Here is a 115,343-nt window from a genome sequence, read left to right on the forward strand (position 1 = left end):
AACTGCCAGTCTCCTGTGCAGCTTGGGTAGTTGCTGCGACACTGTTGCTTGCTGCCGAGATATTTCCCGCAGCATCCTTGGCTTTGACAGTATAGGTATAGGACGTATTTGCTGTTAGTCCGCTATCTGTATAGGTTGCCGTCGTACTCGTACCTACCTGTACTCCATTCCGGTAAACCATATAGCCAGTTACTCCCACATTATCTGTAGAAGCCGTCCAATTAAGGGATACAGAATACGACGTTGTCCCGGTCGCTGCCAGATTCTTCGGAGCTGTCGGAGCTTCTATATCACCAGCTCCGCCTTGGACTGGGACGATAAAATCATCAACATTGATATGGCCCCAATCATCCGTTCGCTCATCGACAATTTTGATATACATGGATGTGCCTATATATTGGGTAGCATCCCAGGATCTCTTCGTATACCCTTCCGTAACTCCTTTGGTACTCGGCCAATTCCAATAGCTTCCCGGTCCGCTTGACCGATAGAGCTCTTTGCCGTCTGAAGCACGAACAAAGGACACATACAATTTATCAATATCAGACCCCCCGCCGATCAGGAAACTAACCTGGCCATTACCCCCGAGTGTAAAACTTTTAGATTTTAATACTCCTGTTGCCGAATTCCCGCCACTCAAGTTCCCCCAAAAATGGTAATCACCAGCTTGATTAAACGGTTGGTTATTCCCGAATGTCGCTGTATTTGTAACCCCCGATTTGGAAAAAGCCGTTCCGCTCTCTATGATCCAACCGTTTAAGTTACCGCTTTCAAATCCATAATTCGTAATAGTTACAGATGCCGGAGGAGCAATTACAGTAACTGTGCTTGAAGAAATTTTAGCGCCGTCTCTTGTTTTGGCTGTAATCGTTGCGGTTCCTTCGGACTTCCCAGTAACTGCTCCATTAACCACCGACGCAACTGTCGTGTTGCTGGAACTCCATATCACATTTTTGTTCGTTGCGTTTGCTGGTGCAACTGTAGCATTCAGCGTTTTTTTGCCGCCTACCGTTACCTCCAGACTTGCAGCATTCAGGCTGACACTGCTGACTGGCACATCGGTATTTGCGGAATTCATTGCCCAGACTTTCAGTGACTTCACAACGATTGAACTGGTATTTGCATCTCCCCACAGTTGAAGGCCTTTTGCATCTGTTCTGGTAGAATAAGTACGTGTGGTAATGGATTTAAGTCCATTCAAGTAAGATTCCACCATTGATTTATCCAGGTATACGTGTAGTTTGACATTTTCACTGCCGATATCTACAGCACCCTTTTGGATGCCTTTATTTTGGCCTGCAATGGTTTTCGTCCGGTCAACACCATATTCTTTATTACTGTTTTTGTAGTAGATTAATGTCTCTTCTTCACTGTTAGGCGATTTTCGGACTTTGATCCCCACACTGTCAGCAGAGCCACGGCTCAATTCCATTTCGATCTCAACCGTATCGCTTTGAATGGAAGAAAGCGCAGCATTAGCAGCCGCAAAACTCGTATCTGTTGTAATATTTACAAGTTGCTGTCCTCTTAAGGACTGCAGCTCGGAAATTGGGTTGATCCCCAGCTTACCGTCCGGGCGCAGCGAAAGTTCTACAGGAAGCCCTGCATTATGCGCCCATCCTGCGTCGGACTCTTCCTGGGAGTTTCTTTCCCCTTGAGCAATGGTGAACATAATATTACGCCCTGTCTGCGGATCTTGAAACCCGCTTGGACCTGTAAAATGAAAGTCACCAAAATCCATTAATTGAGGTTCGGGGTCATCAGGTGTGAACTTCGCAGTAGAAGCATTCCAAGTACCAATCCAATAGTACACCTCCACATTCGCTCCGCTTCCGACCGGACTGATGGTCAACAAATGCTTGCCGCTTCCCAGCGGCATCAAAATCGGCATTTCCCATACGCCGCCTAATTCCGGATAAGTTGACGGATTTGTTTGATAGATTGGGCCGCGATAGGTCCAATTCATCAGATTAGGATCCGTTGTGGAATAGACAGCAGCCGATCCACCCTGGCCCTCGTACCCCGTCCCTACCAGCATATACCAGGTCGAACCCTCTTTGAACACGTACGGGTCTCTGAATTCACCGAATTTCCCGTATTGCTGGGCAACTGCCAGTTTGGGCTCTTTTACCCATTTCTTCAAATCGTTATCCCCATCCGTCTGAACTGTACTGCGGGCAACTCCTACGTTTTGATTGCTATTAAGGTACGCTCTTGAATCGTTGCCGGCAGTGAAGAAAAGGGTAGGATTCCCTGTATCGTCAATGACTGCGCTTCCAGTCCAATCACCATCGGGATCTACCTGGAACAATTCCGGCGACAAGGCCGGCTGCAAGTCTCTCCAATGCACCATGTCATCGCTGACCCAGTGGCCCCACTGCATATTGTGCCAATAAGGTCCGTGCTGGTTATTCTGATAGAACAAATGGTATTGCCCATTATAATACAACGGTGCATGGGGTTCATTCATCCAGTGCCCCGGAGCAATAGCATGATAAGTGGGACGATAGCGGTCACCGTCATAGATGCTCCGGTCAAAACTGAGGTTGGGTGTCGGCAGGTTTCCATCAAGCTTTGACATGTAGCTCTGATAGGAGTTATCTGCTTCAGCATTGGTATAGGCTCCGTTGTATATTTTCACATCATCGATAAGTCCATTAAACATGTTCAAAGGAAATACTCCAAGCTGGGTGCTCTGATTGTTTTTTCCGATCAAAAGCTGATTTCCTGAAGGTGTGATTGTGGAGTTTGAAGGGATACTGCTCTTAGCCACTTGACGTCCGTTAAGGAACAGCTTCATTGTGCCAGCCGCTCCGTCTACTGTAGCAATAATATGGGACCATTCATTTCTGGGAATAGGCTCATAGGACCAAACCTCATACCATTGCCCACCCGAGCCGATTTGAAATGACCAGGTTCCATGCCGGAACATTCCAAGGATAAAGCCTTGTTTACCCGGTTTATCCTGTTGGCTCACGATCGCTGAGAGCGTGCCGTTGTCGCCCCATTCATAGGCTCTGGGAGCAACCCAGGCTTCAATCGTCATACTCTTAGAGGGAGTTGTGATCAGAGGGTGTGTCACCCAATTCGAGTATCCGTCAAACAGCAGGGCCTTGTCAGAAATCCCGTCGGTACGCCATACCGGATCACTGGAAGGCTTGTAAACTGCATTATTGAAAACATAGTTGATAGCATCATTCGAATTGCTGATGTTTTCTTTTGTCGTTTTTCCGCTTCCCTCATCAAAGCTCCATTCCGCAATTTTAGCAGCCGCAGCTTCGGCTTTAGGTGCATAGATCCCATAAGGCATCATTAACAAAGCAGCAAGCAGACTAACCATTACCCTTATCCCTTTAATGTTTTTTACCACAAAACACCCTCCCGCTTTTCACAAAATGTTTTCCTTCATACCTGGCAGTGAACTAACTTTGAATCGTCTCCCTTCAAGCACTGAAAATTGAATTCACCGTAATAAATGTACTATGCGGCATGCATCACCCCTCTCAAATTGAATTACAGCAAAGAAAATAACACATTGGTAGCGCTTACATTACCTTCATAAACAAACTCTTTACACTAAGGAGGAAGCAAGTGTTAAAAAATCTCCTGATAGCGAAAGAGTTAATCGTTTGCGTAATCGATTACTTAACTTATAAAAAAAAGAGTCAGAGCGATTGTCTGACTATTAAATTGGCTTTTAAGCGATGTTCCTCTTTTCCAGAAGTGCCATCCTCAATTCTCTGCAACATCACTTCAGCTGTTTTTACACCAAGCTGGAATGACGGCTGTTGAATAACGGTTAACGGCGGATGAGTGACCCTTGTCCACTGAACATCATCGAATCCAACAACGGCCAACTGGTCCGGTATACGAATCGAATGGTCTTGCAAATACGTCATTGCCCCCATTGCCATCACATTATCCGTCACAAAAATAGCTGTCGGATTCTTCTCCAGCAAATCCCCCATCTTTCTGTATCCGTTCTCAAAGCTCACCTCTTCAAAACAAGTCAACGAATCATCCAATTCAAGGCCTGCGTTCATCAATGTTTCAGAATAACCCTCATACCGTTCAATCGTTGTTGTTACGGAAAGGGGACCGGATAAAAAAGCAATTTTATGGTGGCCTTTGTCTAGAATCCTTTGTGTTGCTTCCTTAGTCACAGTTTTGTTGTCAATGAGAACGGAATCTCGCTCACAATGATTAGGGACCCTATCAATATAAACCACAGGATAGTCTCCAAATAACTGTTCGTAATCACAATCCCTGCTGGCCGGAGCCACAATCAGTCCGTCAATCATTTGTGAATCAAACATACTGATTTCTTTGTTTTCCGCTTCAACATTATCACTGGAATCACTTAAGATAAGATGATAGCCCCTTTGTTTCAATACGCTTTGAACTCCGGCTGCTACCGACATAAAATAAAAGTTGGAAGTTTCAGAAGCAAGGATCGGTGCAAGAAACGCAATAATATACGACTTGCGGCTGCGTAGTGAGCGGGCTACCGAATTGATTCGGAAGTTTAACTCATTCATTGCAAAATGCACCTTCTGTTTCGTCTCATTTGACACAAACCGTGTCCCGTTAATGACATGCGAAACAGTAGCTGTAGATACATTAGCCCTTAACGCCACATCTTTAATACTGATATTCTTTTTTTCAGTCATCTAAATTACACCTGTCTCGTTTCGCATTAAGCATCTCCGATACCTCAATTGAAATTCGCAACGTATTCATTGAAGTAAACGATTACTTACTATATAATATATTTTCACTAGAAGCTTTTGTCAAATATTTTCTCATTTTATAATGATCAACCATAGAGCTTGTATCGGCGCCGCCATTTCATGAAAGAGCTCCCTTACAGCAGCAAGTTTTATTATTTCACCTGTCTACCGTAAGGGAAGTATATCAAGTTTTATTTTTTCATCCATGGCTGTCTGTTTCTATTTTTAGAAGTGTCTAACTCTCAAACGCAGGTTTCATTTTCCAGACTTCCATCGATTTAACCGTTAGGGTGCCGTCACCCCAAATCTGCATACCAAGAGCATCCGTACGGCTCGGATAAACGCGGGTCGTCAAGCTCTTCAGTTCGTTGGCGTAAGCCTCTACCATAGAGCGGTCCAAATAAATCTGCAACTTCAAATTCTCGCCGACCAGCTCCAGCCTTCCGCCTTGGACACCTCTGTCCCAATTTGGCAATTCGTCCAGTGATGATTTGTTTCGGTCCACCCTCAAAGCCGATTCCTTCCTGTCATAATAGAGCAACGTTTCTTCTTCACCACCGGGGGAGCAGCGAAATTTTATTCCCAACTGAGTGCATGTTCCCGCCCCCAGCTCTACCCGGATTCCCAGCATATCGCCTTTAACTTCTTTCAACAGATCATTGGCTTCGTCTAACGATTTATCTTCGATGGATGTGAGTTCCTCGCCGCGAAGCAGTTCCATTTCTTCGATCGGCCTTATTCCAAGCCTCCCGTCCTCGCGAAGGAATATGCTAAGGGGAATTCCCGCGTTATGGGCATATCCGGAATAATAATTAATTTCTGACGTTCTGACTCCCTGGGAAATGGTGAAGATGAGCTTACGTCCCGTCTTCGGATCAACCATGCCGCTAGGACCTGTGAAATGGAAATCGCCCAGATCAATTAACTGCGGCTCCTCCTGATCTGGAGTAAATCGCATGGCGTCCTTGTCAAAGGTACCGATCCAATAAAAAACTTCAACGTCGGCTTCAGGGCCAAGAGGGCTAATGAGCAAAATATGTTTTTCAGTTCCGGTTTTGTCCTGACCGAGCGGGAGAAATACGGGCAATTCCCACATATTACCAAGATAAGGGTATTTCTTTATATCGCTAATATAAAAGGGGCCCTTATACTCCCATTCGATCATGTTTTTTGACGTATAAGCGAGTAGCGTTCCCCCCTGTCCGCCGGTGCCCGAACCGATCAGCAGATACCAGGTGTCCCCGTCTTTCCAGACAAAAGGATCGCGGAAATCGCCATAGAAGCCTTGTCCTTTCTCTTGAACGATGACAGGAACGGGGTGTTTCTCCCAACGGATCAGATCGTTCTCACCGTCTTTCAGAAAGGTGCTTCGCGCCAGCCCTACCCGTTGGTTCGGAGTGGCGCTGTCGTCGCCGGCGGTATAGAACAATGCCGGAATGCCATTCTCGTCGTAAGCGGAACTGCCGGACCACACGCCATCCGGGTCCAGGCCATTCTCCTCTGGAGTAAGCGCCGATGGCAGATCCCGCCAATGCGCCAAGTCATTGCTAACCCAATGGCCCCAATGGATCGTATGCAAATACGGCCCATGCGGATCATGCTGATAGAACAAATGATATTGCCCGTTAAAATAAATTGGCGCGTGCGGCTCATTCATCCAATGCTGCGGTGGACTGAGATGATATTGCGGACGGTGCCTGTCGTTTGCAAGCAAGCGGCGTTCCAGTTTGATATCATCGTAAGGAATCGCCGGAATTGAACCTCCATAAGGAGTCACATATTCCCAATAAGACTGTCTCACTTCCTCCGCCGAAAGAGCCCTATTGTACATTTTTAATTCATCGATCATGCCGCTGTACATATTAAGCACATACGGTGTATCGCCCAATATGAAGCCCTTGTTATTCTTGGCAATCATTAAATCCGTGTTGCATGGTGTAATTACCGTGTTAGCAACGATTGATTTGGCTGCTACCTCTTCACCATTCAGATAGAGCTTCATCACGGCATTCCTACTGTCAAATGTTGCAACAATATAGGACCATTGATTCAGGGGAAGAGCATGCCCATCCGCCCAAATCTCAACCCATTCGTTATTTAATCCTACTTGCAAGGACCATTGGCCGTGACGTAAGATACCAAAGACAAAGCCTTCCTTTCTCTCGCGGTCATGTTGATTTACGATGGGCGAGAGTCTTGGTTCTATGCCTTTTTCATAGGAACGGGGCGCCACCCATGCCTCAATTGTAAGAGCGTCCTGCGGTATAACAATTTTCTCTGCCGGACGAGCGATCCAATTGGAATATCCGTCAAACATCAGTGCATTTCCACTGATACCTTTTCTCCTTGTCGGGTCATGAGAATCGTTATACCGCGCTTCGTTTAACACATACTCAATCTTATCATTGATTCCGGTAACGTGATCTAGCGCTTCCTTTCCACTTGCTTCGTCAAAAGACCAATGGCTGATTAATCCTCGTTTATTTTCCATTCGAAAGAATCTTTCCCTTCTTTATATATTCGTAGAGGGCACCTTAGAGGGTGTTCATGCCTTTGGCCTGAACCAACGGTTCCTTTCGGAACAAAGGCGTAATAATCAGAAGTCCAACTCCAAAAAACACACCAGCTAACAGATACATCACCATGACAGACAACTGATCCTTCAGCCATCCCGACATACTCATCGTTATCAGCATCGAGCCCATAAAGAGAGGAGACAGGATGCCATTCACTCGGCCGACATAAGCTTGCTCTGTATTTTTCAAAATCAAAGTCTGAACCGCTACCTGAAAGCCGGGCGTAACCATGCCTATGAAAAATTGAGCCAAGAGTGTAAGCCACATAAACGTCGATAGACCTGAAATCACCATACACAGCGCATTGACCGCCAAACCGACAGCAAGCAGAGTACGGGCCTGCATCACTTTGCTCAGCATTACCGTAAGGACTCCGCCGAGAATCATTCCCATACCGTTCAAAGAGAGCATCCACTGCAAATATTCCTTCGGCAATCCCAGCCTATCCGTAATGAGAAAGATGCCCATAGGCTGGATAAATCCGATTCCAAGACCAGTACAACAAAAACACATTCCCAACAAAAGCAAAACTTGTCTTTCTCTGATAAAATTCAGGCCTTGAGCCATTTCAATCCTCATACTATTCGAATGCTCCATCTTGTCGAGCCCCGTGTCTGCGGGCAGCAAAGATAAGACCGCAGCTGATAGAAGGAAACAAACCGAAACCAGACCGATAGAGACCGAAATGCCGAATTGATAATAACACAGCGTTCCCAGTACCGGTCCGAGCAACGTGAAGACGGCCATCACAGATTGAAACATGGACATTCCAGCCTGAAGCTGATCCTCCGGCACATGCCTCTTAAACAATTTCATACTTGATGGCTGAGAGAATTGCGACAAAATTGAAGAGACCAGTGTTGCTAAAAAGACGGCCTTCCATGTACCAAGCAGCAATGCCAGCAGAACGAACGCAACCGAAACGGCACTGCCTATATCGCACAAGACCATCGTTTTTTTGGGCTTCCATCGGTCTGCCCATACGCCTCCTATAAAGGAAAAAATAAATATTGGCGCAAATTCAGCAACAGATATCAGGGATACGGCCAATGCGCTGCCATTCGTCTTCTCCATAACAAACATCAATACCGCAAAGTTTCTGACCCAAATTCCAAGCTGCAAAAAAGTTATTGAAAACAAAATCCCAATCATAAACCGATTTCGCAGTAGCTTGCCTATCCCTGCTGTATGCTTTTTCATAGGTTCTCCTTTCTGAGAATATGAGCGGCCACATACTCGGAAAACTGTTCTACCGTCGAGGATTTCAGTTTTTCCCATTCCGCGCTTTCTATTTCAAGGCCGAACTCGGTCTCGACTCTGACCAAAAGACGCATGAAATCAAGCGAATCGAGCCCAAGTTCGGTCAAAGCTCCTCTTATTATTGTCTGTTTGGTATATCCATCGCCTTGATCCTGTATTTCGTTAAGAATTCGAATGATTTGATTAGCGATCGGTTGACTATCTGCCTCAAGGCGCAATTTCTTGTCATCGGCTGCTGCCTGTAAAGGATTCGGGAGCGCAGCGAAGTCCGTTTTGCCGTTGAATGTCAGGGGAACCCGATCGATCCTTACCACAAATGCAGGAACCATATAATCGGGCAGCGTACTGGATAGATGCGAAAGGATCGACTCTTCGTCAGTCATCCCGTCAGAAACGTAGTATGCGCACAGCGAGGGTTTTTCCCGGATATGAACTAGAGTCGCCACTGCATCGTATACACCTCCTACTTGGGTCAGTTGGTACTCAATTTCACCCAATTCAACCCGGTGCCCTCTCAGCTTTACCTGCCTATCGATTCGGCCCAGATAAACAAGCTGTCCGTCTATATCAACATTTACAAGATCGCCCGTCCGATAAAGCCTTTTTCCGGGATACGCCGGATGCCGGAAAAATTTTTCTTCTGTCAATTCAGGCTGATGCAAATAGCCGCGGGCCAAGCCGGCACCGGACACCAAGAGTTCTCCTTCAGAGCCCGCGGGACAGGGTTCCATTGAAGCAGTGACGATATGCACCTCGACGTTAGGGATGGGAAGGCCTATTTTCACTTCATTATCCGGTCCGCTGAATTTGTATACCGACGTACACACACTATTTTCCGTAGGTCCGTATTCATTGAATAGATCAGCTTGGGGCACAACTTGATAATGCTTCTTCACAAGAGATCTGGAAAAACCTTCTCCTGCTACCGTTACCTTCTTCAAGCTTTGCACGGCATCCGGGCATTCATCCAACAGGACCCTGTACAAGCTGGGTACCACAAGCAAGTGAGAGATCCGGCGACTTATCAATATGCTCCGGATATAACGCAGATCGTTCCGCATCCTCTGCCGGAGAAGAACTAGGACGGCTCCAGATGCCAGCCCTGTAAATAAGTCCTCTACAGAGCTGTCGAAAGATAGAGAAGCAAACTGAAGGATGTAATCCGATTCGTTAAACTTGTAATACTCTTTTCTCCAGGCTATCGTATTGGAAATAGACCGATGCTCGATCATTACACCCTTAGGCTTACCTGTAGAGCCAGACGTATAAATAATGTAGGCTAAATTATCAGGCTTGCATAAGGGTCTCATTTGCACCTCATCTGCGGACCAATCGATCGAATCAGTCATGAGAATTTCAAGCCTTCCGTATAACTCGTTCAAAACTTTGCTGGAGGAAGAATCAGCCATGACAATATCCGATCCGCTATCCTGAATCATGAAGATAGCCCTGTCTTCTGGAATTTCTTTGTCAACAGGCAAATAAGCGCCTCCAGATTTTAAAATGCCGAGGATACAAACAATCGCCTCAATGGAGCGCTCCATATATACGGCAACGACCGCTTCTGGTCCGATGCCTTTGCTCTGAAGGAGAACGGCAACCTTATTGGCTCTATTGTTTAATTCCCCGTATGTAAGCTCTTGTTCCTCAACAATTAAAGCTACCGCTTCGGGAGTTCTGAGCGCCTGTTCTTCAAAAAACTCGTGCAAACATTTCTCCAAGGTTTCCTCTCCTAATATCCGTATAGTCCTACATGAACGAAAATTGCTCCAGTCTGTGCATTGTCCGCTCGACCGTTTCAAGGTCATTGCCGTATACCAAAAAGAAAATGCGGTAAACACTTTTGCCGGCATGAACAGCCTTGGCAAAATTGTAAATCAGAAAGGAACCGCCGCTTGCATTTCGGGTCATGGCTGCACATATCTCGTCGAATCCGTAAGATACCGCGCTTTCCCCACGGATGAAACGACTTAATACATAGCGATGCTGCTGACGAAGCCTCCAAACCAGAGGCAGCAAGTAGGTTACTTGGGTGAACCTTGCATTAATCTCGATTACAGGAATGAGTTCGTCTTTATCGTCAATTATGGAATCAACACCTGCAATACCCGAGTAGCCCATTTCCATGAGACGGTTTCCCAGCTTCATCATGCTGTCTGAATAGCTGTTCAGCACAGCCTTTTCGTAGCTTGGTGTAAAATCGCTCCCTAAATAAATACCGTATTCATCAATTTTCTGCTCAGTTATGCCAAGTATTGTGACACGTCCTGCTTCAATCAAAAGCTGGCAGTTCATTGATCTTTTTATCGGATGCCACCCTTCCAGCAAAAGCTCGAAATCTTTCCTGCGCCTTCCAATAAATTGGAGCATCTGGGTGAACGAAGTTTCATCTTTGATGATCCGCATCCCTTTGCCTGACGATCCGAACGGGACCTTCAATACCGTTTTCTCGAATCCCTGCTCACGCAGCATGCGGTATGTCTGAATTAGTTCCCTCTCATTCGTGCAGAAATCCCCTTTCGTCAAGTTAAAACCAATTTCTGCGGCTAAACGCCTTGTCTGGAATTTGTCGTTAAAACGCTTGACCAAGAATGGGTCAGAACCATATACGCTAACAGCATTATGGTAAGCCTCCGCGCAGATAGCCTCATTTACGATATAGGGTACAAGAAGCGTCTTCCTCCCATGTCGCATGTCGGACCAAGGCAGTGAATTGGTGTCGCTGATCCGGCGAATCACGGGAATCTCGATGCCGTGGCCTTGCAAATATGAGATGAAACACTCATCCGGATTATGGCGAAACATGAGGGTATCGTCCGGCCGCGACAAAAAAATCATCTGCTGTTCCTGTTGGATAATCATCTCCATCTGACTATGATCCTGAATAGACGGAAACACACGGCTGTCGTTCCAGTCCTGCTCCTGATTAATGTTATAAAGCCAGTGCACATCCTTCTGCTCTTCGTGAAAACGAAAAATGCTGACCGGGGGCTTCATCCGGCAAGCGCTCTCTTTTGCTCTACCTTGGCTGCAATTTTCCGGATCGTGTCAAAGTGCTTCAATAATAGCTCATCATCCTCGAACGCAATATCAAAGACCGCTTCTAATTCCACAACCAAGCCAACAGCGCTCATAGAGTCAAGACCCAGCAAGGCAAGGTCCGTATCCGGATCGACGGCCTCTGAAAGTCTCAAAAGCCTACCCACGATCGCTGTGATATTCTCCGCTAATTTCATGTCCACACTATACCGCTCCTTTGTATATCCTTAGGTACATATTGATGGTGAAGCAGATCCGTGACATCCCCACGCTCTCGGATGACTGAAGGTGTGCCATTCGTCACCAGTGCCTCAAGGGGTGAAGGATGGCCCAAAAATTGCATGGGACTATAAGACAATCCGTACGCACCCGACTTTAACAGCACAATATAATCCCCTGTGTTAGCTTCTGGCAATTCGATATCCTTCGCCAAGCAATCCTCCGGTGTACACAAAGGTCCGACAAGGTGTACTCTTTCCGGGTTTCCTTGCGCGGGGGTGCCGTCGCTTCGCACGAGCCGGACGGGGAAGTTGTTTCTCATGGTCCTTCCTCTGAAGGTTGAGCTGACATGATGGTGCATCCCGCCGTCAAGAATGAGGAACTTCTCTCCCTTCGATTCCTTAACATACAGTACGCGCGCTACATAAACTCCTGACTCGGCAAGCAGAAACCGTCCGGATTCAATCATAAAACGTGTTTCGGGAGAATCACGGAGGTATTCCTCTACCAATCTGTTCGTTTCTCTGCAGACATGCTCGATGTCCAATTCTTTCTCATGTGAGAAGTAAGGAACTCCGAATCCTCCCCCCAGATCGATGAACTCGCATTCCAAACCGTGCTTCATCTGTAATTCCTTGGCAAGTTTTATTGTATAAATAAATGCTTGGATGATCTGATTGCTGTCCAGAATTTGGGTTCCTGCGTATACATGGATACCCTTGAACCTAATGTTTGGCGTACGTTTAAGCTTCTCGGCCATAACAGCAAGCGAAGATTCGTCGATCCCGAACTGTCTTGGTAGGCCGCCCATTCGAATTGCCGTATTCACGATACTCATATCGGGATTGATCCGAATCCCGATGCCGGCGGTGATGTTCCTCTCTGCGGCCAGCGCTGCGATCAGATCAACCTCGGCAAATGATTCTGCATTGATGCAATAAATCTTGTATTCTAAGGCTTTTTCGAGTTCCTCTACCGTTTTTCCCGGACCGGAGAAAATGATCCGCTCCGGCGGAAATCCAGCCATATGTGCCAGATACAACTCTCCCATAGAGGCCACCTCGACACCGCTTCCCCAACCGCGAAACCGCGCAGCCAGGCTCATATTGTTGTTCGCTTTCAGCGAAAGCACAACATCAACAGATGGATGTAAGGACATCCGCAATTTATGGTAACGATCGTGTATGACATCCTCGTCGTATAAATAAAGAGGCGTACCAAGCTCCTGCGCCCATTTTGCGATGCTGCAATCCTCAATCCTCATGTAATGAACCTGCCGTTTCCTCATATTGTGAATCCAGTCCGGTACCCACTGCTTCAAGCGCTTCTTCCAGTACTGGGACATCTACAGCTTCTGCCTTTAGCAGCATCTCGGTCATACGGTCCAGATGATGATTCAAACCCGAGAAATAATATTTCGACATCCAGAAGTAGGAATCGTTAAGGCAATCGATTACCAAGGCCGCCTGATTGAGCAAACGATCGTTTGTCTTAATAAGAGCCAGGTTCTGCAAATAACGAAGCCGAGTCAAGAATCCGCTTTTGTTCTCAACAAATTTTTTCATGCCGAGAAGGATATGCTTTTCCATCAATAAGGATGGATGCTCGTAGAGAATCGTCCGGGCAAGTTCGGCAAACCCTTGGTAAATGGAAATTCCAGTCCATTCTAGACAATGGAGTTCTCCGCCTTCCGGTGTTCTTTCCTTGATCTTCCTCTCTGCGCCGGCCAGGCTGTTTTCAATTGATTCATAGATTTTGTATAAGCGCACAGGTTGTACCGGTGGTGATTTTAAGCGAATAAGAGTATAAGGCATTTCGAATCTTCCCAGCCATCTATACGCTTTGCGATCATCCCGCACCTGCTTAATGGCACAGTCAAAGGCGGTTTCCAGCTGTTCAAAAGGGATCTCCCGGACCGACCAATTATCGTTAAGTAAAATCAGGACGTACCATATGCAGCGTAAGCTGTCATAACCACATATTAAAAACTCATGGATCACATGATCTTTCTGATATTGCGGCGTTTGCTCCAGATAATAATGATCGCAGGCGATCAACACATAGTTGTTTCTGTCGATAGCCTCCTTTGTAAACGAACAAAACTCGCTTCTTCCGGGGATCACCGTATCCGTATCCAGCATGCGGCCGTAAAACCAATTCATATCGTAATATTCCAGCCGGTAATATTGGACCCAGAATTGATCAATAGGGGCGCCGAGACTGAATCCCATCTCAAGTTCAATAAACCTTTCCATGAACCATGGCTTGAGTCGCTCCTCCGTCATTAAAGGGGCAAGACGGTAGACATGCCAGCAATCATGAGTTATACCCGTAGATAAATGTAACGGCAGCATTTTTCTCATCGTCGAAAATTCCTTTGAGAGAGTTCATAGCCCGCCGATAGAGCGAATAGATGCAAGTTCGGACAATCAGGCAGTTCGATGCACTGGATTTTCTTCCGTTTGGTCAATTCGAAATGGTAGGCATAAATGAATACCTTATGATTAAGCGGCTGAATGACACCATTTTCATTTTTTGCGCAGCGGCCAGAGTAAGCAGCCGACTCACTGAACATCGGTTTCGTCGCTTCCCAGTCGGTAACTTTAACGGGAAGTTGCTCAGAATCCATATCTTCGTAATGGACAATTAAGCTTTCGAAAGGACAGCCCCACTCTCCGCATCCCAGAAACGACAGAAAACCCACGATCGGATTCTCAACATGAACTGGAATCTTTTGTCCACGGCAGGAAAGGTTGTCGGGTTTAAATCCGTCTACTTCCGGAAATAAAAATTCCACCATTCCTACTTGGATCCCTCTATCTTCCGGTATGTCCTCGCTCAAAAAAAACTCGCCGGTACCCGTAAAATCTGCCTGATGGCCGCCGTTTAATGAGCCGAATGCCGTGTTGTTGAACCACGGTGCCAGCTCGAACGTTTCACAACTTCTAAGAACAGGTCTCAGCACAGGCTTCTGCCGGGTAACGTGCGGAGCATACTGCAGCACTCCTGTAAGCAGCTTGTATAATTGCTCTTCCAAATCGGCAGTCTCTTGCACTTTCAGGCTGATGCGTTTCAACAGACCGGATTCTTCCGCACCGTTGCAAAAAGCTTTATAAAACATTCCAGTTATTATTTTCCATTTTTCAGCCAAAATCTTGAAGTCAATCGCTATTTCTTTAAGCGCGTTTTTACCATGCCAGTCTTGCTCGGACAAGTAGTCGAGATATACGCTGAATTTCTTCCGATTGTTACTTATGGTATAAAGATGATTAGAGATAGGCGGCCCATAGGGTGGCAGCAGCGGACGATAACCGTTAAATTCCGCTTTCAAATCCATGCTGCGAATATCTTCGGCTAATTTCCTCATGGCCGAGAAAGGATCGCTGGCTCCACTTCCCCTCTCAAAGTGGTTGAGCGATTTGCTGAGCAAGCCACGAACGTCGGGAACAAGTTCTTTCCCGATAACCGTAAAGGTTGTGACCGGAATACGCTCCCCGATCCATTCTTCAATCGATACCTTCTCCCCCTCACATCCATACCAGCTGTCTGTGCAGATGAAGCTTTGAGTCAATGAATCCCAGCCTGTCGCAATGATGGCATGCTCATAGGGAGTTTCATGGCGATTGTAGTTCGTATCCCAAGGTATGCAGCTTGATTTCAACTCGAAAACCGACGGTTTTGCAGCGCGAAGCTCCTCCTTCAGCAAAGTTGCGGCATCCTTTATTCGGCATGAATGAAAGTGAGCACGCACACCATGGTTCTGCTCCAGCATGGAAAAACTGAATTCGCTTTCCGTTTGAAGACAAGCCCCGATAGAATGGCCAGAATGACGCTCGTACCGGAAAGACCAAGAATTTGCCAATGCGCATTCATAGCCCCTTCCGTAGTATCTGCTGATAGATGAATAAGAGTTTTCCAGACAGTCCAGATTATCATTTCGCTGGGAGGATACGGAAAGAATCAATAGCATCTGTCCTTTCTACTAATCAGTTTAAGGAGAAAAACGATTACGTAAACGTTTATATGTCTCGACATTTTTTATTATAAATAGAACATTTAATAAAGTCTATTATAAATTTTCAAAAATTAGGAAATCGAATTCCGGCAAGCAGATTTGAACTTATGCGCCAAGAATCAAAAGTTGCCAATAATTTTTAGTTCGAGATTAGACTTGGCAGATGCAATAGCTTTGAATCAATAGTTCAGTACGAAAAAAGGGGCTATCCCATAAGCCATGAATTGGCTGCCTGGGATAGCCCTGTTGTTTTATAGCAAAACCGACTTTGGGAAACTCCTATTAGCTGTTGAAATCTGTGAACAACAAAAGTTTATTCTATCGGATTCTCCAGCAGATTCACGATTAAGGCCACCGCTTCTGCCCGCGTGGCAACCCGGTGAGGGGCAAACCGGTTCTGGCCGGTGCCATTTACCAGAGATCTGTCTACGGCGGCTGCTATATAAGGGGCTGCCCATTTAGGAACATCGCCGGCATCTGTAAAAGTTAGCTTGGCCTGCGTATCTACCTTTATTCCCAGAGCCCTTACAATCATCACAGTTAATTCTGAACGGGTCAGCTTTTGCTCCGGCCGGAAGGTTCCGTCAGCATATCCGCTGACAATTCCGGCTGAGATGGCTTGTGCCGCATAGGGTCTAGCCCACACCGGGATTTTATCCATATCTTTAAAAGCTCCGGTGCTGCTGTTATCCGGAAGCTTCAGCGCACGGGCAAGCATCGTGATGAATTCAGCCCGGTTCACCTCCCGGTTCGGACGGAAGGTATTGTCGGCATACCCGTTGACAAAGCCGGCCTCAAGCGCTTTTTGAATAGCCGAAGCCGCCCAGTGAGTGCCTATGTCCGTTAATACTGGATTCGTCGACGGACGGTCTACGTTGCCAGCTGGTGAAGATGATGGGACAGCGGCAGCTGTCGATGTTGGTGCTGGAGAAGCAGAATGTGTCGGCGCCGGTGTGGATGCCGGTGTCCATCCAGTTGAACCGCCAGGTACCGGTGTTGCCGTCGGCGTTGGTGTTGGCGTAGCAGGAGCAGGCGTCGGTGTAGCCGGTGCCGGAGTTGGTACCTCCGGTGTCGGTGTCCCTCCCCCGTCGCTCTTCTTCTTGATGATGCCAAACTGTTCAATAATGTAGGGCTTTGCATCGTTCTTGTTCTGGTCAATTTCATAGGACACTGCCGTCAGCTTGTCTCCATTGACTGTAATGCCCACGAAGTTCTGGATCTGTCCGCGCTTTGGACGCGAGCTGTCGCTAGGGTCCGGCCCGTACGGTGCAGCATGGTTTTCGTCAGCAGCTTCAAAGAGATCGTAATAGGCTTTTCCCAGCTCTGGTTTCTGGTTCTTGTAATACACCTTTGCCCCGGCTGTGGCTGGAATCAGATAGATGGAGCCATCCGGATTCACCGTATATTCCACGGTTGTCCCGTTCAAGGTCTCGGTGATTTTCTGCGTGGCTGCAGCGGTTCCATCTGCCTTGACTGGTTTGGTACGTGCATAGATATGATCATGTCCCTGCAATACAAAATCGATGCCAAGCTCCGCCATAAGCGGCGCAATTTTCGTTCTTACCCCGTTGGCGCCGATAATGTCTTTGTCGGTAGCGTGATTGGAAGTTGTATAAGGACCTTTATGAATGTTGACAATAATCCAGCGGGCACCGGCTTTTTGGGCCGACTGCACATCTGCTTTGAGCCATTCTACCTGGTCTGCGCTGAAATTGGCATACATGCCGGAATCTTCGTTGCTGTTCAGTACTACGAAATGGGCATTGCTGTAATCATAAGAATAATAGGCTCCGGTTTCTGTCGCCGATCCTGGCGCCTCCTGAATATTAAAATGCTCATAGAACGCATTGGCTTCATCCTCATGATTGCCCGCAGAAGGAGCTATTGTGGTATGGAGCAGACTGTTCTGAGAATGACCCAGCAGCCAGTCCCATTGCGTTTCTTTGGTTCCAGTGTCTACAATATCTCCGTTATGAACTACAAAATGTGCGTCGGGCACTGTTTCCAGAGCTTTGGCAAGGGTCTGTGACGACAAAATCGCTTCATCCTCAGACTTCGCCTGTGTATCCGCAAGGTCAACGAATGTGAATGCTCCCGATTCAGGCGCTGTACGGAAGGTTCCCGCTGCACTCCAGATTCCCAGCAGTTTGTCGCCCACGCGGAAATAATAGGAGGTGTCGGCTTTCAGCCCCGTAGCTTCCGCCTTGTGCACCATCTCTTCCTTGGCATTTGTAGAAACCGCGGAACGGCCGCTGAATGTTATAGCTTTGGTAAAGTCAGGTGTATCCTGGGTCAACTCTGTTACTTGCAAGTCACTATTCTTCGAGATCAGTGGTGTATACCAAGTGAAGCCCTTTGAACTGAGGGAATCACCATGAAAGGTAACGGTCACTTTACTCACGGCTGGCCGGCCGGCAATCACCGCTTCTGAATGATTTCGGCCGCTTACCGCCTTGATCACAAATTGGTAATTCTGTGCAGGATCTGAGTTGTCTACCGTATAGCTGTAGGCGGTTTTTCCGGATTCAGTAGAAACTAACGTATTCCAGTTGGCTCCAAGGAGATCATTCTGCTCATACACACGGTAACCCGATACCGGCAGCTCCGTATCAGGGGCCTCCCAGGTCAATGTGATCTTGCCGTCTGCGCCTGCAACCATCTGCGCATTTCGGACACCGGGAACGGCCGCATCCGATTTATGAATGCTGTATTCGTCGTAGAGGTCTGTAGTTCCTCCGGTTATTGTAGTATAAGCCTTGTAGCTTAATTCGTCCTCTGTAACGGTAAACCCAGTGAACATTTCCTTGCCGGGCTGTCCGTATTTAGCTGCAAAAGGGAAAGGCCCCGAAGCAACGTTGTATTTCTTGTTGCCTGCGGCATTGGTAATCAGATAGAGCGTCCCGTCAGGGTCTGTAACCGTACCTGCTGAATCCGGAACAACGTCCGTTAAAGGCACATTATTCAGCATCTGATAGCTTCTGGCGTATGTATGATCATGTCCGCCAATAACCATATCGATGCCAAGCTCATCGAAGACTTTCGTCAATTCAGAACGATAGAATAGAACATCCTTATCATTGGTGTGATTGGCTACTGAATATGGGGATTTGTGCAGCAGCACAATCTTCCATTTCTTGTCTGACTTTGCCACCTCACTGCGCAGCCACTCCACTTGCTTATAGTAGATTTCATTATTCAAGGCATTGGAGCTTGTTCCGTAATACTCTGTGTTAAGAACCATGAAGTGCGCCGGTCCATAATTGAATGAATATACCGAACCATCCGGTTTAGCACCGGTATTGGAAACATTGGGCAGATTGAAATGTCCGGTAAAATTGCTGTAGTTCTTGCTCTCATGATTGCCAACCAGAGGAACCAGCGGAATGTTCTCCAGAATATCCTTTGGCTTCCCGAAGAACCAGCCCCATTGCTCTTCCAAATCTCCGTTATCCACCAAATCTCCTGAATTCAGAATAAACTCCGCATCCGGGAATTTGCTGACTCCCTCTTGCAGGGTGTGGTTCCAGATCTCAAAATCCGGTTCGGTGGTACCCTGGGAATCTGTAGTGTAAATAAACTGATAGGAAGAGTTGTCCGCAGCTTCTGTCGTGAAGGTTCCAATCTCACTCCAGTTTCCGTCTTGTCCATCACCGGCCCGGTAAGCATATTTTGTGCCCGGACGAAGATTGTCCGCAATGACTTTATGGCTGGATATGGCTGAAGTGTTCCCGGCGGACTTGTCCGCTTTGGACGGATAGACGCTGGCAACCGACGAAGTTCCTTCAAAGGTCAGCAGTCCATCCGCAGGAAACCCGCCGTCCGTTACTTTGGAGGCTTCCACCACTTCCAGCTTCGTGCCTGTCACCGTCTCCGGGGCATACCAGGCAAACCCCATGCTGGTCTGCGGATTCCCGTTAAAGGTCAGTGCGATCGATTCCGGCTTGCCTTTGCCAGGTTGCACAGGTTCTGCCGCCGGATAAGCTATCAGGCTCATATCCCAATACAGATCTGAACTGGTTGCATTTGCTTGATGAACTTCAGCCGCAAGTTCGTTGTTGCCCTCCTTGAGATTCGCCTTCACAAGGTCTGTCAGATTGACCTTGGAGACATTGGGATCGCTATTGGAGTAAGTGCTCTGGGTTAAATAATTAATCGCTCCAGCAGGCATGCCTTCACGGTAGATTTCAGTACCGTTCAAATACAAGACGATACCGTCATCAAATGCAATGGTTCCTTCGAACTTCTCAAAACCTTTTATTTGCTCCAAGCTCACATTGACATTCGTACGAAAATACGTGGTCCGGTACTTATCCGATTTATTGCTGCCATAGCTTATATTTGTCTTCAGACCACCAAATACGGTGGTACTGACTCCAGTGCCATTATCCTTGTATCCCAAAGGTGCCTGTCCCGTATTCCAGTTGGAATCGTCATAGACAGCCTGCCACACCGTGCCTTGATCGGTTCCATCATCAGCATACTTCCACAATGAATTTCCTTCCAGCAATGTAAAAGGCTGATTTGCCTGACTCTGCAGCATTTCCTCGTTGGTATTCTCTGCCAAAGCCTGCAATCCATTGGTTGCAAAGCCCAATACCATGATCAAAACCAGCGCCACTGAAAGTGACTTGTTAATAAGATTCCTCAATTCATTGCCTCCTTATTCGTAAACATTATTATTTGCATACCGGTTTATTCTAACTGGAAAATGTTTTCATTATGTTCACACAAGAATAGCTTTACGTAAAAACCTCCCAAGGCAAATTGAGAAACTACCAATTAGGTTGTTGAAGGTTGTGGATTCATAAAAAAATCCCCTCCTGAGGTAAATGGCTGAAGCTTACCTTGGGAGAGGATTATTTCACAATATTCAGTTATCCGGGTTATCCGTCATTCTCATATCGTACCAAACATGTCTACTCCGAAAATCAGTCAATGCTACAGTGTACTGGAAGCCTGAACCAGCAGACTGGAAAGCAGATCGTAATCGGGTGTATCCTCTTTTCGGATTTTTAGCCATTTCCTTTCTTCTGGCCCTTCAAAGCCTTCCGGAACCGTTAGTCCGGATGCATTCATGATCATGAAGGTAATGGCATCTTTCGATGGTGAAATAACCGCCGCATAATGTCCATTTTTCAGAAAATGGGGCTTTTTGTATTGAATGCGCTCTTCGGCTTCCGGAATTGCTTGATGCACCATCTGCCGGAGCCGGTTGCTGACCTCAATTTGCCATGGTTGACTAAGATTAAGGATAAATGCAGAAACTTCTTCGTTCATCATTTCTTTTGCAGCTCCTTTTCACATTGTTCTTAAGGAATAGAAAGAGACTTGACGAAGATCTTCACGTTCTCTTGTATGAACTGATCAAGGCTGATGCCAGGATAGTTGTTCCCTGCTTCCAAATCATTAATGAACGCTCCATATTGCGCCATCATGAATGTGAATGCCTGCATGGCCGGGTTTGAACAAGCTGCCATCCCTTTTTCGTTCATCTTGTTGAAGTATTCGGTCAGAAACGTCAACAGCTGGCGGGGATGCTGCAAGCGGCGTTCTTTAAATCCCGGAATATGACCTTCATCCTGTATGGCTATCTGTATCAGCTTCCGGTCACGGTTCATGATCTCATGATATTTTTTGCTTATGGATAAGAGATCACTTTCTAACTCCCACACAAGCTTCCCGCTAAAAAATACCCGCATCTCCTCGGCGTATTGAAAACGTTCAAGCGCGGATTCAAGCAGATTCTGCTTGCTTCCAAAATGCCGGAACAGCGTTTTTTCGCTTAATCCGGCGGCTGCGGCGATTTCCTGCGTCGTGACACCGTTGTAGCCTTTTTCCGAGATCAGATCGATCGCAGCATGCAACAATTTCTCCGTACTCCCTTGCTTAGTTGGACGCATGGTCAGTTCCCTTTCGGTAGGATATGCTGCAATGTCTGTCAGTAATGACTGACATTATAATAGCCCAGAATTATCCTCCGGTCAAGTTTCTGCATCATCACGCCGTTCGGGAACGTCTGAAGGCAGAGGCAAGCAAGACCAGCAGGCCGCCAGTGCCGATCCAGATTAGGATAAATGTCGGATGGTTCATGCGCAGCCTTTGCCCAAAGAAAAGCAACTCGCGCAGCCCATCTACCATGAAGCGCATCGGCAGCCACGATAGTATCCAATTGCGGTAAAACGGAGATAAAAACTCCGGACCGAAACTAAGGAGCGGCGCACCGAAGAATAGGAGCAGTACAAAAATAATCATGCCTTTTAATCCAATCCAAGCGAAAACAGCAGCTATCATGAGGAAAAATGCTAAATAAGCAATTGCCAGGAATATAGCGGTATCCGTGAAATGAGAAATGTGTACCCCCAAGCTCCCGGCGAACCAAGTGAAGCTAAATCCAGCCGCCAAAGCGATGACCGTTCCCCAAATGACCTGGATTATATTCGCCCGGACCCGCTCTTTACGATTCATGTAATTTTGTTTATTTTTGACAAGCAAGAAAACCACGTTTCCAATTAGACTCGCCATCCACAAAGGTTGTAGCATCAAAACCGGTGAATTCCCGTTTCCATTATGCGTACCGGTTGCATTCACATTAATGATTTCGCTGACGATGGGTGAAGCTAATGCAGCGGCTTGTTTTGTCGAGAGCATAGCGCCCTGCTGACCGATAGCCGCTAATAGCTCAGCACGCAGCTTCTCATTCATGCTATTAACCGCTTGATTTAGCATTTGCCCAGCCATACTTGATGCTGATGCATTCATACCTTGGTTGATATAAATCTGCATCCGGGGTGAAGAAGGGTCCGGCGTCATAAGCGATGCCTGCTTCCCGCTGAAATCCTTGGAAATCACTAATGCAGCATAATATTCTTGGTTATCGAGTCCGGCCTTTACTTCTGCTTCACTGCCCGCTTCGATCCATTTTACCGCTGGCTCTCCATCCGGATTAGCCCAGGTTTCTGACTGAATATCAGACACTATCATCTTGCCCGTATTTACTCCTGGAGTCGCCAAGCCTTGATCCTCATTCACAATAGCAATGGGCAAGTTACGGGGAGCCGGATTGAGGCCAGGAATCATGGCCAGACTAAAAATGAAGATAACTGCAATAACGATAACGGGTAAAGTAACAATTAATTTGTTTTTGAATAAACGCATATGTTTAAAATCTACTGTTCTGATTTTTTCGTTTTTCTGCCGGCAGGATCGCCTCGATTACATCCCAATGCTCGGTGATCTTTTCATCCTCTACGCGGAACAAATCGTAAAAAGAGGTATGCTGACCATCAAAGAGGCCTTCACTCACTGTAAGCACAAAATCGCCTTGTCCGATAACCTGATGAAGATGAGTATATTGAAATTCAATATTTTTCTCCTTCAGTCCCTGCATTGCAGCAACGACACCGGAAAGGCCGTCTGCAATATGCGGACTATGCTGAATGTAGTGATCCCCGGCAAAATAAGAGGCAAGCAAGTCCGGGTTCTTCCCAAACAAGATATTCTCGACATAGCTTTTGACGTATGCTTTATTCGCATCAGTTTTGTCGATATCCTTAATCGTCGCAGGTCCGTCAATCATCGTATGATTACTTGGTGTCTTTTCCACCCTATCCTGTATATTATCCCAGTGTTCGACGATCAGACCATTCTCAAACCGGAAAATATCAAAGCCGATTTTGGGGCCAAAGAAATCATATTCAGAATGAAGGGCAACATAATCTCCGTCGGCTAAAATGCGCTTAATGCTTATCTTTGTACCGATTTCCTTTAAATGATCAAGCGCACCCAGCATAGCCGCACGGCCATCAGGTAAAGCCTGGTTGTGCTGAATATATTGATCCGGATGAATGTAATTCGTAATCGCCTCGGGATTGCCGCTCGCTAAGCTTTCCAGCACAGCGGTTGCCTTAAGTACAAGCTCATTTTGATTGTGTAATGTCATTAGAATATCCTCCTTATTTTCTCAAATGGTAGTCATTAGATAAATAATGAACGTCTTGTTGTTTATCTATCTTGCGCTCATTATAATAAAGAAGAATATGACGCTCAATATTCAATATTTTTGAAATTGAAAGATAACATACAATCCAGATCACTTTGTCGCTTAACGACTCAAATTTAAGCAAGGAGAGCGCAAACAATGAGCAAAAAAACCGATTTAAGAATACTCCGTACTAAACAATCGATTCGAACGGCGTTTATTGCGCTTATTCAGGAAAAAGGATATGAAGCGATAACGATCCAGGATATTGCCGATCGGGCTATGATCAATCGAAATACTTTTTATCTCCACTACGAAAACAAACCTGACTTATTAAATACATATATGGATGAGTTGTTGGGCGAATTAAAAAATGCAGTCGTTCTTTGTCCAATCAGCATGAATCCTTACAGTATTGCTATACTCGAAACAGTCATGCAAACTGTACTGGAACATATTTCGCGCAACACTTCTTTTTACTATGCCATGTTAATTGAAGAGAATAGAATCTATATGTTCCAGGTGAAAATGGAAAATATCATAAAAGATAAATTAAATGAGGGGTGGAATCCTGCTGAGGGAAATCCTCCTTTAGCGATATCTAAAGAATTGCTGTTCGAATACCTTGTATCGTCTTTCATGGGGATCATCATTTGGTGGGTTAAAAACGATCGGCCTCTTCCTGCGGGTGAAGTATCGTCTCAGTTCAGCAGACTCGTGGCCTACGGGCATTTGAAGGTTGCCGGTATCGCTTTTGAGGAATAAAAATTAGCGGTGGTGAAATTAAAAACGCAGATATATGGGTTGTTTAACCGCGAAAAAAGCCATCTTTGGGAGATGGCCTTTTTTAGGAACTAAGCATCAAAGCTTGGATCTGCTCCGGATGAGGTTATCGTCCAGATAGCGATACTCCACTGGAGGCATTCATCTGTAGTTTTCTTGTCAGCTCCGGGTAGATACGGCCATACAGCTTCCGCCGCAGCACCGAATGAAACACGGCCAGCACCAGGGTCACTACGATCAGCGCGGCGGGTACCAGATACAAGACGGGATGGTCCATGAAAAATCCGAAAACATCGTAGTCCCGGTCGATATAGCGTCCATAGATAAATGCAGCGGCCACAATCAGCAGCACTGGCAGGGCGAACAAACCGGACAGGATATTAACCCTGTTCATTTTCTTGTAAGTAGTTTGAAAAGTATTTTCGCCGAGATATTGTTCGAGCAGCATGCACTGCTTGTCGAAGGAATCGCTTTTTTGCACCGGCAGCTCGCTGTGCGTAATATGCTTGTGCAGCAAATCCAACTGCTGGCTGAACTCCATCGTCCGCAGGAGAGTTCTTCCCACATTCATTGTCGTCACCTCCCATCGTTTACAGATTCCGGCGGCATCATTCGGACATCAGATCCACGATTCTCCGGTCAACTATTGTATTATAACGCGCAGGAACAGGCCCGACAATGAAATTGGCTTGAACCGCGGGGCGTTTCTGGATTATCGTTTATACTATAAATGACGGGCGCTGCGGCCTAGTTCGTAAGCAAGCCGAAGCCGGGACGAATGAATCGCCATGTCATCCAATCCTGCCAGAATCGGAGAGATGTGAAATGGAACTTGATGCCCTGTACCACAATTACCTTAATCTCAAATTCGGCCGCGGGCTGCCGTTACTGAAAACAGACCGCTTCGAGTATGCGTTGTGCGAAGACGGAAGCACGGAGTTGTTCCTGAAAGGCCGCGAGAACGAGCCGTTTACCGACTGGACAAGCGATCTTCGTCCCGCCGACCCGCATTATACGGATACCACGGGCAAAGCGCCCGTCCTAGCGTCCCGTTTCGGGCAGCTGGACGTGTACGGCGAACAGGTGCTGGACTATCTGCTGCTGACGATTAACGCGACTACTTCCATCGCTCCAATTCATCCATACAACGTGATGAATGACCGGATGAAGCACTACTGCTTCTTCCAACTGGCTCAGTGGGAGTGTCTCTCTATGCTGTCTGATGAGCAGAAAGCCGGGCTGCGGGACTTTTTCTTCTGGTTCTATCTATACGCCCACCCGGTCAATGGAGAGACGCTGGATGCTTTTTCTTTTCGCGGCCCGGACTTAACCCATACGAAGACCGGCATCCGCGTTCAGGATTATTTCGAAGCGTACCACGATCACTACGCACACCATCATGCGGCATATAACGATTGCCTGACTCTCTCGCCGCAAGAGATTGAGGCCTGCTGCGGGCTTACCCTGCAATTACTGGAAGCAGTCGAAGGACGTTCCTCCAGGCTAAAGCTTCCACCCGAAGCCGGTCTGGAGCCAGCCCTACGTCTGATTAACCAAGCGGACGATTTTCTTGCCGCTTATGCGCGCAATAGGTCTGAAGTGTTCGGATATATGCGGGATGCGCTTACGGGTGTGCCCTCCACACCTTACCGCAAACACATTACCAGCATGCTGCTGCACAATTACGTGTGCTACATTTTATATTTCGACTTTGACCAGATTGTCGAACTGGTGGAGTTTTTCCGGGATGATCCGACCCTGTGCAGAGTAATTGTGAACCGGATGTTCACTGAGACAATCTTTATCCAGAAAATCCTGCGTCAGAACCGGATTGATCTCCGCAACTATGCGAATGTCACGGCTCTGTTCGATGAGAACGCCCGGCAAATGTATCGGTAAAACGCACAAGCCAGTGGCTTGTGCGTTTGCTTTCTTCAAATATATCTGATTTTATTACAAAGGCATATTCTTCCTGTTTATCGCCGGATGTAGTAATTAAGAGGAAGCCTCTTAATAGATTGCCGGGTTCGTAATTCTTGCTGTTCGAACTGAACTTGGAGCTAAGATTTTCATTCAATTTTAAAGTCCCTACGTTGTTGTTCTATATGATAAGGTTCACCTTGATGCATCTACCGGCAAGTTAGATTAGCCAAGCGCCGTATCTCATCGCTTAACCGTCTATTGACCGGGTACACCTCTTCTAAGAAATCTAAAATGCGGAGTGCCGATTCGGGAATATGATCATATCCCTGGATCATGCCTCCGATGATTTCCGCAAACCGGGGATATCTCTTCTCCAACCGTCTCTCATTCCCGAAGGGATCGGGAAAGTAATCCTCCTCATGTTCCAGTAGATGGAGTACGGATAGAATCCGGTCTATAGCGTAACCTTGAATAAATCTTGTAGCGGATAAGCGTTCTCCCCTGGCATAGCGGCAGAGCCCTACGTATAGATTAGTTAAGGCTTCGTTCAAGGGAAAGTTCAAGGAATCACTTTTTTGGCCTGGAACCGGACTTACAGGTTTGGCGATTGCCGTATTGCTATACGCCGGGTCCTTCCATATGACCCGGCCTTCCGTATAGGCGATGTCCGTCAGCTCCCATTCCTCAAATACAGCATATTCCCCGAAAATTCCGTCCTCGAATAATACCTTGTACCCGTCATCCGTATTCTTAAATGAATAGGCAAGAGGGTGTGCTCCTTCGAGCCAGTCCAACCGGTCGATAAATCTGTTTTTCTCCCCCGGTTTCACAATAACAAAGAAATCCAAATCCGAATATTCATCCAACCGTTCTGTCTCGACTCCAACGGAACCAACGCCTAGTAATAAAAGAGCTCCCCCCATACGTTCAAGCGACTGGCCGATCTCATCCAGCCGCTGTAACAGCAATTCTGTTCTCAGCATTCGAATCCTCCCCTGGCATTAAATGCAAAAAGGGCCCAACCCACTTCTCAGCGAGGTTGAACCCAAAGGTTGCATTGCCTTTATTTTCAATGGTAAAGTTACCACATCTTAATTATAGCTGTCAATCGTATTATTCTATTTTTATTGCCTCGATATAAAGCTCAATCCTCACCTCATTTCCAACGATCATCCCGCCAGTTTCCAGCGGCGAGTTAAAGGTCAAACCAAATTCATTGCGTTCAATACTAGCTGTTGAATGAAATCCTGCACGTTCCCGGCCACGAGGATCTTTGTTTAGTCCTTCAAAAACGGTATGAAAAGTGACCGGCTTCGTTACTCCATGCAGCGTCAGATTGCCCTCAAGTTTATATTCCCGTTCTCCAGTAAGGATGCATCCGGTGGTTTGAAAGGCAATGGTTGGATACTTGGCTGCATGCAGGAAGTCTCCGCCCCTCAGATGCTCATCCCGCTGCGGCTGTCGGGTTGTGATACTATTGGCATCTATGGAAGCCTGGACACCCAGCGTTGTTAGATCATTGGGGTCAAAGCTCAAGCATGCTTGAAAATGCTCGAATACGCCTTTGATTCTATTAATCATTAAATGCGTCACCGAAAACTCGACGGAGCTGTGGTCCTGATCCACTTCCCAATTGACATTGCTCACGATTAAATTCCACCTCTACGATAAGATTGTAAGAAAGGTTGCCCCGTCTTCTAAGCACTGCGATCTTCGCATACCCCTACTATACAAAAACGCTACTGACAACGTAATGTCAGCAGCGTTTCAACATTTTCCCGGCTTCCTCACGAATCCGATTTCGAAATGATTCAGGATCCACCACCCCCACATTCGCTCCCCTGAAGAATCCGTTCCTGCTACAAGCCAAAATACGGCCCTTTCGGGCCGTATCAGAGACTTCAAGATTTATTCAATTGCTTACGCAGAGATTTCAGCGACCAGGTTCTTCATCCATTTCCTGGAGTGAATTCGCGCCAATCCGATGCTGAGTCTAACCACTTCTTCCAATGACAAAATCATATATACCAGAAAAACAGGCTGCTTCCAGACAAACGACATTAACAATCCGGAAGGAACACCGATTAGCCATGTCGCAGCGGCTTCCATTGCAAATACAAACTTGCTGTCACCCCCGCTGTTGAGAATACCGCCCGCCAAGATCATGTTGGCAACCTTTACCCACAGAAACCCGGCGAATACCCATACCAGACTGGTTCCCATGTGACGCGCTTCATCTGACACCTGAAAGATGGATACATATAAAGGTGCCGTTACGGCAACCAATACACCTATTCCAAGGGATACAGAAATCCCCAGCTTAATGAACCGCTTCGAAAAGTCCAGTGCCCCATCCTGCTCGTCGGCCCCTAGCTTGTTTCCAATCATAATACCCGCCGCACTTGAGAGCCCGGATAATAATCCAATACTCAAGCTCTGAAGCGGATAGGTTATCGTCATTGCGGTTATTTCTGCAGTTCCCATCCGGCTGTAAATAATCGCATACACCGTTTCACCGAGCACCCAAATCAGCTCTGTCAATACGATCGGATAGGTGGTGCGAAGGAACTTTCCGATCAGTGGTCTGGAAGCCCCGAACCATTCACGAATATGGGTCGCTCCGGGAAGGCGAAGCTTATAGGCAGCCGCAATAATAAAGCAGCATTCAAACAAACGGGCGATAAGTGTCGAAGTTGCTGCTCCTTTTATCCCCAATTCCGGAAAGCCAAAGTTTCCGAAGATTAGCAGATAATTAAGTACAATGTTAATACATACAGCAACAATGCTGGTCATCATAGGTAGCTTCACATGTCCTGTAGCGCGCAATATAGCGGAAAATATCATCGTCAGCATGACAGGAATATAGCTTAGTGAAGTGATTTCCAGAAAAACAGATCCCTCTGTGATCAGCCGCTGGTCTTTCGTGAACAAACCGAGACTGAATTGCGGGAAGAAATGAACAGGCAGCGTAAAAATAACGGAGATTCCCAGACCAAAAAACAATCCCAATCCCAGCAGCTGTGCAGTGCTTTTCTCATCCTTCTTTCCCCAGAACTGCGCGGCATAAACGGATACTCCTGTAGCCAGCCCTGCCAATACTACAGTTATGATCCCGTATATTTTTATGGAAATCCCTACTGAAGCAACAGCCACATCGCCTAGCTGTCCGACCATCAGCTGGTCGGTTAAGGTTAGCAGGGCCATAATCAGGCTTTGCAGTGTTACAGGAATTGCAATTGTATAAATTTTGCTATAAAAATCCGCCTTTGAATCTTTTAACATTAGCAGGGCCTCCCATCGCTGTTAAACAGCCTTCTGATAACGAAGCAGTGTATAGTTTTTGTTCGGGAGAACTTCGACAACCTTGAATTTTTTCACGAAATCCAGGTCGGTATATCCCGTGCCGTCTACAAGCGTGATATTGGTCCCGCCCCCGATAATAATCGGCAGCTGCATGATGATGATCTCGTCAACTAAATCCTGGTCCAGTACATTCCAGTTAAGGAATCCGCCGCCTTCTATCATAATGCTGTGCACATTGTAGTGATCTTCCAACTCACGAAACAGCTTCACAAAATCCACTTTGTCCTTCCCGCAGATTAACACATCCTTATTCCTATCCTTCAAAATACTTATCATTTCAGGATTCTTGCCGTTTTCGGTGGTAACGATCAGCGTTCTGCCGTCGTCAGAAAGGACATGGCTGTCCAACGAAATATCCATATGTGTTGTCGGGATAATCCGCAGCGGGTTTTTATTCTCCTCATACCGGTTGGTCAGCATCGGATCATCATATTGAATTGTATTTTTACCTACCATGATCGCGTCAATTAAACCCCTGAATTGATGAATGTATTTAATATCGGGCTCCTCGAACATACTGAACAACTGTTTGCTGGATTTTCCGGCACCCAAAGTAAGTTTGCCGTCTATCGACACTTGGCTAAAAATAGTTGTTTTCATCGTTCTCCCTCTTCTCTATAAAGTTTGTTGAATGAGGCTGCTGTTCACATGCTCCTTCATTAACCTCATGATTCGCCCGGCATCTTTATCTGTTAAATGTTGCAGACCAACGGCCATAGCGTCCCAGATATTCCGCATAACCGGCTCAACCGGCATGTTACGGGCATTATCAAGGCAGGTAATTAGTTTAGCTCTAGCCGGCGAGGCGGCTGCCTTAACGTTATCCAATACACGGGAATGCACGGGGATCCGCTGCACCCGCTCCGCCCATTCCAGTTGGCTGCTTTCATTCAGCAGATACGCCGCGAAAGACAGAAGCTCATCCGCTTGCTCCGATTCCAGCGAATGCTGCGGAAAGACCAGACCGATGGATGAACACATGGAGGCCGCCGGATTGCCATTAATCGACGGCAGCGCACCTACAAGCAATCTGTCTCTCATTTGAAGATCTAAATAATTGTAAATCCATTCCCCGCAGATGATCGCTCCAATCTCGCCGGCGATAAAACGGTCCAGGAGTTCAGTTGGACCATGAAAACTGCCGAGCACCTTTTGGGCAAGCTGCCGCTGAACAAACCGCAGAGCCGCATCCATCTCAAAAGACGCCAGATCGGGATTCCCCTCCTTGAGCGGCCAGCCTCCAAATGCGGTCAGAAACGGAATAAAGCAATACGGGTCGGCCAGATCAGCAGCGGCCGGAACAATGCCTTTAGCCATTAACGCTTCGGCCTGTTGTTCAATTGCCTCCCAGGAAGCGGGAGCCTCCGGGTAGATTTCCGGATTGTAAAATAGAACCAAATGGTTGCCTTTTAGAATAGGAATGCCATACTGCTTGCCGTTGGACTGCATGGAGTAACGGATATCCACATCGGGGAGGCCGGACATTGACCAGAATTTCTCAGGAATCTCCGAATACATGGCGCCTTCCGCGTAACCAGCCATATCTGCCGGAACCAGAGCCATTTGCGGGCCAGCCCCGCCAGTTCTTATCTGCTGCAGGCGGGCGGTCAGTTCGGTGATATTCATGACCTCGGGAATAACGGACGCTCCGGATTCAGTGGTGTAAGCACGGCAGAGCTGTTCCAGCACCTCTATGGATGTATCTCCCTTCCCATCGAATTCATGCCAGATATTCAGCTGCTGTGCAACTTGTTTGTTCATAGCCGTCCTTCCTCCTTCGTCATTTGATTATTTCCGTAAAAAGTACCAAAGCTTGATATGGCCGCATTTCATAGGTTCCTTCGCTGCTGAGCCGGTTCCAGCCACCCTGTTCGCTTTCCAGCAGCAGGCTTGTCTTCTTTTGGCCCGGATAGATCAGCTCAGTCCGCAAGGTTTGCTCTTGATCCGGGTTCAAATTAAAACAAGCACTGAACAGTTCATCTTTCCAATAGTAAGAGTAGATCAAAATATCGCCTTGTGAGTCGGAAAGATAGAAGTTCGCAGGCTTCAGCAGATTAGCATGCTGTCGCTTCATCTGCTGCAATTGCTCCAGAAGCGGCAGTAAGGTTGATTCACTGGCCCAGTTGATGGCCATGGTATTGAAAAAAGCTTTTGGAATATCCGCACCGCCGGTATTATCCCCGAGACCGCAATTGAGGGGCTGCTCCTCATAAACTTCCATACCTGTAGTCAGATATGGGATCCCGTTCGGCAGGAAATAATTAAATACCGTCATAAGCCGGGCCAGTTCCGTTCCGCCCCGGCTTGTAATGCGCGGTGTATCCGCCGTCTCCGAGCAGGCAAACACATGAATCTGCAGTTCCGGAAGCTCCCGTAAATAATCCTGCAAACGTTCGACACGGATATCGGTCATGATATTCCAGCCGCTGCCTAACATCACATTGTATCCGGTTTTTGCCGCTTCCCGGTGATTGCGGTTGAATAAATCCTCGCTGATCAGAATCGCTGCCGGCTGTATATCTTTGATCACCTTAAACATAGATTGCAGCAAGGGAACAGGGAGCGTGTGTCCAATATCCACCCGGAAGCCGTCAATGTTATAAGTTTTCAATTGGAAGCAGGCGGCCTCTATCAGCGTGTCCCATAATTCCCGGTTCGGCTCTTCCCCGGGGTAAATATTGCACTTGATCGTATCGAAGAGCACATATGGGGGTTGACCTTCAGGCAAATAAGGCCGGACCAATGGCGAAGGGTCCTTGTACAGACGGAAAAAGGCTATATCCGTCCAGATCGGCTGAACATCATTAATCCAATCCGAATGGGCGGGAGCCGGCGTAATGCCCATCTCCTGTTCAATCAATGGCAATAGAGACTCGCCGGACTCAAGCGCGCGTTTTTTGAGATCGTTCCAAAGGTCCGGGTCCAGTTCATTCGGCGGCAGACGGAATTGATTCAGAAAAGGTAAGGTTTCCGTGCTGCGGTAAATGGTTTCCAGTCTGTCAGGTGTGCACTCTGAGAAGAATTCCAATCCGTCAATGTGCGGGGGCTGGAATCCGGGCAGCGCGTTCAGATCAATCCAGTAAAACCAGTCCGGGTGTTCGGCTAAAAAAACATTGTCCCGTGCACCCACCCGGGGGATTAAATCCAGCACAACTTTGATATCCAGCAAATGGCAGGCCTCAACCAAGGTCGCCAACTCATCGTGAATGGTCAGGTTCTCCATGCCGTCCAGCAACGGATCATGTAAATTCTCATCCAAATCAAACAGGCTGTACACTGCGTACGGCGAACCGATATCCCCTTTGAGATTCAAATTGCTGTACCGGGTGACAGGCAGCAGATAAAGGATATTGACATTCATTTTTTTCAGCATGGGCAGCAGAATCATAAATTTCAGGAATGTTCCGGATTGGATATTCCCGGTATGAGTATAGTCCCAGGCCGAGGTATAACGGAGTAAAGAGCAGTAGATGACACTATCATCTAAATCTGCCTGGTCGATATGAGCATAATCAGAAGACAACTCAAGCAAGTACTGCAGATGTTTAACCATAAATCTTGCCGGTTCAACAAGAATTTCGCCATCCTTGCTATCCAATGTCGATACATAGCCGCACTCGTTCCACAACGCAGGTATCCAAATGGGTTCTGTGTTGGGAACCCGGCAGTCTGCAAAATAGTCAAGCATCCGGTTTACTCTATGGTTATGTCTGATCATCAAGTAGATCTCCTCTATACAGGGATTTAATATTTTTTCAGAAAATAAATGCCGATTTCAAAACGGGGTGCTCCGAAGAAACCTCAGAATTCCCGCTGTTCCCCAGCAACTCCTGGATTGCTGTCTCGAATTGATCCAAACTGTACTTACGTGTGATCAGGGTAGATACCTCCGGTACGTCTTTTGCAAACTGCAAGGCATCCTCAAAGGTGTTCAGATATTCACCGGCCCCCAGCAGCCGTACTGCGTTCTGGGTATAATAAGTAGGTGAGATGGTGTACTTATATCGTCCGTTTATCCCGAAGGGAATGATCGTACCGCCGCGCTCCACCCACTGCTCCGCCATCTCCATCTGTGTGCCCACCGCATCAATGACGATGTCAAATTTCTTATCTCCCAGAATGCGGAACACTTGCTCTGCGGTCAGCTCCTCCGGCGGGCAGGCATAGTCAGAGATTTGCTGTGCCTTTGCCAGTCGTCCTTCATTGATTTCTATTGAAACAGTGGTGCACCCTATGCGTTTAGCAACAAATTGACACAGTAATCCCATCGGACCCGAACCAAGGATTAATACCGCGTCTCCTTTTTTAGCTCTGGCTTCCCGGAAGTTATGAAGAACACAGGCGAGGGGTTCAGTGGCCAATGCCGCTTCCCAGCTCATCTGCTCAGGTAATTTGTGTAAAAATTTTTCTTCTGAAACGAACCATGGAGCAAAAGTTCCATTTTTATTCAATCCGGCAATAGGCATACCTTGTCCATCCGTTCCTGTGCAGAGATGCAGCTTGCCTTGAAGGCAAAACCTGCATTTGCCGCAGCTGTGATTGGGATCGACAACTACTCTGTCGCCTGCTTTTAAGCTTGTTACATTGCTGCCGGTTTCAACGACAGTACCTACGGCTTCATGACCGCGTATCACTCCAGGAACTCCAGGTTCCTTACCTGTGATAACTGCCAGATCAGTTCCGCAGATGCCTGTCATCTGGATCTTCACTTTGACATCAGTAGCAAGCGTGATAACCGGGATGTCCTGTTCGGACAGATTCAGCTTCTGAGAGTTCCACACCAACGCCGGCATCTTACGCGATTCTGCACATTCAGCTTTTTCTGATTTCATTGCTCCATATCCTTTCTTTTTTCACATCCGCTTTTATCTTACATTTTTTTACTTTCTCTTTCTTTTCTTTTCATTTAACTGCAAAACATCTCCTTCAGTTCCGGATAACGAAAATTTTGATTTTTTGTGCAAACGTTTGTGCAATTACCTTTTCTATCCTAACACAGGTTTTTGAAAAAGTAAGGGAAATTTTGTCGAATTTTGACAATCCTCATATTTTTTTCAATCCGCTCATAATTTGTGCTCCCGCCCTCTTCCTACAGCTGAAGATTCCGGGCCAGCACCACGCAAAAAAACGGCCCTTTCGGACCGTATCGGATAAGTTCATTATTCATTTTCTATATAAACTGAACTTGAGATCTTTCGATTTTGGGATTGGCCGTGACTCCAGAGAATGTTTGGACTTCCGGCCGCTGTTGTATGCAGCCCCTTATCCTTAGTTTTCCAGGTTCAAGCTATATACAAATTTCAGTTGACCGATTTATCGTACTGCAAATACACCACATGGGTCTGCAGATATTCATTCAAGCCGTGTTTGCCGTCCGCGCCGCCGATGCCGGATTTTCTCCAGCCTGCATGGAAGCCTTGCATCGCTTCGAAGTTCTCGCGGTTAATATAGGTTTCCCCGTATTTGAGCCGCTTGATGACTTTCATGGCGACGTTCAGATTCCGGGTATACAGGGAAGAGGTCAAGCCGAACTCACTGTCATTGGCAAGCGCGATCGCTTCATCCAGGTTAGAGAATGAAATGATCGGGATGACCGGCCCGAAGATTTCCTCTTGGACGATTTCCATTTCATTGGTGGCACCGGTAATAACCGTCGGCTCAAAAAAGCTGCCTGCTCCCTCAACCTTTTTACCGCCAAGGGCGATTTTGGCTCCCTCTTGTACTGCACGGTCAACCTTTTGCTGCACGGATTCCTGCGCTGCCTTGTTAATCAATGGACCCATCTGAATATCCGTGTCTTTCAGCGGATCGCCATATTTCACCGCTTTCATAGCCTCAACCAGACGGCTGGTGAATTCGTCCTTGATGGTCTCATGCACATAGACCCGCTCCGCACAGTTGCAGACCTGCCCGGTATTAATCACCCGGGAATCAACAATCGCCTTGATGGCCAAGTCCAGATCGGCATCGTCCATCACAATAGCAGGTGCCTTGCCGCCAAGCTCCAGGCTGACCTTGATGATATTTTCGGCTGCGGCCTCCATCACCTTTTGTCCGGCCGGCACACTGCCGGTTAGACTGACCATTCCGACCTTAGGGTTGCTGGCCAGTTCATTGCCGACCTCTCCGCCTTTACCCGTAACCAGGTTGAACACGCCTCCGGGAAGACCGGATTTGTCAACAATTTTGGCAAAAGCCACTGCATTGTTCGGAGATTCGGCACTGGGCTTGACGACAATCGTATTTCCGGTGATCAGCGCCGGCGCCATTTTTCTGGCAATCAAAAAGAATGGGAAATTCCATGGGAGTATGCCGGTAGTGACCCCAATCGCCCGTTTGAACACAAATATATGCTCATTATCCCGGTCACTCTGAACGATCTCACCTTCATACCGGCGGGCCCATTCTGCCATATAGTCCATATAGTCTGCTGTAAAGTTAACCTCGACCGTGGACAGTTCCAAGGTCTTGCCTACCTCTTGGGAGATCAGTCTGGCCAGGCTGTCCGCCTCCGCCCGGATCCCTTCGGCAATGGCATGAAGATACTTTCCTCTCTCCACCGCAGGCGTTTCTTCCCAGGCAGTCTGGGCCTTATCCGCTGCATGGATGGCACGGATCACGTCATTCCTTGCAGCTTTGGGGACCTGTGAAATGACTTCATCTGTTGCCGGATTGGTTACATCCATCCACTCTTTGCCTTCAGACTCGGTAAACTGGCCGTCGATATACATCAAATGTTTTTCCACTGTTTCTCCCCCTTAAGGTAGATAGTTCCATTTGCTCCCCATCAGTGTAAACGTTATCAATATTTTTTGTCAACAACATTCACATTTATTATTTGTTTTTGTGTTGTTTTTTATTGACTTTTTGAGTTAAGCTAGTGTTGTGAAGGCTGCGATTGGAGGGATAGGAATGAAAGTCAGTATTTTTTCAACCTGCGTAGTGGACCTGATGACCCCGAATGTCGGGATCGCTATGGTCCAAGTTCTCGAAAGGCTGGGCTGTGAAATCGATTTCCCCGCTTCGCAGGTGTGCTGCGGCCAACCCGCGTATAACAGCGGCTATCTGGAAGATTCCAAGCTGGCAATGAAAAATATGATGCTTGCCTTTGAACATTCCGATTATGTTGTAGGCCCGTCCGGCTCCTGCATCGCTATGTTCCATGAATACCCGAAAATTTTCAAGGGAGATCCCCAATGGGAGTTGAAAGCGGTTGCGTTAAAGGAGAAATCATATGAGTTCACCCAGTTCATCGTACGGGTACTCGGCATTACCGATGTGGGTGCAAGTCTCGAAGGTACCGCCACCTACCACCGTTCCTGCCATATGACAAGACTGCTGGGCGAAAGGGAAACCCCGTTCCAATTGCTTGAGCAGGTACAGGGACTGCAAATGGAGCCGCTGAAAAACAGCGATAATTGCTGCGGCTTCGGGGGAACCTTTTCGGTAAAAATGCCGGAAATCTCTGAGCAGATGGTCGATGAAAAATGCGGTTGTGTAGCCGAAACCGGAGCGGACATCCTGATTAGTGCAGATATGGGCTGCCTGCTGAACATCGGGGGCCGCCTGTCCCGTAAGGGAGAACCCGTAAAAATCATGCACATTGCAGAAGTGCTGAATCATTACAATCCCGCCGCTACAAAGGAGGAAGCCGGACATGAGCCTGCAAACGGATAAACGGGAATTCAACGAACGGACTACTGACGGCATCGGTAATCCTTTTATGAGAAACGCTGTAAGCTCAGCCCAGGACAGCCTGAAAACCAGGCGCCTGTCAGCCGCAACCACTCTTGGGGACTGGGAGCAGTGGCGTACCCTAGGCCAGCAAATCCGTCAGCATACGCTGAAACATCTGGATTATTACCTGGGGCAGTTGGCGGATAACATTGAGAAAAAGGGCGGACACATCTATTTTGCCAAAACCAAAGAAGAAGCGAGCGGCTATATCCGGGACATCATCGTACAGAAGAATGCTAAAAAAATCGTCAAATCCAAATCGATGGTCACCGAGGAAATTGAAATGAACCATGTCCTGATGGAAGCTGGCTGTGAACTGACCGAGACGGATCTGGGTGAATACATCCTCCAGATGGATGATTGGGACCCGCCTTCACATATTGTGGCCCCTGCGCTGCATAAGGACCGGACGCAAATCCAAAGCGTGTTCACGGAGAAGCTTGGCTATACCGGCGACGAGAGTCCGGAGAACCTGGCCCGTTTTGCCCGGACGGTATTGCGGCAGAAGTTCCTGGAGGCAGATGTCGGGATCACCGGCTGCAACTTCGCTGTCGCCAACCTGGGCGCGATCAATCTGGTGACCAACGAAGGCAACGGTGACCTCACCGCCGCCATACCGAAAACGCATATCGCGGTGATGGGCATGGAGCGCATTGTGCCAACGCTTGAAGAGATGGAAGTGCTGGATAATCTGCTCTGCCGGAGCGCGGTCGGGCAAAAATTGACCAGCTATATTTCCGTCATCGGGCCCTCTGCAGCCGGGGAGACGGATGGCCCCGAGGACTTCCATCTGGTGGTCGTGGACAACGGCCGCTCCGAGATTCTCGGCAGCGAATTCAACGAAGCCCTGCAGTGCATCCGCTGCGGCGCCTGTCTTAATGTCTGCCCCGTCTACCGCCATATCGGAGGCCATGCCTACGGGTCGATTTATCCGGGACCGATTGGAGCGGTAATCACCCCGCTGCTGGGCGGCTACGATGACTATAAAGAGCTTCCTTTTGCCTCCAGCCTGTGTGCCGCTTGTACGGATGTCTGTCCGGTCAAAATCCCGCTGCATGAGCAGCTGATCCTGCACCGCCAGAATATTGTAAAAGAAAAACGCACCGGTGCTGCAGAAAGGCTCCAGATGAAGACAGCCGGAAGGCTGCTGGCCTCCCAGGCTTTGTTCGGCAAAGCCCTGCGGCTTGCGAACCCGGCCAGCCGGCTGATCAGCAGGCATGGACGAATTGTAAGAGGACCGCAACTGGTCCGCGGCTGGATCAACGCCCGTGATCTCAGCCAGCCGGTCAGGCAGCAGGACAGCTTCCGGGCCTGGCTTGATAAGCGCAAAGGAGGGAGTGGCCAATGACGGCATCCAATAAGGATTCATTCTTAAACTTAATCGCCTCCAAGCTGGGGCGGGAGCGTATCTATGATGTCCAGCGGCCCGGCTTGCAGGTCTTGGCTCCGGACAGCTATGGCAGTCTAACATCCGATGAACTGATAGACATCCTTAAGGAGCAGTGCTTTTTCATCCACACGCAGGTGATTGAATCGAATGCGGAAATCTTGCAGCAAACCTTAGATGATCTGGTCGCCGCGAATGGCGGAGGGGCTGTAATCACTTCCGGAGATGCCCGGTTTGCCGAATATGGGCTGAAATTCGCAAATGCTTCCGTCTGGGAGGAAGCGGCAGGAAGGGAGCAGAATATTCTGCGCTCCGAAGCAGCCAATACGGCGATTATTTTTGCCGACTATGCGCTGGCCGAGTCTGGTACGGTTGTTGTCGGGAGCCGCCCGGATCAAGGGCGCGCCTTGCATTTTCTGCCTGCCCATTATATTGCGGTGATTGAAAAAAAGCGGATCGTGCTCCGCTCGACCCAGGCTGCAGCAGATCTGAACCGGCGGATTCAAGCGGGGGAGCCGCTGGGTTCCTCGATCAATTTCATCTCCGGCCCTTCGAATTCAGCCGATATTGAAATGCAGCTCGTTGTCGGGGTGCATGGTCCGCTGCGGGCGGCCTATGTACTTATCTAACAATTAATTTAGCAGATCACTCCTTTTTGGCGATAATCATGAACCGGTTAACATTCTCATAACCATACTTCAAGTAATTAAGCGGCAGCTTGCGGGCAGGAATGAAATTCCGGCGGGTATCGAATATGCGGAATCCTGCGTGCAATAGAGCCTGTTCATCTGCTTCAGGCCGGAGCACGTTTACAAACGGCAGCTCACTGAGCAGGCTTTTATCCCCGCTGCTGCGCTGCCGGATTCTTTTTTCCGTAATCAGAATCAGAAGCCAGGATAAAGCGTACCAGAGCCTGCGGAATAAAGACCTGTTTTCCTTATACATATAGTTGCCGTCAAAAACAATCAGAGTACCGCCCGGCTTCAGAATGCGGTGCCACTCCGCATAAGCCTTCTGCGGCTCGGGCAGCGTCCACACCATATCGCGGCAGACGACTGCGTCGAAGCTGTTATCCGGCTCCGCACTTAAATCCGCCGCATCGCCCACATATGCCTGAACTTTGCATCCATAGCGGTCAAAGTTTTGCGAGGCCCGTTCAATCATTCCCGGTGAAGCATCCACTGCTGTTGCCTGATGCCCCATCTGTGATAAAAGGATTGAGAAAAAGCCCGGGCCTGTTCCCACATCAAGTACTTTTTGACGGGATTTGAGTCCTATTCCTTGAATAAGCAGCTGCTTCCACAGTCTGACGGTTTTCCTGCTGCGGAATTGAGTTTGGATTACCTTATCATAACCAGCCGAGCTGGAGGTCCAATATTTAGATATTTCTTTCAGCATCATTCTTCACCTATGTCCAGCTGATTCCAGAAGACCGGTGTGAAGGTGGTGTACCCGGGCTTGAAACCCTTCAGCCGCTTGTTCACCGCCATGACCTCGTCCGGAAAGTACAGGGCTCCAAACATGGCTTCCTCATACAGCCTGCCAAAGATCGAGTCATAAGCCTTTTGCCTCACCAGCAGATCTGTACTTCCTACCGCTGTATCAATGAATGATTCCAATACGGCGTCCGGCCATGCAACAGCTGGTGCCTCCGCAGTCTTATGGAACAGGGACAGGAGGAAGGCATGCGGATTATAAGCATCATCGTAGGTACGGTACATGATAAGGTCATATGCTTTAGTGGTCCATAATGCATCGTAATACGCGTTAGGCTCAAGAATCTGGAGATTCACGGTAATGCCTATCGCCTTCAGCTCGGACTGGATCAGCTCACTGACGGATTTCCATTCCGGAAACTCGGCTTGCTGCAGTACAAAACTAAGCTCCAGTGGCGTGCCGTCCTTTTCGACCGTTCCATCCCCATTAGAATCCCTATAACCGGCTGCGGCAAGAAGCTGTTTTGCTTCCTCCGGATCAAAGCCATACCAGGTATTATTCTGATCTGTTACATAGGGTACGGTTAAGGGGAATAGACCTTTGGCTTCGCTGCCGGTACCATCCAACAGATCATCGATAATGCTTTTTTTGTTAATGGCTAAATTAATGGCTTTGCGCACGTTCAGATCCTGCAGAGCAGGAGTGTTGTAATTAAAAATCATGAAATGCGAATTGGTTCCTGGTGCTTTTTGCAGACTCAAACTGGAGTCACCTTCAATAACCGGTACGCTTTCTACCGGAAGCTTGCCGGGCTGGCCTCCTGCAATATCTACATCCCCGCTTTGCAGCGCCAGCACTCTGGATTGCGGATCGGGAATAACCTTAAGAATAAGCTTGGACAGCTTGGGTGCTTCTCCCCAGTAATAAGGATTTCTGACGAGCACTGCCTCCTGATCCGTCTTGTAGCTCTCCGCCATCCATGCCCCCGTGCCGACGGCTTTGACAAATTTTCCGGTAACCTCTCCGGGGGGTTCAACGGCAGAAGGGCTAATGATTCGCACCGGTCTGGCAAAAGACAACTCGGTAAGGAACGGATAATAGGCTTTGTTGAAGGTCATGGTGAGGGTATGGTCATCTACAACGTCCATAGACTGCATCGCTGCAGCTACATTCAATGAATTGGCCGGGTCGTTGATCCAGCGTTCAAAAGAGAATTTAACCGCAGCGGCATTAAAATCAGTGCCATCCGAGAACTTCACTCCATGGCGAAGATGAAAAGTATACACTTTTCCATCTTCGGATATATCCCAGGACTCTGCCAATGCCGGCAGAATGCTGCCTTTTTCCCCATACTCCACTAATCCGTCATAGATCATCGCATGTACACTCATCGAACCTTTATAGGCGCCAGCATCAAGCTGATCTATACCAGGGTCTGCCGATATTGCTACAGTGACTACTTTATCCGGCCCTTCGGATGATTGACCTGTTGAACCGCTGTTATCTCTGTTATTGCTGTTATTGCTGCAACCGGCAATCATTAAGAATGCAGCCAGTATGATCATAGCCAAAGTTTTTGTTAAACCTCTGATTCGCTTTGAATTCCTTGTCATCCCTAATATAACTCCCCTTCTTCTATTTTCGGTCCTCTGACTTTCTTAACCGGGGGTCCTGCACAGGCACCGAAGCTATAAGTCTTTGGGTATACGGATGGACCGCCTGCTTCATCAGTTCGCCGCCCGGTTGCTCCTCCACAATCTGTCCCTGATACATTACAGCTACTCTGTCACAGAAACGGCTGACGACTGACAGATCATGTGTAATAAAAATATAAGCCAATCCCAGTTGAGCCTTCAGCTCCTGCAATAAATCCGTCATTTGCTTCCGCAGACCGGCATCGAGACTGGAGAACGGCTCATCACAAATAATCAGCTCCGGGCGAAGCGCAATCGCCCTGGCAATTCCGATTCTTTGCTGCTGGCCCCCGCTGAGTTCATGCGGATAACGGTACATGTATCGCCCCTCCAGACCCACTAGCTCCAGAGTTTCTGCAATCCGTTCCCTGCGTACTCCTGCATTTCCCATCCCGAAATTTCTTAACGGCTCCCCTATGATTTGCTCCACCGTAAACAGCGGGTTGAACGAAGCCAGGCTGTTCTGAAATACGGCCTGCAGCTTGCCCCGAATCCTCCGCATTTCACTTAAGCTCCAATCTGTGAAATCTGTACCTTGGTAGAGAACCCTTCCGGAGGATGGCCGTTCCAATCCAAGCAATAAACGGGCCAGCGTGCTTTTACCACTGCCGCTTTCCCCCACAAGTCCCAGATTTTCATGCGGCTTCAGCCGGAGTGACAGATGATTTACAGCCGCTGCCTTTTGGGCATCCGGTGTGAACCACCTCCCTTCCCGGCCATACACTTTACTCAGCCCTACAGCTTCAAGCAGATTCATGTCTCCCCTCCTCCATAGGTATATACTAATTCAGTTGTTATCTGCAGCTGAGAAGCTGTCTTGTATAGGGATGCACCGGATTGGCAAAGAGGGTGTACACATTGCCGGCTTCCACAATCTTTCCTGACTGCATTACATACACATAATCCGCAAGCTCTGCGACAACTCCAAAATCATGTGTGATTAACAGGATGCCCAGGCCCTCCGCATGTCTGATCCGATCCAGCTCCTTCAGAATCCGGGCTTGAACCGTAACATCAAGTGCTGTTGTCGGTTCATCGGCAATCAGAAGACGTGCCCCTGAGATTAGAGCGATGGCAATCATCACCCGCTGGCACATCCCGCCGCTGATCTGAAAAGGATATTTATTGTACAGCTGCTCAGGATCGCTTAGACCTGCCCGGTGCATCTGCTCCAAAGCCAGGGCTTTTGCCTCTTTCCTGGAAACCTTTCTGTGCAGCATCACCGTCTCTTTGATCTGCTTGCCAATAGGGAGCAGCGGATTAAGGGCGTTCATGGGATCCTGAAAGATAACGGCTATTTCTTTGCTCCGCAGCTTCTTAAGCTCACGTTTCGAGTATTCGCGAAGATTATTGTCACCCAGCCAAACTTCCCCCTTCTCTATCTTGCCCGGCGGGTCCAGCAGCCCCAGGATAGACAGGGCTGTTACACTTTTTCCACAGCCGCTTTCACCAACAAGTGCAACAATCTGCCGGGGCCTCACTTCCATACTCACATCATCTACAGCCGTGATTGCCTGATCCTTGGCATAGAAGCTGGTTCGCAGATGCTGGACTCTCAGCAGTGCTGTCTCTGTTAACATGTTCTACAATTCCTCCTTCTGTCCCGGTTTCCGCAGCCCCTCTCCCAGCAGGTTGAAGCCCAGAACTGAAAGCATAATCGCCAGTCCCGGATATAAAAGCAGCCGTGGTTCCGTTTGGATATACGGCCGGCTATCGTTCAGCATGACTCCCCACTCCGGTGTTGGAGGCTGGGCGCCCAGGCCCAGGAAAGACAGACCGGCAATTGAGAGCATAATTGTACCGATTTCGATGGAAGCCAGGACCAGGATAGGCCGGGCGGCATTTAAGAGAATATGCCGCAGAATAATCTGCAGATGCGTGGCGCCCCCAGCCTTGGCGGCCATAATGTAATCACTTTCCTTTATTTGCAGGACCATACTGCGGATAACTCTTGCATAGCCCGCCCACCACACCACTGCAAAAGAGATAAGCAGGTTTTTCATGCTAGGGCCAAGCACCGCTGTAACGGCCAGAGAGAGAATAAGGCTGGGGAAAGCCAGCAGGATGTCAATGACCCGCATGATCAAATGATCAACAATTCCCCCCACATAACCAGCGAGCAGGCCAACCGGAATACTAATAGAAAACACCGCCGCCAGTACCATCAGTGAATAATAAAGTGAAGTCCGCGTCCCATAGACCAGACGGGATAAGACGCAGCGCCCCAAATGGTCCGTACCCAGAGGGTACTCCCATGAAGGCATACTAAGCTTGTGTTCCATATGAATCTGAAGCGGATCGGATGGAGCAAGCCAAGGGGCAAATATTCCAATACATACGAACAGAAGCACAATTATCCCGCCAGCTTTGGCCCCGTTACTCTTGAACATATGAAGGCGGTTCAAGACAAGCGCCCCCTTTCTGCTGTTCACCGCAGCCTGATCCGCGGGTTCAGCAGTTGGTGGAGTAAGTCTACTGCGACGTTAATCAGAACAACGGCAACAGCCATTATTAATACATAGCCTTGAATAACCGTGTAGTCTTTGGCAAAGATAGCTTCCACTGCATATCTGCCGATACCAGGCCAGGAAAAGATGCTCTCCACAATTACCGAACCGCCCAGGAGCCCCCCTGTGTGAATCCCCAGCAAGGTGAGGCTGGGAAGAAGTGCATTGCGAAGCGCATGTCCGCTTATCACCTGCCATTCCCGCAGCCCCTTAGCCCTCGCCGCCTTAATATAGAGCTTGCCGAGAACTTCCAGCAGACTGGTACGGATCAGGCGGATATAGATTCCCGCCATGCCAAAGCCGAGAGTACATGCAGGCAAAATGACACTCGACCATCCCTCCATGCCCATCATAGGGAACCACTTCAGCTTCACCGCACCATAATAGATCAGCAGCAGGCCAAGCCAGTAGCCCGGCATGGAAACACTGAACAGCGCGCAGGCTCTTCCCAGACGATCCAGCAGACTTCCCGGATAGAGAGCAGAGCCGATGCCAAGCGGCAAGGCAATCAGAATTGCGGTCAACAAGGAGCTGCCGCTAAGGAGCACGGTAGCCGGGAAACGGCTCATAAGTTCTTCCCACACCGGCAAGCCGCTCCTGTAGGATTTCCCCAAATCCAGGTGAAACACGCGGTACAGCCAGTGCACAAATTGCATATGTATCGGCCCGTCCAGGCCAAGAGCATGTCTGGCGGCCCGGGTGGCCTCCAGAGTGGGCTTGATGCCGTCTGCACGCAGCATAATTTCCGCCGGATCTCCTGGTGTTAAGTGCATCAGTCCGAAGGTAATGCAGGAGATGCCAAGCAGCACGGGAATGATCTGCATCAGCCGCTGCAGCAGATAACGTAAAATGATATTCAACCCCAATACTTATTCGTAATAATTACGATTATAGCATAAAGTTTTAAAATTAATAGTCTAAATTTGACGTTCCAACAAAACATGGCCGCTCCAGGCGGAGCGGCCAACGATTAATATCAATATGCTTTTGTATTTCGATTTGGAAGCTTATTCGCCTTCCCGGATATTTTTTACCGTTTTGTGGACCAATGAAAAGTTCTGAAAAATCCGTTCTCCGCCTTGTCCAGTCGGTGCCTGGGCTACAAGCCCAACCTTAAGGGTCTGCCCCACCGGCAAGCTGAAAAACCGCATCATATAAAACTTGATCCCATCGGGCGAATGGTGGAAAGAGAACGCATTATTTACTCTGGCAACCTGCAGCCATACCGTATTTCCGTTAATATTACAGCCATTGGCGTCGTCTGAAGTATGATTGGTGACCACACTAACTACAGCGTGTGTGTCATAGTCTGTCTTTTCGAAGCAGGCTTTGGCCCATACCTGAAAGTCCTGCATCACCATAATTGTCGCCGAGTCATAAGTATCCTTGAAATCATGCGAAACCTGAACCCGCATCACAAAATCTCCGGTTACCTCTTTGTAATAAAAGGGGGCATTGCATAGGCTCTCCGGGGTAATTCCTGTTTCGGAAACGGCACCATTATTACAGAAGAAATCTGTTTCCGCCGGTGCTTCAATCACCAGTTTGTCCTCTACAAAGGTAGCCTTGCTTGGGTTAATCCACTTAAAATCATTAAAAATGGACTGCTGCATTGGAATTTCTCCTTTGATTGTTTTTTCAACCACGGTAAGGACCTGTCGCTCCGCATGGTTCTGTCTCTATTATACTTTAGTTCCGTATATTTCAAGCAATGTTTGTCATTGACTCCCAGCCAGCAGCTGCTAATCCTATTTCACTTTCATTTCATCTGCCTCCGGCAGTCTATAAAAATCCAATCCGAAATCGGCCAGAAAGGCAGATTAGTTTAGTCTCTATTTGCTTATACCATACCCGGCAATCTTCCGGTAGATGGTCGATTTTCCGATCCCCAGCATCTTGGCTGCGGCCACAGCATTGCCGCCGCATGTTTTAAGCGCACTGCAAATGCTCTCCATCTCAATCTGCTCCATTTTTTTGGCGGGCGACTCCGCTGAAGACCTCTGCGGAACCGCTGCATTACCGCTGTTCGTGTGCTGCAGAGGCGAGGTCCGTGCAGGAGGCAAATCCAGATGGGTAATGTCAGCAGAGCTGCATACATAATAAGCCCGCTGCACGGCATTCTGAAGCTCGCGCGCATTTCCCGGCCACTCATAGCTCTGCAAGGTCTTCAGAAAGGAGGGGCTGAAACGTTTGGCCGGACCGGGATGATCACGGTTGCACTTCAGCAGGAACAGTCTCGCCAGCGGGGCGATATCCTCCCTGCGTTCCCTTAGCGGCAACAGCTTGATATTGATCACATTCAAGCGGTAATACAAGTCGCTGCGGTATGATTTCCGGCTCACTTCCTCCGCCAGATCGCGGTTGGTGGCTGCAATGACTCTTACATCCAGCGTCCGCTCATGCTTGCCCCCGATTCTGCGGACCTTATGGTTATCCAGGACACGGAGCAGCTTTGCCTGAATTTCCAGCGGCAGTTCCCCGATTTCATCCAGAAAAATAGTCCCCCCGTGCGCCAGTTCAAACTTCCCCGGGTTGCCCTCCCGGAGCGCCCCTGTAAAGGAGCCTTTCTCGTATCCGAACAGCTCGCTCTCTACCAAATCTTTGGGGAGGGCAGCGCAGTTGATGGCAATAAACGGTCCACCGGCCCGCAGACTGGCATTATGAATCGATTGGGCAAACAGCTCCTTGCCCGTTCCGCTCTCCCCTTCGATCAGCACCGTACAGTTTGTCTTCGCTATTCTCTGCGCAAATGCGATTTGTCCCTGCATATAGGAATTGTCCGTGATGACTTCCGCGAACCGGTAATTCGCTTTGAAGCCGGCCAGTTGGTTGACCTCTTTACGCACCTGCCCGGCTTCCCGGATCGTGAGCGAAGCGCCCAGAATCTTGTCATCGAAGGTGAACGGATAGATGTTCACCATACAATCGATCTTGTTGCTGCCTACGGTGAGCGTACAATCGGCGTAGCTTAAATACCGCTCGCCGGCGAACACACTCTCCAAATCGACTTCTTTCAGCAGCTCCTTGATACTCAAGGCTTCCATTTGCTCCTGGCTAAGCATAAAGATGGAGGCCAGTCTTTCATTATAATGCCGCACGCGGTATCCGGTATCAATAACAAGCAGACCGTCCTGCATGGACTGGAAGACGGCATGCATCATTTGGCTCGCTTCCAGCATATGGAGCTGCTTCTCGATACTGCTGACCGCCGATACAACAACGCCGAACGTATGGGCATGAACATCCTCCGCCTTGCCAGACAGGTCCAGGCAGCCAATCACGTTGCCCCGGCTGTCATGAACCGGTGCAGCCGAACAGGTCCAGGCATGATGCGACGTGCAGTAATGCTCGCTGCCCAGCACCTGAACCGCATCATTGACAGCCAGCGCGGTACCCACCGCATTGGTGCCTACGCTGAGCTCATCCCATTTGGCCCCTTCCACGAAATTCACCTTGACACATTCCGGTTCGAGCTCCTTATTGAGCACCGTGTGCAGGAGAACACCGTCCTGATCGGTCAGGACAATTGCATATACCGTATCCTTGATGATCTGATAGATGCTGTCCATAACCGGCTTGGCAACGGAAAGAAGCTGCTTCTTCTCCTGCAGGCGGGAAGCCAGTTCCTCTTCCGATACCTGCAATCCCTTGCCGCTCATCGGATCGACTCCAGCCTCACGGCATCTTCTCCATGAAGCGGCTATGACCGGCTTTGTCCCGGCGGCACACTCGCCGCTGGATATGAAATGTTCCCAGTTCCCAAGCAATTGCGCATAGCTGGTTCGCATGTCTACAGCTCCTTTCTATCGCCTGCAGCGCCTATACTGGATATTCACGTCTGCCCGGAGCAGAGGCAATCCGCATGGATTCCCTGTACTTGGCAACCGTCCGGCGGGAGATGACCGCGCCTTGCTCAAGCAGAAGCTCAGCGATCCGGCGGTCGCTGTAGGCTGCCTGCTTATCTTCTCCCTCTATAAGTTCGCGGATGACCCGCTTCAAGGCATCCGGTGTCCAACCGCTGTCTTCCCCCGCAATACCGGAAGGAAAAAAATATTTCAGCTCAAAGGTTCCCCATACACATTGCATATACTTGCCCCGAACCGCCCGGCTTACCGTTGACTCATGAAGATCCAGCTCTTCGGCTATCCTGCCGAGCGTTAAGGGAACGAGATAATCCTGACCTCTTTCAAAAAAAGGCCGCTGCAGCCTAACAATGGCGCCGGCCACGCGGCACAAAGTCTTCCTGCGTTCTTCGAGGCATTTCATGATCCAGCTTGCCTGTTCGTTCTTCTCCCGCAGATAGCGGAGCGTTTCTTCGTCGCCGCTCAGGCTGAGCAGGCGTTGATAGCTCTCGGCAAAGGTAATCTGCGGGCAGGACAAGGGATGCGCGGCGGCTTCATGCGAGCCGTTCTTCTTCATAACATACACATCCGGTACAATGTATACCGCTGATTCCCCGTTATCCAAGGCATTCGCGGGACGGGGGTTCAAGGATTTAATCACACTGTATGCTTCCTGAATGCCCTTTAGGGAAGTTCTCAATTCCTTGGCAACACGGACCAGCTGATTGCCGCCCAGCTGCTCAAGATGGTGTTCGATCAGCAGCCGTAATAAAGGCGTCATTCTGCCGGAGTGCTCCAGCTGCAGCAGCAGACACTCCTGCAAATTCCTGGCGCCGACTCCGTACGGCTCCAGGGACTGTACGCGACTCAGTCCAGCTTCTATAACCTGACAGCCGACTCCCAGTTCAGCTGCAACCACCCCTACCTGTTCCGCAAAATATCCGTTATCATCCAAGCAGCCAATCAGATAGGCCGCAAGGAGCCGCTCACTCTTGGTCAGCGGCAGCAGTGCTAATTGCGACCGCAGATGATCCTGCAGATTGTGGCGTGGACCGGCCGCATACTGCAGCAAATGCTGCGTGCTTTTACAGCCCTTAACGCTGCTGCCGCCCCAAGAATACTGCACCTCAATCAACGGATTCTCCTCTGACAACCGGTGTACGTATTGGTCCAGCTCTTGCGAGTCCATTTGCAGCACCTCGACGGATTGCCGCAGCCCGGGAGACAAACCCATTCGTTGCTTGGTATCCAAAACCAGCCTCATTTGCTCACCCCTCAAACTGTATGCGCTTACATATTCTTTCTCTATTATAAAACGCCATAGAGTCCAATAAAGGCAAATACGATGAACTTAATATGACAATCCGCAGGCAAACCGGGATCAGCATACTCTGTTCATCGTATTTGAATTAGCACCGGAGGATTGAAGGCTATTCGTTAAACGTGAAGATGAATGGCCCGGCCATGAACAGCATGAGCGGCTTCATGCAGCGATTCCGCTACAGTCGGATGGGCGTGAATGGTGGTCACAATCTCCTCCAGTGTTGCTTCAAGGCGAATCGCCAGCGCTCCTTCCACAATGATGTCCGTTGCCCGTGGCCCGGCAATGTGCAGCCCCAGAATTTCATCATTGCCCGCGTCCACAACATACTTCACCAGCCCGCTGCTCTCACCCATAATCATGGATTTGGCATTGGCCTGAAGCGGGAATATGCCTGTCTTCACCCGGTATCCCTGCCGTTTGGCCTCTGCCTCCGTCATTCCTACGGATGCCAGCTCAGGCCGTGTGTAGACACAGGAAGGAACCGTTCTGAAATCAACCGGCGAGGGCTCACCCATAATCGCTTCCGCAGCTATAACCCCTTCAGCGGAGGCTACATGAGCCAGCATGATTCCTCCAATGCAATCTCCGATAGCGTAGATGCCCGGTATGCAGGTCTCCATACTCCGGTTAACCTGGATTGCACCGCGGGTAAGCTGTACCCCGATGTCCTCCAGTCCCAGGCCCGCAGTCACTGGTCTCCGGCCGATGGACAGCAGCACTTTATCCGCTTCTATAACATGGTTGCCGTTCCCGGAGGAAGTGACTACCCGCAGTCCCGCCGCCGACTGCTCGATTCTCTCCACCTTGGTCTCTGTGTGCACCTCAATGCCGGAGCTTGCGAATTCCTTCCGCAGGCACTGCACAATATCCCTGTCCATGGCCGCAATCAGTTCGGGCAGCATCTCAATAACCGTAACCTTGCAGCCCAGGCTGCTGTAGATACTGGCGAACTCGCAGCCGATCACCCCTCCGCCAATAATGCAAAGGCTCTCCGGTGCCGCAGGAAGCGAGAGTGCTTGATCGCTTGTAACAACCCCTTCCAGCTCTATGCCGGGAATAGGCACGACCGATGGCTCTGAACCGGTAGCAATAATCGCCCGGTCGAATCCAAGTATGCGGACACTGCCATCTGCTGCGGTTACTTCCAGCTCACGGCCACTGATAAATTTGCCGGAGCCGCCCAGCCTGGCAATCTTGTTTTTTTTGAGCAGCGTCTCGATGCCGCCCGTGTTCATTCTGATGATTTTATCTTTGCGTTTCTGCAGCTGGCCCCAGTTCACAGAGACCTCCGCCGTCTCAATGCCCAGCTCCTTGCCTTCCCGCTTCAGGTGTGTGTACAGCTCCGTGGAATGAAGCAGCACTTTGGTTGGTATGCAGCCGACATTAAGGCAGGTCCCGCCCAAAGCCTTTTTCTCCACAAGTGTAACTTCCGCTCCCAATTGGGCAGCCCGTATGGCTGCCACGTATCCGCCCGGTCCGCCTCCAAGCACAACGATCCTCATGGTTCTCTCTCCTTCTATGTTTTGTGAGCATCCGCTCCGGAAGCATAGCCACTCACAGGAGCAGCAGTGCCGGTTTTTCTGCATAGGCTTTGATTTTTTGCATAAATTGTGCCGCAACCGCTCCATCCACAGCTCTGTGGTCAGCAGTCAGGCTGAGGTTCATCAAGGGTCTGATGACGATCTCTCCATTGACGGCAACCGGGGTATCCACGATGGCATTAACGCCCAGAATGGCAACCTCAGGCTGATTGATAATCGGCGAAAAGGACTCCATGCCGTACATACCCAGATTGGTAATGGTAAAGGTGCCTCCCGTCAACTCCTCGGAGGTCAGGCTGTTATTTCTGGCTCCTGCCGCCAGCCGTTTCACTTCCTGCGATATTTCAGCCAGTCCTTTGTGGCTGGCGTTCTTAACCACAGGGACAATAAGTCCCTCCTCCAGTCCCACGGCTACTCCGATGTTGGCATAATTCCGCATAACAAACTCCGTGCCTTCAATAGAACAATTCAGGAGCGGAAACTCCAGCAGTGCCTTGGCTGCAATACTGACCAGCAGATCAGTATAAGTAACCTTGAGTGTATCCTTCAGCTGCTGTCTCAGGACACCCAGAGCGGTTGTATCCAGCCTCATATTGTAGGTTACAGCCGGAGAAACCGCCTGGCTCTCCAGCATCCGCTTGGCGATGATTCTGCGCATGCTGTTCATCGGCACCCGCGTGATTTCCTGTACAGCTGCCTGTACCGCCGGCTGCACAGCTGTCTTACTGGAGGCTGCCGCGAAGGAACGGATATCCTCCTTCATAATTCTTCCTTCCTTATGGAGCCCGGAAGGATCAATGCCTAAGGCTGCCGCTTCTATGGCTGCCGCCGGGGATATTTTCACTTTAGCCACGGCTCCGCTGCCGCCTTCTGCGTCACGCACATCTCCTGCGGTAATTCTGCCCTGCGGCCCGCTGCCCCTCACCTGACGCAGATCAACGGATAACAGCGCGGCTGTCTTCTTCGCATACGGCGAAGCTATGATTCGGCCACCGTCGGCAGGAACCGCCGCTTCACCCGCTGCGGCTGCGGCCGCCCCGGCTTCCGCCGGAGTTCCCGCCTGCTCAGGCGCGGGTACCACCGCCGGCACGCCGCCGCCAAGCAGAGCGGAAATGTCCTCATTGGCATCGCCGATGACGGCTACCGGCCGGAAGATGTCCACAGTGCCTTCCTCTACAATAATTTTCCGCAGCACTCCGCTAAGCTTCGCCTCAACTTCATTGGAGATTTTGTCTGTCTCCACATCAAACAGGATTTCCCCTTGGGCCACGGTGTCCCCCTCGGCTTTTCGCCAATTGGAGATTGTCCCTTCGGTCATAGTGAGCCCTAATTTGGGCATTACGATAAGTTCAGCCATTGTGCACCTCCGCAAGTTTGCTTATTGACGTTTCTTGGGACTGGTCAGAACATGCTCTTGATGCCCTGAATAATGTCTTCCGTATTTGGCAGCACATAGGCTTCCAGTGCGGGAGAATAAGGGACGGGGGTATTCAGTGCGCCAATTCGGACAACAGGAGCATCCAGCTCATCAAAACACAGCTCCGAGATCATGGCGGACAGCTCGCCCCCGAACCCGCCCCGCTTCACTTCTTCGGTGACAACAAGCGCCCGGTGCGTCTTGGCGACTGAAGTGAATATCGTTTCCTTGTCCAGCGGATAGAGCGAGCGCAGATCAATAACCTCCGCTTCAATTCCCTCTTCAGCCAGTACTTTCGCAGCAGTCAGCGCATCTTCCACTTGCTTGCCGTACGTAATAATGGATACGTCGCTTCCTTCTCTCTTGACACTGGCTACGCCAAAAGGAATCGCGGCAACCGTGTCGTCCACCTCGTATTTTTTCGAATACAGAATCTTGCTCTCGATATAGACCACCGGATTGTCATCTTCAATCGCAGTCAGCATCATTCCCCAGGCATCCTGGGCGTTGGAAGGATAGACCACCTTGAGTCCCGGAACATGTGTAACCCAGGCCTCCAGCGACCCGGAGTGCTGTGCCCCCGCACTGATTCCGCCCCCTGCCGGCAGCCGCAGCACAAGCGGTACGGAGATTTTGCCGCCGAACATGTATCTCATCTTCGCAGCCTGATTTACCAGTCCGTCCATGCCAAAGGTCAGAAAGTCAATGAACATCAGCTCAGCCACGGGTCTGAGCCCTGTTGCCGCAGCCCCCACGGAAGCTCCGACAATGATTCCTTCAGAAATCGGGGTATCCCGCACCCGCTCCTCGCCGAATTGCTCCCAGAGTCCCTTCGTTACCCCAAAGGTTCCTCCATACGGCCCGACATCCTCTCCAAGCAATACCACATTCGGGTCCTCCAGCATTTTGCTGCGCATTCCTTCACGGATCCCTTCACCATAGGTCATTTTTCTCATCTGCTGCGCGCCTCCTCAACGATATCGGAATAAATACCTTGAACCGAAGCTTCCAGGGCCGGATAACCGCTGGCAAAAGCGAAATCAAGCGCCTCCTGGATCTCCCCGTCAACCTCAGTCCCGATCTGTTTTAACTCGTCCGCCGTCATCAGCTTGTTCTCCATAAGGTACTTCTCAAATCTGGGGATCGGGTCCTTTTGCAGCCAGGCCTCCACTTCTTCCTTCGGTCTATAAGCTCCGGGATCACCTTCAAAGTGGCCATGCTGTCTGTACGTTTTGAATTCCAGCAGGGTAGGACCTTCGCCGTTTCTTGCCCGCTGTACGGCCTCTTGCACATGTTCATACACCGTAATCACGTCGTTACCGTCAGCCGTAAGGGAAGGCATACAATAGCCCTCGCCCCGTTTCGCAATGTCCTTGATTGTCTGGTGTCTGGCCTGACTGACCGATATCCCGTAGAGATTGTTCTCGCATACAAAAATAACCGGCAGCTTCCAGAGGCTCGCTAAATTCATCGCTTCATGAAAAGTGCTCTGATTGGTAGATGCATCTCCAAAAAAACACACGCTGACCTGATCGCTTCCTCTATAACTTGCGCTCCACGCGGCCCCGGTTGCAATCAGGTGGCCCGCACCGACAATTCCGTTGGCGCCGAGTATGCCCAGCTCCGCGTCCGCAATATGCATCGAACCGCCTTTGCCTTTACAATAGCCGGTTTCCTTGCCGAACAGCTCTGCCATCATATATTTCAGATTTCCGCCCTTGGCGACGATATGTCCATGCCCCCGGTGGGTGCTCGTAATATAATCGTCATCCCGCAGATTGGCGCAGGCCCCGACGGCGATTGCCTCTTCCCCGATATAAAGATGGACAAAGCCCGGTATTTTCCCTTCTGCAAAAAAGGTCGATGCCGTCTTTTCAAATTTCCGGATACTTAACATCTTCCGGTACATCCCGCTAAGCAATTCTTTTGTAATCCGCAAGTGAATCCCTCCTCTTGATTTGGCCCTCACCTCTATACCGAGCAAATTCCGTGCCAACTTTGCTGAATTTTCTATTTTTATTTTTTATGCGGATTCAGCCGATTGAACGGCAGATGCACAAAAACACCCTTTCCCAAAAAGGGAAAGGGTGGTGCGGGTTTTCCCATTCCGGGAAGTTTCCCGGAATGGGAATGCGAAAGCTTTTTTAGACCACATTCCATAATCTAAAGTCAGAGTCGTCTTCACTTTGTCTCCTAAATGCAGTCCACTGGCACGGTCCTGCTGTTATCAGACATGTTCAGGTTCTTCCGTTTGCAGCGTTACTTTGACTTTATCGAATGTACACTCACCGATAGGGTTTCCTTGCCGGTTAACACTTCCATTCGTTGGTTTTCCGTGATTATCAGTACACCAGGATTGGCTTTGGAAAGCCAGGAAATACGCGATCCACTTGTTTTCCAAGGTATAGTGCACCAGTACACATCCATCTTGGAATATTCCATTTTCATCAGCCTGATATTTGGTATTTCCTTGCATCATATGGACATCGTGAACTCCCAGATCGCCATCCTCATAATGCATTCCATATACATAAACGATTGCGCTGTCCTGCTCATCTTTGGCCTTGGACATGTATTTATCGATAAAATCATTCAAATCATAGGATTCCCCTGGTACAGTTACAGGGACTACCTGCATCTTGTTAGGGTTAAATAAACCACTGCGAATGTAATCCACAGCAATGTCCGAGTGGTTGGAATCTATATCGTGGAAACCAAAATTCATTGTCGGCAGAATAGTTATGGCACTGGCGTTATAATCCTCATCCGCGATATACAGGAGGTCAGGCATATGTCTGTCTTTTGAACGGACGTTAATTTTTACTTCGTAATTCTCACCTTCGTTCGTCTGGACAATTAACCCGTAATGTGGTGCGCGGCCTGATCTTTCCGGATTAGTCTCTACTACCCGTCCGATAAGCACTCCGTATCTTGGCATTAAATAACCTCCCGAGTCATTTTGTTATTACACAATATAGATTTTGTCCTGCGGCAACAGATGGTATGTAAAATTTCTAAAAAACTGTACTATATGAGTTGAACTGGAGAACTAGAAGGCTTGGGGATCTCCTAAGGAGCAAGGAGCTAAAGCTAAGTGGAAAAAGTAAAACTAATTCGCTGAAATCCTGGCTGCAGGAGGTTTTAGTGGGATTTTGTACACCTAATTCATGCCTATTCACCACATACGGCCGCTTTCAGCCGAATTAGTGATACTTTTTCCCACATAGGCTACTCCATTAGCCGAATGAGCCCGATTAGTGGTACTTTTCCCCGACTAAGGATGACTGGCTCTGAAAATTACAGAAGTTACATTACTCGGAAATTAATGCGCGGGGCCTTATGAGGACACGATAGGTGCCTTCACGATCGATCCGCGGCTGATGCGGAATGGAAATCCGTTATTGGGGAGAAAGATATCCACATTGTTGGACATGAACATCATTTCCTTAACGAAAAAAAAGCCCAATTCCCCGGAATTCAATTGAGAAATTGAGCTTTTTCAGTTATGTTGTCTTCGGACTCAGATGGTCTAATAATAAACACGCAATACAGCTTCCTCTTCCTGCAAGCCTTCAATCCGCTGAATCCTCTCTTGGCCGCCTGGCACAATTACTGAGGTGACGACGGGTAACCCTGCTTCTTGAATCCTGGCTATATCAAATTCCAGCAGCAGCTCCCCCTGCTCAACCGTTTGCCCTGTCACCACATGGGACACAAAGCCTTCACCTTTCAACGATACCGTATTTACCCCGACATGAATGAGAATCTGAATCCCATCCTCATTTTCCAGCAAAATTGCATGTTTGCTTTTATTCATAATGTGGGATATTTTCCCTGAAAAAGGCGCCCGCACCTCTCCTTTGGCGGGTTGAACAGCAAACCCTTCCCCCATAGCTTTCGTAGAGAACGCTTCATCGGGGACTTGCTCAAGACCCACTACTTGTCCGGGGACCGGGGAGATAATATCAAGGGTATTTTCTGCGATTTTGTTTTTTCTCCAGCCAAACATTTAATTCTTTCCTCTCTGAGTTAGGTCTCCGGCAAGTTTTTCAATTCATTAGTCGCCTTGCGGGTTCTCGTAATCTTATCGATAGAATCGTTAATATTAATTGAGGCGTAGGCATAATACAGCACATCCACGACAAAAAACTGGCTATGCTTGGAACTGGTTGCCGCACTTCTCACCTTTGCTTCAGGAGCTAGTGAGGTAAATAGATTGAAATCGCTTATATCGGATAACTCGCTGCGGCCAAACCCGGTAAAGCTAACGGTGGTCAATCCGCTTTTCCGGGCAAATTTCATCAGCTCCAGCACTTCCTTGGTTGCCGCGCTATACGAAATTCCAATAAATACGCTTCCCTTTGGTGCATTAGCCATACTCATTGTGAGCACATGGATATCATGAAACGCATATACATTTTTCCCCATCCGGAGCCATTTTTGGGCGATATCCTCTGCAACCAATGCCGATGCACCAATACCGTACGCAAATATGACGGGGGCCATGTACAGGCTGTGTGCCACTTTTTCAATCATGGCTACGTCAAGCTGGCCTACGGTATCCTTAAGAGACTGAATCACGTTAGACAAAATTTTATCGACGATCTCCGCCGTATTTTCATTTTTATTCAAATCAAAGTAACCTGTTTTTTGCCCCTGAGCCAGATCTGCCGACAAAGCTACCTTTAATTCGGGGAAGCCCTTCAGGCCTATGGATCGGCAAAAACGTACGACTGATGCACTGCTGGAAAGAGAACGTGAGGCCATTTCCTGTACGGACATAATCATCGCTTCTTCCGGGGACTCCAGTACAAAGCGGGCTACCTTTTGCTCGGATTGTGTTAATTTTGGCATCACATTTTCAATTCTGGATAAAATTTGACCCACTCCGACACCCATACCAACACCTCCGTAATGACGTGAACAATAAATTGTATACCTTAATATTATTCACAATAGGATGTTATGGCAAGAAACCGAAAGGGAAGCCGGTGCTTATGCAGCAACGGCAGCAGGGGAATATCCCTTTGGGCGACATACCCGATTACGTTAACCCGTTCATCGGCCGGCAAAGGCTGGAGGACAATTTGAAATTCCCCGCAGTACCGTAAATATTTATCATTATCGATTGTTAGGGCTCCGGCTGGACGTTCCACGGTATGCTCCGGAAGAATGCTTCCTCTAAAATGATGCCGCGCCTCCTCTGAACGAATGACGTCACGGGCTATATCAGGACGGTTATGGTGTTCAGTCTCCCATACATGTGATGGCCTCTGCTCCTCAACACCTAATAACACGGCTCCTTCATTCCAGGCAAGAAATTGCTGCATTGTCCAGGAGCTTACCGATAGATCGCCAATGAGAACATGATCTACAAAGCACTCCTGAACCAATTCCAAGTATCCGGCAAATGGAGACCTATGACGATGCTTCTCCAGGCTTGGCAGCCCCTCATGCAGCGGGCCCCTTAAATCTCCGTCTCCAGGAATAAAGGCAGCAACCGTTAACCCTTGAGATTGTAACCAGCGGTTCTGGTTCTGAAAAGTTGTCAGTTCAAGACCCGTCTCCGGTCTCGGATAATAATTGTGCCAAGCCTCTAAGGAGGCGAAATTCGCCTGCTGCTCATGCAAGCCGTCCAAAAATGCCTGATCGATTGTACTCGCATTCAAAGCAACACGCCATTCGCGGGTCAGCCCGGCAATTTCAGCAATATCCATCCCGTTATCAATTCTTAATCCTGTAACACCGCTAGCCTTCAATTGCTGTAACGAGAAATGGTTAAAGGTTCTTGGCGACACATCCACCATGAAGAGCATATCGTGTCTGAGGGCAAACTCCCCAATCCGCGTCAGCGGCTCCAGCAGCTCCCGCGGGTCCTCCTCCGGAATCTGCAGAGAAGTAAAAATGGAGTTGAATCCATTTCGCTGCATGTAGCGCAAATATTCCATTGTCTTATCAAGACTTTGTTCGGTTAGTGATACCAATACTCCACTCACTTGCGCACACTCCTTTGTGTCGGATCGTTATTGTTAAGTGATTAGGAAAAGCAATCTAGACTGCTTCGTCTGTGGTTCAGGCTTCCTTTGCTTGGCGTGCATCCTTTGGCGTACCGAACAAATAAGTGCAGATAAATCCAAAGAAGTATGCTGTAATCAAACCCAGCAGATACACCCACCATTTACCGTCAGCAATCAGCAGCAGCATTTCGATACCCGACGCCCCAATGGACATAGCGCCTACATTGCCAAAATATCCAATGACCGCACCACCAAATGCTCCACCCAGACACGCAGTTATGAATGGCTTACCTAGAGGAAGGGTTACGCCATAAATCAACGGTTCGCCAATGCCAAGCACACCTACAGGCAAAGCACCCTTAATAATGCCCGTAAGCTGCTTGTTCTTACGGCAGCGGATCCAAAGTGCCAGTCCCGCACCTACCTGACCTGCCCCGGCCATGGCCAGAATCGGAAGCAATATGGTCATCCCGGTCTGTGCAATCAATTCGATATGAATGGGTGTCATGATGTGGTGCAGACCCAGCATAACCATAACCAGCCAGATTCCGCCGAGGAAAAAGCCCGCAAACGCCCCGCCTACAGATAATATCCAGTTGACGGCAATAAGCAGATTGTCAGCAACAAACCCGGCAAATGGCATGATCAAAAAGATGGTCAGGAGTCCGGTTACCAGTACACTCAGAAATGAAGTTACAATCAGATCGATGGAGTTAGGCATCATTTTATGCAATCTTTTTTCAATCACGGATAAAATCCAAACCGCCAATACAACACCAATGATACCGCCTTGCCCGGCAATCAGAGGTTCTCCCGTAAATAAATTGCGGATAGGCAGTTCCGGCTTCATCCCGGTGAGCAGCGTCGCACCGCCAATAACACCGCCTAGTGACGGGCTTGCACCAAATACTCTGGCAGAGTTGATGCCCACAAAAATAGCCATATAGGAGAAGATGCCGTTTTTGATGACATTGAGAATCAGGTTAAATTGCGCCCAGCCTTCACCGGACAGATGTCCCGCTGTGATGAAATTGCCAATAACGGAGGTAATCCCCGCTAAGAGACCAGCCGCGACAAATGCAGGTGCCAGCGGAATAAAAATATTTGAAATCGATTTCAAGAAGTTTTTCACAGGCGTATTGTTTTTTTCCTTATATTTCTCTTTATTCTGAGCCGCAAGCTGCTCTGCCTTCTCTTTGTCGCTTAATCTGTTTGTCCGGCTATCCGGGTCCGGGAGTCCATGGGCAGCCTGTAAGGGAATGGCTTCTCCCAGCTCCACTCCGCTGATGTCTGCAATTACCCTGGATACCTTCTCGACCAGACCTGGGCCGACAATAATTTGCAGTGTTGATTCCTCGATTACGCCTATTACACCGGGAACACGCTTCAACTCCCCGATGCTCGCCAAGCTTTCGTCTCTTAAAGTGATTCGGACCCGCGTCATACAGTGGGTAATCATTTCCACATTTTGAATCCCTCCCACCGTACCCAAAATGCCATGTGCCAAATCCTTTTCCTTTGACATGGTTATTCCCCCTTGTGGTGTTGTACCGCCTGACGTATGAAACCTCCCGATTCCTGCAGTCTTTGCTGCGCTTCTTCAAGCCCAAGTCCCGCAAGCAGCATCACTACAGCTGCTTTCACCTGATGATGGCTTCTTTCATAATAAATGGAGGCTGTCTCCATATCGCAGCCTGTAATCTCGCTGATTATCGATTTGGCTCTGATCACAAGCTTCTCATTTGTCGGCTGCACATCCACCATTAAATTGCTGTATACCTTGCCTATACCGATCATGGCTGCGGTGGAAATCATGTTCAGCACCATCTTCTGGGCTGTTCCGGCCTTCAAGCGGGTAGAACCTGTTAGTATCTCCGCCCCTGTCAAAATTTCGATCGGATATTGGGCATATTTACTGATCTCTGCATTTGGATTGCAGGACAAGCTGGCTGTAGACGCCCCCATCCGGGCAGCATATTTCAGTGCGCCAATGACATACGGTGTCCTCCCGCTGGCGGCTATTCCCACTACAGTATCATTATGCGTCAGAGTTAGCTGTTTAAGATCAGCCTCACCTTGTTCCTCTGAATCCTCTGCACCTTCGACTGCCTGTCTGATTGCCGTTTCTCCACCCGCTATCAACCCCTGCACCATGTCCGGACCGGTTCCAAATGTAGGAACACACTCTACGGCGTCGAGAATCCCCAATCTTCCGCTAGTTCCTGCCCCGGTATAAATCAGACGGCCGCCCTGCTTGAAGCTTTGTACAACACATGTGACTACCTTTTCGATCTCCCCCAGCTTTTCTTTCACTGCCAGGGATACCTTCTCATCCTCCTCCTGCATGAGCTTGAGTACGGCTGCAGGGGATAACTGGTCCAGCTCCAAAGTCCGTTGATTGCGTGTCTCCGTGGTTAAATTCTCCAGCAATATATTCATCCTTTCCTCTAAACTAATCATTCTCTTGATATATTTTGTTGGCCCTATTATATCTCGTGTGTAATATTATTACAATATGTTTGTTAGTTTCATGTAATATTATTTCAATATTTTTACCCGGTTACAATACCGGATAAGGCCTCTATCATGCTTTTTGGGTCAAAAGCGAAAAGAAGCCATCGTAAAAATCGACGGCTTCTTTGTTGTTTTTCGCTATAAAATAGGGAAATCAAAATAGCTGTTGGGGTATGGCTCGCTTCTTAATACATAGTGCCACCATTCGAAGCTATATGGTTCAAACCCATTGTTTTCCATGATGGTACGCAAAAGTCTGCGATTTTGCGCTTCCATGCTTGTAATCTCTTTTGCCGCATGGTGTGAACGCTTATCCATAAAGTCGAAGCTGCTTCCCGTGGAAACAAGCTCACCCGTATCTAAGCGGTAAAGCGTAAGATCAATAGCACTTCCGCGACTATGACTTGATTGCGACGCTATATATCCCTTTGCAAACATCTCGGTTCGCTCGAGATTCGGATAGTATCTTTCTTTTGTGAGGTTGTCTTCCGGTTGTTCGGACCAACGCAGGAAGCACTCTACCGCACGTTTAGGCCGATACCCGTCCCATAACAGCAAACCGTACCCAAGTCCCGCCGCTTGCTCCTGCACCTCCAGCAACGCAAGAGCTAAGGCATGTGTTCCCACTATGCGATTGACCTCATATCCGTCTACTGGTTTCCCAGTGAAATTGTCCCACGTGGCATATTTGGCGTCCCAACGAACACCATGCAATACTTCATCTAAAAAAACAAATCCCTTTTCCATGCCTATCACCCCTTTAACGCTATTACGATCAGGCGGTCAATCAGTTCGGGAAGCGTTATACCTGCAGCGGCCATCATACGGGGATAACGGCTGTATGACGTAAAACCGGGCAGGGTATTGACTTCGTTAAGCACAATGCGGCCGTCATGTTGTAAAAACATATCAACACGGGAAAGGCCTCTACAGCCGAGCGCCTTGTATATTTTTTTTGCCGTTTCCCGTATCCGTCCTTGCTCCTCTGCCGACAGGTCTGCGGGAATGGTTATAACTGCGTTTTCAGAGCCTTTTTCCGGCTCGGCTTCCTGATGAATGCGAAAAATACCTTGCCGTAACCTGATTTGGTCCACCTCGCCAACAATCAGCTCGGAACCGTTTCCCAATACGGCACAACCGACCTCACTGCCCAAAACAGCCTGCTCAATTAAGATTTTGTTGTCATATTGTCTTGCGGATTCAATTGCGGCGTCCAATTCGCCTGTATTATCGACCTTTTTTACGCCAAAGGATGAGCCGGACCTCGCCGGCTTAACAAAAACAGGATATGTAAACCTATCTGCCGTTGGCGTGTCGTTTTCATTGACGACCCAAAATTCGGGAGTAGCTATACCGGCGTTTTTCGCAACGATGTATGCCAGCGATTTGTCCATACAAATTGCCGAGCTTTGAATATCGCAGCCTACAAAGGGAATGCCGGACAATTCAAACAGCCCTTGTATTGCTCCATCTTCACCCCACTTGCCGTGCAAAACCGGAAACGCTACATCAATACGGCGGATTTCATATTCATGGCTCTTTATCACAAGCAAACCGTGCATTTTTTTATCCGGCAAAAGTACAGCTGAACAGCAATCGCCGTTTTCCCATTCCGTGCAAGGCTTTTCGCACATTTTCCAAGCACCGGATTTCGTAATTCCAATGTATAACGGCTCGTATTTTTCGTTGTCAATGTTAGCGGCGATCTCTATTGCGGATTTTACCGACACGTCATGCTCCTCCGAGCAACCGCCAAACAGGATTGCAACCTTTAATCTATCCATGAGTCAGGCTCCTTTCAAAATCTAAACAGTTCTTGATTGTTTTTTCAACAGTATCCTGCAGCGCCCGTTCGGTATAGTAAGCCGTATGGGGCGTGATTATCACATTCGGCATCCTTTGAAGTTTCAGTAAAAATTGATTATCAATTGTTTTTTGTGTGCAATCAAAGTAGAAAAGTCCTTCCTCTCCCTCCAATACATCCAATGCGGCCCCGCCCAGTTTTCCGGTTTCCAATGCTTTAATAAGCGCAGCGGTATCTAAAAGCGCACCGCGCCCTGTATTGATAATAAACGCTCCTTGCTTCATTCCCTTTATTTGTTCGTGACCGATGATATGGTGCGTATCCGCACCCAGCGGTACATGAAGCGTAACAATATCGCTGTTTCGCAGCAGCTTGTCAAGCGGAACATAGTCTGCCGTTATTTTCTGGCAGCGATCATAAGCCAAGACATGACATCCAAACCCTTGCAGCCTCTCAATAACCGCTTTGCCTATGCGGCCAGTTCCCATCACACCGACGGTCATGTCCCGCAGTTCTTTTCCGCGGACGCTGTCCAGCTTGAAATCATATTTTTCCACAGAGCGTACAATGGACTTCGCGTTGCGTACCGCCATAAGCATCAGCATTACGGTATAATCAGCAACGCTATCCGGCGAATACGCCACATTGCCGATAGCGATGCCCATTTTCTTAGCGGCAGTTGTATCTATATGATTGCAACCGATGCTTCGGGTAGAGATATATTTCACTCCGGCTCCCTTAAGCGCAAGAAGAATAGAAGCGGAGACCTCGGATTTGTGGCTCACACTGATACATTGATTGCAGGGGGCTGATATGGCGCTGGTTTCTGATACGGCGTCGCTTATAATAGTAGGCATGACGCCAAAGCGGGGGGACAGCCTGCGGAACACATCCGCCTCATCATGCTCGCAATCATAAACAGTAATGCCAATGTTGTTCATAAATTTTTCGCCTCCTTGATTTCTACGTACATTCGGTTTTCTCCCCGTAAACAGGTACTTGTGTGTGCCACGATTGCTATTATGGCTGCCCAATCTGTATTTCCCCTGTAGCCAAACTGTAGTTCGTCTGTAGCGGCGGGAAATAAAAAAGACCGGCAGGGAATACCTGCCGATCAAACTTGTTTATTCAATAAGGATATTCAGAGGCGTAATTTCACCAAGAATAACAAATATAATAAATAAGGTAATCCTATTGCGGATAGTATTGTGATTACAGCACGTACTTTTTTCTCATTTCGTAATATTAGCAGTAAAAACTTATAACCTATAATACCAACTAATCCACCCATGCAATTTAGAATTATATCATCAACATCTGCTGCTCCGATGCCTAAAAGCCCCTGAGTCATTTCAACAAATAAACTTACTATAAATATAAATAGCAGATTGGTTATTGCTCTTTTATCTTTTTTGAATAATGTCAAATATGTGCCAAGAGGAATAAAGATCTCTATATTGCCAACCACATTAGCGAATGAGAATTTTTTAATAGCGGCAGAGCTGCTAAATAAATATTCCATTATACTATTAAAAGGAATGAGATTGATTGACCTAACTATAGTTCTTTGACTATTAAACAAATCCAAAAGCGAAACTCTTGATAATAACAATAATTTAATTAAAAAAAGCATGTAACAAATGAAAACTCCAGATAAAAAGACCGTTTCAATTCTCTCTCGTTTATTCATAATTCCTTCTTCCTTTCATCCTTCGCAACAAAAGATATGCCCGGAAGCATACCACGCCGGTCAAAGTAAGAATTTATGGATTCTTATATCTTCGGCAATTCCATCCAAAACAGGACGCCGTCCGACGTGTTTTCCAAAGCAAAACCAACATCCATCGCTTCCAGTGTTTTCTGAACTATGGTCAGTCCCAGGCCGCTCCGTCCGTTTTTTCGGCTCCGCGCCTGATCTATGCGGTAGAATGGGTCAAATAGCTTCGGCAGAACCTCATCGCCAATTCTCGCCCTTGTGTTCAGTACACAAAGGCGGTATCGGTCAGCAACAGGCTCGCTCCATATCCGAATCTTGCCGCCTTCAGGAGTATTCTGCACCGCATTCAATATGATGTTGGAAAGCACCTTCTTTAACATTTTAGGATCCGTAAAGCAGGTCTGACCGTCAAAAATATTCATAACAATACGCTGACCGTTTGCCTCAGACAATGTCCGGTAATTAGGCAGCATGTCAGCAACTATATGTCTTATGTCCAGTCTTTCAGGAACGGGTACGATTTTCCCATTGTTCAGATTAACAATTTCCAGTATTTCAGAAATAATTTTGCTCTGCGCGTCCATCATCTTCACGCATTCGCGCAGGTATTTGGGGTGGTTTTTATAATCGCCTACATTTTCAAGCATTCCCTCCAACAAGACGCTTGTAGCTGCGATAGGCGTTTTGAGTTCATGGGAAGCCGCCGAGAAGAAATACCGCTGTGTTTCCTCCAGCTCGCGTTCCCGTAAGATTTCGTCCTCTAATTTGGAGATAGTGTCTTTCAGCTTGTCGTACATGGAATGAATGTCCCGGGCTAATGTGCCAAGTTCATCTTTACGCTCCGGCAGGGGCGGGACTTCTTCGAGATTAGACATTTTGGTTGTATTATTCGCCAAAGTTTTGATTGGCTTCGTCATCTGCCGGGCAAAAACAAACGCTCCTATGACGCAGACGGCAAGCATGGCAGACAACATAACAAGCGCACGCGCAACCCACTTATCATAGTTCACCGCAAAAACGTCATCTCTCAGAGCGTGAAAATTATAGTCTTTGTTGAGATTCACAAGAATCGTGGAGTTCTTGCCGCCAGGGGGCAGCTGGCCAATAGCGATGCCGGATATATCGGCACCGGGCGTTTCGTAAATAATGTGTCCGGCTTTATCTCTGATATAAAATTGAAAAGATGGGTCTCTTTCATAGAAACGTCTTGCCAATTCAGTTATGTCGTCTTTCCCTTGCGACTGGTCGGCCATACGCTGAAAGGTGTCGCTGATTCCCTCCATTCGGAGACGTGAGAAGTAGAACATAAGCTGTTGCGAAAACAGGGCTGCCGTCGCGCCGACCAACAATGACGAGAAAATTATTGTGTATATGAATACCTTGATGAATATACCGCTTCTCTTCATGTCGCTTCTTCCTCCAACCGGTAACCTACGCCGCGAACCGTCTTGATGATATTATCAGGCAACTTCGCCCGCAGGTTTTTGATGTGGGTATGCACGGTGCTGCCGTCACCGTCAAAATCATAACCCCACACGCGGGATAAGATAGTTTCATGAGATAGCGTCCTCCCCGTGTTCTGAACCAATAACATAAGGATTTCAAATTCTTTTAATGTCAGGGGCACTTCCTTGCTGCCGTAGATTGCTTTAAAATCCTCCGGCAGAAGCGTCAGCTTGCCAAAGCGGATTTCCCGCGCTAATGCCCCGCTTCGCCGGAGCAGGGCTTCCACACGTTTCAGCAGAAGCTGGATTTTGAACGGCTTTGTCACATAATCGTCCGCTTCGCCGTCAAACGCCCGGATTTGATTATCGTCGTCTGAAAGGGCGGTCATCATCAAAACAGGCGTATTATTCAGCTTGCGAAACTCCCGTAAAAGCTCGTGACCACTTAGGCTAGGCAGCATGATGTCGAGAATGACAAGGTGGTAAACATTATCATAAAAGTTTTTAAGCGCTTCGCTGCCATCTAAGCAGGCGTCTACTTTATATCCGGCTTCGCTTAAAAAGGTTTTGACGGTATTACATATATGCTCGTCATCTTCGACAAGCAGAATTCGTATGCCCATAAATATCCCTCCTGAAAAAAGATAGCATAGTAATCTGTAGTTTGACTGTAGATTTAAGATTTTTTTTGCCCAAGAGCACTCAAAGCGTATATTTAATTGCCCATTGTGCAATTTTGCTCTTTGGGCAATAATATAATGTATCAAAAAGAGCCCAGGCGGTTGTCTGTACTCAAGAAAGGAGGACGCATGGAACTTGAACCCAAGCTGACGCTCCGCGACAAAAAAAAGGAAGCAACAGCCTTTGCTTTAGCCGAAGCTGCCTTTGAGCTTGCGCTTGAACATGGAATGGAGGGCTTCATTGTCGACGATGTTGTCCAGAAGGCCGGCTATTCCCGGCGGACCTTTGCCAATTACTTCTCTTGCAAAGAGGAAGCGGTAGCAGAGTATTTTATCGGCAATGTTTCAAAAGAGGATAAAAATATGCTGTTTAAGGATATGCCTTCGGATGCAACACCGCTGGATGCCTTGTACAACCTGCTCAGGCTGCAGTTCACCTCTGAGTTTCTGCACAAATTACGGCAGTTCGTATTGCTCGCGAATCAGTATCCATCGCTGGAGCCTTATATCCTCAGCGTATTCCGCCGCTTGCAGATCGCCGCGCAGGAAACGCTCGAACAGTTCTCCCATGGACGTTATGCCGACGGCTATACCCATCTGCTTGCCGGAGCTGTCTACGGAGCATTCGTGCCCATTCTGGACGGGCGGTTAAACGTACTGCTGCCGGGTGAATCACAGGAAGAGGACTCCGGCGCTATGTCATTTGATCAATATTTAAATTCTATGTTCGCTTATTTACACAACGGCTTCTAAATCAGAGATACAAAGGAGAACCCATTACATGTCAACTTTTCTGTACCGGTTAGGTAAATCGGCTTATTCCAAGCCATGGTATTTCCTCGCGGCCTGGATCGTCATTCTTGGTGTTGTAGGCGCCCTGCTTGGCGCCAATGGCATAAATTCCAGCTCCGAAATGAAAATTGAAGGCACCGAATCGCAAAAAGTGCTGGATAAGCTGGCTGCCGAGCTTCCCGCCGCTGCCGGCGGACAGGCGAGCGTCGCCTTCACCGCACCGGATGGCGAACGTCTGGACACACCCGAGCGGGTAGCACTAATCCAGAAGGCTATCAATGATGTCTACAGCATGGACTATATCATCAATCCCGCCGAACTGGCCGCCGAAGCGGCGGCAGCAGCAGCTGCTCAAGCTGGAGCTGCAGACCCTTCTGCCGCCGGGCAAGCTGCGACTGCGGACCCTGCTGCTGCCTCCGGGCAAGCTGCGGCTGCGGACCCCTCTGCTGCCGCCGGGCAAGCTGCGGCTGCGGACCCTGCTGCTGCCTCCGGGCAAGCAGCTCCTTATGGCCCGCTGATGGCGAACGGCGTTCCGGTTCCCGGCGTCATGCTGTCCGCTGACGGCAGCATCGCCCTGTTCCAGTTCCAGTTCACCGTTCAGCAGACGTCGCTGCCGTCCTCCGTACCGGATAACGTCATCAAAGCCGTGACCGAAGTCGAGCAGGCAGGCTCCGGCATCACCGCCATTCCGAGCGATTCACTGAAAAGCACGCCGTCCATCGGATCGACGGAAGTGGTCGGCGTTGTCGTCGCCGCCGTTGTGCTGTTTATTACGCTTGGCTCGGTCGTTGCCGCCGGATTGCCGCTGATCACTGCGCTCCTTGGTGTCGCGATCAGCGTTGGGGGTGCTTTTGCCCTCTCTAATCTCATCCAGATGAATGACATTACGCCGATTCTTGCTGTTATGATCGGTCTGGCTGTCGGCATCGACTATTCGCTGTTCATCGTGAACCGGCAGCGCCGGTTGATTCTCGATGAGAAATTAAGCGCACGCGAAGCCGCAAGCCGGGCGGTCGGCACCGCCGGCAGTGCTGTATTTTTTGCCGGACTGACCGTCATTATCGCCCTGTGCGGCATGCTGGTCATCGGCATTGGATTCTTGTCGACGATGGCTCTGGTTGCCGCTGTCAGCGTTCTGATCAACGTCCTGCTGGCGCTGACCCTGCTGCCTGCGCTGCTGGGCCTGGTCGGCGAACGGATCTGCACCGCCAAGGCGCGCACGAAAAAAGCAGCTTCAGGAAACCATGCTCACCACGGATTCTCACACCGCTGGGCGAACGCTACGGTGAAATACCGCTGGGTCATCATTGTTCTGGTGGTCCTGGTTCTTGGAACGGCAGCAATTCCGGTAACGAAGATGGAGCTGGGCATTCCGTCCGGCGCTTCGGCAAATCTGGACACCCCGGCACGCCAAAGCTATGACATCATCTCCAAGGGCTTCGGTGAGGGCTTCAACGGACCGCTGCTGCTTGTAGCCGAACCGAAAAACCCATCCGGTAAAATTTCCATGGAGACGCTGGGCAAGCTGGTTCAGGAGCTGCAAATGCATGATAACGTCACACTGGTGTCCCCAATGGGCGTCAACGCAACCGGGGATATCGCCATCATCAGCCTGATCCCCAAAACCGGCCCGACGGATACGGAGACAAGAAATTTGGTGCAGGATCTGCGCGATCCCGCCTCCAGCCTGGCATCCGGAAATGAAGTAACGCTTGGGGTGACCGGCTTCACCGCCATCAACATCGATATGTCCTCCAAGCTTTCCGACGCATTTCCAGTGTATATCGGCATCATCGTTATCCTGTCGCTGATCATTCTGCTGCTCGTTTTCCGGTCGGTCATCGTTCCGGTTAAGGCCACGGTCGGCTTTATTCTCAGCGTCCTCGCCACCTTCGGCCTGACCACGGCTGTCTATCAGTGGGGATGGCTGCACTCTCTGTTTGGTTTTGACACCGGAGGACCGCTGCTCAGCTTTATGCCGATTCTGGTCACTGGCATTCTGTACGGGTTGGCAATGGATTATCAGGTTTTCCTGGTCAGCTCCATGCGCGAGGCTTACGTCCACGGACGCCATGGCAGCGAAAGTGTCATCCACGGCTACGATCTTGCCAGCCGCGTTGTGCTTGCCGCAGGCATAATCATGGTTTCCGTCTTTGCCGGGTTTATTTTTGCCCCTGACGCAATGATCAAACAGATCGGCTTCGCGCTGGCCTTCGGCATCCTGATCGATGCCTTCATCATCCGTATGACCCTTGTTCCGGCTGTAATGGCAGTCTTCGGCGACAAAGCCTGGTGGCTGCCGAAATGGCTGGACCGTCTGCTGCCAAACCTTGATGTCGAGGGCGATAAGCTGATCGCCAAACTCCATGCGGAGAGCGGGGACAAGAAATAACAAAACGGCTGCGCCGTCCTTGACTGGATACGGTAGCCGTTTTGAATTTCAGTTTAGCGTTGCCTGGAGAACCCTGTATGAATCCTTCGGCAATTCCAAGTGGAAAAAGGGTAACTAATTCAGCTCATTTCTCTCCTGATGAAGGAATATGGCCCCATTAAGTTTCCTTTTTCCACTTAAACCTCACATTTGTTGATTTCAGGGAGGAATAAGTTCCTTTTTTCCAACTAGCATTGCTCACTTGCTTCTTCGCAGCGCTAGTTGGAAAAAGGCTATCGAATCCGGCTAATCTTACCCACAAGAAGGATAATATATAGCGCGAAGCATATAAATTCTGGCGTAATATTTTTAAATAACCCCACAAAGCGGGCCTTTACAAGGAAGCTGATTCAGTTATTTTGAAATTCATAAAGAGCAGAGCCTGCGGATGATGTCTGCCGGCTCTGCTCTTTTTACAAACTGAGGCAGAAAAGGACCCTATTCCATTGAATGCTGAAACGGCGGCTGATCGGTAACAGGCCGGTTTAAGTTAGCCGATAAAAACTTTTCTGTAATGTCAAGAACCTGAGGATTCCATATGCCTGTTCCATGGTCTGCGCCAACAACCTTATAAAATATAACCTTCTGTCCGTGTTCCTTGAGTGCCTTATACATCTCTATACTCTGGTTCACGTGGACAATGGTGTCACTGTCTCCATGGATGATGAGAAAGGGCGGAAGCCTTTTTCCCAGATTCTGATGAAGTGGGCTTGCCTGCTTTGCCAGATTTACATGCTCCTGTACTTTACCTCCAATCAATAAAGCTTCCGGTGAATCGGCGGCATCATGGTCCAGAATATCATTATATTTACCTAAGGTGAGCAGATCTGAGACTCCGTAATAATCAATTACTGCACTGACTTCGTCCGTCTGTTCACTATAAAGGCCGTTATCATATTCTCCTATGGTCAGGCCGGTCATCAATGAAAGGTGTCCGCCGGATGAATCCCCCCATACCGCAACCCGGTCCGGATCAATCCCGTATTCTCCAGCATGTTTGCGCATAAACCGGATCGCGCATTTGACGTCCTCTACAGCGGCCGGGAATCTTGAGATGTCAGTGTCCCTAATTTCAACGCTTGCTATCACATAACCCTTTGCTGCGATATGGCTTAGATTTGGAATGGCCGCATAAAGGTCTTGTTTTCTCCAAGCTGAACCTTGAACGAAAACGACTAAAGGAAATTTGTACCCGGCACGGTGCGGGACAATAATCTGGAGTCTTCTTTCCACGCCGTCATATTCCGCATAGACCACATCAGGCCGGTAAGAGCAGGAATAGTAGGTGCCCCCTTCGGAAAAACCGCCAAAGATAATCTGGGTTCCTTCCGGCAATTCATTGGCTGCTGCTGTTCGATCCACTTTAACACACTCCTTAAAAAAGCATGAAATTCACTGGGTTCAATCAAATTTCTTCACTATGTTATAATATAGGCATTCTTGCTAGGAGGGGGAAAGATGGCCCATATTCACTATGTTGAATCCAACACCACGCACGCCAGCAATTTTGTTATCGATGTTCCCGTGGGCTATCACTGGCTCCTTGTGATCACCAAGACCCCAGCACAATTCTGGGTAAACGGCGGGCTCAAGGAATACCCTGCTCACAGCGCAATCCTCTATCGCCCACTGCAGAAAGTCTATTACCGGGCCTGCACCGACCAATATATCAATGATTGGGTCCGCTTCGAGTCCGATGAACCTTATATTTCCGAATCTCCCCTTCCGCTCGGCGTTCCCTTTCCCCTGAGTGACCCGGACTACTGCCACAAACTGTTTGAACTGCTTGTCATCGAACATAATTTTAACCGGGATTGCAAAGAATCTTCCATCGATTATTTGCTCCGGACGCTGTTCAACAAGCTATGGGAATCCTACTTCCAAGCTGATATTACGCCTCAATATTACAAATTGCTGAAACTGCGCACTGCTATTCAAAACAAACCGGGCGATTACTGGACGGTCTCAAAAATGGCGGATTCTCTTGGAATCAGCCCGGGCTATCTTCAGAGCATCTACAAAAAAACGTTTGGGGTTTCCTGCATGGATGACGTCATCAACAGCCGGATTCGTATGGCCAAAGAATACTTGATTCACAACGCCCAAAGCATTGCGGAAGTCGCTTCCCGGTGCGGATATCAAAACGTTGAACACTTCTGCAGGCAATTCAAACAACTGACCGGGCATACACCGAGAAACTTTCAGAAGCATGTAAAAGGTTAATGTTCAATTTGGGCAGCACCGGTTACTTGAAAACCTGCTGCACAAGGAACTTCATGATTTCACCCGGTTGTTGTTTGGAAAACTCGGCGCGGTCTGCGAATAGCATCCCATACGGTGCTTCAGGGGTGTACGGCTCCCATCGCGGCAGTTCCTCTCCAGTCGAGTCCAGGCCGTTCGGGTCTCCTGAACGGATGAAGTTGGCCCAATAATTACACATCTGGCGGGCCAAATCATAATGCTTACCGACAAACGGTCTCCAGCATTTGGCAAGCGTCTCAAAGAAAAACCAGAGATCCACCGAGTGGAAGGTGCCGGGGTTGTCCCAGCCCGGTATTTCAGCATCGAAATTATAATAGTACAGCGGGGTTTCGCCGCCGGTGCCGGCATTGGCCTGCGCAGCAATGCGAATCGCGTATTCTATCCCGCTCACCGAAGCCTTCTTCCTGGCTTCCTCCATATTGCCCGATTGAACGCCACAAAGCTCCAGAAATGCAGCGGCATCGTCGCCGAACATGTCTGCGGCCATTTTTTTGAAATCGTCCAATGTTTCAGCATCCGGGACACTAAAAAACTCGGAGGAGGTATGACCGAGCATTACCGGCACCTTCCAGCGCTTGTTTTGCAGGAACAAATCAAAAGAATTGCCTACGCTGAACACCTGGTCTGTCACGGTGCCCCAGAATCCCCGGTACTCCACAGCCTTGTCTCGCAGGTAGACCGCATCCAGCTGCCGGGCTTCGGCAAGTGAGGATACACCCAGATAATTAAAAAATGCGATCCCATCCTGTTCAGCTTCAGCCAAATGATTCCGTAGCGCCGGCATGAGCGTTCCCGGATAAAGCTTCGTAAAGATTCCGCTTTCAACAATCGCCCTCTGAAAGAGGCCTTCATTCTGAGGCGAAGTGAGCTGGCTCATGACGCTTCCGCCGCCGGCGGACTGCCCGCCGATGGTGATGTTATCCGGGTCGCCGCCGAATGCCGCGATATTGCGTTTAACCCATCTTGTTGCCGCCTGTTGATCGAGGTTGCCAAAGTTAGCCGGTGCTTCCGGCGCTTCCGCCGTTATTTCAGGATGGCATAAAAATCCGAAAACATTCAGGCGATAGTTGATCGTGACCACCACGATGCCCCGGCGGGCAATACGTTCGCCGTCGAATTCCATTTCGGCTGGATGGCCCACCTGCAGACCTCCGCCAAAATACCACACATATACCGGAAGTTTCTCATCCATACGATTGGCCGGTGTCCATACATTCAGGTAAAGGCAATCCTCGTCCATGGCGATATCTGGTTCCACAGCCCATTCCCGGGTATAGATGTTGTTGTCGTGGAGCTCTTGTCTTACCTGCATTGCAATTGGCGCGAACTGGTATGCTTGCAGCACTCCTTCCCAGTCTCCTGCCGGCTGCGGGGCACGCCAACGGTTTTCGCCCGTAGGTGGAGCGGCGAAAGGTATCCCTTTGAAGCTGGTGATCCGGGGGTCGGCTGCGGGCAGCCCCTGAACCGTCCCATTTTCAACTTTTACAACTCTCAGCATGTTATCGTCTCCTTGGTATGTATTCATTGGAGTACATTTAATTGTATGGAGTACACTTCCCTTTCAGCGAGCGCTTTCAATAAAAATTGTAATTTACACCCCTGTCTAAAACAATGATCTAAGCAGAAATATAATTGATGTATTCTAATATTACGGTTTGTAGCATCGGAATCAGCCCTTTACCCCTCCGACAGTCATCCCCTGAACAAAATATCTCTGCAGGAACGGATAGACCATCAGAATCGGAACACTGGCAATAATCGTCATCGTCGCCCTGAGCGAAGTAGGAGTAACCCTAACAGCATTTTCCGCAGATTGGTAGGCCTCCACCGCCCCGGCAGTGGCAGAAGTGTTGGTGGTCTGCAAAATTTTCATCAGCTCGTACTGCAGCGTGCTTAAATTGATATTCGAGGAATTATACAAAAACACATCAAACCATGAATTCCATTGTCCCACAGCCACAAACAAGGATACGGTCGCCATGGCCGGAATGGTCAACGGCAATACAACGCGGATAAAGGTAGTGAATTCTCCGGCACCGTCAATCCGGGCCGATTCCAGGATCCCTTCGGGAAGGCCTTCAATAAAGGACCGGATGATGATCATGTTGAACACACCGATCACCCCCGGAACAATATAGACCCAGAAGGAGTCCGTCAAACCCAAATTACGGATAAGCAGATATCCGGGGATCAGCCCTCCGCTGAAATACATGGTAATGACGAAGAACAGTGTGACAAACTTGCGGAGCACAAACTCCTGGCGGCTGACGGTGAAGGCCAGCATTGCCGTACAGAAGACGGATACCGCGGTTCCGGTCACGGTGCGGAGAAGTGAAATTAAGGTTGCATGGTAAATATCCGATTCTCCGAAGATATATTTGTAATTGTTCAAGGTCCACATCCGCGGCCACAAATAAATCCCGCCTCTCACGGCGTCGTTGGCGTCATTGAAGGAAACGGCAATCATATTAACAAAGGGATACATCGTGACAATCATCAGACACACCATAAAGATAACATTGCATATATCAAACACCCGGTCCCCCGGACTGGAGTTGCGTAAGCGTGACGTTTTACTTGCCTGCATGACCTAAACCTCCTTTTAGAATAATCTGCTTTCTCCCATTCTCTTGGCAATATGATTGGCGGAGAAAAGGAAGATGAAGCTGACTACGGTTTTGAATATGCCTGCCGCTGTCCCTAAAGAAAAGCTGCCCATTCCCAAGCCATACTTCAGCACAAAAATATCCAGGTTCTCCGAGTATTCCAAATTCATCCCGTTCCCCAGCAAATATTGCGGCTCAAATCCGGATTCAAGAATATTACCCAAATTCATAATCAGCAGGATAATGATAACCGGCTTGAGTCCGGGAAGCGTAATATTGAGCATCCGCTGAAAGCGGCTCGCCCCGTCGATTTCAGCCGCCTCATATTGGGAAGGATCAATTGAAGTAATAGCCGCCAAGTAGATAATGGTGTTCCAGCCTACGTCTTTCCAAACCTGTGTTCCCGCGAGAATGCCCCAAAAATAATTCCCTTTACCCATCCACAGCTCCGGTTTATCCAGGAGATGCAGCTTCGTCAGCAGCAGATTAATGATGCCGTCAGGAGATAACACGGTCAGCACAATACTGGACGCTACAACCCAGGAGATAAAGTGCGGCAAATAGCTGACCGTCTGAACCACACGTTTAAAAATAATATTTTTCAGCTCATTCAGCAAAAGAGCCAGCGTAATCGCTGTAACGAATCCCAGTATCAGTTGAATGGTGCTCATCACCAGCGTGTTTCGCAGCACCCGGTAAAAGGTGCTGTCCTCAAACAGAATCCGAAAATGCTTCAGACCCGCCCATTCCTGCTCCGAGAAGCTTCTGGCCGGTTTATAATTCTGAAAGGCCATGGTCCAACCCCAAATGGGAAGGTATTTAAACACAAAAGCCCAGATTACGAAGGGAAGACACATAAAAGCCAGCGTCCTCTGCTGGATAAGGCGGCTAAAGAACAAATTGGTTTTATTCATTCCAGGACTCTTCACTTGCGGGTCCGAATTTACAGAATACACAGGTTTCTCCACTTCATCTTACTCCCTTCCGCTCCTTGGTTGTGAAAGCCGCAGGGCCGCATCGCCTTTCGGCTTACGACCCCGGATACTTAGCAAACGCTTACAGAACCGGCATTACCATTTCCCTGCAACACGGTCTTGCACAGCCTTGGTAATGAAATCCTCATACGTTTTTTTGTCCAGCTTGTTGAACTGATTCATGTAATCGTCCCAATTCTTGCTGAAATTGGCCGGTGTGTCCAGAATCATTGTAGGCAGATGCGTCCGCTGGAGATCATCCGCTTTGGTGATGAACATCTGCTCAGGCGATCCCTGTTCCAGGGCAATGGACCAGGCGGGAGACCATGGACGCTCATCCGGATTGCTGAAAAGCCCACTGAAGGTCTTCACACCATAAGCTGCAAGCAGCTGCTTGTCACCGTCCGTATATCCGTAGGATGCCACCTCCGGCTGGTTGCCGGGACCATAGGCATTTCCGTCCTGCAGAACGGAGTTGTTTCCGTAACGCGGCCAGCTGTAATTGAAATAGTCGAAGCCGAATTTCATGCTCTTTTCGGGATCTTCGTGGATTTGGCGTTGTTCATCGTTGGCATACGTGAAGCGGCCTTTTTCGTCAACAGTATAGCTTTGGTCCTTGATGCCCCACTGAACCAGAATCTGATTTTCTTCCTTCAGCAGGTTATCGAAGTACTTGATAATGCGGACCGGGTCTTTGGCCTTGACGGTAATGCCTACCCCGTAGTTGTTGACAAAGCCGGGAGGGTCAATATATTGATCCTTAATTCCCTTATCGAACACGATCGGCAGCGCTACATACCGTTTATCATCATTGCCGGCTTTCTTCAGATTGTTGGTTGCGTCCCCAACCTGCCAGGAGTAGCTGAAATAACCGAGTACACGTCCAGAGGTCAGCTTTGCCAAATACTGGTCTCTATTCATGGTAAAGGATTCAGGATCGACCAGCCCTTCAGCATTGGCCTCATTCAGCTTCCCGATCCACCGCTTCTGATATTCGGAGCCCGCCACCAGCTTGGCCTCATGGGTTTTCATGTCCACCATGGTGCTGCCGTCGTTGGGATAGCCGGCCAAGTGCATCGCCGGATTCTGGAGAGTAAAGAAGCTGCCCTGCTCACCGGCAAAGGTAGCGAAACCGATGGTGTCCTTGCCGTCCACCTGCGGGTGCTTTTCCTTATACTGCTTGATCAGATCGAAATATTCGTCCAATGTGGTGATTTTAGGATAATTGAACTCTTTCAATACGGAGCGCTGAATATAGAACCCCGTCTGGAAATTAGGTTCTGAAACGTAGCCGATATTGGCTCCATAAGGGAAGAAGTAGATTTTCCCGTCCTTCTGTCTGAATTTATCAAAATATGGGCCATATACACGCTTGATGTTGGGGCCATACTTTTCAATCAGATCATCGAGCGGAATGAATGCCCCTGCATCCATGAGCTTGGCCATTTGACCACTGGAATCGATAATGTCAGGGTAATCTCCGCTGGCAATCATTACTCCTGCCTTCGTGTCGCCATCGCCCACCAGATATTCAATGTTCCAGTCAACGCCGGTTTGTGTCTGCAATTCTTTTCCGATCGTTGTTTCACTGCCCAGAATCTGCTTCTTCGGTGCACCAAAGCTGAAATACTTGAACGTAACAGCTGAGGTATCCTCGCTTCCGGATGCGGAGTTCCCCTTAGCTGCTGGACTGTTCGACGCACTGTCAGACGAGTTGCTGCCATTACCGCAGCCTCCTAAAGCTGCAGCCAAGACAAGTGCCAATCCAGCGGTTAGAATTTTGCCTTTGTACATTTGGACTTCATCCCCCTTTAGATTCCTTAAATTACCTCCAGTCTTGTAAGCACTTTCAATATAACAAGAAACCGCTTTCTTGATTACCCAACAAACCATACCTTGTACTTTGAAAAACATATCCATCCCGCCGGCATTTAAGTCGCCGCTTCCATTAGCGGGAGGGAAATCTCAATCATCGTTCCTTTCCTTTCCCTGGCATCGATCGCAAACATAAAGCGGTCCTGGAAGCAAAGCTTCAAACGGTAATATGCATTTTTCATGCCGACCCGCTCGCCGATGTCGTCATTCTCTTCCAGATAGACCTTGAGCTCCTCCAGTTCCTCCGGGGACATGCCGATCCCGTTATCCTTGAGTCTGAAGATAAGCTTATCTGCTTGCACAGCGACTGAGATCGCGATAATTCCTTTATCCGGGCTCGATTCGATACCATGGATACTGGCATTCTCCACGAACGGCAGCAGCACCATCTTTGGAATCCGGTGGCCAAGCGCTGCCGGGTCAGCTACGATACTGTATTCCAGCTTGTCACCGAAACGGTATTGCTGAATCGTAAGAAAGCTTTCAATCAGCTCTAATTCCTCGCGGACAGTAACATAGTTATCGCTCCAGGAGATCGATTTGCGGAACATTTTCGCCATATGCTGAATGATCTTCGCAGTTTCTTTTTCCCCCTTGATGATGCTTCGCATGCGGACCGATTCCAGCGAATTGAACAGGAAATGGGGATTGATCTGGCTGTGCAGAGCATGAAGCTGCGCCTGCTGCTGCTTCAGCTCCAGATTTTTTTTCTGGATATCCGCCACATAGACCTCATTAATCAGACTGCTGATCGTCTCGGTCATCCGGTTGAATTCAACGGTCAGCTGGCCGATTTCGTCTCTGGCCTCTTCGTGGGGAATCGTCTGGAAATTTTGCGCCTTCACCTTTTTCATATGCTTGAGAATCCGCACCAGCCGCACATGGATTGACCTTGACATGGCCGCAATGATGATGGAGGGCAGCACAAAGTTAATGCAGGCCAGCCAAATGACGAAGGAACGCGACTTCCGCACTTCTTTCAGCACGTTTTCCTCATCCATTACGCCCTCCAGTGTCCATCCCTCCAGATAATTAATTCCGCTGTACACGTTCTTGAAGGTAAGAGAGTTCTTGGGAAAGCTAATCTCCTTAAAAGGGACACCCTCCGGCAGGTTCGTCATATCGTTCCCGTACTGTACTCTCCCCTGGGGGTCCACCAAATACACCATGCCATTAAATGCGCTCCCATAAAAAATCTGGTGAATCCGCTCCATGTTCAAGTCTATTTTGACAAGCTGCTCGATGCCGCTGGTGCCGTAATTGTTTAATTTTTGAATCAGACTGAACTTCTGCCCGGAAAAGATAAAGGTCGGATAACGGGAGAAAGAGGCTTTGGACTGTATATACCAGCCGGTTTGGCGGATCTTGTCGGTTAACTGGTCAATATAGCCGGAGGCCAGTACGGTGGGATTATCCGTATACACCTGATACCAGCGGACCCCCTGCACATTCTGATCGGCAAGAGCCCCCCTCAGGTAGGAATTGAAGGTTTCCACATAGTCCTTCTCGCTGGTAAATTTGCGGGTAATTGTTTTGTTGAAAATAGAGTCGGCATACAGGGAGTAAGATAGGCCTACCCCTTGATCGATAGTCACCCGCAGTTCGTTTTTCAGATTGTGCAGCGCCATGTCCGCATCGCGGATTTTTTGATTTCGCAGATTGGAGGTGGTCACGTTATAAAACACCACATTGGTCAGCACAATGGGAATAAATACCGACAGTACGTACATCAGCAGCAGCTTGTCGCGCAGCTTCAAATAATTCAGGAATTTCTTCATAGGCCCCCGCTATTCCTTTGCAATCAGCATGTTCCGGTATTCCGACGGCGAGATCTGTTCCAGCTTTTCGAACTGGGTCACGAAATAATCGGCATTCTGAAAACCGACTCTTCCTGCAATCTCATACATTCTTAGATCGCTTTGCCTAAGCAGCTTTTTGGCTTCCTGTATCCTAAGCTCCAGGAGATAATCGTTGAAATAGACGCCGTAAGTCTTGCGGAACAGCCGCCCCAGATATACTGCATTCATATAGAACTCGCCTGCTAGGCTCTTAAGGCTGATATTCTCGCGGTAGTGGGCATCGATGTAGCGTTTGATGGGCTTGATCCCGCCCAGGCAATGCTCCTTGCGGAGCCGCGTAATATATTCCGCCGCTTCTTGTATAGCTTGCATGAAATGCTCCTGCAGCATCTGCAGACTCCAATGCCCGTGTCCCCGTTCAGCCAGCTCCTTAAGCCGCAGGATTTCCTCATCATTGCCGTCCATCTCCTTAATTACGCCAAGGATTCCTGTCATGCACCGGGAGAGGGAACCCGTCACGGCTTGCGGGGTGAAACGCTGCTCATGGAACAACCGGAACATGCTGTTCACGGTTTGCCGGTAGTCATTCTTGTTTCCCTCTTCCAGCTGCATGATCAGCTTGCTTGCGAGAACCGGACTCATATCGAATACATACAGAGGTTTATCTTTGACACCCGAATACATAATGACTCCGGTGTTCTCGGCATATTTGTGCCTGGCTGCTTCATTAGCCTCCGAATAAGAGTGGTGAACCTGGTCCAGTGTGTCAACGGGATCACCCGCATAGAGGCTCAGCCCCGTATTCAGCCGCTCCGAAAGGGCAGCACGAAGCCGCTCCAAATGAAGCGAAAGACCACCGCGTCCGCCTGTGATCCGGTCCGTACAGAGCAGTATTCCGAAGGTCCCCGGCTGCTGCTCAAGCACAGGAATGCCGGCACCTCCCTCTTCATGGAAATGAAGCGCTTCCTGGAATTGCTTCATAGTGGTTGGCTTGTCCCGCTGGCCCGCATGAATCTCGGTCATGGCGTACAGGAAGCCGCGCTCTCCTTCCAGTCCCAGTGCTGCTGCATAAGGTTCAGCATCCTCCGCCTGAAGATTCTCCTGTACCAGCGCTTCCATGATGGCACTGGTTGTGAGATCCTCATTCGTCAGCGTGGCAATCCTCTTCCTGCCCATGGTATAGGACAGCTTCCGCAGCGTTGCGGTCATTTCCTCTTCATCTATGGGCTTCAGAATATAGTCGTGAACCCCATAGCGCAATGCCTGCTGAGCGTACTTGAAGTCGTTGAAGCCGCTGATAATGATGAATGTCAAATCCAATCCTGCATGTTCCTTCACGCTCCGGATCAGATCCAGACCGTCCAGAATAGGCATCCGGATATCTGTAATCACCAGGTCAGGCTCAAGCTGCGTAATCATGTCCAGCGCTTCCGCACCATTGTCCGCCTCTCCCGCAATGCTGAGTTTGAGCGATTCCCACGGAATTAATTCCAGCAGCCCTTTGCGGACAAATACCTCATCGTCTACCAGCAATACTTTGAACACGGCTTAAGTCCCCCTTATGACAAAAAAATATTCCGCCGGTACTTCTCCGCCGGCGGAACTTGAATATTCCTATTGCACACTACATAACCCTACTGGGCCGACACAGTGATACTGTCCATATTCGGTCCTTCCGTTCCGGTAGTCACCACTTTAACCGTATTGATTCCGGCATCCATGGGGACCTGAACCGTTGTCTCCCCCCAGGTGGACCAGCCGCCGGTGGCGGCAAAGGCCGTATTGCTGATGACCCTGGTTCCGTTCACATACACATCCAGGTTTCTTGTGCCTGTGTCCAGCGCATAGCGGAATTTCACATTTTTGCTCCCTGCAACCGCACAGTAGACGCTGTTCCACTGAATGGCGGCATCGGTTGAGCCGTTAAAGTTGACGTATCCGCTGCCGCTGTAGCCCGAATTGGCGGTTTCTGCTGCGGCATTGGTTAATGCTGTGCCTGTTTCGGCTTCATAAGTGGTGCCAGTGCCTGTACCACTGCCGCTTCCGAGTGAAGCTACAAAGGTTGTCACACTTTGGGCAGGAAGCTGGGCTGTAAAGGAACCGTTCGACACAGGAATGGACGCTCCGGAGGCAACTTTTCTGCTGGCGTCCGTGATCCATGTGGATACGCCCGATGCCGTACCATTCTGCAGGACAAACTTTTGGCTTACGGCTGAAGTGCCTTTGTTAATGGCAACAATGACAGCCTTGTTGTCGCCTTTGTAGGCCGAGGTGTAGACGTTGGTGTTGGGATTCTTAGTAGCGTCAACTCTTACATATCCAGGACGGATGAATTTGGAGAACTGCGCCATGCTGTCCCCGCGCTTGCTGATTGTACCATCCTCAATCATCGGACCGTATTGTCTGCGGATGTACCACCACACATAGGCCTGGAAATCCGCCTCTACCATCGCATTGTGCATATGATAAGCAACATCCAGAGCCTCAGGCCAGCGGTTTGCAGAGTTATTATCACTGTTGGGATAGTACACTTCTGTCATCCAGAGCTCTTTCCCTGCTCCTTTTTGCTTAAAAAGCGGATACGGAAAGTTGTTAAACGAAGTGCCATAAGTGTGCGCACCCAGAATATCCATATTGGCAAGCGCCTGTGAATCATTCAGGATCGGGTCCGACATATTCTTCAAGTAAGAGAACGACTCAGGTGCTATAACCCTGCAGTTGATAGATCCCGCATTATTTTTCATAAAATTAAGCATTTCTGCAGGAGTCCACCAGGTCCAGGTATGTGCATAATCCGGTTCATTTTGAACAGAAATCGCATAGAGATCCACACCATTATTCTTCATGTAGGTAACGAAATCGTTCAGATGCTGGGCATATGCAGCGTACTTATCGTATTTGAGGCGTTTGGCCGATGTATCGCCGTCGTGGTTAAAGGTCTCTGTCATATCGCTTGGGGGATTCCAGGGCGAAGCAAAGACAATTGCTCCGTGTGCGATTGCAGATTTGGCAGTTTCTACTTCCCTGTACCAGTTATTTTTATTCTCGTCCACGTAGATTCGCAGGACAGAAAACCCTAACTGATTCGGTCCATTGCCAAAAGCAGTTTCTCTTTGCGCTGCGGTCAAATCTCCAATCCAAGCCGGGAGGTTGATGCCCCCAAACCCGCGGATCACTTGTTTCTCTGCTGACAAATTAACGGTCACATCGCTTGCTGCTGAAGCTTTAGGAGGTGCGGGTACCAGCATTACCGACAGCACAGTTATACATGCCAATAATGTACACAGTGATTTTTTTACCCCTGAAATCATTCTTCTCATCTCCTCATAAAGTACTTTCCGCCAAAACCCTGCTCTTGTCACCTCCTGTCTGACCGAAGCGGCAGCTGTACCTCAAATAGGCTTGTCTATCCTTCTTGCAGCACTTGCAAGCGCTTCCTTTTCCTGTATTATATTAAGTATCTGCTGTATAATCCTTGCAAATAAACGACAATATATTGCGCGGATACTAATAATCCCAAATATACTATAAAAAGGATTTGATACTATGAATCAGGAGATAAACTATATTTTCACACCTATAAAAAAAGAATTGATTTGCTTTCATAAAACAACCGATACGGAGCTTATCAACCCGGCCTTGCCTTATCACCGCCACGATGCTTACGAAATTTATCTGTTCCTGAGAGGCAATGCTTACATGTATCTTGAGCAGTCCTGCTACAAATTGGCCCCTGGCGATTTAATCATCATCAGCCCCAGTGAAATGCACCGGTGTATCTGTATCGACAATGAAATGTATGAACGGATAGGGCTGAATATCAAGAAGTCAGCCTTGGAGAGGCTTTCAAGCCACCGCTCTAATCTATTATCCTGTTTCGAAGCCCATCCCTTCGGACAGAACAATCTAACCCGGCTCTCCCCGGACCAGATTGCGTTGTATTGCGGACTCGCAGAGAAATTGATCTCCTGCCTCAGCTCGGAGGAATACGGACAGGATCTGCTGGCGGAATCCTATGCAACCCAACTGCTTGTGTTCGTCAACACCCTGTATCAGTCTTCTACATACCAGTCGCACAATCTCATGCCGGAGCTGGTCAGCAATACCATGACCTATATCAAGGAGCACCTGGCCGAATCTATATCTTCTGAGCAGCTGGAGCAGGAGTTTCATTACAGCGGCAAATATATAAGCCAGCAATTCAGGGAGCATACCGGATTGACGATACGCTCCTATATTGTCGACAAGCGCATTTCACTGGCCATGAACCACCTGTCCGCCGGTAAGACCGTTGCCGAAGCCTGTGAGCTTTCCGGGTTCAGCGACTATGCCAATTTTATAAGGAGCTTCAAAAAAATAGCCGGCATGCCCCCGGGAAAATTCGCCAAAAAAAACGTAAGCCTCCCGGTGTAGAAGGCTTATGTTATATAGGCTTGGAACGGAAAGTGTGCCCGCATATCAATTGGCCCGGCTTAACCGGCTCCGTGAATCCGCGTTGTCTAGTTCTTTATAAGCTCTGTAGGGTTCATGCCGGTTATTTTTTTGAACAATGTGCTGAAGTAGGGAATGTTCTTATAACCGACCCGTTCGGCCACTTCATAGACCAGCATATTCCGCTCCATGAGCAGCTCGCGCGCTTTCTCGATCCGAACCCGGGTCAGGTAGTTATTGAAGGTTTCACCGGTAATATTCTTGAAAATAATGGACAAATGGTTCCGCGAAATGTACACCTTATCCGAAAGCTCGGCGAGTGTCAGCTCCTCCGCATAATGCTCATGAATGTAACTGGTCATGAAATCAACAACCTGTCTATGCTTGCTGCTGCCTTTCCATTGCCTGCTGCTGCAGATCCTGGTGATTTTGTCCATCAGCCATCCTGCCAGCTGGTCCGGTACGAGCAGGCTGCTGATCTCCTTGGCAATCTGGTCATTGGTGAACAGGTCATCCAGAACCAATCCGGATTCATACAACGAGTAGGTTATAATTCCCCACAGCTCGCTTCCAAGCATTTGTACGTATCCTTGTGACAGCCCCTCCTGCTTGTTCATTTCCGTTATATAGTCCAGTACAAGCTGATGGGCTTCGGCTTCCTGAGAGGCCTTCATCGCTGTCGCCAGCTTATACGAGAACTTGACCGGAAAAAGGGCGACATTTCCCGGTCCGCTGCTGCTGTTCTCCCGGTACATGTACACTTCATGCGCGGAAGCGACCCGCAATTCCCGTTGATCCATTGCGCGGAAAGCTTCCTCCGTCGAGTCGGAGAGCTTCGTCCATGTATCCTTCACTCCCCCGATCCCTATCCGTGTCACCAGCTTAAGATAACCGCCGATACTGTCATTCAGCCTGATCCCCAGCTCCTCCAGCTTACCCTCTAACGGTTCGGGCTGCCCTGGACCCGGATGAATAATCAATAACGCCCGGGTACTGTGCAGCTCTGTGTATTCCATATCCGAGAACAGCTTGCGCGCCACTTCACAAGCAATATTGCTGACCGCAAACCGGAACAGGTTCCAATCGGAGACGGATAGACATCTGGCCCGTTCATCACGGATCAGCTCGATGCCAACTGTGACATGCTTTCGTTCCTGCCAGTAATGGTACGGCGGCGGAAGATGTGTGCTGTCTTTGTATGCATGGTCCAGGGTACCGACAGCTGCGGAGCGAACCCATTCTTTTTCAACAAAAGGCTCATACAGCGTCATTTTAACTTCAAGCTCCCACTGCCTGATCCGCTTCTCCTCTTCTTCCTCAAGCTCCTGTATGACATTGCTCAGAATCGATTTTAGCGTCGGCAGACTGATTGGCTTGGAGACATAGTCAGTCACATGAAACCTTAGTGCCGCCCTCGCATGTTCAAAATCCGAATAACCGCTCAGAATAATGATTTTGCCCTGGAAGCCTTCCTTCCTAAGCTGCTCCATCATATCCAGGCCGCTCATCACGGGCATATACAGATCGGTGATGACAATATCCGGTTGTGTCCGGCGGATTACCTCCAGCCCGTCCTCTCCATTCATAGCTTCTCCAACCCATTCAGCTTCCAGCTCATCCCAGGGAATCGCCCGTTTCATCCCCTTCAGGACTTGGCGCTCATCATCAATGATGGCGATTTTCCACATTAGCCCTACCTCCTCAAACTCCGTAAGTACCGAAGCACGGCAATATCTGCTCTATCGTAAGAAAGCGCTTACCGCACACCGTTTCGTAACTTATCTGCAGCACTGCATCTGAATATATAAGGATCAGTCCTTCCCGGCAGGAGGTTCTGTCAGCAGCGGCAGCATAATTTCCACCCGTGTTCCACCCTCTTCACGTTCTCTAAGCGTAATCCTATAATTCTCCCCGAAATACCCGGCGACTCTCTCCCGCACATTGCGTATTCCATAGCCGCCTGTATGGCGTTTATGGGGGCTGTGACCGGACTGCTTCAATCCGGCTCCGTTATCCTCAATAACAATGTGCAGAGCATCGTCAAGTCTCTCCATAACGATAGACACATAGCCGCTGCGCTGCTTGTTGAACCCATGAACGATGGAATTCTCCACGAACGGCTGTAGTGTAAGCTTCGGAATGTATAACTCCTGTAGCCCTGACGCTGCTTCAATCCTGTATTCAAGCCCTTCTCCCCAGCGCAGCTGCTGGATTTCCAGATAACACTCTATGTGCAGCAGTTCATCTGCTATCGTGATAAAGCTGTTGCCGTTGGACAAGCCGATCCGGAACATACGTCCCATCAGCTCCAGAATACGGCTAAGCTCATCCTGTCCGGCCTCAATCGCCATCCAGTTGAGCTGATCCAGCATATTATATAGAAAATGCGGATTGATATTGGCCTGAAGCGCCTCAATTTCGGCTTTCCGCTGCTGTTCATAACGGCGTTCGAGCGAGAGATACAGCTCCTCAATCCGTTCGTTCTGCTTGCGGTAGCCGGAGAATAAATAACCGAATTCATTCTCATAATCCACCGGAAGCTCCACATTATCGCCTCCAACGGAGTACATGCGCATCGCAGTTACAAGATTTTTGATCGGCTTGGTAAACTGTTTGCTTAAAAAATGGGTCAGGAGCAATACCAGCAGCACTGCGGCGATACCGATCAGGCCGATCCACTCCGCCAGCTTCAGGCTGCTTGCCGTGATCTGCTTCCAGGAGGTGAATTCGATCAGGGTCCAGATGGAATTATCCATCCTTGAATAGACGAGCAGCGTATCGCGGGAGCCATCGGTTGCCGGGATATGGACGTAGCCCGATTTATTGCTTTTGAGATCAATCCACCGGGACCAGTCATTCTGGTCCATGGCATCGCCGATTTTCATAATCTGCTGTCCTTCGCTGTCCGCCATAATCCGGTTCGATCCGTCGGAATTGCCGGTTAGCAGCTTACGGATTTCGTTGGCCTTGATGTGGACGACAAGGACACCTAAATAGTCATTCTCACTTATTATCTTTCTGGAAAAGCTGAGCACCGGAACCTCACCTTGCGCGCTGGGGAAATTATACTCTCTGGACCAGCAAAAATCGCTCTTCTCCAGACATCCGGCCCCTACCTGCTTGTTCAGATCCGCAAGGTTCCGGAACTGGATATAGCTTTGCCGTTCGCTCGGGATAGGGTTATCCATATACAGATCAATTCCTTGAATCAGCGGAATCGCATAGGTCAAATTCGCGAGTGCGCTTTCTACACCTCCGCGGCTGCGGTACCGCTCAAATTCATCCTGCCTGTTCAGGAGAAAATTAGTCAGCTCGCTGTCGCGGGAGCTGGACAGTGAAATCTGCTCAATCATGACCAGCCGGGTCGTAATTTCATTATTCAGCTCATCCAGCAGCTGCTGCTGATAATGGGAGGTGGTCTGTACAAGCGCCTTGGATGAATTGCTGTAGCTTGTCCATGCTGTAACAACGATAAGGGCAATAAGGACGATGGCAAAGCTATGAAAAAACAGGCGGTCGATTCTATACTTTTTAAAAGGATTGATCAAACGCTCTACCTTCCTTCGTACTCCCGTTCAGACGCAATAAACGGTAAAGCTGCGAAGGGCATTCGACGCTTTACCGTTAACGGACCGATGTTTTTTTACATCTTATCCTTTAATTCCTGTTGTGGCAATCCCTTCAACGAAATACTTCTGAAGGAACATGAAGACGATGGTTGCCGGAAGAATAGATACCAGCGACATGGCAAGTAATTGGCCCCACTCCGCCGCAGATTGCGAGTCATTGATCATACGCAGCGCGAGTCCGACCGTATACTTGTCCACGCTGTTGATGTACAGGAGATGACCGAGGAAATCGTCCCAATTCCACAGGAAGCAGAAGATCGTCACGGTAACGATTGCCGGAAAAGCAAGCGGCATAACGACTCTCCAGAAGATACCAAACCAGGAGCAGCCGTCGATTTTGGCCGATTCGTCAAGCTCTCTTGGAACGCCGCGTATAAATTGAATCAGCAGGAAGACGAAGAAGCTGCCGCCTGCCCCGGTAGCAAGCAAATGCGGAACAATGAATGGCAGGTACGTATTCACCCAGCCCAGTTGATGGAACAGCGCGTATTGGGGGATGATCAGCACTTGTCCAGGCATCATTAAGGTCAGCATCAGAATGGAGAACCAGAAGTTCTTGAGCGGAAAATCCAATCTCGCAAAACCAAAGGCTACCAGAGTGCAGGATAGCAGCGTTGCGATGATTACCGCGAACTCCAGCCCGAAGGTATTGAGATAGAAATCGGTAAACGTGTGTCCGGGAACCGATGTCCAGCCTTTGGTGAAGTTGCTCCATTGCGGGGCAGTCGGGAAAATCGACGGCGAGCCCAGCTCCGTGCTGTGCTTCAGTGAAGCACCGACCCACCAGAGCACCGGATAAACCATAATGAGGCTGAAGAGAATCATGAACAGATGACGGAACGCCGGCTTCCATTTTAGAGTGGTCATTTACGTTTTTTCCCTCCAGTGTCTGTTTCATAGAATACCCAATACTTCGAGGTGTAAGAGATCAGAACCGTTGCAGCAATAATGGCGACCAGCATAATCCAGGCCAGTGCCGAAGCATAACCCAGCTCATAACGGCTGAATGCCCTTTCATACAAGTACATTGCGTACACATAAGTGGAGTTCATCGGCCCGCCGTTCGTGATCACAAAGGCTGAAGTGAACATCTGGAAGGCGCCGATAACGGCCATAATCAGGTTAAAGTAGAGAATGGGTGAAAGCATCGGCAGTGTGATTCGGAAGAATTGTGTGATTTTGTTGGCCCCATCTACCGATGATGCCTCGTACAGGTCGTTTGGAATCTGCTTCAGACCCGCCAGAAAAATAACCATGGTGGAACCGAATTGCCAGACTGTCAGCAGAATCAGCGTGCTGAGCGCCGTATCGGGACTTGTAATCCAGCCCTTCCCTTCAAAGCCAAAGACGCCGATCAGCTTGTTAAAAATCCCGTCTACCCCAAAAATGTTGCGCCAGAGCAGCGATACCCCGATACTCCCGCCGATTAGCGACGGAAAATAAATCGCCGTGCGGTAGAAGCTTATTCCTTTTACCGCCTTGCTGAGAATTATAGCGACGAAGAGAGCGGCTATAAGCTTCAAGGGTACGGAGGCGAGCACATACGTGAAGGTTACCTTAGCGGATTGGATGAATTTGGGGTCCGCTGTAAAGATACGCTCATAATTGCGGGTCCCGATCCACTTCATCGGCTGCAGCAAAGTGTAGTCGGTGAACGAATAGTACAAGGATAAGAATAACGGATACGCCGTAAGCGCCAGAAATCCGATCAGCCAAGGCGAAATAAACAAATAGCCAGCAAGCGGAGCGTTCCATCTGCTGCGGAAGTAGGAGCTTTTTTTCGTCTTGGCAGCAGATGGGGCTATAGCGGCTGTGGAACGGTTCATCTGTGGTCACCTCTTGTGGTCAATTTTTATACTTTAAGTATAGTATCCGCCCACCGCCCGCTAAAGGAGGGGAATGCTCGAATTCTTTCAAAATATAACGATAAAAAAACTCCAAGTGGAACCGGCTTCGCCGTCCATAAAAGGACGGTATCCGTTTCAGCGGGAAATAGAAGGATAATTTATAGCGTGAAGCATATAAATTCTTATATTTGAACAAAACGGCTGCGCCGTCCTTCACTGGACAACGCAGCCGTTTTGGATTTCAGCCTAGCGTTACATGGAGAACGACTCCCCCTGAACCCTACGGCAGCTCCAAGTGGAAAAAGGGACACTAATTCAGCTCATTTCGCCATTGGACGAGGAATATAGCCCTTTTAAGTATACTTTTTCCATTTAAATCTTATTATTTTTGAATTTCCGGAAAAATAATTTCCCTTTTTCCAACTGGCGCTTGCGAAGAAGCCCGGTAAGCAAGTGCTAGTTGAAATTAGGATATCTAGACCGGCTAATCCCTCCGACTGCGCTCCAACAACGGCATTTCTGCCGTTGTTTCGGTGCAACCCGGCCGACGACGCTTCAACAACGGCATTTCTGCCGTTGTTTCCGGGCAAACCGACCGTCGGCGCTTCAACAACGGCATTTCTGCCGTTGTCTCCGGGCAAACCGGCCGTCGGCGCTTCAACAACGGCATTTCTGCCGTTGTTCGTTACATATTCGTCTAAAGGTATTTATTTCATAACTTTATGCCTAATTTATCCACAAGCAGAAATCATAGTTTCCTTCCATATAAATCAAGTGGAAACGGCTACGCCGTCCTTATTAGGACGGTACCCGTTTCAGCGAGAAATAGAAGGATAATGTATGGCGCGAAGCATATAAATTCTATGTTAAAAAAGAAGCGGTATTCACCGCTTACCGCTTCTCGCTTCTGCATCACAGTGCATTAATAGATGGTTCTTCCCCATTGATCGGCAATGCCGCTCTTCCGGAAGAAGTACGTATTGATTCTGTCCCGCCACTCTTTGGAATGCTCGGCTTGTTCTGCGAGGCGGTCCGCTACCTGCCGGTACGCCTGTTCACCTACCTGGTCCTTCACCAGCTCCCAGGCGGCGGCCAGCTGGCTTGCCCGCTCCGCACCGGCAAAATGTGTATCATAAATGTGCTGAATCACGGTTTTGCCGGAATGGAGCACATGGGTATACGGGACATGGTGGAAAAAGAGCAGCAGCTCATCCGGACAGCTCTCAAGCGACTCGTACAGTTCCATGTTAACAGGGGCATATTGGGAGGTATACCCGGTTCCGGTTGCCGTGGTACGGTCCACACCAATCCCATCACAGTCTGCGAAGTGATAAGTCCCCCACATGGAATATTCATATCCATCCACATTAGGGCCGTAGTGATAGTCAGGATTGACCATAAACCCGACGCCCAGCGGGGCGGTATACGATTCATAAATCTCCCAGGAGTTCATCAGAATGTCCAGTATCGTCTGAACTAGGAGTTCATGGGTGCCAAAGGTGAGCATAATCCATTCCAGAGCAATTTTCTCGGCAGACATCTCCGGATTCCAGGCCAGACGGCCGTAGCCGAACAGATTCGCCTGGGCCAGCAGATGGCCCGTCCAATTGGTGTCATTCCCAATATTGGAGACGGCGGCAAAACCGCTGTAGGCATTGCCGTGAACACTTCCATCCACAATGCGTTTGACCGTAGTTCCTTCACCTTGGAGATGTGTATCAAAGTTTAGAATTTCCTTCCACTGGGGAACCAGATAACACACATGGCGTTGCTGTCCGGTATACTCCTGGGCAATCTGAAATTCAATGACTTGATTGGTCTGCGGCATGGCTCCAAGCAGCGGCGAGACGGGCTCCCTGACCTGAAAATCAATCGGCCCGTTCTTCACCTGCAGAATGACATTGTCCATGAAACGTCCATCCAGCGGCTGGAAATGATCATAGGCCGCCCGCGCCCGGTCTGTGGTGCGGTCGCGCCAGTCCTGCTTGCAGTTATACACGAAGCAGCGCCAGATGACGATGCCGCCATGCGGCTGCAGCGCTTCGGCCAGCATATTGGCGCCGTCGGCGTGATCTCTGCCGTAGGTGAACGGTCCCGGCCGGTTCTCCGAATCGGCCTTGACCAGAAATCCTCCGAAATCAGGAATTGCAGCATACACTTCCGACGCTGCGGCCCTCCACCATTCCCGGACGTCTGAATCCAGCGGATCTGCCGATGAGAGGCCGCCGATCTCCATCGTGCTGGCATAATTGATGCTCAGGAACAGCTTGATGGCATAGGCGCGGAAGATAGCTGCGAGCTTCGCCACATCCGGCAGGAATTCCGTCAACAGCCGGCTCTCCACCCGGTGGACATTCACGTTATTGATCGAGATGGCATTGATCCCGCTGGAGGCCAGCAGGCGGGCATAATCCTGGATACGCTGAAGATTGCCTGTTATCCGGTTATCTTCATAAAAAATAGATTTCCCGGCGTATCCCCGCTCCACACTCCCGTCCATATTGTCCCACTGGTTAATCATGCGCAGCTGATTGACGGGATTCTCTACAATACTTAATTGCCGTACAGAGCCGCCTGTTCCCATGATCCGCAGCAGGTGAAATACTCCATATAATATACCTGCGGATGTGACTGCTCCGATGGCAATATTGCCGGTAAGGCTGTCGGTTTGAATCGCATAGCCCTCCGCTTTGACAGCACTGCTTACACCGGCGCTGAACAGTTCATCTATCCCAGTGCCGGTTCCGAAGATTCCTATTATTATACCGGGAGCACTCTCGGTATCACCTGATATGGACACCTTGGTGCCCGTGATCCCCTCCATGCCTTGAGCCAACTCGTCCACAGCAGAACGAATAACAGCATCCTCCTGCGCATCAACTACAATATGTTTGTACACCGCATATTGATCAACATTCTCCCCCGCCGTATTCCGGCGGTACTGCTGCCAGGCCAGATATCCGTCTCCAGGGTGATACAACACAGAATTACTCATCAATAAGTCCTCCCTATGCCAAGTCAAATTCAAGGCCCGGAACAAGGCTTGTTCCGGGCTTCGTCCCTTGAATTATTTTTCGTAAGATTGTGCTGCTTCTTTCAACTGCTCGTAGGCTTTCTCCGGTGTGACTTTTCCAAAGCTAAGCTGATCCCGGACAAGCACCCAGTCCTTATCAATAAAGTTCGTCCAGCCTCCTGCTCCAGCGGACCAGGTCTGACCATCCTTTTCAGTGGCACGGAGGAGTTCTAATCCAACCTTGTCCAGATCGCTCATGCTTGCTTCCAGGGAAGTGGAAATTTCCTTATTAGCCGGCAGGCCGCGGAACGTCTGCAGAATTTTGCCCGCCTCCTGATCATTCACAAACCAGTTGATGAATTTTTTAGCTTCTTCGGCATGCTTGGAGTTTTTGGAGACAGACAGGTACATCGACGGTTTCAACCATCCGCCTGCTTCTTCTGCACGCGGCATGGTTACAAGTGCGTAAGCGCCTGGTTTAATACTGTCCCATGTCCCCAGGTTGTTAGAGAAGCTGTACCGGAACAGAACTTTGCCCGCTGCCAGCAAGTCCATTTGCGGATCATTTTCCTTGTCAGATGCGTTTACGTCCGCCGGAGGAACCAGCCCTTCCTTGCGCAGCTCTTCAAATTTCTTGGTCCATTCCAAGTAGGCAGCCTGATCGACGTTGAAGTGACCATCATCCGTGATAACCTGGCCTTTACCTTTGGCGTATTGGTAGGCCGAATACATGAAGTAGTTGCCTGCATAGTCCAAGGTGAAATATTGTCCGCTTGGCAGCTTGGCTTTGGATTCCTTCGCTAACGCGAAGAAGTCATCCCAAGTCCAGCCATTGGCCGGATTCGCAATCCCGAGCTTATCCATAGCGGCTTTGTCATACACCATACCGAACGCTACCGAACCCAGAGGAACAGCATATTGCTTGCCGTCAAGCTGGCCTCCGGCCAGTAATTTGGAGTCGAATTTGCTGACATCCACCTCAGGAGCCAGCTCAGTTAATTGCTTACGGGACATCCAGTCCGGCACCCAGCCCGGATCAAGCTGCACGATATCCGGTGCGTTATTAGCCGCAGCTTGAGTCGATAATTTGTCCAAATATCCATCCATACCGGAATACTCCGGCTCAAACGTAACATTCGGGTTGTTCTTAGTGTACAAGTCCAGCGCAGCCAGGGTTGCCTCATGGCGCGGCTGGGAACCCCACCACATAATGCGCAGCTTAACCGGTTCATTGCTTGGTGCAGCCGTTGCGGCAGTATTATTGCTGGCAGGTTCTGCAGCAGGTTCTGTATTGTTTTTTGCCCCGCCACCGCATGCCGCCATCGTTCCCAGCAAGGCTGTCATGGCCAGGACTGTAAGAGAACGCTTCCATTTCAACATCTTTAACCCTCCAATGTAATCTGTATTATCTTGCTACACCGTTATAGTAACAATTATATATAGAAGTTTATATGAGAGCGATGCACGATTTGTTTTAAAATCTCACGGAAATGCGCTGTTCGGAAAGTAACTGCAAAAAGCCGGGGCGGAATTTCTCCATCCCCGGCTATTGCTTTTTCTATAGTATTAGGTTTGAATGTTGTGTAAGAAGGAGCTTTAATAGGCGCCATATTCAAAACAATCAAAATCTGCCGCATTGTCAGAAGCCGTACCGTTACTCGTACAATACATTCCTATGCAGCAGCCCACAAACCCGCCTGCCGCCTCGGTACTCAAACTACTCGTATCCACATGTTCTGCAGCCAAATGATATTGATCTCCATCGGTGCTGTAATAGAAACTCAACTCCTGACCTCTCGCAGCCATCTTTAAATACAACCGCTGAGCATCAACATCTGCCTGCGCAACGTTCGCCTCCTGCCCGTTGATGCAGGTCACAACACGCAGGGCTTGCCTGTCGCCGTGCAATACGCGCTCGAACCGGATATGAAACTTATCATTTTGAATGACAGCAAGCCCTGCCGATTCATGGATGCTGCGCGCTTCAAACTCCATCACAGCGGCAGCCGTATAATCAAAATGCTGTTGCCGCAAACAGACAAAGCTGAGATTATCTTGATCCTTGAACGTTTGAGGTTTTAGCTTTAGCCGTAAATATCCTTTACGTTCTGTCAATGAATATAAATCCGCCTGCGGATTTCTTAAGAACATCCATTTCAGTGCTAGCTTGTCACTGTCAAAATGGTCGCAGCGCAATTGCGGCTCCACCGGAACCGGCGTCAATCCTATGACCCCCTGCTCCTCCAGAATTCCCCGGCCCTCATTGACTACAGGCCATCCATCCTCCCAGATCACTGAAGCAAGGAACGTCTCCCGCCCCAAATTACTATAGCCGCCTCCATAAGGACGTGAAGCAAGCATCACCATAAACCATTGACCGTCTTCAGCCTGAACCAGATCGGCATGCCCCACATTTATAATCGGGTAATGCTTGCCCAGATGACGATGTGTTAGGATCGGGTTGTTCGGATTCCCGGCATAGCCTTCTGTCAGCTTCCGGCTGCGTGCAACGGTCACCGCGTGATTCGGCCCTGTTCCTCCCTCGGCAATCATTAAATAATAGATGCCATCTTTCTTGTACAGATGCGGCCCTTCCGGCCAAATTACGTCTGTCATGGCGCCTCTCCAAAGGACATAGCTCTCACCTGCAAGCTCCATGGTCTCCATGTTCAGTTCCTGAATCCATACTTCCCAGTTACCGTCATAACGCACTCCAGTTGAATTAGGCCTTGTCCCCAAATAATAAGCTCTCCCGTTATCCTCAAAGAAAATCGTGGGGTCAATCCCTACCGCGCCTTGAATAAAATAGGGCTCCGACCATGGCCCGGCGGGATCGGTTGCTGTAACAACAAAATTCCCCCCATGGGTTACATTAGTCGTAATCATATAGAACTTGCCCTCATGATAACGTATCGTTGGGGCAAAAATCCCCTGGGAGTGCCCGGCTCCCTGTAAGTTCAATTGTGAAGAGCGGTCCAGCACATTGCCAATCTGTCTCCAATTCACAAGATCACGGCTATGGAAAATCGGCACACCCGGAAAATAGGCAAAGGTCGATGTCACCAAATAATAGTCTCCCCCGACCCGGCATACGGACGGGTCCGGATAAAAACCCGGCATAATCGGGTTATTATAGGTGACTGAATCGTGTTTCTTGGCAGTGATCATTCTTTAACTCCTCCAATCATATTTCCGATGTTGATTATTGCAGAATCGCAATTTGCAACAGCGGCTATTTAGCTTTATTTAATAGATGATAGTGTTATAATTGGGATGTTTGCGGCTAGAGAGCGGTTGGCGCAACTCTGCGTTAAAAATATGAACTTGATGCAAAGGATACAGGTACAGCCTATGAAGTCAATTTGTTATGGTTTCCGTGAGGGTTCAATTTGTAAAGGCAATGGCTATAAACCGCCAAATTTACATAAATGGGGCCCGGGTGTCCGCGATGTGTATGCCCTGCATTATATTGTAAGCGGAAAGGGCTATTTGAAGACATGCCATACAGCCTTTCCTGTGGAAACAGGCGAAAGTTTCATTATTTTTCCGCATAGGGAAGTGTATTATTATCCTGATCCACAAGACCCTTGGGAGTACTTTTGGATTGAATTTAATAACGGTGCTGAGACCTCACGCCTCTTGTCGATGATTGATTTTGCGCCCGGTTCTCCGGTTGTGAAGGCATGTCCGCAAGATCTCCGGCCATTGTTTCATATGGTCAAAACCGCCGGAATGGAGCCGTTCGAAAGAGAGCGTTCGGATGCAGGGCTGCATCTTTTATTGTCATACTACATGGAGCATTACCCGAGTGACAAAGCTTTTCTCAAAAAAGACTACGTATTATCCGCAAGGGAATTTATTGAAAGCAACTTTTGGAAGCCCTCATTATCCGTTCTGGACGTAGTGGAATTTGTGAAGATTGAGCGCAGCTACTTGTTCCGGCTGTTTAAAGAAGCAACCGGCACATCCATTTCCGGCTACCTGACCGCATTCAGGATACAGCGTGCCTGCGAATTATTGAAAACTTCCCAGTTGTCTGTGAAATCGTTAGCCTACTCGGTTGGCTACCAGGACCCGATGTATTTTTCAAAAGTATTCAAAAAAGTAACCTCGTCTACTCCGTCGGATTATAAAAAAGCATTCAACACCGGAAGTACTGAGTAAGAATCCCTGAGGCAGGCAATAAGCCAAGCTAATATCAGTAGTACGCCTTATCGAAACAGCACACAATTCCCGGATTTGCGGAAATATTGAATCAATTGCTCAATGGGCTCGCGTCCGCATTTCAGTTGTTCCCCAAGACAGTCTATACACAGGAAGTCTTGCGCATTGTGCGTAACAAGCTTCAGGTAAATCGCCACATCATCCGTCATCAGGGGAACTCCGCATGTTCTGCATGTTCTATTCATGTTCACGCTCTGCTTTAGACCAGTTTGGCCCGCACAATCAGACAATCGTGAGCCGGAACTACAGGAGCGTATCTTTCTCTGAACACGCCGATTTCTCTGTGCTCCCAGCAGTCATACAATGACAGCGCTTTGCCGGAAGCATAGGGAAGTCCGAAATCCCAGAATTGGAGCGACATTTCCCTCTGGCCGTCACTCAGATTGAAGAACCCTATCGCCAGATCTCCGTCCGTTAGCACTTTTACCAGCATAAACACATCATCCGCATGAAACCACTGTGGTTCTGGCTTGATGCGATAAGCCCCGCGGCCTTCCACATCCTGATTCATCGCAATCAAGTCCGGGTTCATCAGAATATCCCTGGTGGCCTGGTTGGCTTTGCGGATGTCGCTGCCAATCATCAGCGGTGACCCCATCATGCTCCATAAAGAAAAATGGGTTTTGTACTCGACATCACTGCAGCCGCCGATTTGGCTTCCGATAAAGTCGCTGTTGCTGCCTCCATACATCCCGACAACCAGCATGTCCAGATCATTATGGCAGTAGGCTCCTGTATAACACGCTTTATCAAGCTGCGACAAAGCCAGGCTTTTGATGGAATCCCAGCTATCCTGAATATCCCCTGTGGACCGGTACATATGCGCGCCGGCTTCACGAATCCAATGATACACATTATCCTCGCCCCAATTGCATGCTGAGAACAGAATGTCTCTCCCGCAGTTTTTCAGTGCCAGACTCATGCGTTTGTACAGCAGTTCCCCTGACATATGTCTGGGCTTAAAGCAGTAATCATACTTTAAAAAATCGACGCCCCATTCCGCCAGTGATGCCGCATCCTGAAATTCATGCTCAAAGCTCCCCGGATATCCTGCGCAGGTATGTGTCCCTACACAAGAATACATTCCGAATTTCAATCCTTTGGAGTGAATATAATCTGCAAGCGCCTTCATTCCGCCCGGGAATTTTGTCGGATCGGCGACCAGCTTCCCCTCCTCGTCCCTGTCCTTCAGGCTCCAGCAGTCATCGATAACAATGTACTCATAACCTGCATCCTTGTACCCCTCTGCAACCAGGGTATCAGCGGCTTCCCGAATAAGCTGCTCATTAATATCCCAAGTAAAGGTGTTCCATGAATTCCATCCCATTGGGGGCCTCAAACCAAGTTGTTGTTTGTTCATACCATGATTCATCCTTTCGTGTTACCCCAAGATTAGATGCAAGAACAAATGCCCGTATTCTTAGTGTATTTAATCATACACGACTCTTTGAATCTATAGCGTGACGTTGCTTTCATATCGACATTTGTTGCATTTTGCGTAAAAAAGATCAAATTCCCCCACTGTGCTTCACCGAAACTCACCCTAAGTAGAAAATGGGCAACTAATTGGGGGACCTAGCTGCTCCCACAAAAAAGTTGGACCACGATGGTGATGGAGTCGCGTGTGAATAAAAAGGCCCCAGGATGATCTCCTGGGGTTTTGTTATGTTTATTGGATCCTTCAACTGACCCAGCTCTCTTTATATGTGGAATAACTTCATGAATTTCGATGCTAATGACGGAATCGATTACAATCAGTGCTAACGATTTACACTGGCGTAATTAGCTGCTTATGGTTGTAGCTTGTTCAACCTATGGTTAAATAGATAATCCTGTCGAATACATATGTTATTTCGTGTCGAATAATGGAATATTATGAGCATTATACAAAAATACGTTTAGTGACTATGATTCCCATTTATTCCGTGATATTCTTTCATTAATGCAAACGTTTGAACAACCTAATCATTGAATCAGAGGAAAGCAGCAGAGTGAAAGGGCTTTAGGTGTTATTTCGTATCCACAGTTTGGGGATTCTCGGACTGAATGGAAATCATGCCATTGCTCTGAGTGATCTCGCAATATATTTAGCGGGCGTTTGCAAAGGAAAAAATATGGCCAATTGGTCCCGACAAAGAAGGGGGGCTTTGACAAATAATAAGTTTTTTTGCATCTATACAAAAAGGAGCATGTCAAGTAGTTGAATATGCGAAATTATCCATAAAATGCACATGGTGAGAGCATAAGCTTACGTCTATTCCAATCAGCATTGGTGACATAGAATCACCTCCCGTTGTTTAGAGAATCAAGCAAAACTCAGACCTGGGTGCCCGTGGAAACCACCGATTTCAGCCTCGTCATTAGCACTCATCTGCAAGCGTCCGGCAATTGATGGGATGCTACTCCCCGGAACGTATGCGGCGGCGCAACCAACGGTTAGAACATGAGTGGTGGATCACGGGTAGCAAGCTTTAACAGCAGTACCTTTCGGACCGCAAGGAGAGTAAGAAATACCCTGAGAGACGCTTGTTGATCCCATTGTTCCACAGGCAGGTCTGAGAAGATATAGCCGATTATTGACGATGGGGACATGGCCCATCTAGCGGCTAACGCTATGAAGTTATTAAAAAGCGCATGACAAAGAAAAACAGTAGTAACAAAGATGGATGATGGACCTCAGCTTCCTCATTCGAGGTGGAGCAGTGGAGCAAAGGTGAAACGGGTAAAGCGGAATGAGGAAGCTAAAGCTTTTCTTCAAGCCAAGGTCCCCTGGTTCCTTTCCTCGCCCCTCGGGCTGCGGTACGGATTCGGTTCCCTCCAGTTAGGGCCCTAACTGGAAATTCAATTCGTTCCTGTTTAGCTGCCCGGATCAGCTGGAAAAAGAACGAAAAGATCTTACAATTACGATATATACGAGGAGAGAGATTATGTTGAAAAAGCAAACCATACTGCTGTCCCTGTTTCTATTGACAATTGTTTTTTTCGCCAGCTTTTTTTCTATACCTGCTCGCGCTGCGGATACCTCCTATCCGCGTAACTTAGCTCCAATCGGCACTATCACTGTAAGCGATACGTCGAGTCCTGACGGGGAAACCAAAGAAAATGCGTCGGATCGAAATTATTTCTCAAAATGGCTGGTGTTTTCGCCAACAGCTTGGATTCAGTACGAATTCCCAGGCCAATCCACATATGCTCTTAATTCCTACAAGATTACATCTGCTAACGATCACCCCGAGCGGGATCCTCAAGGCTGGACATTGGAGGCTTCCATCGACGGCGTGATTTGGACCGCTGTTGACAGCCGGCAGAATGAGAACTTTTCCTACCGGTTTCAATCGAAATCCTATTCATTTAGCAACACGACTGCTTACAAGTATTACCGATTCAATTTCCAATGCCTAAGCGGGACTATTGTGCAGCTGTCGGAAATTGAGTTGTTCGACGGATCGCAGGAAACCTATGCAAAGCCGAATCCACTCATTTCAGCAAGTGGGGAAACCCTCCCTGATCATGGCAAAGCCAATGCTTTTGACGGTACCAGCAATTCAAGTTGGCTGACTCCGCAAAGCAGCGGATGGCTTCAATTTGATTTCGGACAACAGATCGTCATCGACGGTTATGCGTTTAGCGCTGCTAACAGTGCTCCGGACAGCGACCCGAAAATATGGGATTTGAAAGCTTCTACCGACAATGTGAATTGGATTACGATCGACTCCAGAAACAGCGAAGATTTCCGTTATCGGCACCAGCGCAACCACTATGTGCTGCCGACGAATCAAAAGGCGTATCGTTATTACCGCTTTGAATTGTACAATCATTCCGGCGACGCACTTCAAATCGGGGAAGTTGCGTTCAGTCGTCCAGATGACGCATGGCATACTGTTGCGCCTATTATCGACATGCACAATTTGGATACGACCAACGGCTACTTATTTGATCAAGCCATTCCGGATCCGCAGAGCGATATCCTAGCCGTCATTCGTCAAGTTTGCAATACGCTATACGCAAGTCCGGCTGATGTACCGATTCGTCCGAGAACTCTGCATGTAACTATCGGTAATTATGATGGTGTAGCAAGTGTTAGCGGAAGTCCGACAGATGCGGATCTCACGATAAGCTCCCGCTATCTTAAAAGTTATGCAGATTCCGGGAAACCGCTCCGTCAGGAGATTCTAGGTATCTTATATCATGAACTCACACATGTGTACCAGTTCGATGATCGAGGTACGCCGGATATCGGCTATATGATCGAAGGGATGGCCGATGCGGTACGTTTTGAGAATGGCTACCATGACCGGTACAGCATGACACCGGGAGGCACCTGGCATGACAGCTACGGAACGAGCGGCAACTTTTTTCGCTGGATCGATGAGAAGAAGCATACCGGATTTCTGCGTGAGCTGAACGCGAGCTTAAATCCGTTTGACGGCCAAACCTGGACACCGGCTGTGTTCCAGCAAATTACCGGAACTGACGTAGACACCTTGTGGAACGAATATCAAGTTTCCCTGGATAAAAGTCAGCCGACGGCACCGGGTGATCTTACAGCCACAAACACTACGGATACCACCGTCACATTATCCTGGTCTGCATCAACGGACAATCTAGGGGTTGCCGGATATAATATCTATTCTAATGGCATCAAAATCAGTACTACACAGTCAACCAACTATAAGGTAAACGGACTTACAACCGGATCTTCATATACCTTTATGGTTAAAGCGGTGGATCATTCCGGAAATGAATCCTCAGCAAGCAACACGATAACCGTTATCGCCAAGGCCAGCAATACTGCTACAATTTATTACCGGAAAGGATTTGCTACCCCATACATTCATTATCAGCCTGATGGGGAAAAGTGGACGACCGCTCCAGGCGTAGCGATGGCGGATTCCGAGTACAACGGCTACAGTAAATCCACCATCACTTTGGGCAGCGCAACCGGGTTGACAGCTGCCTTTAATAACGGTTCAGGTATGTGGGATAACAACGGAGGCGCTAATTATAAGTTCTTGGCCGGCGTATCAACATTCATTAATGGTACCATTACATCTGGCTTCCCGCATCCTGACGGTGTTACCATTGTAATCTCAGTTCCTGCTAACACACCGGCAAACGAGGATCTGTATCTCACTTCGAGTCTTACGGGCTGGAATACCGCAGATGCCAATTATAAGCTGACTCGAAACGCTGACGGTACCTACAGCATCAAGTTGAACGTTGCCGCCGGCACGAATATTCAATACAAAATCACCAGAGGTTCCTGGGCAACGGTGGAAGTAAACAGCAACGGAAGCGATATCGCAAACCGTTCATTGACTACAACAGCTGGAGCTTCTACCGTTTCAATCAGCGTTCAGCGCTGGAAAGACAAATAAGAACACCCTAAGTGGAAAAAGGGTAACTAATTTAGCGTTTTTCGCTCCTCATGAGGTAATATGACCCAATTAAGCTCCATTTTTCCACTTAAATCTCATTATTTTCGATTTTCCGCAAAAATAAGTTCCCTTTTTCCAACTAGCCTTTGCGAAGAAGCGGGTGAGCAGGTGCTTGTTGGAAAAAGGATATTTAGACTGACTAATCCTTTAGCTTTATAGTTTCTAAGATATGAATCAACCGAAGCTAAGCAGCCATCCCGCTTCAACAACGGCATTTCTGCCGGTGTTTCCGGGCAATCCGGCTATGGCGAATGTGCTGAATACGGATTTCAGTATACATTTGCATGCCGATTATACGTCCGATCTTCTCAAGCAATGATTTTGATCTTGCACGTAAAGCGCTGATGTTACATGTAAGCGATTACTTAAAGGACCCTGTGGAACCGGCAGAACTGGCTAGAAGCCTGGAGGCAGTGAAACGGAAACTGGAATCTCCGAATAACCCCTTTCCTTCTGCACAAGCCGTACACGAAGCTGTGGCAGGGAGAGTACCCTCCTCCAGCTCAATCATCGAAGAGATCAAGCTCTATGTGGAGGAGCAATTGCACCGGAATATTACACTTAAGCGGATTTCTGATGTACTGAACTTTAACTGTGCCTATCTCGGACAGAAATTCAAGCAGCATGAAAATATGTCCTTCAACGAATACCTGCTGCGGCGGCGCATGGAGAAGGCGAAGCGGCTGCTGGAAACCACCGAAATGAAAATCTATGAGATTGCGGACGCCGTCGGTTATACGGAAATAGACTGGTTCTACAAAAAATTCAAAGAATACACGGGAACGAGCGCCAACGAATACCGCAAGCAATGCTTCATCACAGCCTGAACCCGAGGGCGGACTCCATCTATTGCAACATGCATTAGAGGATATTTAACGGCTGCGTGTCTTAAGCCGGGCATAGCAGCCGTCCGCCAGAGGTTAATATTTGATAAATATATATAATTATTGAAAATTTGAATTATTTCTGTTATTCGATTGCAGTTTCATCTAATAATAGATCAATAACTGGTGAGGATCGGTCATTGTTTGAATACAGACGATAATTTATTATAGTTGCATAGATATGAAAGCGCTAACATCAAAGAGGGTTAGGGGGAAATACCGTTCGGCAAAGCCCATCGGGCAAGTTGAAAATTGTTTATCTAATGGAAGGAGGATGGCATACCGGACAGTATATTTAAGGGTATAGCGGCTCTGCGAAAGCTTCAATTATACAAAGGGGAGTGAAACGATGCGCATCCACAGCATGAGAAGCAACTCGATCCGAAAATTTCTTTATATTTCGCCCTTTATGGTTTTACTTGCTATCTTTGCGTACTATCCGCTCTACGGATGGGTGTATGCCTTCTTCGACTATATGCCGCCGATTCCGCTGTCACAAGCACCATTTGTCGGTCTCAGATGGTTCCGTTCCCTGGTAGAAAACCAGGTGAAGGTCGACCAGCTGCTTCAGGTCATCAAAAACACGTTCGGCATGAGCGGGCTGAGTATCCTTTTCTCTTGGCTGCCCATGATTTTTGCGATCTTCCTGACAGAGATCAAAGCGGTGCGTTTCCGCAAATTTATCCAGACCGTAACCACCCTTCCAAACTTTATCAGTTGGGTACTCGTCTATTCCCTGGCATTTTCCATGTTCTCCAGTGAAGGTGTGGTCAACGGCTTTTTGAGCCAGATAGGGCTTATCGACTCTCCTGTACTCTTTCTTCAGAACTCGGACCATGTCTGGATTACGATGTGGATATGGGCCACATGGAAAACATTGGGCTGGTCGGCTATTTTGTATATCGCGGCGATTATGAGCATCGATGAATCCCTATATGAAGCGGCTTATGTAGACGGTGCGACTAGAATGCAGGTCATCCGGCATGTGGTTTTGCCAAGCATGCTGCCGACTTATTTTGTGCTGCTGATGCTCCAGATTGCCAGCTTCCTGAACAACGGGTTGGAGCAGTATTTTGTTTTCCAGAATGCCTTCAACAAAGACACCATACAGGTATTGGATTTATATGTATACAACCTCGCCATGGGCGGCGGGAGCTATTCCGTTTCCGTAGCGATCAGTATGCTGAAAAGCCTGATTAGTGTTGTGCTTCTCTTTTCCGTAAACGGGCTGTCTAAAATGTTAAGAGGAGAGGGCATCGTATGAGTGACAACCAGACAGGACTGGCGCCGAATGCCGCAAATAATAACCGCCGCTTCTCCAAAAAGATTAAAATGCAGGTCAGTACAACTGACAAATTAATTTCTGTTGCGATTTATATCGTGTTTTCGCTCTTTGCATTTATCTGCGTATATCCGTTTTATTCGATTATTATCAATACGATCAGCGCCAATGATCTCAGCGCCAAAGGCGAGATTGTGTTCTTGCCGAAGGGAATCCATTTTCAGAACTACATTGATGTGTTTAAAATACCGGGACTGTGGAATGCATTTGTCATTTCCTTGGGGAGAACGGTAATAGGCACCCTTTTGACGGTCGGGGCCTCTGCCTTTTTAGGCTTCATGTTTGCCCAGGAGGATATGTGGGGGAAAAAATTCTGGTACCGGTTTACCATTATTACGATGTTTTTTAATGCCGGCATTATCCCCTGGTATCTGACCATGAGATCCCTGCACCTGACCAACAATTTCCTGGCATACATTCTGCCGTCTATCGTTGCTCCATTTTTCATCATTCTTGTAAAGACGTTTGTGGAATCCACGCCGAAGGAATTGCAGCAGGCGGCCAGCATTGACGGCGCCGGAACGTTCACTATCTTTTACAAGGTGATCCTGCCCATCAGCAAACCGATATTGGCTACAGTCGCCATATTCTCGGCAGTGAACCAGTGGAACTCCTTTCAGGATACGCTGCTGCTGGTTACGGACAGCAAATTGTACAGTTTGCAGTTTATTCTGTATAACTACATCAATCAGGCCAGTTCCTTGTCCACCATGGTCAATCTGCAGAATGCCGGATCAACCGCCATTGCCAGTCTGTCCACCAAGCAGACTACCACATCCATTCGTATGACCGTTACCATCATCGTCGTCGCACCCATTTTGCTGGTTTATCCCATTTTCCAAAGATTCTTCGTAAAAGGAATTATAATCGGTGCAGTCAAAGGTTAATTTGCACTATTATGATACATTACTCATTTGGGGGGCTGTAAATGAATACACATCGTAAGCTGGCAAGAAAATCTTTGCTGCTCTTTGGCACCACGCTTCTTCTGGGAGCAACGGCACTCAGCGGATGCACCGGCAATTCCAACAATGCGGCAGGAACAGCAACTGAGTCAGCCGATCCGGGTGCAGGCATCGATCACAGCAAACCGCTGACCATTACCGTGTTCGACAACGCGGCAAATTACCAGGGAGAGCAGACCGGATGGTACGGAAAGCTGATTAAGGATAAGTTCAACATCACCTTAAACATTCTGTCTCCGCAGGTTGCCGGCGATCAGCTATACAAGACAAGGTCGGCATCGGGAGATTTAGGAGACCTTCTGATTATTGATAACAGCCAGTTAGAGGAATTAATTCCAGCGGGTATGATTATGGATCTCACAGATAAGATCAAGAATACGGAGTACCTGTCCAAATATGTAGACAATCACTTTAAGCCGTTCAATGCCGCCTTCGAAAGCATCAATCCGGACGGTAAAATTTATGCGCTGCCGACTTTTGTATCCGACACTTCCCCAACGACCTTCTCGGAAGAAATCCCGTATTCCAGTCCGATTATGCCTTGGGATTATTACAAGGGGATAGGCTCGCCCAAGCTGAACAATCTGAGTGATCTGATGAATGCCCTGAAGCAGATGCAGGAGAAATACCCCAAGACGCCGGACGGTAAACCCATTGTTCCGATCACCCTGTGGAAGGACTGGGACAATGGAAGTATGGAGAATGTCCGTTGGTTAAGCAACTGGTACGGCTATGAGCAGCCGGACGGAACCTCGACCCTTCAGCTCAATGCCAAAGGGGATATCGTGCCGCTCGTTGACGACAACAGCATGTACAAAAAAATCCTTCAATTCTATTATGACGCCAATCAGATGGGACTGGTTGACCCTGACTCGCCATCCCAGGATTGGAATAAGGTCTCTGAGAAACTGACCAATAAACAGGTGCTTCTCTTATGGTATTCCTGGCAAAGAGGCTTCTACAACACCATTGAAAGAGGCACTAAAGGTGACGGCAATGTGGCCATTCCGATCGCTGATACCCACATTATCCAGAACAGCGATGCCTACTTCGGGAACGGAAGAGTATTTGCTATCGGTTCAAAAGCAAAAAATCCGGATAGAATTATCGAATTCATGGATTGGCTGGCCTCCCCGGAAGGTCTGCGCTACTACACCAACGGATTCGAAGGCTTTAATTATGAAAAGACAGCGGACGGCAAGTTCAAGCTGACTGAAGTGGGTCAAACCGCTTTCCAAAAGAATACCCCCGTTCCTGATGAGTACGGAGGCGGAGGATATCAAGACGGGCAGAGCAAGCTCAACACGATGATTATGAGCGATTTTGTAGTTGACCCGGAAACGAATGAATTCTACAACAACAATTACTGGAGCTCAACCATAGAGGCAAACAAGACAACCCTGACTACAGAATGGCAGAAGGCTTATAATGCAGCCACCCCGACTGAGTATTATCAGAAAAACAATATGATTGATATCGTGCCCAATATCAATACCAGTCTCGGGTCGGATTCATCGGACATTAAGAATAAACGAAGCCAGATCTCGGATTATGTAAAAAACATCTCCTGGAAAATGATATTCGCCAAAGATCAAGCAGAATTCGATCAGCTCTGGACCAGGCTGAAGAGCGATGTGGTTGGTCTTGGTTGGAATGATGTCCTTGCCGTGGATACGGAAAGAGCACAAAAAATCGTTAAGCTGCGTGCGGATGCAGTCGCTAATAAATAAATCATTGTTACACCAAGCGCTTGCGCATATCCTGACCTAATCAAAGGGACGCTCCCAACAGCCATATCAGGTCTGTCGGGAATGTCCCCTTTGGGTCTTATAAGGCTGCAAGCAGCGGGTAGCCTGTAAGCAGCCAGCTAAAAAATGCGCCTGGAGAACTGGTACAGGCCGTTCTTCCAGACCGGCCAATCGTGGCCGCCGTTTTCCTCCGCCCAGATATGCGGCACAGCATGCTGCGCTAGATAGGCATGTGTCCGGTCACTGACATGCTTGAGGCTATCCAGATCCCCGCACGATAGCCAGAGCAGGCTGAGCAGTTCCGCGGTCTTCTGCGGTTCCGGCACCAGCAGCTCGGGCAGCTTCGTGTTGGGCGCCGGGGAGAACGCCCCGATCCAGGCGAACCGGTTGAGGTTATTCAGACCGATATTCAGGGACTGCCCTCCGCCCATCGATAACCCCGCAATGGCGCGGTGCGCCCGGTCTGTCAGGACCGGATAGTTCGCTTCGATATAAGGGATAAGATCATAGAGCAAATCCGATTCGAAGGTTTCGAACGCCTGCACCTTGCCGGGAGCAAATATATCACCTTCCGCGCGGTCATTCAGCATGGCCCGGCCGTTGGGAAGAACGACGATCATGGGCTTCAGCATTTGATCCGCATACAAATTGTCCAGGATGATCTGGGGCCGGCCATGATTGTACCATTCCATCTCATCTCCGCCAATCCCGTGCAGCAGATATAACACGCTGTATTCCTGTCCGGCGGAGGCGGAATAACCGGGCGGCACATACACCATTGCCTTCCGGGTGTTGCCTACCGTTGTGGAGGGATATTCTATGGTATGGATCGCCCCCCGGGGAATGCCTTCCCTCTCCTTGTCATATCCGGCCGGTGCCGTATGCATCTTATAATTCGGATGACTTTCGTTCATCCCCGCTCATTCCTCTCTTGGCAATGAAGGAACCCCCGGCCTGAGTGAATGGTCAAGGGTTCCAACTGTTATTTTGGTGGCTTCGATTTGAAGGCTATAGCAGCCAAAGAAGAGTTCCCTCTGCTTAATTGGACGGATAGGGATTGATCGGTTGAATGGTGCCGTCCGGGTTATACTTCAGCTCTGTATATTTGACGCACCGCTTATGGTTAACACCGTCAGACAACGAGCAGTCATGATAGAACAGATACCATTTCTCTTCAAACTGTACAATGGAGTGATGCGTGGTCCAGCCGATCACGGGTGACAGAATTTCTCCCTTGAAGGTGAACGGGCCCATAGGCTGCTCACTGACGGCATATACCAGCGATGCTTTGTGCCTGTTGAGTAAGAAAGATAGTACAGCCCGTTATATTTATGGACCCATGGCCCTTCGAAATACCTCCGGTCCTCGTCGCCGGCAAGAATAGGGGTTCCTTCTATGTCTACAATGGAAATTTCCTGCGGCTGCTCCGCAAATGAGAGCATATCTTCACTCAGCACCGCCACACGCGGCCCGATCGCGGGCTTATCCAAGGCAGGCCCTTCTTGTCCGGGATTGAATTCTCCGCTCTGCCATTTCTCCAACTGCCCTCCCCAAAGCCCGCCAAAATACATATAGGCCCGGTTGCCTTCATCGACAAAGACAGCAGGGTCTATGCTGTAGCTCCCCGGAATATAATCGGGCTGTGCCTGAAACGGACCTGCCGGAGAAGGAGAAGTCGCCACGCCAATACGGAAAATGCCTTCCTTGTCACGGGCCGGAAAAAATAAATAATAGGTATTATTCTTGAAAGCCGCATCCGGCGCCCACAATTGCTGCGAGGCCCAGGGAACGTCTCTCAAATGAAGCGCCTCCCCATGATCCACCACCGGTGAAGCCAGATTCTCCATCGATAAAATATGATAGTCTTCCATAGCATATTGATCCCCGTTGTCATTGCTCGGTCCGTCATGATCCAGATCGTGGGAAGGATAGATATAAATTTTGCCTTCAAACACATGTGCAGACGGGTCTGCGGTATAGATATGGGTGACGAGCGGTTGATTGGGCTTTGGAATTGAGTTCATGCTGCAGCTCCTTTTTGTTATCGATATTCATCTATCCCGCGGTTTAGCCTACGGTTACTTCTATGGATACATTCTTCAGCTCCTGGTTCAAATCTTTATCCTCTGTCAGATCCAGGACCGGAGCACCGTCAATGTCAAAATGCACGCGGCGCAGGCCGGAGCTTCTCGGTCCGTCAATTCCCGGTCTTGCGTGGTAGGTGTTCCATATGACTCCATCCTCGTCTGTCACATAGGAATTATGGCCCGGCCCATATTCCCCCGGCACGCTTCTGGAGGTCAGCAGCGGATAATTCCCTTTGGTCCAACTGCGGATATCCAGCAAATCCGCGTCCTTGCCGGCTGTTAAGAGACCTACAACATAGGTTGCATCCACCGCTGCGCTGGCAAAGGTCAAAAATAATTTATCAGCAGTATAAAGGGCGAATGGCCCTTCATCCACAAAGGTATGATTATTGGCCCAGCCATAATCGGGTTTGGTCAGAAGCACCGGATCACTGGTCAGCTTCCACGGCTCCTGCGGGTCGATTGTGGCGATATAAATCCAGGCTCCAAGATCGGCAGGCACGAACTGGCGCTCTGACCAGGCGGCGTAATGCTTACCGTTCCATTGAATTACGGTCATATCGAGGGAAATGGTCTTCCCGGCTTCGCACAAATACGTGCCGTCTTTCTTCACCACACGCCGGGGCATCGACCAATCGGCAGCGCACATCGGATTACCGCCCCCCTGCAGCTTCATGACATGCGACTCTTCATACAGAAATTCCCCCGGTGTTGCCGCATGAAAGATATACAGCTCATCCTCAATGATATGAAATTCCGGCGCCCACAGCAGCCCGCCGATCTGCTCATAGGTATTAGAATCCAGAATCAATGCTTCTCCGGCATTTACCAGACCGGGGATGGTGTCGGCTTCCCGCATATATAATGTGTGATTTTGGTCCGCATCGTTGGTGGCAATGAAATAATACTTCCCTTTCCATTTCGCAATGCAAGGGTCGGCACGGTCGGACGCAACCGGAAACGGGTAATGTTCCTGATGGACTTCACCAGAAATTCTGTAGGTTCCCGCCTTGTCCCAATCGATTTCGTCCGTATTCCAATGGACCCTTTTCAGCGCTTTGGTGCCATCACTGTACAGCGCCGTGGCCCGGATGGCCTTCACATCCTCTTCTGAAGCTGCTGTTACGCGGTCGGGGACTTCAATCGCAATGTTGGCCGGAACTGTTAGCTTGCAGTAGAGCCTGCGGGCTATTTCCTTGGGTACCGGGATGTAGTTACGCGGCAGAATCCCCTCGATATCGGCAAGCACAGGCTCCAATGTAAAAGGCTGGGCCGCTTCCGGTGCCGAAATATCCTTCAAGCTCATAATATCGGCAATAAAATTCTGATAACCGTTCCCCAGCTCATCGATCCAGCGGATCAGGTAGCCTCTCCGGCCGGTATCGTACCCGCAGGAGACATCGCTTACAATAGTATCTGCCTTAAGCTCCAGCAATCCAACTTCGCTATACTGCAGCAAATCACCGGAAGAGAACAGCAGCACCTTTCCCTTGCTCTCTGCATCGGCTTCGCCTTCTGCCTCTGTACGAACGGCGATCACTCCGAAATTCCCCTCGCAGGTGCGGAAAAGATACGGATTCTTCAAGCTCTTGGCGCGGAGTGTACCATCCTCATTCTCTGTCGCCCTGGCGAATAAAACCCCTGAATTATGGTTCAATTCCTGAAATAGAAGCCCGTCATTGCTGTAAGCCAAATGCATACTGTGCGCCAGCTTCGGAGCATATACCATGTCCTCCTGCGGTAACCGGGTATAACAAAGGATATAATTCCGATCTTCGTTCTTTTGTGGTATCATGAAACCAATGACCTTCCTTCATATTGATAATTTCTAATAACCAGAACCCCGTATTTCAGGAATCAGATTCAGAAATCTCCCCAAATGACCTTATTTGACACATAAATTATAGAAAAATACTGAATTCCAAACAATGATATATCCTGTTCAATAATTGATGTATCCGAAGAAAGGGGAAGCTAATGCCCAAGATCCGCTACGTAGAATTTGACGCTGCTCATCCTGACGATTTTGTGTACTCTATACCCGATGGCCTGGATGCCTGGCTTCTGGTGCTCACACAGACCGCAGCGCTGTTTGAGGTTGCCGGAGAATTGAAGGAGTTTCCGGCACATTCCGCTGTTCTATATCCGCCTAACCATGCCATCCATTACCGTGCCTGCTCCACACAGTACGTTAACGACTGGGTCCGTTTTGATGCGGACGAGTCCTATATTACGGAGTCGGCCTTGCCTGTTGGTGTTCCATTTTCCCTGCCGGACCCCGGTTACTGCCATCAGTTGTTTCAACTGCTGACATTGGAGAACACTTTTCACAATGACTACCGGGAGCTTTCCATTGACTACTTGTTTAGAATCTTGTTTAATAAGCTTCACGAAGCGTCCCAAGACAAGTTGAGTCCGCAATACTATAAACTTCTGGAATTGCGCAAGGCTCTGTACAATAACCCGGGCCATCCTTGGACCGTTTCATCGATGGCAGAATATCTGCACATAAGTGCAGGCTATCTGCAGACGATATATAAATCAACCTTCGGTATTTCCTGCATGGAGGATGTCATTCATTGCCGGATTCGGCTGGCCAAAGAAAAGCTTGTCTTTGGCCCCCACAAAATTGCCGAGATTGCAGCGCTCTGCGGTTATGCAAATGTGGAGCATTTCTGCAGGCAGTTCCGGCAGCTTACCGGCTGCTCCCCCCGGGCCTACCGGGATAAGCATGCCTAGATAATAAAGAGACTGGACGGACAGGCCTAATTCTGCCTAATATAATGGAAATAATCGAAATCGGCATAACCGCCGGACGGTTGGGTCGCATAACTGAACAGGCCAATCCGGTACCCCATAAAATGATCCAGCGTATATCTCATGTGCAGCGTCCGGCCAATCGGCTTCCAGCCGGTTCCGTCCTCCGAATAGAAGAAACTGGCCTGATCCAGGCTATCCTCATAATTGAAATCTATTCGAAGATACACCCGGTCGCCGGTGAACGCTACACTTTCCACTATCTCCTCGCGGCCGTCCCCGCCGTTGACACACATGTCTACGCTGAACCGGCCCTCTTCCCCGGCCGCTATCCCGACAGTGCCAAACCCGTTTTGCAGGGCTGCCATACCAGCACGGTCGCCGGGCTGCATACCGGAGAGGTCCAACACCGTCTCCGCGCTGCAGGCGGGACCTTCCGTACGCTGTGTCAGCGTATTGCGCGCCCGCAGGATGCTGTCCGCTGCCTGACCGGTGCGCAGCCGCAGATGGCCCGGCCGCTCAGTGACCGACCATAACCCGTTGTCGGGATTATGGTTCCACTGCCAGTTCAGCGCCAGCCGGTTGCTCTCATAGTCGAACTCATCGCTGATGACAAGCGGCTTCGGCTCCGCAGCAGGAAGCTTCGTCGCAAAAGCTTGAGGCGCTTTGCCGTTCTCCCCGATGACCGGCCAGCCGTTCTCCCAGCTCACAGGAAGCACGCAGGGAATCCGCCCGACAGCATCATGATCCTGGAACAGCACCGCGTACCAATCGCCACCGGGTGTATCGACAATGCCGCCTTGCGCCACGCCGTTATTATGGTAGCCCAGATCATCGTCGAGAATAATTTTCTGTTCATAGGGACCCAGAAGCCCGCGCGAACGGTAGCATAACTGGCGTCTGCGCTGATTGCCGGTTCTTGGCCATTCAATAAAGAATAAATAGTAATATCCGTTCAGCTTGTACGCATGACAGCCTTCGATCCGCAGCATAATGTCTTCCCGTTCTCCCTCAAGCAGCAGTTGAGCGGTTCCACCGGGCTTCACCGCCGTCAGATCCTCCGTCAGCTCCTTAATCCGGATATCACCATTGCCGTAGATCACATAGCTGCGGCCATCATCATCCAGCAGCAGGCCAGGGTCATGGTGAAGCCCCGGGATCACCGAACGCTCCCATGTTCCTTGCTCAATATCCTCTGTCCGGTAAATATAGAACTGGTCCATGTCATTGGATGAGAAACAAACGTAGTACACCCCGTCCTTGTAACGCAGGGATGCCGCCCAGGAGCCTTTGCCATAAATTCCTTTTCCGTCCAGCAGCCGGTGGGCATCGTTATCCTCCAAGATATCATAGACATAATTTACAATTTCCCAATCTTTCAAGTTAACCGATTTCATAATCGGACAGCCCGGCATGGAATGCATACTGGTGCTGACCATATAGAAGACAGGTCCTACCCGGATTACGTCAACATCCGGAACATCTGCCCACATGATAGGATTGGTTATGGTGGCGGTGTTCACTGCATTACCCCCTTAGGATGGATTCCACTACTCCAGAAACTGCCATGATTCCAGCTTGAACAATCCGGTACCGGTTGTACCCGTAAACACCAGATACAGGTTGTGAACCCCCTCTGCACCGCTAACCTCCGTCATTAACTCCAGCCGTTTCTCCGGCCCATTCGCAGCAGGAACGGACAGCTCGCCAACCCATACGCCTGCCGGGTCATCCAGATGCAGTCCGATCGTACCGCCGCCTTCAAGGCTTATGACCGAAGCACTGAATGCTCCTGCCCCTGTGCTTCCGAAGTCGACCCCGGATAACCCGATCCAGTCGCCATTGTGAATATCCGTTACAAGCCATTCTCCCACAGATGCCCCATATTCCGTCTTGACGCCCGCACTCCACCCCATGGTTGCAGCCTGTACGCGGTGATACGGGTTGAAGCATCCGATCTGCTGCACACCCTTGTAATCGGCTTCAATATTCTGAATAGAGCCATCCTCATTATGGGAGAGGCGGCCCAGATGCGTCGAACGGTAGCCGTTTGCAATCCCCTCTGCTTTGGATAAGGTCTGTGCATGATAAGCGATATACCATTCGTCATGAAATTGAAAAATCGCATGATGATTATTGCCTGACACTCCGAAAAAATGTCCCGGATTCTTCAAAATCGTCTGATGATATGTCCAGGGGCCCATCGGTTTGCTGCTCGTCATATACGCAATCTCTCCCGCAGGAGGACTGCCCTCCGGACGTTCCCCGTCATAGAAATTAGAACAGTACGTATAATAGTAGACGCCTTTCTGCTTATGTATACCGGCATCCTCAAACATAAATGGTGCTGGAATAACCTCAGCAGTACCCTCTACGCTGATCATGTCATCCCCAAGCTTCATGACCCGTGCTGTGCCAGGCTCCGCGAACTGTCCTTCCGGTACACCGCCACCGAAATAGATGTAGCCCTTGCCGTCATCATCCACCAGAACCGCCGGATCGAACAGCCAGGTTACGTCCTTGACTCCCGGAGTGGAACGCAGAATCAGGGCCTCACCGATAGGGTCAATCCACGGTCCCACCGGACTGTCCCCCGACAGAACGCCAATGCCGCTGGCATTATTGGCGAAGTACAGGAAGAACTTATCCTTGCCGCCGATCACCTTATGGACCGCTGCAGGCGCCCAGGACTGGGTAGCCCACTTGGCCGCCCCTTCCTGCCCTGCCACCGCAATCTCGCCATGATCCGTCCAGTTGACCAAATCGCTGGAGGAAATGACCGCAATCTTATTGATACTGCTGTAGGTGTTCTCTTTGACCACACCGTTTCCGTCATACTCCAGCGCGTCATTGGTCATGTACAGATAGACCCTGTCCCCGAACACCAGGGCATACGGATCGGCCCCATATCTATGCGCGACCAGCGGATTGCCGTTAGGCGGAACCTTTCCAATTGCTTGCTTCAACGGACTTGTCATTGTATTTCCTCCACTTTTCTTAAGTTTGCCGAACTTCATGACGTGTTACCATTTCGAAGCCGCCAGATCGGCAAGGCGTCCAAACGATGCTTTGGGCTGCCGGTGTTCGTCGAACAGGAACGGCCAATTTTTACGTCCGCGGACCGGGAAACCGTCCAGCCACGTATAGTCGTCAGCTACACCCCAGAAGGTAACGGAATCAATGGCCTTTCGATATTCCAGGAGCAGGGCAAAAATCTCTGCATAACGCTCCTCCTGCAGCTTCAGCATCTCGTCTGTTGGCGCTTTCAAATCCGTCCGCTTGTCTTCGAA

At 49.0% G+C, this 115,343-nt stretch carries 88 protein-coding genes and 1 pseudogene (1 of these 89 running past the window's edge); 17 read left to right on the forward strand and 72 right to left on the reverse strand.

The annotated features are described in order from the left end of the window. The 15 genes from BLQ82_RS32965 to BLQ82_RS10855 form a co-directional block, all read right to left on the reverse strand. Window positions 1-3,370, reverse strand: a 3,370-nt coding sequence (locus tag BLQ82_RS32965) for a GH32 C-terminal domain-containing protein (RefSeq protein WP_280140362.1), incomplete at its 3' end; no start/stop codon positions are given. Between the two features lie 295 nt (window positions 3,371-3,665). Further along, window positions 3,666-4,670, reverse strand: coding sequence for a LacI family DNA-binding transcriptional regulator (locus BLQ82_RS10760; protein WP_062527324.1), 1,005 nt, complete (start codon window positions 4,668-4,670; stop codon window positions 3,666-3,668). Window positions 4,671-4,965: 295 nt separating this feature from the next. Then, a complete protein-coding gene (locus BLQ82_RS10765) occupies window positions 4,966-7,221 on the reverse strand; it encodes a GH32 C-terminal domain-containing protein (protein ID WP_062527321.1) in 2,256 nt (751 codons plus the stop codon). A 43-nt stretch (window positions 7,222-7,264) separates the two neighbouring features. Continuing rightward, window positions 7,265-8,506, reverse strand: a complete 1,242-nt coding sequence (locus BLQ82_RS10770; RefSeq protein WP_062527319.1) for an MFS transporter — start codon at window positions 8,504-8,506, stop codon at window positions 7,265-7,267. Then, window positions 8,503-10,287 (reverse strand): non-ribosomal peptide synthetase, encoded by a 1,785-nt coding sequence (locus BLQ82_RS10775; RefSeq protein WP_062527316.1) that lies wholly within the window; start codon window positions 10,285-10,287, stop codon window positions 8,503-8,505. Before BLQ82_RS10775 ends, BLQ82_RS10770 begins: the two co-directional genes overlap by 4 nt. 28 nt (window positions 10,288-10,315) lie before the next feature. Beyond that, window positions 10,316-11,434: an ATP-grasp domain-containing protein gene (locus BLQ82_RS10780; protein WP_163704452.1), complete on the reverse strand. Its 1,119-nt coding sequence runs from the start codon at window positions 11,432-11,434 to the stop codon at window positions 10,316-10,318. Window positions 11,435-11,559: 125 nt separating this feature from the next. Next, on the reverse strand, window positions 11,560-11,802 hold the full coding sequence (locus BLQ82_RS10785) for an acyl carrier protein (protein WP_062527814.1): 243 nt from the start codon (window positions 11,800-11,802) through the stop codon (window positions 11,560-11,562). Further along, window positions 11,799-13,088: a diaminopimelate decarboxylase gene (gene lysA / locus BLQ82_RS10790; RefSeq protein ID WP_062527312.1), complete on the reverse strand. Its 1,290-nt coding sequence runs from the start codon at window positions 13,086-13,088 to the stop codon at window positions 11,799-11,801. Before lysA ends, BLQ82_RS10785 begins: the two co-directional genes overlap by 4 nt. Continuing rightward, on the reverse strand, window positions 13,078-14,187 hold the full coding sequence (locus BLQ82_RS10795; protein WP_143013403.1) for a hypothetical protein: 1,110 nt from the start codon (window positions 14,185-14,187) through the stop codon (window positions 13,078-13,080). The genes lysA and BLQ82_RS10795 overlap by 11 nt, the downstream gene beginning before the upstream one ends. Next, on the reverse strand, window positions 14,184-15,530 hold the full coding sequence (locus BLQ82_RS10800; protein ID WP_062527308.1) for a hypothetical protein: 1,347 nt from the start codon (window positions 15,528-15,530) through the stop codon (window positions 14,184-14,186). Before BLQ82_RS10800 ends, BLQ82_RS10795 begins: the two co-directional genes overlap by 4 nt. A 622-nt stretch (window positions 15,531-16,152) precedes the next feature. Continuing rightward, on the reverse strand, window positions 16,153-20,487 hold the full coding sequence (locus tag BLQ82_RS32600; RefSeq protein ID WP_244280761.1) for an S-layer homology domain-containing protein: 4,335 nt from the start codon (window positions 20,485-20,487) through the stop codon (window positions 16,153-16,155). 290 nt (window positions 20,488-20,777) lie between these two features. Continuing rightward, a complete protein-coding gene (locus BLQ82_RS10840) occupies window positions 20,778-21,116 on the reverse strand; it encodes a DUF1801 domain-containing protein (RefSeq protein ID WP_062527812.1) in 339 nt (112 codons plus the stop codon). Between the two features lie 32 nt (window positions 21,117-21,148). Next, window positions 21,149-21,739: a TetR/AcrR family transcriptional regulator gene (locus BLQ82_RS10845; RefSeq protein WP_062527306.1), complete on the reverse strand. Its 591-nt coding sequence runs from the start codon at window positions 21,737-21,739 to the stop codon at window positions 21,149-21,151. Between the two features lie 97 nt (window positions 21,740-21,836). Then, on the reverse strand, window positions 21,837-22,994 hold the full coding sequence (locus BLQ82_RS10850) for a YhgE/Pip domain-containing protein (RefSeq protein WP_062527304.1): 1,158 nt from the start codon (window positions 22,992-22,994) through the stop codon (window positions 21,837-21,839). 4 nt (window positions 22,995-22,998) lie between these two features. Continuing rightward, window positions 22,999-23,778: a nuclear transport factor 2 family protein gene (locus BLQ82_RS10855; protein WP_062527302.1), complete on the reverse strand. Its 780-nt coding sequence runs from the start codon at window positions 23,776-23,778 to the stop codon at window positions 22,999-23,001. Between the two features lie 198 nt (window positions 23,779-23,976). On the opposite strand from BLQ82_RS10855, the gene BLQ82_RS10860 reads away from it, so the two are divergent. After that, window positions 23,977-24,582: a TetR/AcrR family transcriptional regulator gene (locus tag BLQ82_RS10860; protein WP_062527299.1), complete on the forward strand. Its 606-nt coding sequence runs from the start codon at window positions 23,977-23,979 to the stop codon at window positions 24,580-24,582. Window positions 24,583-24,706: 124 nt separating this feature from the next. On the opposite strand, the gene BLQ82_RS10865 is transcribed toward BLQ82_RS10860, so the two are convergent. Next, window positions 24,707-25,171 (reverse strand): DUF6097 family protein, encoded by a 465-nt coding sequence (locus BLQ82_RS10865; protein ID WP_062527297.1) that lies wholly within the window; start codon window positions 25,169-25,171, stop codon window positions 24,707-24,709. A gap of 254 nt (window positions 25,172-25,425) precedes the next feature. Between BLQ82_RS10865 and BLQ82_RS10870 the strand changes: the two genes are divergently transcribed. Further along, window positions 25,426-26,499, forward strand: a complete 1,074-nt coding sequence (locus BLQ82_RS10870; RefSeq protein ID WP_062527295.1) for a hypothetical protein — start codon at window positions 25,426-25,428, stop codon at window positions 26,497-26,499. 230 nt (window positions 26,500-26,729) lie between these two features. Here BLQ82_RS10870 and BLQ82_RS10875 read toward each other — a convergent pair whose 3' ends face one another. From BLQ82_RS10875 to aldA, 8 genes are all read right to left on the reverse strand, one after another. Further along, the gene (locus BLQ82_RS10875; protein ID WP_062527292.1) at window positions 26,730-27,506 is read right to left on the reverse strand and encodes a hypothetical protein; all 777 of its coding nucleotides are present in this window, start codon (window positions 27,504-27,506) and stop codon (window positions 26,730-26,732) included. 130 nt (window positions 27,507-27,636) lie between these two features. After that, entirely contained in the window at window positions 27,637-28,170 is a 534-nt protein-coding gene (locus tag BLQ82_RS10880) for a YceI family protein (protein WP_062527290.1), read from the reverse strand. 273 nt (window positions 28,171-28,443) lie between these two features. After that, window positions 28,444-29,805, reverse strand: coding sequence for an MATE family efflux transporter (locus tag BLQ82_RS10885; protein WP_062527288.1), 1,362 nt, complete (start codon window positions 29,803-29,805; stop codon window positions 28,444-28,446). Between the two features lie 21 nt (window positions 29,806-29,826). Beyond that, window positions 29,827-30,486, reverse strand: coding sequence for a RibD family protein (locus tag BLQ82_RS10890; protein WP_062527286.1), 660 nt, complete (start codon window positions 30,484-30,486; stop codon window positions 29,827-29,829). 15 nt (window positions 30,487-30,501) lie between these two features. Continuing rightward, window positions 30,502-31,647 (reverse strand): sugar ABC transporter substrate-binding protein, encoded by a 1,146-nt coding sequence (locus BLQ82_RS10895; RefSeq protein WP_062527283.1) that lies wholly within the window; start codon window positions 31,645-31,647, stop codon window positions 30,502-30,504. A 19-nt stretch (window positions 31,648-31,666) separates the two neighbouring features. Then, window positions 31,667-33,604 carry an alpha-amylase family protein gene (locus BLQ82_RS10900; protein WP_062527281.1) on the reverse strand — a complete coding sequence of 646 codons (1,938 nt, stop codon included), beginning with the start codon at window positions 33,602-33,604 and terminating at the stop codon, window positions 31,667-31,669. A 37-nt stretch (window positions 33,605-33,641) separates the two neighbouring features. Further along, window positions 33,642-34,718 carry a zinc-dependent alcohol dehydrogenase gene (locus tag BLQ82_RS10905; RefSeq protein WP_244280762.1) on the reverse strand — a complete coding sequence of 359 codons (1,077 nt, stop codon included), beginning with the start codon at window positions 34,716-34,718 and terminating at the stop codon, window positions 33,642-33,644. A gap of 468 nt (window positions 34,719-35,186) precedes the next feature. Further along, the gene (gene aldA / locus BLQ82_RS10910; RefSeq protein WP_280140363.1) at window positions 35,187-36,632 is read right to left on the reverse strand and encodes an aldehyde dehydrogenase; all 1,446 of its coding nucleotides are present in this window, start codon (window positions 36,630-36,632) and stop codon (window positions 35,187-35,189) included. A 166-nt stretch (window positions 36,633-36,798) separates the two neighbouring features. On the opposite strand from aldA, the gene BLQ82_RS10915 reads away from it, so the two are divergent. The 3 genes from BLQ82_RS10915 to BLQ82_RS10925 are packed head-to-tail and all read left to right on the forward strand — an operon-like array spanning window position 36,799 to window position 39,639. Beyond that, window positions 36,799-37,563: a (Fe-S)-binding protein gene (locus BLQ82_RS10915; RefSeq protein ID WP_062527279.1), complete on the forward strand. Its 765-nt coding sequence runs from the start codon at window positions 36,799-36,801 to the stop codon at window positions 37,561-37,563. After that, window positions 37,544-38,971, forward strand: coding sequence for a LutB/LldF family L-lactate oxidation iron-sulfur protein (locus BLQ82_RS10920; RefSeq protein WP_062527277.1), 1,428 nt, complete (start codon window positions 37,544-37,546; stop codon window positions 38,969-38,971). The genes BLQ82_RS10915 and BLQ82_RS10920 overlap by 20 nt, the downstream gene beginning before the upstream one ends. After that, window positions 38,968-39,639, forward strand: a complete 672-nt coding sequence (locus BLQ82_RS10925; RefSeq protein ID WP_062527276.1) for a LutC/YkgG family protein — start codon at window positions 38,968-38,970, stop codon at window positions 39,637-39,639. Before BLQ82_RS10920 ends, BLQ82_RS10925 begins: the two co-directional genes overlap by 4 nt. Window positions 39,640-39,655: 16 nt before the next feature. Here BLQ82_RS10925 and BLQ82_RS10930 read toward each other — a convergent pair whose 3' ends face one another. From BLQ82_RS10930 to BLQ82_RS11050, 25 genes are all read right to left on the reverse strand, one after another. Then, window positions 39,656-40,408, reverse strand: a complete 753-nt coding sequence (locus BLQ82_RS10930) for a class I SAM-dependent methyltransferase (RefSeq protein ID WP_062527273.1) — start codon at window positions 40,406-40,408, stop codon at window positions 39,656-39,658. Next, window positions 40,408-42,060, reverse strand: coding sequence for a nickel ABC transporter substrate-binding protein (locus BLQ82_RS10935; RefSeq protein ID WP_244280763.1), 1,653 nt, complete (start codon window positions 42,058-42,060; stop codon window positions 40,408-40,410). Before BLQ82_RS10935 ends, BLQ82_RS10930 begins: the two co-directional genes overlap by 1 nt. 22 nt (window positions 42,061-42,082) lie before the next feature. After that, window positions 42,083-42,898: an ATP-binding cassette domain-containing protein gene (locus BLQ82_RS10940; protein WP_062527271.1), complete on the reverse strand. Its 816-nt coding sequence runs from the start codon at window positions 42,896-42,898 to the stop codon at window positions 42,083-42,085. 37 nt (window positions 42,899-42,935) lie between these two features. Then, window positions 42,936-43,721: an ABC transporter ATP-binding protein gene (locus BLQ82_RS10945; RefSeq protein ID WP_062527270.1), complete on the reverse strand. Its 786-nt coding sequence runs from the start codon at window positions 43,719-43,721 to the stop codon at window positions 42,936-42,938. Window positions 43,722-43,724: 3 nt separating this feature from the next. Beyond that, window positions 43,725-44,531 (reverse strand): nickel transporter permease, encoded by an 807-nt coding sequence (gene nikC, locus BLQ82_RS10950; protein WP_062527805.1) that lies wholly within the window; start codon window positions 44,529-44,531, stop codon window positions 43,725-43,727. A gap of 38 nt (window positions 44,532-44,569) precedes the next feature. Further along, the gene (gene nikB / locus BLQ82_RS10955; RefSeq protein WP_244280764.1) at window positions 44,570-45,508 is read right to left on the reverse strand and encodes a nickel ABC transporter permease; all 939 of its coding nucleotides are present in this window, start codon (window positions 45,506-45,508) and stop codon (window positions 44,570-44,572) included. A gap of 147 nt (window positions 45,509-45,655) precedes the next feature. Next, complete coding sequence (locus BLQ82_RS10960) at window positions 45,656-46,261, reverse strand: DUF1349 domain-containing protein (protein ID WP_062527268.1); 606 nt, start codon at window positions 46,259-46,261, stop codon at window positions 45,656-45,658. 219 nt (window positions 46,262-46,480) lie between these two features. Next, entirely contained in the window at window positions 46,481-48,436 is a 1,956-nt protein-coding gene (locus BLQ82_RS10965; RefSeq protein ID WP_062527266.1) for a sigma-54-dependent Fis family transcriptional regulator, read from the reverse strand. A gap of 31 nt (window positions 48,437-48,467) precedes the next feature. Continuing rightward, entirely contained in the window at window positions 48,468-49,754 is a 1,287-nt protein-coding gene (gene rpoN / locus BLQ82_RS10970; protein WP_062527264.1) for an RNA polymerase factor sigma-54, read from the reverse strand. Window positions 49,755-49,927: 173 nt separating this feature from the next. After that, on the reverse strand, window positions 49,928-51,316 hold the full coding sequence (gene lpdA, locus BLQ82_RS10975; RefSeq protein ID WP_062527262.1) for a dihydrolipoyl dehydrogenase: 1,389 nt from the start codon (window positions 51,314-51,316) through the stop codon (window positions 49,928-49,930). 52 nt (window positions 51,317-51,368) lie between these two features. Next, window positions 51,369-52,712 (reverse strand): dihydrolipoamide acetyltransferase family protein, encoded by a 1,344-nt coding sequence (locus BLQ82_RS10980; protein WP_074648150.1) that lies wholly within the window; start codon window positions 52,710-52,712, stop codon window positions 51,369-51,371. 44 nt (window positions 52,713-52,756) lie between these two features. Further along, entirely contained in the window at window positions 52,757-53,728 is a 972-nt protein-coding gene (locus BLQ82_RS10985) for an alpha-ketoacid dehydrogenase subunit beta (RefSeq protein ID WP_062527258.1), read from the reverse strand. Continuing rightward, window positions 53,725-54,681, reverse strand: a complete 957-nt coding sequence (locus BLQ82_RS10990) for a thiamine pyrophosphate-dependent dehydrogenase E1 component subunit alpha (protein WP_062527801.1) — start codon at window positions 54,679-54,681, stop codon at window positions 53,725-53,727. The genes BLQ82_RS10985 and BLQ82_RS10990 overlap by 4 nt, the downstream gene beginning before the upstream one ends. Window positions 54,682-54,999: 318 nt before the next feature. Next, on the reverse strand, window positions 55,000-55,710 hold the full coding sequence (locus tag BLQ82_RS10995) for a YukJ family protein (protein ID WP_062527256.1): 711 nt from the start codon (window positions 55,708-55,710) through the stop codon (window positions 55,000-55,002). Between the two features lie 591 nt (window positions 55,711-56,301). After that, window positions 56,302-56,781 (reverse strand): PTS sugar transporter subunit IIA, encoded by a 480-nt coding sequence (locus BLQ82_RS11000; RefSeq protein WP_062527254.1) that lies wholly within the window; start codon window positions 56,779-56,781, stop codon window positions 56,302-56,304. A gap of 20 nt (window positions 56,782-56,801) precedes the next feature. After that, window positions 56,802-57,671: a MurR/RpiR family transcriptional regulator gene (locus BLQ82_RS11005; protein ID WP_062527252.1), complete on the reverse strand. Its 870-nt coding sequence runs from the start codon at window positions 57,669-57,671 to the stop codon at window positions 56,802-56,804. 47 nt (window positions 57,672-57,718) lie between these two features. Then, window positions 57,719-58,768 carry a MupG family TIM beta-alpha barrel fold protein gene (locus BLQ82_RS11010; RefSeq protein ID WP_062527250.1) on the reverse strand — a complete coding sequence of 350 codons (1,050 nt, stop codon included), beginning with the start codon at window positions 58,766-58,768 and terminating at the stop codon, window positions 57,719-57,721. A gap of 76 nt (window positions 58,769-58,844) precedes the next feature. Beyond that, window positions 58,845-60,314 carry a PTS transporter subunit EIIC gene (locus tag BLQ82_RS11015; RefSeq protein WP_062527249.1) on the reverse strand — a complete coding sequence of 490 codons (1,470 nt, stop codon included), beginning with the start codon at window positions 60,312-60,314 and terminating at the stop codon, window positions 58,845-58,847. A gap of 2 nt (window positions 60,315-60,316) precedes the next feature. Then, complete coding sequence (murQ, locus tag BLQ82_RS11020; protein WP_208810867.1) at window positions 60,317-61,219, reverse strand: N-acetylmuramic acid 6-phosphate etherase; 903 nt, start codon at window positions 61,217-61,219, stop codon at window positions 60,317-60,319. A gap of 222 nt (window positions 61,220-61,441) precedes the next feature. Continuing rightward, a complete protein-coding gene (gene vanX / locus BLQ82_RS11025) occupies window positions 61,442-62,050 on the reverse strand; it encodes a D-Ala-D-Ala dipeptidase VanX (RefSeq protein ID WP_062527245.1) in 609 nt (202 codons plus the stop codon). Between the two features lie 5 nt (window positions 62,051-62,055). Then, complete coding sequence (gene vanA, locus BLQ82_RS11030) at window positions 62,056-63,087, reverse strand: D-alanine--(R)-lactate ligase (RefSeq protein WP_062527243.1); 1,032 nt, start codon at window positions 63,085-63,087, stop codon at window positions 62,056-62,058. Further along, window positions 63,080-64,048 carry a D-lactate dehydrogenase VanH gene (gene vanH, locus BLQ82_RS11035; protein WP_062527240.1) on the reverse strand — a complete coding sequence of 323 codons (969 nt, stop codon included), beginning with the start codon at window positions 64,046-64,048 and terminating at the stop codon, window positions 63,080-63,082. The genes vanA and vanH overlap by 8 nt, the downstream gene beginning before the upstream one ends. 200 nt (window positions 64,049-64,248) lie before the next feature. After that, window positions 64,249-64,797: a VanZ family protein gene (locus tag BLQ82_RS11040; protein WP_062527238.1), complete on the reverse strand. Its 549-nt coding sequence runs from the start codon at window positions 64,795-64,797 to the stop codon at window positions 64,249-64,251. An 83-nt stretch (window positions 64,798-64,880) separates the two neighbouring features. Continuing rightward, window positions 64,881-66,230, reverse strand: a complete 1,350-nt coding sequence (locus BLQ82_RS11045; RefSeq protein WP_062527236.1) for a HAMP domain-containing sensor histidine kinase — start codon at window positions 66,228-66,230, stop codon at window positions 64,881-64,883. Then, on the reverse strand, window positions 66,227-66,892 hold the full coding sequence (locus tag BLQ82_RS11050) for a response regulator transcription factor (protein WP_062527234.1): 666 nt from the start codon (window positions 66,890-66,892) through the stop codon (window positions 66,227-66,229). The genes BLQ82_RS11045 and BLQ82_RS11050 overlap by 4 nt, the downstream gene beginning before the upstream one ends. 186 nt (window positions 66,893-67,078) lie before the next feature. On the opposite strand from BLQ82_RS11050, the gene BLQ82_RS11055 reads away from it, so the two are divergent. Together BLQ82_RS11055 and BLQ82_RS11060 are read left to right on the forward strand one after the other, a co-directional pair. Further along, window positions 67,079-67,702 carry a TetR/AcrR family transcriptional regulator gene (locus tag BLQ82_RS11055; RefSeq protein ID WP_062527232.1) on the forward strand — a complete coding sequence of 208 codons (624 nt, stop codon included), beginning with the start codon at window positions 67,079-67,081 and terminating at the stop codon, window positions 67,700-67,702. Between the two features lie 28 nt (window positions 67,703-67,730). Beyond that, window positions 67,731-70,133: an MMPL family transporter gene (locus tag BLQ82_RS11060; protein WP_074648152.1), complete on the forward strand. Its 2,403-nt coding sequence runs from the start codon at window positions 67,731-67,733 to the stop codon at window positions 70,131-70,133. A 477-nt stretch (window positions 70,134-70,610) separates the two neighbouring features. Here the strand turns inward: BLQ82_RS11060 and BLQ82_RS11065 are convergent, their stop codons facing one another. Next, complete coding sequence (locus BLQ82_RS11065; protein WP_062527228.1) at window positions 70,611-71,534, reverse strand: alpha/beta hydrolase; 924 nt, start codon at window positions 71,532-71,534, stop codon at window positions 70,611-70,613. A 96-nt stretch (window positions 71,535-71,630) separates the two neighbouring features. On the opposite strand from BLQ82_RS11065, the gene BLQ82_RS11070 reads away from it, so the two are divergent. Beyond that, the gene (locus BLQ82_RS11070) at window positions 71,631-72,395 is read left to right on the forward strand and encodes a helix-turn-helix transcriptional regulator (protein ID WP_062527226.1); all 765 of its coding nucleotides are present in this window, start codon (window positions 71,631-71,633) and stop codon (window positions 72,393-72,395) included. Window positions 72,396-72,417: 22 nt separating this feature from the next. Here the strand turns inward: BLQ82_RS11070 and BLQ82_RS11075 are convergent, their stop codons facing one another. The 7 genes from BLQ82_RS11075 to xynC form a co-directional block, all read right to left on the reverse strand. Then, window positions 72,418-73,932: a carboxylesterase/lipase family protein gene (locus tag BLQ82_RS11075; protein WP_062527224.1), complete on the reverse strand. Its 1,515-nt coding sequence runs from the start codon at window positions 73,930-73,932 to the stop codon at window positions 72,418-72,420. A 171-nt stretch (window positions 73,933-74,103) separates the two neighbouring features. Continuing rightward, window positions 74,104-75,021 carry a carbohydrate ABC transporter permease gene (locus BLQ82_RS11080; RefSeq protein ID WP_062527222.1) on the reverse strand — a complete coding sequence of 306 codons (918 nt, stop codon included), beginning with the start codon at window positions 75,019-75,021 and terminating at the stop codon, window positions 74,104-74,106. Between the two features lie 15 nt (window positions 75,022-75,036). Then, on the reverse strand, window positions 75,037-75,954 hold the full coding sequence (locus BLQ82_RS11085; protein ID WP_062527799.1) for an ABC transporter permease: 918 nt from the start codon (window positions 75,952-75,954) through the stop codon (window positions 75,037-75,039). A gap of 156 nt (window positions 75,955-76,110) precedes the next feature. Next, a complete protein-coding gene (locus BLQ82_RS11090; RefSeq protein ID WP_062527219.1) occupies window positions 76,111-77,808 on the reverse strand; it encodes an ABC transporter substrate-binding protein in 1,698 nt (565 codons plus the stop codon). 137 nt (window positions 77,809-77,945) lie between these two features. Beyond that, a complete protein-coding gene (locus tag BLQ82_RS11095; RefSeq protein WP_062527217.1) occupies window positions 77,946-79,667 on the reverse strand; it encodes a sensor histidine kinase in 1,722 nt (573 codons plus the stop codon). A gap of 9 nt (window positions 79,668-79,676) precedes the next feature. Next, entirely contained in the window at window positions 79,677-81,233 is a 1,557-nt protein-coding gene (locus BLQ82_RS11100; RefSeq protein ID WP_062527216.1) for a response regulator transcription factor, read from the reverse strand. A gap of 89 nt (window positions 81,234-81,322) precedes the next feature. Continuing rightward, window positions 81,323-82,999, reverse strand: a complete 1,677-nt coding sequence (gene xynC, locus BLQ82_RS11105; RefSeq protein WP_062527213.1) for a glucuronoarabinoxylan endo-1,4-beta-xylanase XynC — start codon at window positions 82,997-82,999, stop codon at window positions 81,323-81,325. Between the two features lie 235 nt (window positions 83,000-83,234). Between xynC and BLQ82_RS11110 the strand changes: the two genes are divergently transcribed. Continuing rightward, on the forward strand, window positions 83,235-84,101 hold the full coding sequence (locus BLQ82_RS11110; protein WP_062527211.1) for an AraC family transcriptional regulator: 867 nt from the start codon (window positions 83,235-83,237) through the stop codon (window positions 84,099-84,101). A gap of 86 nt (window positions 84,102-84,187) precedes the next feature. On the opposite strand, the gene BLQ82_RS11115 is transcribed toward BLQ82_RS11110, so the two are convergent. The 7 genes from BLQ82_RS11115 to BLQ82_RS11145 form a co-directional block, all read right to left on the reverse strand. Then, the gene (locus BLQ82_RS11115; protein WP_074648154.1) at window positions 84,188-85,807 is read right to left on the reverse strand and encodes a response regulator transcription factor; all 1,620 of its coding nucleotides are present in this window, start codon (window positions 85,805-85,807) and stop codon (window positions 84,188-84,190) included. A gap of 123 nt (window positions 85,808-85,930) precedes the next feature. Continuing rightward, on the reverse strand, window positions 85,931-87,667 hold the full coding sequence (locus BLQ82_RS11120; RefSeq protein WP_062527207.1) for a sensor histidine kinase: 1,737 nt from the start codon (window positions 87,665-87,667) through the stop codon (window positions 85,931-85,933). A gap of 102 nt (window positions 87,668-87,769) precedes the next feature. Continuing rightward, window positions 87,770-88,615, reverse strand: coding sequence for a carbohydrate ABC transporter permease (locus tag BLQ82_RS11125; protein ID WP_039833201.1), 846 nt, complete (start codon window positions 88,613-88,615; stop codon window positions 87,770-87,772). After that, window positions 88,612-89,574, reverse strand: coding sequence for a carbohydrate ABC transporter permease (locus BLQ82_RS11130; RefSeq protein ID WP_062527205.1), 963 nt, complete (start codon window positions 89,572-89,574; stop codon window positions 88,612-88,614). Before BLQ82_RS11130 ends, BLQ82_RS11125 begins: the two co-directional genes overlap by 4 nt. 943 nt (window positions 89,575-90,517) lie before the next feature. Next, entirely contained in the window at window positions 90,518-92,590 is a 2,073-nt protein-coding gene (locus BLQ82_RS11135; protein WP_062527204.1) for an alpha-glucuronidase family glycosyl hydrolase, read from the reverse strand. 72 nt (window positions 92,591-92,662) lie between these two features. Then, window positions 92,663-93,988 carry an ABC transporter substrate-binding protein gene (locus BLQ82_RS11140; RefSeq protein WP_062527202.1) on the reverse strand — a complete coding sequence of 442 codons (1,326 nt, stop codon included), beginning with the start codon at window positions 93,986-93,988 and terminating at the stop codon, window positions 92,663-92,665. A 216-nt stretch (window positions 93,989-94,204) separates the two neighbouring features. Further along, complete coding sequence (locus BLQ82_RS11145; RefSeq protein WP_062527200.1) at window positions 94,205-95,776, reverse strand: glycoside hydrolase family 43 protein; 1,572 nt, start codon at window positions 95,774-95,776, stop codon at window positions 94,205-94,207. A 105-nt stretch (window positions 95,777-95,881) separates the two neighbouring features. Here BLQ82_RS11145 and BLQ82_RS11150 point away from each other — a divergent pair, with 105 nt between their 5' ends. Beyond that, window positions 95,882-96,772, forward strand: coding sequence for a helix-turn-helix domain-containing protein (locus BLQ82_RS11150; RefSeq protein WP_244280765.1), 891 nt, complete (start codon window positions 95,882-95,884; stop codon window positions 96,770-96,772). A 47-nt stretch (window positions 96,773-96,819) separates the two neighbouring features. Here BLQ82_RS11150 and BLQ82_RS31380 read toward each other — a convergent pair whose 3' ends face one another. Both BLQ82_RS31380 and BLQ82_RS11160 read right to left on the reverse strand, forming a co-directional pair. After that, window positions 96,820-96,981: a hypothetical protein gene (locus tag BLQ82_RS31380; protein ID WP_208861947.1), complete on the reverse strand. Its 162-nt coding sequence runs from the start codon at window positions 96,979-96,981 to the stop codon at window positions 96,820-96,822. Window positions 96,982-97,031: 50 nt separating this feature from the next. Further along, a complete protein-coding gene (locus tag BLQ82_RS11160) occupies window positions 97,032-98,192 on the reverse strand; it encodes a glycoside hydrolase family 27 protein (RefSeq protein WP_062527194.1) in 1,161 nt (386 codons plus the stop codon). A gap of 206 nt (window positions 98,193-98,398) precedes the next feature. Here BLQ82_RS11160 and BLQ82_RS33185 point away from each other — a divergent pair, with 206 nt between their 5' ends. From BLQ82_RS33185 to BLQ82_RS11190, 6 genes are all read left to right on the forward strand, one after another. Continuing rightward, on the forward strand, window positions 98,399-98,464 hold the full coding sequence (locus tag BLQ82_RS33185) for an excalibur calcium-binding domain-containing protein (RefSeq protein WP_074648190.1): 66 nt from the start codon (window positions 98,399-98,401) through the stop codon (window positions 98,462-98,464). Between the two features lie 1,295 nt (window positions 98,465-99,759). Continuing rightward, window positions 99,760-102,210, forward strand: a complete 2,451-nt coding sequence (locus BLQ82_RS11170) for a basic secretory protein-like protein (RefSeq protein ID WP_062527192.1) — start codon at window positions 99,760-99,762, stop codon at window positions 102,208-102,210. A 344-nt stretch (window positions 102,211-102,554) separates the two neighbouring features. Further along, a complete protein-coding gene (locus BLQ82_RS11175) occupies window positions 102,555-103,097 on the forward strand; it encodes a response regulator transcription factor (protein WP_062527190.1) in 543 nt (180 codons plus the stop codon). Between the two features lie 406 nt (window positions 103,098-103,503). Next, window positions 103,504-104,418: an ABC transporter permease subunit gene (locus tag BLQ82_RS11180; protein ID WP_062527188.1), complete on the forward strand. Its 915-nt coding sequence runs from the start codon at window positions 103,504-103,506 to the stop codon at window positions 104,416-104,418. Beyond that, the gene (locus tag BLQ82_RS11185; RefSeq protein WP_062527187.1) at window positions 104,415-105,383 is read left to right on the forward strand and encodes a carbohydrate ABC transporter permease; all 969 of its coding nucleotides are present in this window, start codon (window positions 104,415-104,417) and stop codon (window positions 105,381-105,383) included. Before BLQ82_RS11180 ends, BLQ82_RS11185 begins: the two co-directional genes overlap by 4 nt. Window positions 105,384-105,424: 41 nt before the next feature. Further along, complete coding sequence (locus BLQ82_RS11190; RefSeq protein WP_062527185.1) at window positions 105,425-107,191, forward strand: type 2 periplasmic-binding domain-containing protein; 1,767 nt, start codon at window positions 105,425-105,427, stop codon at window positions 107,189-107,191. 137 nt (window positions 107,192-107,328) lie between these two features. Here BLQ82_RS11190 and BLQ82_RS11195 read toward each other — a convergent pair whose 3' ends face one another. The 3 genes and pseudogenes from BLQ82_RS11195 to BLQ82_RS11205 all read right to left on the reverse strand — a co-directional run bounded on the left by BLQ82_RS11195 (window position 107,329) and on the right by BLQ82_RS11205 (window position 111,091). Then, window positions 107,329-108,123: an alpha/beta hydrolase gene (locus BLQ82_RS11195; RefSeq protein ID WP_062527183.1), complete on the reverse strand. Its 795-nt coding sequence runs from the start codon at window positions 108,121-108,123 to the stop codon at window positions 107,329-107,331. A gap of 124 nt (window positions 108,124-108,247) precedes the next feature. Further along, a pseudogene (locus tag BLQ82_RS11200) lies at window positions 108,248-109,233 on the reverse strand (glycoside hydrolase family 43 protein). Window positions 109,234-109,276: 43 nt separating this feature from the next. Then, window positions 109,277-111,091, reverse strand: coding sequence for a family 43 glycosylhydrolase (locus BLQ82_RS11205; RefSeq protein WP_074648156.1), 1,815 nt, complete (start codon window positions 111,089-111,091; stop codon window positions 109,277-109,279). Between the two features lie 182 nt (window positions 111,092-111,273). On the opposite strand from BLQ82_RS11205, the gene BLQ82_RS11210 reads away from it, so the two are divergent. After that, a complete protein-coding gene (locus tag BLQ82_RS11210; protein ID WP_062527178.1) occupies window positions 111,274-112,035 on the forward strand; it encodes a helix-turn-helix transcriptional regulator in 762 nt (253 codons plus the stop codon). Between the two features lie 26 nt (window positions 112,036-112,061). Here BLQ82_RS11210 and BLQ82_RS11215 read toward each other — a convergent pair whose 3' ends face one another. The 3 genes in view from BLQ82_RS11215 to BLQ82_RS11225 are tightly spaced (at most 45 nt apart) and all read right to left on the reverse strand, a layout consistent with a single transcriptional unit that may run on beyond the window. After that, the gene (locus tag BLQ82_RS11215; RefSeq protein ID WP_062527176.1) at window positions 112,062-113,576 is read right to left on the reverse strand and encodes a glycoside hydrolase family 43 protein; all 1,515 of its coding nucleotides are present in this window, start codon (window positions 113,574-113,576) and stop codon (window positions 112,062-112,064) included. A 27-nt stretch (window positions 113,577-113,603) separates the two neighbouring features. Next, complete coding sequence (locus tag BLQ82_RS11220) at window positions 113,604-115,031, reverse strand: glycoside hydrolase family 43 protein (protein WP_062527174.1); 1,428 nt, start codon at window positions 115,029-115,031, stop codon at window positions 113,604-113,606. Between the two features lie 45 nt (window positions 115,032-115,076). Next, window positions 115,077-115,343, reverse strand: partial view of an endo-1,4-beta-xylanase gene (locus tag BLQ82_RS11225; RefSeq protein ID WP_341874796.1) — the end only. Its footprint extends 756 nt past the window's final position; the window shows 267 of its 1,023 coding nt (coding positions 757-1,023); its start codon lies beyond the right edge, outside the window; it ends in the stop codon at window positions 115,077-115,079.

Source organism: Paenibacillus jilunlii (assembly GCF_900102965.1).
Taxonomy (GTDB): Bacteria; Bacillota; Bacilli; order Paenibacillales; family Paenibacillaceae; genus Paenibacillus_AQ; species Paenibacillus_AQ jilunlii.

Bases quoted from the DNA above. Each gene is read 5' to 3' on its own strand.
- BLQ82_RS10760 (WP_062527324.1), bottom strand. From the start codon at position 4,670: ATGACTGAAAAAAAGAATATCAGTATTAAAGATGTGGCGTTAAGGGCT.
- BLQ82_RS10765 (WP_062527321.1), bottom strand. From the start codon at position 7,221: ATGGAAAATAAACGAGGATTAATCAGCCATTGGTCTTTTGACGAAGCA.
- BLQ82_RS10770 (WP_062527319.1), bottom strand. From the start codon at position 8,506: ATGAAAAAGCATACAGCAGGGATAGGCAAGCTACTGCGAAATCGGTTT.
- BLQ82_RS10780 (WP_163704452.1), bottom strand. From the start codon at position 11,434: ATGGAGATGATTATCCAACAGGAACAGCAGATGATTTTTTTGTCGCGG.
- BLQ82_RS10785 (WP_062527814.1), bottom strand. From the start codon at position 11,802: ATGAAATTAGCGGAGAATATCACAGCGATCGTGGGTAGGCTTTTGAGA.
- lysA (WP_062527312.1), bottom strand. From the start codon at position 13,088: ATGAGGATTGAGGATTGCAGCATCGCAAAATGGGCGCAGGAGCTTGGT.
- BLQ82_RS10795 (WP_143013403.1), bottom strand. From the start codon at position 14,187: ATGAGAAAAATGCTGCCGTTACATTTATCTACGGGTATAACTCATGAT.
- BLQ82_RS10840 (WP_062527812.1), bottom strand. From the start codon at position 21,116: ATGAACGAAGAAGTTTCTGCATTTATCCTTAATCTTAGTCAACCATGG.
- BLQ82_RS10845 (WP_062527306.1), bottom strand. From the start codon at position 21,739: ATGCGTCCAACTAAGCAAGGGAGTACGGAGAAATTGTTGCATGCTGCG.
- BLQ82_RS10850 (WP_062527304.1), bottom strand. From the start codon at position 22,994: ATGCGTTTATTCAAAAACAAATTAATTGTTACTTTACCCGTTATCGTT.
- BLQ82_RS10855 (WP_062527302.1), bottom strand. From the start codon at position 23,778: ATGACATTACACAATCAAAATGAGCTTGTACTTAAGGCAACCGCTGTG.
- BLQ82_RS10860 (WP_062527299.1), top strand. From the start codon at position 23,977: ATGAGCAAAAAAACCGATTTAAGAATACTCCGTACTAAACAATCGATT.
- BLQ82_RS10865 (WP_062527297.1), bottom strand. From the start codon at position 25,171: ATGAATGTGGGAAGAACTCTCCTGCGGACGATGGAGTTCAGCCAGCAG.
- BLQ82_RS10870 (WP_062527295.1), top strand. From the start codon at position 25,426: ATGGAACTTGATGCCCTGTACCACAATTACCTTAATCTCAAATTCGGC.
- BLQ82_RS10875 (WP_062527292.1), bottom strand. From the start codon at position 27,506: ATGCTGAGAACAGAATTGCTGTTACAGCGGCTGGATGAGATCGGCCAG.
- BLQ82_RS10885 (WP_062527288.1), bottom strand. From the start codon at position 29,805: ATGTTAAAAGATTCAAAGGCGGATTTTTATAGCAAAATTTATACAATT.
- BLQ82_RS10890 (WP_062527286.1), bottom strand. From the start codon at position 30,486: ATGAAAACAACTATTTTTAGCCAAGTGTCGATAGACGGCAAACTTACT.
- BLQ82_RS10895 (WP_062527283.1), bottom strand. From the start codon at position 31,647: ATGAACAAACAAGTTGCACAGCAGCTGAATATCTGGCATGAATTCGAT.
- BLQ82_RS10900 (WP_062527281.1), bottom strand. From the start codon at position 33,604: ATGATCAGACATAACCATAGAGTAAACCGGATGCTTGACTATTTTGCA.
- BLQ82_RS10905 (WP_244280762.1), bottom strand. From the start codon at position 34,718: ATGAAATCAGAAAAAGCTGAATGTGCAGAATCGCGTAAGATGCCGGCG.
- BLQ82_RS10915 (WP_062527279.1), top strand. From the start codon at position 36,799: ATGAAAGTCAGTATTTTTTCAACCTGCGTAGTGGACCTGATGACCCCG.
- BLQ82_RS10920 (WP_062527277.1), top strand. From the start codon at position 37,544: ATGAGCCTGCAAACGGATAAACGGGAATTCAACGAACGGACTACTGAC.
- BLQ82_RS10925 (WP_062527276.1), top strand. From the start codon at position 38,968: ATGACGGCATCCAATAAGGATTCATTCTTAAACTTAATCGCCTCCAAG.
- BLQ82_RS10930 (WP_062527273.1), bottom strand. From the start codon at position 40,408: ATGCTGAAAGAAATATCTAAATATTGGACCTCCAGCTCGGCTGGTTAT.
- BLQ82_RS10935 (WP_244280763.1), bottom strand. From the start codon at position 42,060: ATGACAAGGAATTCAAAGCGAATCAGAGGTTTAACAAAAACTTTGGCT.
- BLQ82_RS10940 (WP_062527271.1), bottom strand. From the start codon at position 42,898: ATGAATCTGCTTGAAGCTGTAGGGCTGAGTAAAGTGTATGGCCGGGAA.
- BLQ82_RS10945 (WP_062527270.1), bottom strand. From the start codon at position 43,721: ATGTTAACAGAGACAGCACTGCTGAGAGTCCAGCATCTGCGAACCAGC.
- nikC (WP_062527805.1), bottom strand. From the start codon at position 44,531: ATGTTCAAGAGTAACGGGGCCAAAGCTGGCGGGATAATTGTGCTTCTG.
- BLQ82_RS10960 (WP_062527268.1), bottom strand. From the start codon at position 46,261: ATGCAGCAGTCCATTTTTAATGATTTTAAGTGGATTAACCCAAGCAAG.
- BLQ82_RS10965 (WP_062527266.1), bottom strand. From the start codon at position 48,436: ATGCGAACCAGCTATGCGCAATTGCTTGGGAACTGGGAACATTTCATA.
- rpoN (WP_062527264.1), bottom strand. From the start codon at position 49,754: ATGAGGCTGGTTTTGGATACCAAGCAACGAATGGGTTTGTCTCCCGGG.
- lpdA (WP_062527262.1), bottom strand. From the start codon at position 51,316: ATGAGGATCGTTGTGCTTGGAGGCGGACCGGGCGGATACGTGGCAGCC.
- BLQ82_RS10980 (WP_074648150.1), bottom strand. From the start codon at position 52,712: ATGGCTGAACTTATCGTAATGCCCAAATTAGGGCTCACTATGACCGAA.
- BLQ82_RS10985 (WP_062527258.1), bottom strand. From the start codon at position 53,728: ATGAGAAAAATGACCTATGGTGAAGGGATCCGTGAAGGAATGCGCAGC.
- BLQ82_RS10990 (WP_062527801.1), bottom strand. From the start codon at position 54,681: ATGTACCGGAAGATGTTAAGTATCCGGAAATTTGAAAAGACGGCATCG.
- BLQ82_RS10995 (WP_062527256.1), bottom strand. From the start codon at position 55,710: ATGCCAAGATACGGAGTGCTTATCGGACGGGTAGTAGAGACTAATCCG.
- BLQ82_RS11000 (WP_062527254.1), bottom strand. From the start codon at position 56,781: ATGTTTGGCTGGAGAAAAAACAAAATCGCAGAAAATACCCTTGATATT.
- BLQ82_RS11005 (WP_062527252.1), bottom strand. From the start codon at position 57,671: ATGGGTGTCGGAGTGGGTCAAATTTTATCCAGAATTGAAAATGTGATG.
- BLQ82_RS11015 (WP_062527249.1), bottom strand. From the start codon at position 60,314: ATGTCAAAGGAAAAGGATTTGGCACATGGCATTTTGGGTACGGTGGGA.
- vanX (WP_062527245.1), bottom strand. From the start codon at position 62,050: ATGGAAAAGGGATTTGTTTTTTTAGATGAAGTATTGCATGGTGTTCGT.
- vanA (WP_062527243.1), bottom strand. From the start codon at position 63,087: ATGGATAGATTAAAGGTTGCAATCCTGTTTGGCGGTTGCTCGGAGGAG.
- vanH (WP_062527240.1), bottom strand. From the start codon at position 64,048: ATGAACAACATTGGCATTACTGTTTATGATTGCGAGCATGATGAGGCG.
- BLQ82_RS11040 (WP_062527238.1), bottom strand. From the start codon at position 64,797: ATGAATAAACGAGAGAGAATTGAAACGGTCTTTTTATCTGGAGTTTTC.
- BLQ82_RS11045 (WP_062527236.1), bottom strand. From the start codon at position 66,230: ATGAAGAGAAGCGGTATATTCATCAAGGTATTCATATACACAATAATT.
- BLQ82_RS11050 (WP_062527234.1), bottom strand. From the start codon at position 66,892: ATGGGCATACGAATTCTGCTTGTCGAAGATGACGAGCATATATGTAAT.
- BLQ82_RS11055 (WP_062527232.1), top strand. From the start codon at position 67,079: ATGGAACTTGAACCCAAGCTGACGCTCCGCGACAAAAAAAAGGAAGCA.
- BLQ82_RS11060 (WP_074648152.1), top strand. From the start codon at position 67,731: ATGTCAACTTTTCTGTACCGGTTAGGTAAATCGGCTTATTCCAAGCCA.
- BLQ82_RS11070 (WP_062527226.1), top strand. From the start codon at position 71,631: ATGGCCCATATTCACTATGTTGAATCCAACACCACGCACGCCAGCAAT.
- BLQ82_RS11075 (WP_062527224.1), bottom strand. From the start codon at position 73,932: ATGCTGAGAGTTGTAAAAGTTGAAAATGGGACGGTTCAGGGGCTGCCC.
- BLQ82_RS11080 (WP_062527222.1), bottom strand. From the start codon at position 75,021: ATGCAGGCAAGTAAAACGTCACGCTTACGCAACTCCAGTCCGGGGGAC.
- BLQ82_RS11085 (WP_062527799.1), bottom strand. From the start codon at position 75,954: ATGAATAAAACCAATTTGTTCTTTAGCCGCCTTATCCAGCAGAGGACG.
- BLQ82_RS11090 (WP_062527219.1), bottom strand. From the start codon at position 77,808: ATGTACAAAGGCAAAATTCTAACCGCTGGATTGGCACTTGTCTTGGCT.
- BLQ82_RS11095 (WP_062527217.1), bottom strand. From the start codon at position 79,667: ATGAAGAAATTCCTGAATTATTTGAAGCTGCGCGACAAGCTGCTGCTG.
- xynC (WP_062527213.1), bottom strand. From the start codon at position 82,999: ATGATTTCAGGGGTAAAAAAATCACTGTGTACATTATTGGCATGTATA.
- BLQ82_RS11110 (WP_062527211.1), top strand. From the start codon at position 83,235: ATGAATCAGGAGATAAACTATATTTTCACACCTATAAAAAAAGAATTG.
- BLQ82_RS11115 (WP_074648154.1), bottom strand. From the start codon at position 85,807: ATGTGGAAAATCGCCATCATTGATGATGAGCGCCAAGTCCTGAAGGGG.
- BLQ82_RS11125 (WP_039833201.1), bottom strand. From the start codon at position 88,615: ATGACCACTCTAAAATGGAAGCCGGCGTTCCGTCATCTGTTCATGATT.
- BLQ82_RS11130 (WP_062527205.1), bottom strand. From the start codon at position 89,574: ATGAACCGTTCCACAGCCGCTATAGCCCCATCTGCTGCCAAGACGAAA.
- BLQ82_RS11135 (WP_062527204.1), bottom strand. From the start codon at position 92,590: ATGAGTAATTCTGTGTTGTATCACCCTGGAGACGGATATCTGGCCTGG.
- BLQ82_RS11140 (WP_062527202.1), bottom strand. From the start codon at position 93,988: ATGTTGAAATGGAAGCGTTCTCTTACAGTCCTGGCCATGACAGCCTTG.
- BLQ82_RS11145 (WP_062527200.1), bottom strand. From the start codon at position 95,776: ATGATCACTGCCAAGAAACACGATTCAGTCACCTATAATAACCCGATT.
- BLQ82_RS11150 (WP_244280765.1), top strand. From the start codon at position 95,882: ATGTTTGCGGCTAGAGAGCGGTTGGCGCAACTCTGCGTTAAAAATATG.
- BLQ82_RS31380 (WP_208861947.1), bottom strand. From the start codon at position 96,981: ATGACGGATGATGTGGCGATTTACCTGAAGCTTGTTACGCACAATGCG.
- BLQ82_RS11160 (WP_062527194.1), bottom strand. From the start codon at position 98,192: ATGAACAAACAACAACTTGGTTTGAGGCCCCCAATGGGATGGAATTCA.
- BLQ82_RS11170 (WP_062527192.1), top strand. From the start codon at position 99,760: ATGTTGAAAAAGCAAACCATACTGCTGTCCCTGTTTCTATTGACAATT.
- BLQ82_RS11175 (WP_062527190.1), top strand. From the start codon at position 102,555: ATGCCGATTATACGTCCGATCTTCTCAAGCAATGATTTTGATCTTGCA.
- BLQ82_RS11180 (WP_062527188.1), top strand. From the start codon at position 103,504: ATGCGCATCCACAGCATGAGAAGCAACTCGATCCGAAAATTTCTTTAT.
- BLQ82_RS11185 (WP_062527187.1), top strand. From the start codon at position 104,415: ATGAGTGACAACCAGACAGGACTGGCGCCGAATGCCGCAAATAATAAC.
- BLQ82_RS11190 (WP_062527185.1), top strand. From the start codon at position 105,425: ATGAATACACATCGTAAGCTGGCAAGAAAATCTTTGCTGCTCTTTGGC.
- BLQ82_RS11195 (WP_062527183.1), bottom strand. From the start codon at position 108,123: ATGAACGAAAGTCATCCGAATTATAAGATGCATACGGCACCGGCCGGA.
- BLQ82_RS11205 (WP_074648156.1), bottom strand. From the start codon at position 111,091: ATGATACCACAAAAGAACGAAGATCGGAATTATATCCTTTGTTATACC.
- BLQ82_RS11210 (WP_062527178.1), top strand. From the start codon at position 111,274: ATGCCCAAGATCCGCTACGTAGAATTTGACGCTGCTCATCCTGACGAT.
- BLQ82_RS11220 (WP_062527174.1), bottom strand. From the start codon at position 115,031: ATGACAAGTCCGTTGAAGCAAGCAATTGGAAAGGTTCCGCCTAACGGC.